A 115343-nucleotide genomic window follows, 5' to 3' on the forward strand; every position below is an offset into this window, starting at 1 on the left:
CCGATCCTCTCCATCCGCGAGCGTCGCCGACGATCACGCCGGCGTTCCTCTGCACGCAGGACGCCATTTGCGCTTGTCACGCCGCCGGCATCCCGTCACAACTATGGCACGATGCATGGGAGCGACAGGATCTTCGGCCACGGCGATCGGCTGGACGGCGGCCCTCCTGACGGGCGCCCTGGCGGTACGCCTGCACCGGCGTCGGGCGCTCTTCGGTCCCTTCGCGAGTCCGCCGCCTGGGTGTTCGATCTCGACAACACCCTCTACTCGGCCAGATTCGATCTGTTCGACCAGATCGACGTGCGCATGCGCACCTACATCGCGGCCTTCCTCGGCGTCCCCGTGGATGATGCGCACCGGCTGCAGAAGCAGTATTTCACCGAGTTCGGGATGTCGCTCAGCGGCCTGATGCGTCTTCACCGCATGGATCCCAAACCGTTCCTGGAGCGCGTCCATGACATCGACTTGTCCGTTCTCCCGCCCTGTCCCGAATTGGATGCGGCATTGGCCGATTTGCCGGGACGCAAAATCATATACACCAATGCGTCAACGCGTCACGCCGAAAGAGTCATCGAGCGGCTCGGCGTCGCCCACCACATCGATGCCGTGTTCGACATCGTCGAGGCCAACTACCAGCCGAAGCCGGAGCCTGCGGCCTACGACATGATGGTCAAGCGCCACGGCCTCGATCCACGGACGACGGTCATGGTTGAGGACATGGCCCGCAACCTGATGCCGGCGGCGCTGCTCGGCATGACCACGGTGTGGGTGCGCACCGAATCGGCCTTCGGGTGCGCCGGTCGCGACGCCGTGCGCATAGACTATGAGGTGGAGGACTTGGTGGCCTGGCTCCGTCAGGTCGCCGGCGGCGGACCCAAGCCGACGGCTGACCTATAGGGCGTCCCGCCAGCGGTAGAGCAGGTCGAGGGCGGCGCGCGGGGTGAGGGCGTCGATGTCGATGGCGCGGAGTTCCGCCTCCAGTGGCGACGGTTGTAGTTGGGGCGGGGCGGCGGCAGATGGTCCGGCGGGAGACGAGCGGGCGGCGGCGGCCGCAGCGAACAGCGGCAAATCATCGGCGAGGCGGGTAATCGCGGACGACTGCTCCCCGGTTTCCAATGTTGCCAGCACCTGTTCCGCCCGCGCGACGACGGCCTCGGGCAAACCTGCAAGCCGGCCGACATGAATGCCGTACGACCGGTCCGCGGTTCCCGGCACCACTTCGTGCAGGAACACGACGTCGTCCTGCCATTCCTTGACCCGCATCGTATGGCATGCGACGTGCTCGAGCTTGGCGGCGAGCGCCGTTAGTTCGTGGTAATGGGTGGCGAACAGGGCGCGGCAGCGGTTGACCGCGTGCAGGTGTTCGACCACCGCCCAGGCGATGGAGAGGCCGTCAAAGGTGGCGGTGCCGCGGCCGATCTCGTCGAAGATGACAAAAGACCGCGGCCCGGCTTTGTGCAGGATCGCGGCGGTCTCCACCATTTCCACCATGAACGTCGAGCGCCCGCGCGCGAGCTCGTCGGCGGCGCCGATGCGCGAGAACAGGCGGTCGACGATGCCGATCCGCGCCGCTTCAGCCGGAACGTATGAGCCCATTTGCGCCATCACGGCGACGATCGCGTTCTGGCGGAGGAAGGTGCTCTTGCCGGCCATGTTGGGCCCGGTGATCAGCCACAAGCGCCGGCCGTCGGCGAGTGCGCAGTCATTGGCGATGAACGCCGGGTCGTCGCCTTGCGCCAGCGCGGCCTCGACCAGCGGATGACGGCCGCCGGTGACGCAGAAATCTTCCGTGTCGTCGACCACTGGGCGGCAGTAGCGGGCGTCGACGGCGAGGTGGGCAAGCGCCGCGGCGACATCGAGCGCGGCGATGGATGCTGCGGCGAGCGCGATCTGTTCGGCGCGTCCCGAAGCTTCGGAGACCAGGTCGTCGAACAGCTCCATCTCCATGGCCAGCGCCGTGTCGCCGGCGCGGGCGATGCGCGTCTCCAACTCGCTCAACTCGACCGTGGAGTAGCGGCTGGCGTTGGCCATGGTCTGACGGTGGCGGAACGGCCCGTCCGGTCCCGACGGCATCCGCGGCGCCTGTTTGGCCGGAACCTCGACAAAATATCCAAGCACGTTGTTGTGGCGGATTTTCAGGACCTGCAGCCCGGTCTCGGCGGCGTAGCGCGCCTGCAGCGCGGCGATCAGCTTGCGCGCGTCATCGCGCAGCCGGCGTTGCTCATCAAGCTCGGGAAGATAGCCGGCGGCGATGAACTGACCGTCGCGGGCGAAGTGCGGCAGGTCGGGAGCCAGCGCCCTGCCGAGGCGCTCGACCAGCGTCGTGTGGGCGCCGAGGTCGGCGACCAGGGCTTCGATCCCGGGCGGCCGGCCGCTGAGGCCTACCGCAGCCAGCGCAGAGCGAAGCTCCGCGGTAAGAGCCAGACCATCGCGCACCGCCGCCAGGTCACGCGGGCCGCCGCGGCCGAGAGTCAGGCGGGAGAGCGCCCGTTCCATGTCCGGGCAGCGCCTGAGCAGGCCGCGGACCGCGTCGCGGGTCCGGGCCGCTTCAACGAAGAACCGCACCATGTCGAGGCGCCGGTCGATGGCGTCGACGTCTGTGAGCGGCGCCGTCAGGCGGGCGGCGAGCAGGCGCGCTCCGGCGCCGGTGACGGTGCGGTCGATGACGCCGACCAGGCTGCCGCGGCGTTCCCCGGCGAGGGTGCAGGTCAGTTCCAGGTTGCGCCGGGTTGCGGCGTCGATCTCCATGACGGCGCCCCGGGCGAGCCGCCTCGGTCGCATGATGCGCGGCAGTTTTCCTTTCTGCGTGGACGCCACGTAGTCGACGAGAGCGCCGGCTGCGGCGATCTCGGCACGGTCGAACGCGCCGAACGCATCCATGGTTTCGACGCCGAACACCGCATGCAGCCGACGGCGGGCATTGGCGCTGTCGAAGCGGGCGGCCGGCAACGGCGTCAGGCGCTCGCGCCAGCGCGCCAGGGTCTCGAACAGGTGCGGGCGCTGCAGCACGGGCTCCGGCACCAGAAACTCGCCCGGCTCCAGGCGCGCCAGGATCGCCTCCAGATCCGCAAGCGCCGCCGGCTGGGTGTGAAACGCCCCGGTCGACACATCGAGCCACGCTACCCCGAAAGCCGCGCCCGCCTCGGCGCAGGCGGCGAGGTAGTTGTTGCGGCGGGATTCCAGCAGCGTCTCTTCGGTCAGTGTGCCGGCAGTGATGACCCGCACCACTTCCCGCTCGACGACGCTCTTGCCGCCGCGCTTGCGGGCTGCCGCCGGATCCTCGGTCTGCTCGCAGATCGCCACCTTGAAGCCCGCACCGGATCAGCCGCGCCAGGTAGGTTTCGTGGCTCACCACCGGCACGCCGCACATCGGGATGTCGTCGCCGAGGTGCTTGCCGCGCTTGGTCAGCGCGATGTCGAGCGCCGCCGCGGCGTGGACCGCGTCCTCGAAGAACAGTTCGTAAAGTCGCCCATGCGATAGAACAGGAGACAGTCCGGATGCTGGCGCTTGATGCCAAGATATTGCGCCATCATCGGCGTGAGGGCCGGGTCCGCCAAGACGGCCTTCGCTTGGGCGGGCTCTGCGGCAGCCGTCGCCGGGGCGTTGTTTTCCGTCAGCGGATGGCCTTTCTCTGAAGATTGCACGGATTGCGCGTCCCATGTCTGCGGCCAGAGACTATCATGCCGCCGAACCTCGGGGCTATGCATCGGGAGATCGCCGCGGCATAGTGGCGGCGACCGCCGGAGTGGAGGACACGTGAGCACAGAACGGAATGACGATGATGGGCCGACCGAAGTTGTCGGCCTGTTCGGCAGCCGCGAGGGCGTGGAGCGGGCGATCGCCGGCCTCAAGGCCGCAGGCTTCGCGGACGCCGATTTGAGCCTGCTCGCCTCTCACGAGTCCATCGAGGCGGCCGATAAATCCGGGCGGACGTGGAAGCAGCGGCTGGTGGCGCTCGTCGACGAACTGCGCTACGAACAGCCGCTGGTTGCCTCCGGCGCGATCTTCCTTGCCGGAGGGCCAGTGGCGGCGACCATCGCCGCAGTAATCGGTGCGGCCGTCGGAGGCATCGCCGTGAAGGAGGTGCTCGAAGAAGTCACGGCGACGCCGCACACCGACCAGTTCGCCCGTTCCATTGAAGCGGGCGGCGTCATCTTGTGGGTGCGTGCCGAGGCAGCAGAGCGCGAAGAGGTGGCGGCGCGGGTTCTGTCCGAAAACGGCGGTACCAACGTCCACAGCCACCGTCCGCAGGCTGCGGTTTAGGTGCATTGAGGGCAGAGGAAAGTCAGGGCAATAGCGGCTTTCCTCATTTCCATCGCGCCGTGACGACATCAGCGAGCAACAACAGGAATGAACCCTTTCCGAGGGCGACGGACATGACCGGGATTCTTGACGGGCTGCGGGTGGTCGAGGGGTCGGCGTTCGTGGCCATGCCGCTTGGCGGCATGACCCTGGCGCAACTCGGCGCCGACGTGATCCGCTTCGATCCCATCGGCGGCGGCCTCGACTATACGCGATGGCCGGTGACGCTGGACGGCCAGCACAGCCTGTTCTGGGCCGGCCTCAACAAGGGCAAGCGCTCCGTCGCCATCGACTTCCGCAAGCCGCAGGGACAGGAAATCCTGAGCCGGCTCATCACTGCACCCGGCGACGACGCCGGTCTTTTCCTCACCAACTTCCCGAGCCGCGGCTGGCTCGATTATGGCACGCTCAAGGCCGGGCGCGACGATCTGATCATGGTCAACCTGACCGGTCGCTGGGATGGCACGTCCGAAGTGGACTACACCGTCAACCCGCAGGTCGGCTTCCCGCTGGTCACCGGCCCGACCGTCTTTCCCCGCCCGGTCAACCACTTGCTGCCGGCCTGGGACTGCATAGCCGGGCAGATGGCGGCGGTCGGCTTGCTGGCCGCGGAGCGGCACCGGCGGCGGACCGGCGCGGGACAACTCGTCAAGATCGCGCTCAAGGACGTGGCGCTCGCCATGCTTTCGCACCTCGGCAAGATCGCCGAGGTGATGGTCAACGACGCCGACCGGCCGAAGGACGGCAACTACCTCTACGGCGCCTTTGGCCGCGACTTCGGCACGCTGGATGGAAAGCGGCTGATGGTGGTCGGCCTCACCCGCAACCAGTGGGCGAGCCTGGTCAAGGCGACCGAGCTCGGCGACGAGCTCGATGCGCTCGGCAAGCGCCTTCGCCTCGATTTCGCGACCGAGGGCAACCGGTTTCGAGCCCGCCGCGAGATCGCCCGCATCTTCGAGCCATGGTTCGCGACCCGGCTGCTGGGCGAGGTGCGGCGCATCTTCGATGCCCACGGCGTCACCTGGGCGCCCTACCACAGCGTCCGCGAGACGGTGGAACACGATCCGGACTGCTCGACCCAGAACCCGATGTTCGGGATGATCGAGCAGCCCGGCATCGGCACCTATCTGATGCCGGGCTCGCCGCTCGCGTTTGGCGCGGCCGACCGGGTGCCGCCGCGGCGGGCGCCGATGCTGGGCGAGCACACCGACGAGGTGTTGCTGGAGGTCCTGGGACTGAGCGAAGGCGAGGTCGGGCGCCTGCACGACGACCGCATCGTCGCCGGGCCGGAGAAAAGCGCCTTCGCCCGGCCCGTGGATTGACGAATGGGACCGCGGGCGGGGGTGAGTGGCCGAGAGAGAGGCAGGCGGGAGAGCAGCTTCATGGGGTTCCGGGTGATCATCATGCGGGCGGCAGTGGTGCTCGCACTCTTGGCGTTCCCGGCCTGGGCGGCGGCGCCCGCATACGGCACCGCTTTCGAGCCTCCAGAACTCGGGCCACCCTACCGGAAGCCGCCCGATGCGCCGCAGCAGACGCAGACGCGGGCGAACCCGTGCTGGCGATTCGACAGCGCCGAACTCGCGCCCGGGGTGGTTGCGAACTGGAACGACATCGCCGCGGAGAAGTATCGGAAGAAGGGCGGCGACCAGTTCGACCTGTTCCAGGTGAGCGCGAGCCCGCGGTCGTTCATGCGCGGCAACGCACGCAACAGCGCCTGCTACCTCGCGGACAACGGCAAGGTGCGGTGCGAGCGCGGTCCCGACGACTACGTCTACAACCAGCACAAGGTTGCCCGCGCGCATGCCATGGTCATTCCGATCGTCGCCCCCGAAGCCGGGGAAGCGAACGCCGGGTGCAACTTCGGCCGGGGGATCTACTGGCCCCTGGAGCAACGGTTCCGTTTCGGATACGAGATGTGCGTGCCGAGCGACGCCCGTTCCTGGTTGGCGCGGACGAATTGGGTTTTGATTTCGCAGGTTCAAAGCAGAGGCAACCCCAACGCCGCGCTGCACATTGCCGGCGATCCGCGCGGGTCGTACTTCTACGCATGCGTTCGCGGCGATCGCGACGACGTCGACCGGCGCGGGCGCGACTTCGAGTACTGCGTCAAGCCGATCGGGCCGCCGGTCGAGCCGGGTCGGTGCTACACCATCGAGCAGGAGTATCTCGGCAGCCAGCGCGGCGGTTACAGGGTTTGGATCAACGGCGCGATGGCGTTCGACACATGGGAGAGGTTCCGCGGTCCGGTTCAGTCAGTTTACGGTCAGCGCCGGCCGCACCTGTCGATCGGCATGTACACGTACGACGAGGTGTTCGAACGAATGAAGGGGACGCTCTACTTCGACAAAATGTGGATCGAACCGGCCGGTTCCGAAGGATCGTGACATCCTGTATATCTCCTGAAGAGCAAGGTCATGCGATCCACGGAATCCGGTTGGCTACATTGCTCCACGCCGCACTAGCTCAACTGGTAGAGCAACCGCCTTGTAAGCGGTAGGTTGGGGGTTCAAGTCCCTCGTGCGGCACCATCCTCGTCGCGGAGATCATATCCTGGCTCGCAGTGAACTCGCGAAGATGCTCGCCGGCGGCCTTTACAGGCCCGCCGATCCAGAGATTCAGCGCAAGCAGGCCGAGACCAAAGCCTGGTTGGCGCGGTTCAACGCGGCATCGGCCTCTCCGCCGGAAGAGCGCCGCGCCATTCTTGCCGAACGCCTGGGCCAGATCGAGGCACGCGCCGTGATCCGCGCCCCGTTCCATTGCGACTTCGGGTTCAACATCCGCCTTGCGGCGGACGCGTTCATGAACTTCGGTTGCGTTGTCCTGGACGTGGTCGAAGTCACGATTGGCGCCCGGACCCAGATCGGGCCGGGCGTGCACATCTATTCCGCCGACCATCCGCGCGGCGCTGAGGAACGGCGCAGCGGCCTGGAGTTCGGCCGTCCGGTGCACATCGGCAGCGACGTGTGGATCGGCGGCGGCGCGATCATCCTTCCCGGACTCACCGTCGGCGACGATTCGGTGATTGGCGCCGGCAGCGTGGTCACCCGCGACGTGCCGGCCGGCGCTACGGTGGTCGGCAACCCAGCCCGGATCCTGCCGCATCGCCTGCCCAGCGCCTGAAGGTGCGACTGCCGTCAGTCCCGCTGTGCCCCCTGCGGGGGCGCGCCGCAAAGGGCGTCGACGAAGGCCGGCAGCCCGGTGCGGCGGGAGCGGCGCAGGCGTTCTGCGGTGACGACGGCGGTGACCTCGGCGATGGCGCGGCCGGCGTCCTGGTTGATGACGACGTAGTCGTACTCGTGCCAGTGGCGCATTTCCGCTGCCGCCTTGGCCATCCGCGCCGTAACCACGGCCGCCGTGTCCTGGCCGCGGGCGCTCAACCGCCGCCTCAGTTCTTCATACGACGGGGGCAGGATGAAGACGCTGACCAGGTCGGCGCCGGCGCTGGCGCGGAGTTGCTGGGCGCCCTGCCAGTCCACGTCGAACAGCATGTCCCGGCCGGCGGCCAGCGCCGTCTCCACCGGCGTCCGCGGCGTGCCGTAGCGGTTGCCGAACACCACCGCGTGCTCGAGCAACTCGCCCTCGGCGAGCAGGCGGTCGAACGCGCCGTCATCGACGAAATGGTAATCGACGCCGTCCTGTTCACCCTGCCGGGGCTGCCGGGTCGTCGCGGAGATCGAAACGGCGAAGCCGGAGGTTCCGGCAAGCACGCCCCGCGCGATGGTGGTCTTGCCGGCCCCGGACGGCGATGACAGGACCAACAGCAACCCGCGGCGGGCGCTGGCCGCACTGTCGGCGGCAGTGACGCTGCTGTGGCCGTCCGGCTCACTCAATATTCTGGACCTGCTCACGCAACTGCTCGATGCCGGCCTTGAGCTGAAGGCCGATGCGCGTCAGTTCCACGTCGGACGCTTTCGAGCAGAGGGTGTTGGCTTCGCGATTGAACTCCTGACAGAGGAAATCGAGCCGCCGTCCGACGGGCGCAGGGTCCTCCAGCAACTGCCGCGCGGCCGCGCAATGGGCTTTGAGGCGGTCCAGTTCCTCGCGTGCATCTGCCTTGGTGGCGAGCAGCGCGGCCTCTTGCATCAGCCGGTCCTCCGGCAGCGTGTCCGCCAGCACCGCCACCTGCTCCTTGAGGCGCGCGTAGATGGCGGCCGGTTGCGCCGCGGCAACCCGCGCGGCCTGATCGCAGCCCGAGATGATGCCATCGAGATGGGCGGCCAGGACCGGCGCCAGCCGGGCGCCTTCTTCGCTGCGGGTGCGCGCCAAGCCGTCGAGCGCTTCGTCGAGGGTGGCGAGAACCGCCGTTTCCGTGGCGCTGCGCGCCTCGTCGGTCAGCTCTTCCTCGGACAACTCGATGACCCCGCGCAGCGCGAGCAGCCCGTCGGCGCTGGATGGACGGAAATCGACCAAGCGGCGGTGGATCTCCGGCACCAGCCCCAGGATCTGATCGAGGGCGTCGTGGTTGATGCGGACGCCGGTCTGGCCGGCCGTGAGGACCGTCGTCAGGTTGAGCCCGATGCTGCCGCGCTTGAAGCGCTTGGCGACGCGCTCGCGCGCCGGGATCTCGATGGACTCCATGCCGGCGGGATAGCGGCAGCGCACATCGAGCCCGCGGCTGTTGACGCTGCGCACTTCCCAGGTCCATGTGCGATCATCGGACCGCCCCCTGCGCTCGCGCGAACCCAGTCATGGAAACGATGGTCACTCGGGCGCTCCTCGGCGGTGATCGGTCGCACCGGTTATAGGGGGCCTGCCACGGTACAACAAGCAGCAGGCTGCGGGTTCGTGACGCGAAGCTGGCTACCGCTGGTTCTGGAGCTTCCGCCAGCGTGCGACGTTGCGGTTGTGCTCCTGGAGGGTGCGGGCGAAGGCGTGCCCACCGCTGCCGTCGGCGACGAAGTAGAGGTCATCGGTGTCGGCCGGGTTGATGACAGCCTCGAGGGAGTCGCGGCCGGGATTGGCGATCGGCCCCGGCGGCAGGCCGTCGATCATATAGGTGTTGTAAGGGGTCGGCTGCTCCAGATCGGCCCGTGTCAGAGGACGCGGCAGCGCACCCTCGCTACCGGCCAATCCGTAGGCGACCGTCGGGTCGGACTGCAGGCGCATGCCTTTCTTGAGGCGATTGTGGAACACCGCCGCCACTCTCGGCCGTTCCGCGGGCACTGCCGTTTCCTTTTCGATGATGGAGGCGAGAATGACAAGGTCGTCGGGGGAGGCGAGCGGAAGGTCCGGCGGGCGCGCCGCCCATAACTCCGCCACGGCGGTCCCCATGGCGGTCTGCATGCGCTGAAGCAGTTCGGCGCGGCTGTCGCCATAACTGTAATGGTAGGTTTCCGGCAGCAGCGTCCCTTCCGGCACGCGCTGATCGACATGACCCTCCAGCGCCGGCGAGGCGTTGAGGAGGTTGATCACCTCGGTGCTCGTCAAACCCTCCGGCACCGTCAGTCGCCGCACGACGGTGTCGCCAGCGCGCAGGAGGGTGATCGCCTCCTCGATGCTGACGGCCGGCGGAAACGCGTATTCCCCGGCGCGAAGCGGATCGGCCGGCTTCTGCAAACGCACCGCCAATTGGAACACGAGCGGATTGTCGATGACCCCGGCATCGCCGAGCATTCGGGCGATGCCGGCGACGCTCGCGCCCTTGGGAATTACCACCGCCCTGGCGTCAGGGAGCGGGCCGGGCTTGGTGTAGTCGTTCCAGCCCCACAGAAACACGGCCCCAGCCCCGAGAGCCAAGATGACCGATGCCGTGAGCAGCCACCGGAAGAGCCGCCACATGGCGCAGCAGGGACGCGCGCAGACCGCGCTCTAGTTGGCGGCCTTGAAGGCGAGCGATGCGTTGGTGCCGCCGAAGCCGAACGAATTGGACAACGCGACGCCGATCGGACGTTCCTTGGCGACGTGCGGGATCAAGTCCAGATCGCACCCCTCGTCAGGTTCATCCAGATTGAGGGTCGGCGGCAGGATGCCGGTCTGCAGCGCCTTGATGGTGAAGATCGCCTCCGCCGCGCCGGCGGCGCCGAGCAGGTGTCCGACCGCGGATTTGGTCGAGGACATCGACAGCTTGTAGGCGGCTTCTCCGAACAGTCGCTTGACCGCGCCGAGTTCGATCTCGTCGCCGAGCGGCGTCGAGGTTCCGTGGGCGTTGATGTAGCCGACATCTTCCGGCGCCAGTTGCGCGTGCCGCATCGCCATGCGCATGCAGTTGTAGGCGCCGCGTCCATCCTCGGACGGCGCGGTGATGTGGTAGGCATCCCCGGACAGGCCATAGCCGATGACCTCCGCGTAGATGGTCGCGCCGCGCTTCTTTGCGTGCTCCCATTCCTCGAGTATGACGATGCCGGCGCCTTCGCTCATCACGAAACCGTCGCGGCCCACGTCCCACGGTCGCGACGCCTTTTCCGGCGTGTCGTTGTATCTCGTGGAGAGCGCCTTGGCCGCGGCGAACCCGGCGATGCCCAGCCGGCAGATGGCCGCCTCGGTGCCGCCGGCGATCATCACGTCTGCATCGTCCAGCATGATAAGGCGTGATGCGTCGCCGATGGCGTGGGCGCCGGTGGCGCATGCCGTGACGACGGAGTGGTTCGGGCCGGTGAACCCATACTTGATGGACACATGGCCGCTGGCAAGGTTGATGAGCGTCGCCGGAATGAAGAAGGGGCTGATACGCCGAGGGCCGGACTTCTCGAGGAGCACCGCCCCGCGGGCGATTTCCGGCAAACCGCCGATGCCGGAGCCGATCATGATCCCGGTGCGGGACCGGCTTTCGTCGTCCTGGGGTCGCCAGCCCGCATCTTCGATGGCTTGCTCCACGGCCGCCAAGGCAAACACGATGAAGGTGTCCATCCGCCGCTGCTCTTTCGGCGGCACCCAGTCATCGGCGTTGAACCCGCCGTCGGCCGTTTCCCCGCGAGGAACATTCCCGGCGATCTTTGCCGGCAAATCGGACACATCGAAAGCCTGGATGGCCCGAATGCCCGATTCGCCGTTGATCAGCCGTTCCCAGTTGACGTCCACCCCGCACCCGAGCGGAGACACCAAACCAAGCCCAGTAACCGCTACACGTCTCATGATCGTCCGTCACATATCGAGAACATGAAGGCTTGCCGGCGTTGCAGCCGGCGTCTCAAGAAAACGAGCGCCAGCCTAGCTCGCGTTCTTAATGTAATCCACGGCGTCCTTGACGGTGGTGATCTTTTCCGCCGCTTCGTCCGGGATTTCGATCCCGAATTCTTCTTCGAACGCCATGACCAGCTCGACGGTGTCGAGACTGTCGGCGCCCAGGTCGTCGATGAAGCTGGCATTCTCCACGACTTTCGATTCTTCGACGCCCAAATGTTCAACAATGATTTTTTTCACTCGATCTGCAACGTCACTCATCGTTCTGGCCCTCGATAGTCCTGATTGAAGTTGAATTTTGATGTTATTGAAACCGATAAGACACAGTTCTTGGGTCCCGGTTCGGCTGCCCCTGTCTGCCTCGTCCGACCGCCGGCCTGACTAGCACAACGAAACCGCGTTGACCAGTCGGACAGCGTGCTTCGCGCGCACGATGTATCCCCGACCTGCCGACATCTCAAAGCATCGCCATCCCACCGTTCACATGCAGCGTCTGGCCGGTCACGTACCCGGCTTCCTCGCTTGCCAGGAACACCACGCACGCGGCGACGTCCGCCGGTGTCCCGGCCCGTGCCTGAGGCACGGCGGCGACGATCGCCCTCTTCTGCTCGTCCGACAACACGTCGGTCATCGCGGTCTCGATGTAACCTGGCGCTATACAATTGGCGGTGATGCCGCGTTTTGCCACTTCGTGAGCGACGCTCTTGAACAGCCCCGCCATCCCGGCCTTTGATGCGGCGTAGTTCGCCTGGCCGGCATTGCCGGTCACGCCGACGATAGAGGTGATCCCGATCAGGCGGCCCCAGCGGCGCTTCATCATGCGCCGCAGTGCGGCGCGAGCCAGATAGAACGCCGCTGAAAGATTGACGTCCAGCACCGTCCGCCACTCATCGTCCGACAGTCGCAACAGCAAATTGTCGCGGGTGACGCCGGCGTTGTGGACGAGGACGTCAATCCGACCCAGCCGTTCCTCCGCTGCGCCAGCCAGGGCTGCGCAGCCCTCGGCGCTCTGCAGGTCGCCCGGCACGGCGCACGCCGCAGAACCCAACTCAGCCGCCAGCGCTTCAAGCGCCTGCGTGCGCGTGCCGGAGAGGGCGACGGATGCACCTTGTCTGACGCAGGCCCTGGCGATGGCGCCGCCGATGCCGCCGGACGCCCCGGTCAGGAGGACGCACTTGCCGGAAAGGTCGAACATGCGCCGCTTGCCGATGGTTTTCGGCGTCGCTGTTCAGGTGGTGGCCAGATAGGCGTCGATCTCCGCGGGAGTTCCCAACGAAACGGCGGAGAGGCTCTTGTCGACGCGGCGGACCAGCCCCGACAGAACCTTGCCGGCGCCGACCTCGACGAAGGTATGCACTCCGTCCTCGATCATCCGGATGACGCTTTCCCGCCAACGCACCATCGACGTGATCTGATCCACAAGGAGCCTGCGAATTTCCTCCGCCGTTTCGGCGGTGGACGCAGTGACGTTAGAGATCAGCGGCACGCACGGGTCTTTCAGATGCACCGCGCGCAGGGCCTCTTCCAGCCGCGCCGCGGCCGGCGCCATCAGTTCGCAATGGAACGGGGCGCTGACCGGCAACAGGATGCTGCGGCGCGCTCCGCGGGCCTCTGCGATGCCGAGCGCCCGGCGCAACGCCCGGATCGCCCCGCTCAAGACCACCTGTTTCGGCGCATTGTCGTTGGCGGCGGAGCAGACTTCGCCCTGCGCGGCCTCCTCGGCGACCATGCACGCTTCGGCCAGACCCAACGGAACGGCGGCCATGCCGCCGATGCCGACCGGAACCGCCTCCTGCATCGCTTGACCTCGCACCCGCAGCAATCGGGCGGCGTCACCGACTGACAAGCTGCCGACGGCGGCGAGGGCCGAATACTCGCCCAGCGAGTGGCCGGCGACGTAGCGAACGTCGCTGGCCAGATCAAACGCCCGCTCCGCCTGCAGCACGCGGAATGCGGCGAGGCTGACGGCCATCAGCGCCGGCTGGGCATTGGCCGTCAGCGTCAACTCATTTTCCGGCCCCTCGAACATCAGTTTCGTCAAATCTTCGTTGAGGGCATCATTGACCTCTTCGAACACTTCGCGCGCGGCGGGAAAATTCTCCGCCAGCTCGCGGCCCATGCCGACGGCCTGTGAGCCTTGACCCGGAAAAACGTATACGTGATTCATTCTGAATCCCCCCGGTTGATGGAGAGCTGTCAGGCGTTGAAATACCGTAGCAGAAGGGTGTGTCAAGGCGGCGCCCCGAACGACGCCGGGGCCGCGAGCGGGGTCTTCGGCCTCGCGGGATTTATGCTACTGTTATATTAAGCTTTTTATGACAACCCTGGGTACGAACACGTTTTGTTACAGATTGTAAACGGGCGCTTGCAACGCCAAGCGCGCGCCGTGCCGTCCCGAGAGAATCGTTGTTGGCCGTCTCCCCGACGGGCGACGATGCGCTTGCAAGCCCGCTCATACCGCAAGGTCGGGATCCGCAGCTTGCAAACTCCACGCAACATCCCTTATAAGCCACGGCTTCCGGTGGACAACACGCATGTGGTGGCGGCAGGGGCATGCCGCGCCGCTGTCATCGCCTACCGATCACGTCTAGGCGGGGCGATACGTAAGAGTCGAAGAAGAGGACCCCGAAATGCCCAAGTTGAAGACCAAGTCAGCATTCAAGAAGCGCTTTCGGTTGACGGCCAGCGGCAAGGTGCGCGCCAACGTCGGCTGCAAACAGCACAACCTGCGCAAGCGTTCGCAGAAGATGAAGCGCCAGGCGCGCGGCACGTTCATATTGTGCAAAGCCGATGCCGCGACCGCCAAGTCCGGCATGCCCTATCGTTAGGAGGATCGACCATGGCTCGTGTCAAAAGGGGCGTAACGGCGAGAGCGCGCCACAAGAAGGTCATCGATCGCGCCGCCGGGTATCGCGGCCGCAACAACAACGTCTATCGCGTCGCGGTCGAGAAGGTCGAGAAGGCCCTGCAGTACGCCTACCGCGACCGCCGCAACCGCAAGCGCACGTTCCGGCGTTTGTGGATCACGAGGATCAACGCCGGCGCCCGCGAGCACGGCTTGACGTATTCGCAGTTCATGCACGGCCTGATCCAGGCCGGTATCGAGATCGACCGCAAGATGCTGTCGGATCTGGCGGTGCGCGAACCGGAGGCGTTCAAGGCGCTGGTCGACACGGCGCGGGACGCCGCCGCAACTGCCTGATCAACCGCCGCTTCGCCAGCCGTTCCTGGGGCCGATGATCCGCGAGTAGACCCTTCGCGGTTCTGGCCGCCAGCGGGAGCGGACAATCCGGGAGCGGACAATCTACGACCGGAACATCGATGGACAACCCGGAGACACTGCGGGCGGAGGCATTGGCCGCCATCGACGCCGCCGCCGACATGGAGAGCGTGGAAAAGATCCGCGTCGCCGCTCTCGGCAAGAAGGGTCGGATCACGGCGCTGATGAAAGGGCTGGGCGGACTGGATCCGGAAGCCCGCCGCGCCGCCGGCGCCGCCCTCAACGTCGTCAAGGCGGATATCGCCGCCGCCATCGACGCCCGCAAGGCGGCGCTCGCCGATGCGGAGTTGGAGTCGCGAATCCTGCAGGAGGCGGTGGATGTCACGCTCCCGTCCCGTCCGGAGGCGAGCGGCCGCATCCATCCGATCAGCCAGACGATCGACGAGGTGATCGCCATCTTCGGCGAAATGGGGTTCTCGGTCGCCGAAGGTCCCGACATCGAGGATGACTGGCACAACTTCACCGCCCTCAATATCCCGCCCGAGCATCCGGCGCGCCAGGAGATGGACACGTTCTATCTGCCTGGCTCGACGGGACGCGACGCCGACGGCGACCGGCTGGTGCTGCGCACCCACACTTCGCCGGTGCAGATACGCACCATGCTGCGCGAGGCGCCGCCGCTTCGCATCATCGCCCCCGGCCGCACCTACCGCTGCGACTACGACGCGACCCACTCGCCGATGTTCCATCAGGTCGAAGGGCTGGTGGTGGACACGACGACGCACATGGGTCACCTCAAGGGCTGCCTGATCGAGTTCTGCCGGGCATTTTTCGGGGTCGACGATCTGCCGGTGCGCTTCCGCGCCAGCTACTTCCCGTTCACGGAACCCTCCGCGGAAGTGGACATCGGCTGCACCCGCGAGGGCGGGTCTTTGCGGATCGGCCACGGCGACGACTGGCTCGAAATCCTCGGCAGCGGCATGGTCAACCCGCGTGTCCTGGAGAACTGCGGGATCGATTCGCGCCGCTACCAGGGCTTCGCGTTCGGCATGGGGATCGAGCGTATCGCCATGCTGAAGTACGGCATCCCGGATCTGCGCACGTTCTTCGAGTCCGACCTGCGCTGGTTGCGGCACTACGGCTTCTCCGCCCTTACGGTTCCGAACCTGGTGGGGGGGCTGGAGGCGTGAAAGTCCCGCTGTCGTGGCTGAAGCGGCACCTTGAAACCGCGGCCTCGGTCGACACGATCGTCGAGCGATTGACGATGATTGGCCTCGAGGTCGATGGCGTGGCCGACCGCGGCCGCGGCCTCGAAGATTTTGTCGTCGCCCGCGTCGTCGAGGCGCACCGCCATCCGGACGCCGACAAGCTCAGCGTCTGCGTCGTCGACGCCGGTCCCGGCACCGGCATCGCGCAGGTGGTCTGCGGCGCGCCCAATGCCCGCGCCGGCTTGATGGGGGTGTTCGCGCCGGTCGGCACCCACGTTCCCGGCACCGGCGTGTTTCTCAAGCGCGCCACCATCCGCGGCGTCGAAAGCAACGGCATGTTGCTGTCGGAGCGGGAGTTGGGGCTCTCCGACGAGCACACCGGGATCATAGAGCTTCCGGCGGAGGCGCCGCTCGGCGCCCGCGTCGTCGATGTGCTGGGCTTGGCCGATCCGGTCATCGACGTGGCGGTGACGCCCAACCGCGGCGATTGTCTCGGCGTCCGCGGCATCGCCCGCGATCTGGCGGCGGCCGGGGCGGGAACGCTCAAGTCGCTCCCCATCGAGGCGGTGCCCGGCCAGTTTTCGAGCCCGATCCGCGTGTTTCGGGAGTTCTCCGACGGCGACGGCGATGCCTGCCCGTACTTCGTCGGCCGGTATATCCGTGGGGTCACCAACAGAGAAAGTCCCGAGTGGTTGAAGCGCCTCTTACTGGCGGCGGGCCTCCGTCCGATTTCGGCATTGGTCGACATTACCAACCTGATGACCCTCAATGTCTGCCGGCCGCTGCACGCGTTTGACGCCGACCGGGTGCGTGGCGATCTGCACGTCCGTCTGGCGCGTCCGGGCGAGCGGCTGGCGGCTCTCAATGGCCGCGAGTACGGGCTCGGCGGCTCCATGACCGTCATCGCCGACGACGAGGAGCCCCAAGCCCTCGGCGGCGTCATGGGCGGAGAGCGCACTGCCTGCACCGGGGTCACCCGCAACGTGTTTCTTGAGGCGGCGCTGTTCGATCCCGTCCGCACCGCCACCACTGGCCGCGAGCTCAGCCTGCCGTCCGACGCCCGCTACAGGTTCGAGCGCGGCGTCGACCCGTCGTTCGTGATCGACGGCATGGAGATGGCGACGCGACTGGTGCTCGATCTGTGCGGCGGCGAGGCCTCCGATTTGGTGATCGCCGGGGCCGAACCGGAGTGGCGGCGCACCGTTGCGTTTCGGCCGGAGCGCGTGCGCACCCTCGCCGGCGTCGACGTCCCGGAGAGCGAGGCGCAGCGTATCCTCGAGGCGCTCGGATTCTCGGTCTCGGGAACGGGGGGCGAGGCACTCGATGTCGCAGTCCCGCCGTGGCGGACCGATGTGGTCGGCGAAGCTTGCCTGGTCGAGGAGGTGGTGCGCATCGCCGGCTACGACCGTGTGCCGGCGACCCCGCTGCCGCGGCTCGCGACGCTGCCGGAACCCGCCCTGACGCCGTCGCAGCGGCGACGCGCCCTCGCCCGCAGAACCCTGGCGACGCGCGGCCTCGTCGAAGCCGTCACTTATTCGTTCATGTCGTCCGCGAGCCTGCAGTCGTTCGCGCCGGTTCCGAACGCGCTCCGTCTTGTCAATCCGATCAGCGCCGATCTGGACACGATGCGGCCGACCATCCTTCCCAATCTGATCGCCGCGGCCGGGCGCAACGCCGACCGCGGCGTGGCCGATGCGCACTTGTTCGAGGTCGGGCCGCAGTACGCCGGCGTGGCGCCGGAAGACCAACGCATGGTCGCCGCAGGCATCCGCTGCAGGCGCACCGGGCCGAAACACTGGGACGAGACGCCGCGGGCATGGGATGTCTTCGACGCCAAGGCCGACGCCATGGCAGTTCTGACCGCGCTCGGGGCGCCGGCGGACAAGTTGATAGCGCTGGACGGAGCGCCCGACTGGTACCACCCCGGCCGCTCCGGCACCGTGCGTCTCGGGCCAACCGCGGTGCTGGCCGTGTTCGGCGAAATCCACCCCCGAGTGCTGCGGCAGATGGACGTTTCCGGCCCGGTGGCAGCGTTCGAGGTGTTCATCGACACCCTGCCGTCCGCGAAGCGGCGGGCGGGGAGTCTCAGGCCGCCGCTGGCACTGTCACCTTTCCAGCCGGTCGAGCGGGACTTTGCCTTCATCGTCGATCGGAGTGTCGCGGCGCAGGACCTGGTGCGTGCGGCGCGCGGCGCCGACAAGGCGCTGATCAGCGAGGTCCGCGTGTTCGACCTGTTCGTCGGCGAAAGCCTCGGCGTGGACAAAAAGTCCCTCGGCATCACCGTCGTCCTGCAGCCGACGGAGCGCACCCTGACCGACGCGGACCTGGAGTCCGTCGCCGAGAAGGTTCGAAGCCGCGTCGAAAAAGCGACCGGCGGCGCGCTGCGCACCTAGGTTGTGGCCATGCCAGAACTACCCGAGGTGGAAACGGTGCGGCGGGGCCTGGCGCCGGTTTTGGAAGGGCGGCGGCTGGCCGCGGTGGTGTGCCGGCGCCTGGACCTGCGGTTTCCGCTGCCTCGGGATTTCGCGCGGCGCCTCGCCGGCGTGCGGGTAGACGCCATCGACCGACGCGGCAAGTTCCTGCTGTTCCGTCTCGACGACGGCAACGTGCTGATCGCCCATCTCGGCATGTCGGGGCGGTTTCAGGTGGCCGCAGGCGACGCACCAGAGCCCGGTCGCCACGATCACGTGGTGCTCACGACCGAGGCCGGCGTCACGGTGCGCTTCCGCGACCCGCGGCGGTTCGGCTTCATGGACCTGGTACCGGCGGCTGAACTCGATGCCTATTCGATGCTGGCGCGCCTCGGCATCGAGCCGTTGAGCGCCGGGTTCTCCGGCGCGTGGCTGCAGCGACGCCTGGCCGGCCGCACGATGCCGATAAAGTCGGCGGTGCTCGACCAGAGCATCATTGCCGGCATCGGCAACATCTATGCGTGTGAGAGCCTGTACCGCGCCGGCCTCTCCCCCACCCGGCTGGCGGGGACGATCGTCGGACGCCGTGCCGGGCGCCTGGTCAAGGCGATCAAGACGGTGCTCAACGATGCCATCGCGGCCGGCGGATCGTCGCTCCGCGATCACAGGGCGCCGGCCGGCGAGCTCGGGACCTTCCAGCACGGCTTCGCGGTCTACGGGCGCGAAGGCCGAGAGTGCCCGACCTGTACCTGCGGTGGAGCGGACCCTGGCGCGGCGGGGGTCACCGGTGGCGTGCGACGCATTGTTCAGGCGGGGCGGTCGACGTTTTATTGTGCAAAGCAGCAACGCTGATGGTATGAAATCCCACAGAAAAAGGGGAGAACGAGACATGGCATACCAACACATCATTGCCGAGACACGGGGCGCCGTCGGGTTCATCCGGCTCAACCGGCCGGACGCGTTGAACGCCCTCAACGCCCGCCTGATGACGGAGATGGGCGAAGCTTTGGCAGGCTTCGAGGCCGACGACGCGGTCGGCGCCATCCTCATCACCGGCAGCGACAAGGCTTTCGCCGCCGGCGCCGACATCAAGGAGATGAAGGACAAGACGGCGGTCGACTGTTTCAAGGAGAACTTCATCACCAGCAACTGGGAGGCGATCCCGAAATGCCGGAAACCGGTGATCGCGGCGGTTGCCGGCTTTGCTCTCGGCGGCGGCTGCGAAGTGGCGATGATGTGCGACACGATCATCGCCGCGGACACCGCCAAGTTCGGCCAGCCGGAGATCACCATCGGCACCATCCCGGGCGCCGGCGGCACCCAGCGTCTGACCCGCGCCATCGGCAAAGCCAAGGCCATGGACATGTGCCTCACGGGGCGGATGATGGACGCGGCGGAAGCGGAGCGTTCCGGCCTCGTCAGCCGCGTGGTGCCGGCCGCCGAGCTGGAGGCCGAGGCCATGAAGATGGCCGAGAAGATCGCCAAGATGTCGCGCATCGCCGCTGTGACGGCCAAGGAAGCCGTGAACCGCGCCTTCGAGACGACCCTTGCCGAGGGTATCTATTTCGAGCGGCGCATGTTCTGGGCGAGCTTCGGCACCGAGGACCAGAAGGAGGGGATGTCCGCTTTCGCTGAGAAGCGGAAACCTGAATTCAAGAACCGTTAGCGCGGACGCGCTGCGGATCGGACCACGGGTCGTAGCGCGGGGCGCTCACCGTCGCGATTGACGGCAACGCCGGCTATTGGATATAAGCCGGCGTTCCCCTCGTTGTGGCTCACTCGATCTAGAGCGGCTCGGCGCGACCCAACTGCAGGAAGAAACATGGCACATCACCAATCGGCGAAGAAGCGCATCCGGCAGACCGTGAAGCGAGCGGCGATCAACAGGGCGCGCGTGAGCCGCATTCGGACGTTCGTGAAGAAGGTCGAGCTGGCGATCTCCAGCGGCGACAAGCAACAGGCGCTGTCGGCGTTTCGGGAGGCGCAACCCGAGCTGATGCGGGGCGTCAACAAGGGCGTGGTGCACGGCAACACGGTATCTCGAAAGCTGTCACGGTTGTCGGCCCGCATTAACGCCATGTCGACCTGAGAAGTTGCCCGTCCTTTCTTCCCCTTGTAAACATCATAACGCACACGTCGTCCCCCGGGCCTGCGGTCAAGGCCCGGCCAGTGGCTTTGCGGTTGTAGCAGCTCACGCCGAAGGCGCGGAGCGGTAGCACCGCAGTAGAACCCGCCGTGACGAGTCAAGTCAATTTTTATCAGGGTTCTCATTCTGGCCACGTTGAATGACAATGGCTGGAACGGTACCTTCTGCCGCTGAGGCTTGGAGGAAAGCGGGCGGCTGAGCAACAATAAGAAAGTTATACGCGGCAATCTCCGTCAATCCGGCACTTACATCTGGCTTCACCGTAAACAAGCGAAGAAGACGTCGCAAGTATATGAGCGTCATTGCTTTAAGCTTGACATGGTGTTGACAGATTAAGGAACAATTGCGTTGTATCCTTAGACCCTATGGGTAAAATGACATCTGTGACGGGATGCGCTTTCTTGGGGGACCGAGACATGCCCGGACACTCCGACAGGTCCTCGTTTGGGAGAGCGGCGACCGATGGGATGTGTGTCGATTGGCGGTGCCTGGAAATTCTGTCCTCTCTTGTGACGAAGGCTGTATGGCTCGGTATTAGAAATCTGAGCAAATGCGGTGCAGGTGAGCATGTGCGGTGCAGGCGCTGGAGTTCGATCAGAGAACGTTGATCATGCTTCGTCGCCTCGTTCGTCGTGACCAAGCGCGCCCGTAGAGCGGGCCGAACAAGGCCCGAAAACGAGCCGAACAAGGGATGGCGGGATGAAGATGAGCACCGAAGAGATGGCTCCGATTCAGCAGGAATGGGTGCGGATCAGCGGGCAGTTGCGAAGCGAAATAGGGGAAGCCGCTTATCAAAGCTGGCTCAAGCCCATGGCGGTGCGGGGAGTTGGGGACGGTCGAGTCACCATGTCCGTTCCGACGCGCTTCATGCGCGACTGGGTGCTTGCCCATTATCTGGAACGGTTGTGTTCGCTGTGGGAAGGGGCAAATCCGAACGTTCAGCGCATCGACGTCATCGTTCAGTCGGAACGCTCGAACGGCTTCAAAGACCTGTCGCCTCTGGCGCCCCAACCGAAATGCGGCGTGGCCGCCGCGCCCCGGCGCGGCGCCGCCGACCCGGTTGCCGCCACTCACTCTGCGCGGGGTGCAATCGTTGGGAACGGCGCCTCCTCGCCGCCCGCCGGTTTCTTCAGTGAGCTGAACGACGATATCAGCGCTCCACTCGACACGCGCCTCACATTCGACAATTTCGTGGTCGGCAAGCCCAACGAGTTTGCTTATGCAGCGGCCCGCCGCATCGCCTCCGGCGAGCGTGCAGCGTTCAACCCGCTGTTCCTTTATGGCGGCGTCGGTCTCGGCAAGACCCACTTGATGCACGCCATTTGCTGGGAAGTCCGCCGGCAAACGCCCCGACGCTCGATCATCTACCTGACAGCGGAAAAATTCATGTACCGGTTCATCCGGGCGCTCCGCGAACAGGCCACCGTCGATTTCAAGGATCAGTTCCGCTCGGTCGACATGTTGATGATCGACGACGTCCAGTTCATCAGCGGCAAGGAGTCGACCCAGGAGGAATTTTTCCACACCTTCAATGCCCTGGTCGACCAGGGGCGGCAGATCGTGCTGTCCGCCGACAAATCGCCGAGCGACCTTGAGGGGATCCAGGAGCGGCTTAAATCCCGCCTCAATTGCGGTTTGGTGGCCGACATCCACGCCACCACGTTCGAGCTGCGCCTCGGCATTCTGCACTCCAAGGCTGAGCAGCTAAAGGTGGAGATCCCGCGCAAGGTGATGGAGTTCCTGGCCCACCGCATCACCAGCAACGTGCGCGAACTCGAGGGGGCGCTGAACCGGGTCGTGGCCCACGCGCAACTGGTCGGCCGCGACATCACGCTGGAGACCAGCCAGGAAGTCCTGCAGGATCTGCTGCGCGCCGCCGATCGGAGGGTCACCATCGAGGACATCCAGAAGCAGGTGGCGACGCACTTCAACATTCGCGTCTCCGATATGCATTCGGCGCGAAGAGCCCGCGCCGTGGCGCGCCCTCGTCAGGTCGCCATGTTCCTCGCCAAGCAGTTGACCACCCGGTCGCTCCCCGAAATCGGCCGCAAGTTCGGCAACCGTGACCACACCACGGTGATGCACGCGGTTCGCAAGATTGAGGAGCTGACTGCAAGCGACGGCAGCTTCGCCGAAGACGTCGAGCTGCTGCGCCGCATGCTGGAAAGCTGATGGCTCAACCCCTGCTGCGTCCACCCGGCTCTGCGCCATGGGAAGCCGACGCGGCAAATTAACGTAACGGACGCGCCACGGTCATAAGCGGCCGGGCGCCGACTTGCCCGGACGAATTCGCTTCGTCGGCTAAGGGCTTCTGGTATACTGGTTTCGCGGCGCGGTCCCGGTCTGCGAGCATGAAAGTGTGCTCGCGGCTGGGCTCATGGTCAGGCGAATTGTTATAAATCAGAACACCATGAAACTCAGCATCGAACGGACGGCGCTGCTCAAGACCCTCGGTCACGTTCAGAGCGTGGTCGAGCGGCGGAACACCATCCCCATCCTTTCCAACATCAAGCTCGAAGCGGCGGACGGGCAGCTCAAGTTGAGCGCCACCGATATGGATCTGGAGGTGGTCGAGTCGGTCACTGCCAACATCACCAACGCCGGCGTGACCACGGTGCCGGCCCATACCCTGTTTGAAATCGTCCGGCGGCTTCCGGATGGCGCCGAAGTGCAACTGGACAGCGGCGGCGATACGGAGCGGATCCAGATGCGCAGCGGCCGCTCGCGCTTTACGCTGCCGTGCCGACCCGTCGCCGACTTCCCGCTGATGGCCGGGGGCGAGTTGCCCCACATGTTCCGGATCGCAGCCGGCGAGATGAAGGGCCTCATTGACCGGACGCGCTTTGCGATCTCCACCGAGGAAACCCGTTATTACCTCAATGGCATCTATCTGCACGCCGCCGAGCGCAATGGCGTCGCCGTGCTGCGCGCGGTGGCGACCGATGGTCACCGGCTGGCCAGCGTCGAGGTGCCGCTCCCGGATGGAGCGGCCGGCATGCCGGGCGTCATCGTACCACGCAAGACCGTGACCGAAGTCCGCAAGCTCATCGACGAAAGCGCCGCGGACGTGGAGGTGGCCCTTTCTGAATCCATGATCCGTTTCGCGTGCGGCGCGGCGGTGCTGACCTCAAAGCTGATCGACGGCACCTTCCCGGATTATCAGCGCGTCATCCCGGTCGGCAACGACAAGCGGCTCGACGTCAATCGCCATTCCTTCACCGATGCCGTCGACCGGGTATCCGCCATCTCCAGCGAGAAGTCGCGCGCGGTGAAACTGGCGGTCGCCGACGGTATGCTGGTGCTGTCGGCGAGCAGCGCCGAATTCGGCAGCGCCACCGAGGAGATCGAAGTGCACTACGAAGGGACCCCCCTGGAGATCGGCTTCAATTCCCGCTACCTCCTGGACATCGCGCAGCAGATCGAGGGGGAAAGCGCCCGCTTCGTGATGGCGGATGCGTCTTCGCCAACGATCCTGCAGGAGGTGGGAGATGCCAGCGCCATCTACGTGCTGATGCCGATGCGGGTCTGAATACCCATGAATTCTAACGATTAGAAAGATTGACCATCCTCGACAACCGAGCGGCGACGTGGGCACGGCGGGATGAGGCGGCCGGCAGGGTTTACGTCAACCGTCTGACCTTGACGAACTTCCGCTGTTTCGCCCACCTGCGGGTAGATGTCGGGCCGCAACCCGTGGTTCTGACCGGCGCCAACGGCAGCGGCAAGACGTCGGTGCTTGAGGCCGTTTCCTTCCTCGCCCCGGGCCGGGGCTTGCGCCGGGTGCGGCTCGACGAGCCGGACCGGTGGCAAAGCGGCACAGAGACCGGATCAAGTGGGGAGACCGGCGGAACCGGACTCGGGCAAAGCGCCTGGGCGGTGGCTGCACAACTGACGACGTCGGCCGGCATCGTGGAGATCGGCACCGGCCGCGAAGGCGAGCCAACCGCCGGCCACGACCGCCGTGCGGTGCGCATCGACGGCGCCAACCAGCGCAGTCAAACCGCCCTCGCGGAGGTAGTGGCGGTCACTTGGCTGACGCCGGACATGGACCGCCTGTTCATCGAAGGCGCCTCCGGTCGCCGCCGGCTGCTGGATCGCATCGTCTTCGGCATCGACCCGGGGCATGCAGATCGTGCAGGTGCCTATCAGCGTGCGCTGCGCGAACGGGGGCGCCTGTTGCGGGACGGAGGCGGCGACGCGGCATGGCTGGGCGCCTTGGAAGAGCTGATGGCGACCAATGGAGTTGCGGTCGCGGCCGCGCGGCGTGACGCGGTGCTGCGGCTTGGCGAGATGTGCGGGGAGCCCGCTGGGCCGTTTCCGGGACTCGATGTGGAGGTCGACGGGCTGGTCGAGGGCTGGCTTGCCGAGACGCCGGCGCTCGCGTGTGAAGACCGCTTTCGCACGCTTCTGGCCGCCGGACGGGGCGCCGACGCCGAGTCGGGCGCCACCCGCTCCGGGCCGCACCGCTCGGACTTGGTCGTGCGGCACCGCGGGACGCGACGGTTGGCGCAAGCCTGCTCGACGGGCGAGCAGAAGGCGCTGCTGATCGCCCTGATGCTCGGCGGCGCTCGCCTGCAGGCGGTCGAACGGGGTGCGCTGCCGTTGATCCTGTTGGACGAGGTCACGGCCCACCTCGACAGCCGCCACCGCGGCGCCCTTCTCGATATGGTGGCGGAGATGGACGCGCAAAGCTGGCTGACCGGCAGTGACCCGGCCATTTTTCGTCCGCTGCGGGACCGGGCGCAGTTTCTCGCCCTCGACAGCGGCGACCTCACCGCGGACGACCGCACTTACGTGCAGTCGCGGACCCGACTCTGCGGAGAAGTCTCCTCAGAGACGTGATCATGGAAGGCGAAGAAGGATGAGCGATCCGATGGCCGCCGGCAGCGCCGCCAGCGAGACGTACGACGAGGATTCCATCAAAGTGTTGCGCGGGCTGGAAGCGGTGCGCAAGCGCCCCGGCATGTACATAGGCGACACCGACGACGGCTCCGGGCTGCACCACATGGTCTACGAGGCGGTCGACAACGCCATCGACGAGGCCCTCGGCGGTTATTGCGACACCATAGAGGTCCGGCTCAACGCCGATGGCTCGGTGACCGTGCGTGACAACGGTCGCGGCATTCCGGTCGGCATTCATACCGAGGAGGGCGTCTCGGCGGCGGAAGTCATCATGACTCAGCTTCACGCCGGCGGCAAATTCGACCAGAGCAACTACAAGGTCTCCGGCGGACTGCACGGCGTCGGCATTTCTGTGGTCAATGCCTTGTCGGAGCGGACGGAACTGCGGATCTGGCGGGATGGCAAGACCTACGCCATGCGCTTCCGCGACGGGGAGCCGGAGGCGCCGCTGGCGGTGGTCGGCGATGCTCCGATGACCGACGCCGGCCGTCCCCGCACCGGCACCGAAATCACCTTCCTGCCGTCTCCAGGCACGTTCACGATGACCGAGTTCGATTTCGCCACCCTCGAACATCGGCTGCGGGAGCTAGCGTTCCTCAACTCAGGTGTCCGCCTCCGCCTCACCGATGACCGCCCCGTCGAACCGCGCACCGTCGAACTGCACTATGACGGCGGCGTCGCCGCCTTTGTCGCCTGGCTCGACCGGTCGAAGACAGCGCTGCACAGCGAGATCGTCTTGGTCAAAGGGGAGCGCGGGCCGATCCTCGTGGAGTTGGCGATGCAGTGGAACGACAGCTACCACGAGACCATGCTGTGCTTCACCAACAACATCCCGCAGAAGGACGGCGGCACCCATTTGGCCGGCTTCCGCGCCGCTCTGACGCGGACCATCCAGGCCTATGCGCAAAGGACGGGCGTGACCAAGCGCGAGAAGATCGCGGTGTCCGGTGACGATGCCCGCGAAGGCTTGACCTGCGTGTTGTCGTGCAAGGTGCCGGACCCCAAGTTCTCGGCCCAGACCAAGGACAAGCTGGTGTCGTCGGAGGTGCGCCCGGTGGTCGAGGGCGTGGTGGGGGAACAGCTGGACCGCTGGTTCGAGGAGCACCCGGCCGAGGCGCGCAAGGTCGTCGCCAAGATCATCGACGCCGCCGCCGCCCGCGAAGCCGCCCGCAAGGCGCGCGAACTGACCCGGCGCAAGGGCGCCTTGGACATCGCCTCGCTGCCGGGAAAGCTTGCCGACTGTCAGGAGCGCGATCCGGCCAAGAGCGAACTGTTCATCGTGGAGGGAGACTCGGCCGGCGGCTCGGCCAAGCAGGCCCGCAACCGCGCCAACCAGGCGATCCTGCCGTTGCGCGGCAAGATCCTCAACGTGGAGCGGGCCCGCTTCGACAAGATGCTGGGCTCGGCGGAAATCGGCACCCTCATTGCGGCGCTCGGCACCGGCATTGGCCGCGAGGACTTCGACGTAAACAAATGCCGGTATCACCGGATCATCATCATGACGGACGCGGACGTGGACGGCAGCCACATCCGCACCCTGCTGCTGACGTTCTTTTTCCGGCAGATGCCGGAGCTCATCGACCGCGGCTACCTGTACATCGCGCAGCCGCCGCTCTACCGCGCCAAGCGGGGGTCGAGCGAGGTCTACCTCAAGGACGATGCGGCGCTGGAGAACTACATTTCCGGCAGCGTCATTGACGACAGCGCCGTGTTCACCACCTATGCCGGCGGCCAGGTGGGGGGCCCTGACCTGCGGCGGTTGATCCTCGATGCCCGCGGTGTCAAGAGCCGCCTGGAGCGTCTTGCCGCGCATTTGCCGCTCCGCCTGATCGAACAGGTGGCGATCGCCGGGGCGCTCGATCTTGGCGTATTGTCAAACCGGGAGCAGGCGGCCGCGGCGGCGGCATACGTGGCCCGGCGTCTCGACGCGCTTGAGGAGGAGGTCGATCGCGGCTGGCAGGGGGCGCCGCTAGATGATGGCGGCCTGCTGCTCTCGCGCTCACTCCGCGGCGTCAGCGAGCGTCACGCCATCGACTCCGCCGTCATCGACTCCATCGAGGCGAGGCGCCTCAACACCATGGCCGGCGATTTCCAGGAACTCTACGCTAAGCACGGCACGCTGGTGGTCAAGGATAAGGAGCACCGCGTCACCGGGCCGATGTCCCTGTTCGACGCAGTCATGGATATCGGCCGCAGGGGCATCGCCATCCAGCGCTACAAAGGGCTCGGCGAGATGAACCCGGGGCAACTGTGGGAGACGACGCTCGACCCGGAGGTGCGGTCGCTGCTCCAGGTGCGGGTCGACCACGCGGACGACGCCGAGGAGGTGTTCTCGACCCTGATGGGCGACGTCGTCGAGACGCGCCGCGCCTTCATCGAAGAAAACGCCCTCAAGGTCGCCAATCTGGACGTTTGAACACGAACTCAAGAGTTACGTGCAGCAATGGTGCATGCTTTGAATGCACCATTGCACTAGCCCCGCACGGGTGAGCCGACAAGGACAGGCATCAGAAGACCGCCGTCGATTTGAGCTCGTCATGGATTTTGGCGGCCTCGGCGGCGAGGGCCGGGTCGATGTCGAGGCCTGCAGGATCATGGATGCGGGGCGCACGATACCGGGACGCCTGCTCCAGCAGCAGTCCCGGGTCGTCGATGTCGAGTGCCGCGGCTAAAGCGTGCATGGCCGCGCCGGGCTCGGTGCAGCAGCGGTCGTAGTCGATCAGCTTCACCGCGTCACTGCGCCGCGCGACGACCTGCTTGAAGCAATTCACCCAGTAGGCGACCCAGAACCCGATCTGCTCCGCCGTGTCGCGGCAGTCACGATCGAGCCAGCCGTCAAAGTCGAACGGCCGCAACAAGTCTCCGAATTCCAGATGGCCGATCTGTTCCATGTACTGCCTTATGAACGGATCTTCCGCATGCTTCTGCAGAAAGTTCTTGTGCTGGCGGTGTAGAGACATGGCATGCTGTAGGGGCGAGCGGAACATGAGCACGATGACACAGTCCGGAAACAGCCGCGTCAACGTCTTGATGCGGGCGACGTTGGCATTGTTCTTGGACACGTAGCGCACCGAGGTGCGCGGTTCGTCGGCGCGGAGCAGAACGATTTTCTTGATGTGGTTGACGAAGAATTCGTCGAACTCGTCGTTGATGTCTTCACCGGTCCATGGCTCGATGCGGTCGGCGTGGTATTTCTCCGGCCAGAATGCCTTCCACAGCACCTCCTCGAACGCTTCGGCGCTGTCGAAGCCGATCGTCATGCCGTCGCCGTGAGCTCGCTCCTGAACGTCGCCACTGCGGTGGAACCGCTGCGACAGGGTGTTCCACAACAGAGGGCAGAGGACGAACGGCATCTGGCGGTAGGTGTGGGCGGCGAACTGCGGCAGCGCCGACAGGGTCTCCAACATCAGCGTCGTTCCGGCGCGCGGCAGCGACGTGATGAACACCGGCGCGACCACAGGCGTCGCGGATACCCGTTTCCGGTAAACCTGATCTTCCATATCGGCCAGCATCTTCTGCAGGCCGATGTTGCGAAAGGCAAGGGTGTGAAGGAACTGATCGACCTTGGAGTAGCGATGCTGGAACGTCATGTACGCATCCGTTCGAAAACGATCATCGCAACTGCGGCAATGACGATGACATACCATCTGAGCGTGAACGCGACCACCTCCTCGACCGCCACCAGGTCGAGCGCCTGCAGTGCGAACAGGGCGGCTGTCGGGACAAGGACCGCGACAGCTGATCGCACCGTGACCTGAACAAACAACCCCAATAGGCGCACTGTCGCTTCGCGGACGATGGCCTCCTTGGCGTCGTCGTCCATCTCCTTGTTCGTCATTGCCGCGGTCGAGCGGCGGACGACGACCAGTACCTCCGAACCGTAAGCCACGACCCGCAGAAGCCGAAAGACGACGATGAAGAGCGCAATAGCCAGCACTGCCGCAAAAACGACCAAGGTCGATCAGCTCCTCACTTCAGGCCCGGCGACCGCGGAGCCTCCGCCGGCGCGCAGGCCGGCAGCGCCCCTCTCCCCCGCGCGGTCTACGCAATCATTGCTCCCGCGCGGCGTACGCGATCATTGCCTCCGCGCGGTCTACGCGATCATCGCCTTCGCGCGGTCTACGCGCGAGGCGGCTGCACGCGGCCGCGTCCCAGGTTGTCCGCGGCGCACAGGGGCGTGGCTATTGCTGCTGCGTCTTTGCAGTACGTGCGCGGCGATTGCGTCGCAATCTCTTGACCGGGTACCAGACGAAGCCAACCACCCCGAGCACCAGCGCGGCGGCCACCGCGAGCACCGAGCCGATCGCCGAAAGGCCCGCACCCGGACCTACGTAAGCCAGGGTGTCAGTGGGAAACGAAAGTAACGCAATGAGGATCGCCATAATCGAGAGGACATTCGTCATGAGGCGCTGGATGAGACTTTGAGTTGGCATTACATACCTCACCAATGATGGAACGGTTGACGCTGTCGCTCCCTGAGCCGTCGAAAGTACATGTGGGGAAGAGCACACCAATGCTGGGAAATGTCCGCGAGTCCCACCAAGGCTCCACTTTTTTTGTTTTTTATTCATACTGATCCAAGCTTGCGAGCTACTTTGTACTAGTCCGGAAAGCGATTACTCCTCTGTATCCGCCGCATCTGCCCTCTACGCAACTCAAACGGGAGGCGCTACGGCCAGCACACGGTCTCCGCACCTTACCGACATTGAAGCAGCAGTTGAAGCTCAAATTGCACACGCCCGGCGGGAGCCGGCGTGCGAGGGCTGCAAACCTGGCCGGATAGTATGAAATGAGCCGGCCAGGTTTCAGGTTGCGGTGATGTACTGACGCAGCGCCTCGACCTCGCTTTCCGCTTCCGCAATGCGGCTCTTGACCACGTCGCCGATGCTGATCACCCCGACCAGCTTACCGTGGTCGATTACGGGCACGTGGCGGAACCGATGCGCCGTCATCATGCCCATGATGCCGGTCACCGGATCCCGCGGCGAACAGGTGACCACCTCCGTCGTCATCAGGTCGCTGACGCGCTTTTCGATGAACTTTTCTTGAAAGCGATGCAATGCGTGAACCAGATCGCGCTCCGACAGAATGCCGGCAATCGACCCGTCCTCGTTGAGGACCAGCGCCGCGCCGATCTTCTTCTCGCAGAGCAGCGCCAGCGCCGCCGTCACCGACGCATCGGGCGCGATCGACACCACGTCGTTGCCTTTGCTCTTGAGGATATCGGATACATACATCGTCATTTCTCCATCCGCAGACGTTCGGGCGTTACTACCTCTTGCCGGTTTTCCCCTGCCTTAAAGACCTTCCAGCGTTTCTTCGATCAACATGTCGACCACCTCGCACAACGCCTGGTGGCTGTCGCAGCCGCGCTCCTTCGCATCCTGGAAGGTGCGCAGTTGCCGGTGTGCGCTTGTACCGCGGCGAAGGATCTCTCTGCAATGCAGCACTTGCTCGGTGCAACCGAGCACCGCTGCGTCGGGCGCCGTGAGCTCGATCAGTTCCTGGATCAGGTCCGGGAACGGGATCAACTCGCCCTTGCCGAAATCGATCAAGCCTTCGTCGATGCCATAGCGCTTGGCGCGCCAGCGGTTTTCGTTGATCAGCAGTCGGTCGTAGGTGCGCCAGCGCTGGTTGTTGCGCCGGAGGCGGTAGAGCATGCGCACGATGCAGCGGAACAGGGCAGCGATGCAGATCGCGTCGTCGAGCAGCGGGCACACGTCGGTGATCCGCATCTCGATGGTGGGGAAGCGGACGCTGGGGCGCACGTCCCACCAGATCATGCTGGCGTCCTCGAACAGCCCGACGTCGACCAGCACCTGGACGTGACGGAGGTACTCTCCATAGGAATCGAACCGCGACGGCAGCCCCGTCCGCGGCAATTCGTCGAAAATGCTGAGCCGGTACGACTTGAGGCCGCTGTCCTCGCCGCGCCAGAATGGCGACGACGTCGACAGTGCGAGCAGATGCGGCAGGAAGTAGCCGATCTGGTTGGTCAGGTCGATGCGCAGTTCATCGTCGTCGATGCCGACATGGACGTGCATGCCGCAGATCAGCAGCCGCCGCGCCACCGCCTGCATGTCGCGGGCGAGGATGTGGTAGCGTTGCTTGTCCGTGTGCTTCTGAAGCTGCCACTCGGAAAACGGATGGGTGGAGGCGGCGATCGGCGCGATGCCATACCTACCGACGATGTCGGCCACCGTCCGCCGCAGCCACGCCAGCTCGTCGCGCGCCTCCTGCAGGCTCGCGCAGACGCGGGTGGCGATTTCGAGCTGCGAGGTCAGGAATTCCGGCTTGACCAGGTCCTTGATGCGCGCTTCGCACTCGGCGATCATTGCCGCCGGCGGATCGGTGATCAGTTCCCGGGTGTCGATGTCGACGAGCAGGTATTCCTCCTCGACGCCGATGGTCAGCGGCGGATCCCCGGTTCCACTTCCGTCGATGATCGCCATCAGAATTCACCCAGAGCATGAAGATGGTCCATCGCCAGGATCTGCTCCATCGCATCCCCGAGGATCTTGGCCCAGCGTTCGCAGGCATCCGGCGTTTCGCAATGGTCCTGACGCACCTCCACCGCGGCATTGGGCAATCCCACCGCGCCGGCGTGAAGGTTGACCGTATAGGCGATGTCCTTGCCTGAATACGGCTCGTTGTCACCGACCTTCAGGTCGCCGTGTTGGCGCAACAGATCGACCAGCGGCACCGCAATGCGCGGGTCGCGGTTCCACAGCACGCCGATATCCCAGAACCGGTCGCGGCCGCCGAGGCTGGGCGTGAAGGTGTGGACAGAGAAGAACACCGGCTCCGGGCCGCGCCGCCGCAGATGGGCGAGCACCGTCTCGATGCCGTGGTGGTACGGCCAGTGGAAGGTTTCGGTGCGGGCCACCCGCTCCGCCTCGTCGAGGCCGACGTTGCCGGGGATGAGCGTTCCGTCGCTGACATCGAGGATCGACTGCGGGTCGCCGGGCTGGCGGTTGCAGTCGATCAGCAGACGCGAGTACCCGGCCAGGACCGCCGGCGCATCCAGGCGCCGCGCCAGCTTCTCCGTCAGGTCGGCGGCGCCGATGTCGTATCCGATGTGGCGGCGGAGATCGTGGTCGCTGACGCCGAGGCCGTTGAGCACCGGCGGGATCAGGTTGCTGGCGTGGTCGCAGACGATGAGCAGCGGCGCACTGCCCCCCGGATTAACCACCCGAAACGGCGGCGGATCCGCGGGGCCGATCAACGTCGTGATGGATGCGACGGATTCGGCCACGCCCGGAACTTCCTCCAAGCGGCTGGTCAGGGCGTCGTCACGATCGTTCGGCATGGATCCGCGCACTGCTCCTCGAAATCGATGCGGCTTCATCTCCGGCATGAAACCGTATATTAGCCGCACATGCCGCCATTGCGAAGTGTCACCGCCCCCACGAGCGTCACATCCGCCGGCAGGCACTCCCGCGTCAGCCGCTTCGCCCTGCCGGTGCTGCTCGCCGGAGCGACTGCCATCGCCTTCGCTCCGATCTTCGTGCGCCTGAGCGAACTCGGGCCGACGGCGACGGCGTTCCACCGGCTGTTGCTGGCGCTCCCGGTGCTGTGGTTGTGGAACGCTCTGCAGGCGCACGCGACCAAGCCTGTTCGTCCGGCGACCCGGCGCGACTATCTCGGACTGATGGCAATCGGCCTGTTCTTCACCGGCGACCTGGCGCTGTGGCACTGGTCGATCGAATATACCAGCGTCGCCAACGCCACCCTGCTCGCCAACTTCGCACCGGTGTTCGTGGCTCTCGGCGGTTACGCCCTGTTCGGCGAACGGTTCTCGCGCACCTTCCTGATCGGCATGGCGACCGCGCTCGCCGGCGCCTGCGTGCTCATGGGCCGAAGCTTCACCCTCAGCGGCACCCACCTGATCGGCGACGCCCTCGGCCTCGGCACCGCGGTGTTCTATGCCGCTTACATCGTCGCCGTCGGGCAACTCAGGGCGCGCTTCTCCACGCCGACCATCATGGCATGGTCCGGGCTATTCAACTGCGCGTTCCTGTTGCCGATCGCGCTCGCTTCCGGCGAAAGCCTGGTGGCGGTGACGATCGAGGGCTGGCTGGTGCTGGCCGGACTGGCGCTCATCTCCCACGTCTGCGGGCAGAGCATGATCGCCTATGCCCTTGCCCATCTGCCGGCCGCGTTCTCTCGGTGAGCCTCCTGCTGCAGCCGGCGATCGCCGCAGTGCTGGCGTGGATCCTGCTCGGCGAGGCACTGGGTCCGATCCAGGCCATCGGGGCCGCGCTGATCCTGGCCGGCATCTATCTCGCCCGCCGTGGGACGCGAAGCAGCGCCAGACCCACCGCCCCGGCGGGCCCTTGACACGGCTGGACGCCGATGCGAGAGGAGGCGCCGAGCGCGGACATTGGCGGAAGAAGGTCAGGGGGAGCCAAGGTAATGGGTCACGATCGTAGAATCGCGATTATCGGCCTCGGGTACGTGGGGCTGCCGGTCGCCGTTGCGCTCGGACGTCGGGGGGCTCATCCGGTCATCGCGTTCGACGTGGACGAGGTGCGCATCCGAGAGCTTCGGGAGGGCGTCGACGGCACCCACGAAGTCGCGTCGGCCGATCTGAAGGCGGCGCGGCTCCGCTTTACGAGCAATCCGGCCGATCTGCGCACCGCGGACTTCTTCATCGTTGCCGTGCCGACGCCGATCACCCAGACCGCCCGCCCGGACCTCCGACCCTTGCTGTCGGCCACCCATACCGTCGCCAAGGCGCTGAAGCCGGGGGACATCGTCGTCTATGAATCGACGGTCTATCCGGGAGCCACCGAAGAAGATTGCGTTCCGATCCTGGAGGCGGAATCCGGCCTGACCAGCGGCGCCAACTTCGCCGTTGCGTACTCGCCGGAGCGCATCAATCCCGGCGACAAGGAGCACCGCTTCGAGACCATCGTCAAGGTGGTTTCCGCCCAGACGCCGGAGGCGCTCGACGTGGTCGCCGCGGTGTATGAGAGCGTGGTGACGGCCGGAGTGCATCGGGCCCCCAGCATTCGCGCCGCCGAGGCCGCCAAGGTGATCGAAAACACGCAGCGCGATCTCAACATCGCCTTGATGAACGAGCTGGCCCTGATCTTCGACCGGCTCGGTCTCGACACGCGCGACGTGCTCGCCGCCGCCGGCAGCAAGTGGAACTTCCTGCAGTTCACGCCGGGTCTGGTCGGCGGCCATTGCATCGGCGTCGATCCCTATTACCTGACCCATCGCGCCCAGCGCGCCGGTTATCATCCCGAAGTCATTCTCGCCGGACGGCGCATCAACGACGGCATGGGCCGGTGGGTGGCGCGGGAAACCCTGAAGCGTTTGCTGAAAAACGGCAACCGCAGCGGCCCCCTCCGGGCCACGGTGCTGGGCATCACCTTCAAGGAAAACGTCCCCGACTTCCGCAACACCAAGGTCACCGACATCGTGCAAGAGTTGGAGTCGTTCGGGGTAACGGTTCAGGTGCACGACCCGCTGGCCAACGCAGCCAAGGTCGAAGCAGAATATGGCATCGGGCTCGTCCCGATGGAGGCGCTGGAGCCGGCCGACGCAGTCGTCCTCGCGGTCGCCCACGATCTGTACCGGGACGGCGGCTGGCCCCTGGTGACCGGGCTTTTGAAGCACGGCCGCGGCGTCGTCGCCGACGTCCGAACTTGCCTCGACCGCGATCACCTGCCGGAAGGCGTCACCCTCTGGCGCTTGTAGCACCGCCGGATCGGCCCAGGGCCGGCTACCGCATGCCGTGGTCGCGGAGGAGCTGGTAGAGGGTGGGGCGGCTGATGTCGAGCAGGCGGGCGGCCTTGGAGACGTTGTTGTCCGCGGCGAGCATGGCTCGGGACACCGCCATGCGCTCTGCCTTCTCGCGCGCCTCCCTGAGGCTGATGGTGGTCTGGCAGAACCGGTCGGCGGCCAGGTCCATGTCCGCGGCAGTGACCAGGGGGCCGGTGGCGCCGACCACCGCGCGGCGGATGCGGTTCTCCAGTTCGCGCACGTTACCCGGCCAGCCGTAGCGGATGATCGCCGCGACTGCATCGGCGGCGAAGTTGCGCACCGGCCGGCCTTCGTCGCGGGCCATGGTCTTCAGGAAGTGCCGGCCGATAGCGAGGGCGTCTTCCGGCCGCTCGCGGAGCGCCGGCATTTGCAGGACGACCCCGCTCAGTCGGTAGTAGAGCTCCTCGCGAAAGGTTCCGTGAGCGATCTCCGGCAGAACATGCTTGTTGGTGGCGGACACCACCCGGAGGTCGACGCGGATGGGCGTGCGGCCGCCGACCCGTTCGATCACCCGCTCCTGCAGGAAGCGGAACAGCTTAGCTTGCAGCGGCAACGGCAGGTCGCCGATCTCGTCCAGAAACAGGGTGCCGCCGTCGGCCAGTTCGACCTTGCCGGGCGTCGTGCGCGTCGCGCCGGTGAAAGCCCCTTTCTCATGGCCGAACAACTCGCTTTCCAGGAGGTGCTCGGGAATTGCGGCGCAGTTTATGGCGATGAACGGTCCGCCGGCGCGATGACTCAAGGCGTGCACCGCCTGCGCAACCACTTCCTTGCCGGTGCCGCTCTCGCCCAGCAACAGGATCGACACATCCGACGGCGCGAAGCGGCGCACCTCGGCGCAAACTTTTAGCATGGCGTCGCTGACGGTGATCAGGCCGGGCAGCGCCGGCGGCGGATCGGCGGCCGTCAGACGCAGATGTTCGCTCTCCAGGGCATGAAGGTGGCAGGCCCGTCGCAGGATCAGATCCAGGGCGTGCAGTTCGATGGGCTTTTCGTAAAAGTCGTAGGCCCCCTGCGCCACGGCGCGCACTGCATGATCGCGCTGCGCCTGACCGCTGAGCACAATGACCTTCGTTGAGGGCGCCGCGGCGAGGATCTCGTCGAGGGCGGCAAGACCTTCCGACGCACCGTCGGGATCCGGCGGCAAACCCAGATCGAGCAGGGCCACGGGCGGATGCTGGTGCCGCACCGCAGCCACGGCGGAGGGTCGATCACCGGCGAGCAGCACCTCATATCCGTCCAGCGCCCAGCGGAGCTGCCGGCGGAGCGCTTCGTCGTCATCGACGATCAGCAGCTTCTGCGCTCCGCCGGAGCTCACAGAGGCCTGCCTCCTGTTGGTGCGCCAGCATGTGCAGCCGTCGGCGCAAATGCGTCGGCGTCGCCGTCCTGCACAAAAAAGCTGAGACCTGGAAACATCGCGCCACTATAGCGGGTTTTCGTTTTGGTTGCACGCGTTCCGTTCTTGGCAATCTTCCGTTGCGTGGCATCAACGTCGGGCTCTGAAAAAGCTTTGCAGCATCGCGCCGCAGGCGGCTTCATCGACGCCGCCGATGACCTCGGGGCGGTGGTGGCAGGTGGGTTGGTCGAACACACGAGCACCGTGGTCGACGCCGCCTCCCTTTGGGTCGTAGGCGCCGAACACCAGCCGGCGGACACGGGCATGGGCCATCGCCTGGGCGCACATGGCGCACGGTTCCAGCGTGACGTACACGTCGCAGTGGACGAGGCGCGGGGTCTTCAACACCCGCGCGGCGGCCCGGATCACCAGCATCTCGGCGTGCGCGGTCGGATCGCGCCAAGCCTCCACGCAATTGTGTCCAGCGGCGACCGCGGCGCCGGCCGCGGCGTCGACGACCACCGCGCCGACCGGCACCTCGCCGATTTGCGCCGCCCGGCGGGCCTCGGCCAAAGCCAGCCGCATCATCGAGAGCCGTCGCGTCATTTCGCCCTCAAGCCGGCTCGATCCTGGTCCGCATTGCCCTGAGGGGCGCACCGTCCTAGAGTTCGGCCATGTCACGCACCCGCCAGCCGGTCATCGGTATCACCATGGACGCCAACGCGCCCGGAGGCTACTCCGCGTTTCCGTGGCTGGCGCTTCGTGAGAATTACGGCGCGGCGGTGACGCGCGCCGGCGGACTCGCGCTGTTGTTGCCCCATGAGGTCGAACACGCCGAGGCCTACGCGGACCTGGTCGACGGCCTGATCGTCTCCGGCGGCGACTTCGACGTCGACCCGGCGCTGTTCGGCGCCGCCACGCGGCATCCGACGGTGCGCACCAAGGACCGGCGGACGGCTTTCGAGGTAGCTGTCACTCGAGCCATGCTCGCCGCGGACAAGCCGGTGCTGGGCATCTGTGGCGGTCAGCAGCTTCTGCATGTGGTCCTCGGTGGCACCCTCATTCAGCACATCCCCGACATGATCCCGGGCGCCCTCGCCCACGAGCAGGAGAACCCACGCGACGAGCCGGGGCACACGGTGCGCATCGTCGACTCAACGCGGCTTCGGGCCATCGTCGGCGCCGGGGAGCTTGCCGTCAACAGCGCCCATCATCAAGCGGCGGCCGACGTTCCGGACGGCGTGGTGGTCAACGCCATCGCGCCCGACGGGGTCATCGAGGGCATCGAGGTGCCGGGCTATCGCTTCTGCATCGGCGTTCAATGGCACCCAGAATACCATGTCAACGACGGCGACGGGCGCCTGTTCGCCGCCTTCGTCGAAGCCGCCGCGAAAGCGCGGTGACGGGATGAACGACGCCAGCGGCGGCGAGCGGATCGCCAAGGTGATCGCCCATGCCGGCCTCTGTTCGCGCCGCGACGCCGAGCGCTGGATCGAGGCGGGGCGGGTGGCGGTCAACGGCCGGGTGCTGACCTCGCCGGCAGTGACGGTGAGCCGTGCGGACGCCATCACCGTTGATGACAAACCGCTGCCGACCGCGCCAGAGGTGCGCATGTGGCGTTACCATAAACCTGCCGGGCTGGTGACCACCCACCGCGACCCCGAGCAGCGTCCGACGGTGTTCCAGCGCTTGCCGGCGGAGCTTGGCCGGGTGGTGTCGGTCGGTCGCCTCGATCTGACCTCCGAGGGACTTTTGCTGCTGACCAATTCGGGCGCGCTTGCGCGCCGCCTGGAGTTGCCGGCGACCGGCTGGACGCGGCGCTATCGGGTGCGGGCCTACGGGATGGTCGACGCCAAGGCGCTGGCGGCGCTGGAGCGGGGCGTCACCGTGGACGGCGTGCGCTACGGCCCGATCCTTGCGCAGGCGGAGCCGCAGGGAGAACGGACCTCCGGCTTGAACACCTGGCTTGCCGTCGCAATCAAGGAGGGCAAGAACCGGGAGCTGCGGCGGGTGTTCGAGCACATTGGCCTCACCGTCAATCGCCTGATCCGCATCGGCTATGGCCCGTTCCAGCTCGGCAATCTAGGCCCCGGCCAGGTGGACGAAATCAAGGGCAAGGTGCTGCGGGAACAACTCGGCGCGGCCGGGCGCGACATGGTGCCGCGCGCCCGCGCGGCCGGCGCGGCTCGCACCGTCAAGGGCCGAGGGTGAGGATCATCGGCGGTCGCCACCGCGGGCGGGCCATCCGGGCCGCCGGCAGCGGAGGCGTACGGCCAACCGCCGACCGGGTCCGCCAGGCGCTGTTCAACATCCTCGAACACGGACCCGAGTGGCCGGCGCTGGACGGCGCGGCGGTGGTCGACGTGTTCGCCGGCACCGGCGCCTTCGGGCTGGAGGCGCTGTCGCGAGGGGCTGCGCACGCGACCTTCATCGATAGCAATGCGGATGCTCTCCTCGCCATCCGCCGCAACGCCGCGTCGATGGGCGAGGCGCGGGCCATCACCGATCTTAGACTCGATGCGACCCGGCTGCCGCCGCCGCGGAGCGCGGTTGCGCCTTCCGTCGTCGCCTTCCTTGATCCGCCGTACGAGTCCGGGCTGGCGCTGCCGGCGCTACAGGGCTTGTCGACCCGCGGTTGGCTCGCGGACGATGCCGTGGCGATCGTCGAGGTCGGCGCCCGCGAGCCGTTCCAGCCACCGCTGCACCATATTGTGGTCGACGAGCGCGTCTACGGCGCGGCGCGCCTGATCTTCGTCAGGCACGCGTGACGGCCGGCCGCGCGCAAACGCCGACGATCCGCTACCAGCGCAGAAGAAGGCGGTCGCCGCGCACCTCGTAGCCTTCAAGACGGCGCAGCGCCGACATGCCGAGCAGCGTGATGCCGTTCATCGGCGCATCGACCACATGCGCATCGACGTTATGGAGCGTGATCGCGCCTACGGTCAACCGGCGCAGGGTCACCGGCGCGGTGCGGGCGATGCCGTTGGCGGTCTGGCTGCGGGCGGTGAAGTCGCTGGCGACGAGGCGGAGCCCGGCGCGGCGCGCCGTCTCGCGGTCGAGCGCCACGCTTGAAGCGCCGGTGTCGACCATGAAGCGGACGGGGGCGCCGTCGACGCGGCCGTCCAGCCAGAATTGCCCGTGACCGTCAGCCCTCACCGTCAGGCTGCGATGACCTCGCGCGCCGGAGCCGGCGTCCGCCCCGGCGCGCTGGACGGTGATGTCGCGCGCTTCGCTATCGTGGGAGGACGTTCCGGCCAGCGGACCCAGGGCCACCGCCGCCAGCAGCCCGACGATCGCCACGGCGATCAACCGGTTGAGCGCCCATCGCAATATCCCACCGCTGCGTTCCGTATCCTGTCGAACTTCGCCGATGACCATCCTGCAGCCCGCGCCTGTTCATCAACCAATACGAGTGTGCACCCTACCATAAAAAACCCCAGGGTGCATAGCGCTGGTGTACTATTTTATTGAGGTGTTTTTGCGTCAACGACGGCCGAACAGCCGTTCGATGTCCGCCAGCCTGAGCTCCACATACGTCGGCCGGCCGTGGCTGCACTGGCCGGCGAGCGGCGTCGCTTCCATGTCGCGGAGCAGGGCGTTCATTTCCGCAATGTTCAGCCGGCGGCCGGCTCGGACACTGGAGTGGCAGGCCATTCGCGCCGAGACGTCGCCGAGCCGGTCCTTCAGGGACAGGGCCTCGCCGACTTCAACCATATCGTCGGCGAGGTCGCGGACCAGGCCGGCGGCGTCGACCTCCACGAGCAGCGCCGGCACTTCCCGCACCAGCACCGCTCCCGGCCCGAAGCGCTCGATCAGGAGACCGAGCTCGGCAAGCTCGTCGGCGCGTCCGGCGATGCGGTCGGCCGCGGCGTCTTCCAGTTCCACCACCTCCGGGATCAGGAGTCCCTGGCGCGGAACCCCGCCCGCCGCCAGCGCCGCCTTGATGCGTTCCTGCACCAGACGCTCGTGCGCCGCATGCTGGTCGACAATAACGATGCCGTCGGCTGTCTGGGCAATGACGTAGGTGCCGTGCACCTGCGCCCGGGCGGCGCCCAGGGGATAGGCGGCCGCAGGGTCGTGGCCGTCGGGCGACGCCGGTTCCGGCGACGCGGGCGGCGTCGCGCTGCCGCCGAACAGAGGCGCGTGGAACGGCGCCGCCTGCTCGGCCAGACCGCGGGACAGCCTCGGCCGCGGAGCCGGGAACCGATATGTCATCGTTCTCCCCGACGCCACGCCGTCCGTCCGCACCGCCGCAATGGCCGCGTCGGCGACCGAGGTGGCGGCGCGATGGCCGGCGCCGGCGAGGGCATGGCGGAGCGCCGCGACGATAAGGCCGCGGACCAGGCCGGCGTCTCGGAATCGCACCTCGGCCTTGGTCGGGTGGACGTTGACGTCGACCAACTCCGGCGCGATGTCGAGGAAAAGGGCCACCAGCGGATGACGGCCGCCGGCGAGAACATCTTGATAGGCGCCGCGGACGGCCCCGTACAACAGCCGGTCGCGCACCGCCCGGCCGTTGACGAACAGGAACTGCTGCGCGGTTGTGGTGCGGTTGAGGGTCGGCAGCCCGGCAAAGCCGGTGACGCTGATGCCCTCCCGCTCGGCGTCGATGGGCAGCGCGTTGTCGGAGAATGCGCGCCCCATCACTGCCGCCAGCCGCTCCAGCCGCGCCTGCGCCCCATCGCCGGCGACCGCCGGCAGCTTGACCGGCGTGCGCGCTCCGTCGGAGACTTGGAACGCAACGGTCGGATGAGCCATGGCGAGGCGGTGCACAGCGTCGGTGATGTGCCCGAGTTCGGTGGCGGTCGCTTTCAGGAACCTGAGCCGCGCCGGCGTCGCGTAGAACAGGTCGCGCACCTCGACCCGGGTTCCCGGCGGATGGGCGGCCGGCTCCACCGCGCCGACGCGGCCGGCATCGATGGTGAGGGACCAAGCATGCGCGTCGTCCCCGGTGCGGCTGGTTAGGGCAAGGCGGGAGACGGCGCCGATCGACGGCAGCGCCTCGCCGCGGAAGCCGAGGGTGGCGATGTGCCAGAGGTCGTCGTCCGGGAGCTTGGAGGTGGCGTGGCGTTCGACCGCCATCGCCAACTCGTCGCGGCCCATGCCGCAGCCGTCGTCGGTGACCGCGATCAGCGACCGGCCGCCGTCGCGCACCACCACCTCGATACGACTCGCGCCGGCGTCGATGCTGTTCTCGACCAGCTCCTTGACCGCCGCCGCCGGCCGCTCGACCACCTCGCCAGCGGCGATGCGGTTGACGATGGTCTCGGGCAGCCGGCGGATGGCGGTCATGATGGACCCCGCCCGCCCTCCAAGCGTCAGCCGCGCATGGCCTTGTAGGCGTTGATCAGGCCATTTGTGGAGGAGTCGTGGCTGGTGACCGTGTCGCCGCCGCGGAGTTCAGGAAGGATCGCCTTGGCGAGCTGCTTGCCGAGTTCGACCCCCCACTGGTCGAACGAGTCGATGCCCCAGATCACCCCCTGGGTGAAGATCTTGTGTTCGTACAGGGCGATCAGCATGCCGAGGGTGCGGGGATCGAAGCGGCGGACGAGGATGGAGTTGGTCGGCCGGTTGCCGTCGAACACCTTGTGCGGAACCAAGGCTTCCAGCGCCGCGCCGGACGCGCCGTCGGCCTCGATATCGGCCCGCGCCTCCGCCTCGGTCTTGCCCCTCATCAGCGCTTCGGTCTGGGCGAAGAAGTTCGAGAGCAGGATCGGGTGGTGATCGTCGATTGGGTTGTGGCTCTCCGCCGAGGCGATGAAGTCGCACGGAACCAGGCGGGTCGACTGGTGGATCAACTGATAGAACGAGTGCTGGCCGTTGGTGCCCGGCTCGCCGAACAGGATCGGGCCGGTGCGGTAGTCGACGCGATGGCCGTCGCGGGTCAAGTACTTGCCGTTGGACTCCATGTCCAGCTGCTGCAGGTAAGCCGGGAAGCGGTGCATGTACTGGTCATAGGGGAGCACCGCGTAGGTCTCGGCGCCGAGGAAATCGGTGTTCCAGATGCCGAGGAGGGCCATCACCACCGGCATGTTGGCCTCCAGCGGCGCGGTGCGGAAGTGGGCGTCCATGGCGCGGCCGCCTTCGTGGATTTCGAGGAAGCGGTCCATGCCGATGGCGATGGCGACCGGCAATCCGATCGCCGACCAGAACGAATAGCGGCCGCCGACCCAGTCCCAGAACTCAAACATGTTGGCGACGTCGATGCCGAAGGCGCTCACTTTCTCGGCGTTGGTGCTGAGCGCGACGAAGTGCTTCGCCACAGCCGCCTCGCCGAGGGCCTCCACCAGCCAGGCGCGGGCGCTGCCGGCGTTGGTCAGGGTCTCCTGGGTGGTGAAGGTCTTCGACGCCACGATGAACAGCGCCGTCTCGGGGTCGAGCGTCTTCAAGGTTTCGGCGATGTGGGTGCCGTCGACGTTGGAAACAAAGTGGCAGGCGAGGCCCGGCTGCTGGTAGGGCTTGAGGGCCTCGGAAACCATGACCGGTCCCAGGTCGGAGCCGCCGATGCCGATGTTGACAACGTCGGTGATGCGCTTGCCGGTGTGCCCGACCCACGCTCCGGACCGCACTGCATCGGAAAAGGCGCGCATCTGATCGAGGACTCGCGTGACCTCCGGCATCACGTTGGCGCCGTCGACGCGGATGTCGGCGTCCGAGCCGGCGCGGAGAGCCACGTGGAGGACGGCGCGGCCCTCCGTGTTGTTGATCTTCTCGCCGGCAAACATGCGCTCGCGCCAGCCCTCGACGTCGGCTTCGCGGGCCAAATCAACAAGGAGGCGCATCGTCTCCTCGGTGACGCGGTTCTTGGAGTAGTCCAAGAGCATGTCGCCGACGCGAATCGTCATTGCATCGAACCTGTTGCCTTGGGCGGCGAACAGGTCCCGCATGTGCTCGGCGTGGATGGCTTGGCGTTGCTCGGCCAAGGCTTTCCAGGCGGTCGACTGCGCGATCGACGGCATTTCAACTCCTCCGCGTCCCTCGGTTCAAGATTTGCGGCGAAGATTAGCAGACGGGTTGCGCGGCCACCACCCGCGGGTGGAGAGGTGCCGCTGTGGCGACGGCGGCCCTCAGGCCGAGCGGTTCGAGTGGCGATTCAGTGCGACCTCCCGGTCGTCGTCGGGGATGATGGTGTCGTTGCTGTTGGCCGCTTCGGCCGGAGGCGAACCGGCAACCACCGCCAGCTTGTCGGCGGATTTGCCGCGTCGCCCGATGGGGTTGCCGCCGCTCGGGCCGCTCGGGGCAATGCCGGCCAGTTTCGCCTGCATCTCGACGATGCGGACCGCGGCGCTGAAGTGGTGATACTCGACCGCCAGTCTGAAAACTGACTCCAGCTTGCCGACCAGCGTTTCCGACTGATCGCCGACCTGGCGGGCGTCCTCGGCCTGCAACTCCGCGATCCGCGCCTGCACGGCGGGCTCCCGCAACAGCCGGTAGGCGCTGGTGCGGCACGACTGCGGCGCGTAGCCAGCGTGGCGGGCAGCGGCGGCGGCATTGAGGGAGCCGACATACCGCCGGCAAAACTTTTCCTTACGTTGCGAGATCAGATCGGGCATGGAGGATGTCATCCGAATATGAAAGGGAGAATGCAAGGAATATAAGCCTTATTTAGGCTAGTTGTCAAGCCGCGCCCGCACCCATGCCTTTCCGCGCCGTGTTGACGAAATACCGTGTGACGTCCGCCTTCCGCGTCCTCGTGGTGCGGCGGCGCATCAGGACATGGACGGCAGACGGAGGGTGCCGCCGGTCAGCGGTCGGGGGACGCCGGTGGTGGTGGGGAGACTAAGCGGCCGGCTCTGCAAGGACCGCACTGCGAGAAACGCAAAGGCCTGTGCTTCTAGCGCGTCACCGTTCCAGCCGACCGCCTCCACCGGATCGACCGGAGCGGCGACAGCGTCGGCAAGCATGGCCATCAGCACACCGTTGTGGCGACCGCCGCCACAGACCAGCCACCGCCGCGGCGGTTCCGGCATGTGGGCCAGCGCCGCCTGAACGGCGCGGACGGTGAACGCGGCGAGGGTGGCGGCGCCGTCGGCCGCGTCCATGCCGTGCAATGTCGCAAGAACGCCTGCGAAATGGTCGCGGTCGAGAGACTTTGGCGGCGCTGCCCGGAAGTAGGGGTCGTCCAGCCATGGGCGCAGCCTGTGGTCGTCGATCCGCCCGACGGCGGCGATGCGGCCGCCTTCGTCCCAGGCGCGCCCGGTGGTTTGGCGCACCCAGTCATCGATCAGCGCGTTGCCGGTGCCGGTGTCGAACGCCAGTACCGGTGGGGCGCCGGACCCTTCGTCTGCGCCCATCCAGGTGACGTTGGCGACACCGCCGATGTTCAGGACTGCAAGCGGCCTCTCCAGTCTCTCCGCAAGAGCGAGATGGTAGAGGGGCGCCAGGGGCGCCCCATGACCCCCGGTAGCGACGTCGGCGGAACGGAAGTCCTCGACGACGGGAACACCGGTTTCCACGGCGAGTCGCCGGCCGTCGCCGATCTGACGGGTCAGCCTGATCTCCGGGCGGTGCATAACAGTCTGGCCGTGAAAGCCGATCACATCGACGTCGGAGGCTGCCAAGCCGGCCTGGTCCAGCAACCGCGCGACGGCCTCGGCGTGAAGGAGCGTCAAGTCGCGAACCACCGCCTCGTCCCCCGGGCGCTGCTCGCGGCCCAGCAACCCACGGAGGCGCTCGCGGAATGCCACCGCATAGGGAAAACTCGCCCATGCACCGCGCTCCAGGATATGCTCGCCATCGGTCACAAGAAGCGCGGCATCGACCCCGTCCAACGACGTGCCGCTCATCAAGCCGAGTGCGGTAAGCGCGCGGACTTCGTGAAGGGCGGCGATTCCGCGGTCTTGCAGGGGAGCCCCGCTCATCGTTCCCATCCGGTGGCGTTGTCTATACGTGGCATGTGTGCTAGCCCCATGCGATGAGCACCTGTCAATCCGAATTTCTCAACATCGTCCGTGAGCGCGGCTACCTGCACCAGTGCACCGACCTTGACGGGCTGGACGCCCTTGCCACCACGGGCCCGGTGACCGCCTACATCGGCTTCGATTGCACGGCGCCGAGCCTGCATGCCGGCAGTCTGGTCTCCATCATGCTGTTGCGGCGGCTGCAGAAGGCGGGGCACCGGCCAATCGTGCTGATGGGCGGCGGGACCACGAAGATCGGCGATCCGTCCGGCAAGGACACGGCGCGCATGTTGCTGAGCGACGCGGACATCGCCGCCAACATGGCCGGCATCCGCCGCATCTTCTCGCGGTTTCTCGCGTTCGGCGACGGTCCGACCGACGCGGTGATGGTCAACAACGCCGACTGGCTCGACAACCTTGCGTACATTCCCTTTCTGCGCCACGTCGGCCGTCATTTTTCCATCAACCGCATGCTGACGTTCGATTCCGTGCGTCTGCGCCTGGAGCGCGAACAGCCGCTGACCTTCCTCGAATTCAACTACATGGTGCTCCAGTCCTACGATTTCGTCGAGCTCGCGCGCCGCTACGACTGCCGGCTGCAGATGGGCGGCTCGGATCAATGGGGCAACATCGTCTCCGGCGTCGAGCTCGGTCGAAGGATTGGCGATCATGGGCTGTTCGGCCTCACAACCCCTCTGCTCACCACCGCCTCGGGCGCCAAGATGGGCAAGACCGCGGATGGTGCCGTGTGGCTGTCGGACGACATGTTGTCTCCGTACCAGTACTGGCAGTTCTGGCGCAACGCCGACGACGCCGATGTCGGGCGCTTCCTCCGGCTGTTCACTGAACTGCCGATGGACGAGATCCGGCGGCTGGAAGCCCTGAATGGGTCTGAAATCAACAGCGCCAAGGCACTGTTGGCGACCGAAGCAACGGCCCTCTGTCATGGACGGGAGGCGGCGGAGGACGCTGCTGAAACCGCGCAGCGGACATTCGGCGAGGGCGCCGCAGGCGCGGCGTTGCCCAGCATCGCGGTCGCGGCGACGGAGCTGGAGGCCGGCGTTGCGGCATTCGAGCTGTTCCGGCGCGCCGGTCTGGCAGCCTCCAACGCCGCCGCGCGCAAGTTGATCCGTGGCGGTGGCGCCCGCCTCAACAACGCCCCGCTTGAAGATGAAACGCGACTCGTGACCCTCCGAGACAGGGACACGTTGGGGCAATTGAAACTCTCCGCCGGAAAGAAGCGGCACGCCATGGTCGTGGTGACATAAATGAGTGTGCTGAACCGAGCTGGTGCTGTGCGCCGGCGAATCCGCAGCACCACGAAGCCGAATCATCGCCGGCGGGCGCTTGCCGAATGGTCGCATGCGCCGTGCCGGGCCCGCGCATTGGCAGTCAGAACTCGGGTAGTCGCCACGTAAGCGGGTCTCGTCGGCCGATCCGGGCAGAACGATACCCAGAAGAATCGCTGCGTAATTGCGATGCAAGCGGAAGCAGCTACAGTTGTAGCCAGCCGCCTTTTTTATTGCCGATGTTTGATCCTCCTTCGGCCTGTATTTGAGCACGATTACTCGCCTGAAGGAGGTGTCCGTGCCGCAAATGCTCCAAGGGCGTCGCGCCGTCGTCCAGTGGAAGGTGCCCGGTCCGCATCATACGGCGCATGAGATTTCGCAAGCAAAGATCGATTGACAAAGGGATTCCGATGGCAAGAGGATGCAGCCTCGGGACATCGAAGCGCGACGCGATCACGTTCGCAAAACAGGTCGGGATGCTGTTGACGCCATGACGGTTGATGCTGAGTGCGGAGAGGCGGAAGTGTCGAGAAGCAGTATCGGCGAGGCGCCGTTCCACGTCCCCGAAGGCTCCGACCACCTTTACCTGGACCCCGTGCGCCGCGGTGCACTGTCCATCCTGATCACCAGCGTCGGCGACGGCGTGCCGTCGGTTCTGGTGTCGGGCGGGCCGGAAATCGGCAAGACATCGCTGATGGTCGCTCTTGCGGAGGCGCTGGCGGAGCGGCGCGGCGTTCGCCTGTTGCGCTTCGAACAGGTGTTCCAATGCAGCGAAGAGACGTCGCTGCATGACATCGTCTCGTCGTGCCAGCGTCCCGAGCAGACCGTCAACGTGCTGCTGTTGGACGACGCCGACCGGCTGACCGAAGACGTGCGCGACAACCTGTGGTCGTGGGCGGAACAGTTCCGCGCATCGGTGGCTCCCTTGACGATCGTGCTTTCCGCGACGCCGAAGCCCGTCCTTCATGACAGCGCCTCTAAGCTGACGGAGCTATCGCAGGTGGCGGATCGCGTCATCGCGCTGGAGCCCTTGTCGACGAAACATCTCGAGGCGATGATCCGCCATCGCCTCGATGCGGCCGGCTACGGCGGGCCCGACCCGTTCACGGCCGCCGCGATCGAGCGCATCGCGTTCTACTCCCGCGGCTATCCCGGCCGCATCACCCGCCTGTGTCGGCATATCCTGAGCAAGCCCCTTGCAGCGGGCTCCCTGCCGCTGCCGGCCTCGGGGGTGAAAGACGCGGCGTGGGACCTGTTCCTGCCGTTGAGCGTCAAAGATCGGCTCAAGGAATTGCAATTCGGTCCCTACAAGACGGTGGCGTCGAGCAGGAGCGCCGAATCGATCCACACCGCAGCATCGTCACCGCCGCGGCAGATGCGCAAGCCGCCATCGATGACCGTCGGAACACGCAACCGCTCGCCTGTCGCGGCGGCCGCGACATCCATGCGCCGACGGAGTGAAACCCTGTCCGGGCCACCGCCGACCATGCTGCGGGCCGAGCCGCCGGTCCGTGTTCGAATGGAACGGCGGCCAGAAGAGCGGTTTCTGGAAGTCGGCGCTCGTCTGCGGCGCTGGATGGAAAGGGAGTGGAGGAGGGCGGCGCGCGAGGCGACGCGGCCGACCTTCTGGTTGGCCGATAAATGGAGGGCGTTTACCCGCTGGCGCGCAAAACCGCTGTCCTTCTCTTGGGCGGCGGAGGCGACGGAGCCGGTTCGGGTGCGCTATCGGGCGGTGAGGGCGCAGATGCCGGCAGCCGGCAATGCGCGCCGGCTGGCCGCCGGGCTGTCGCTGCCGACCGTCCGGATGCCGACCATATCGTTCAAGGCGCTGGAGGAGCGTTTGCAGGCACTGCTCGCTACGAGCCAAACAAGCTTGGCGCGGCGGGCAGCGGTCGGGGGGCTCGTGCTGCTCGTCGGCGGTATCACGCTTACCTACCTGACGCACGGCGGCAGCGGCCAGGACGAGCGCGAGGTTGCGGCTGTCGCCGGTCCGCCTGCGGCAGCGATCACCACGGCCGCGGAGGCGAGACTCGATCCTGCCGCCGAAAATGCCGGCCCGACACCCATTGTCTTGCCCGGCGAACGCGCCGAAGTCATGGGGCCCATGCCGATGCCAGTGGATGACCCGAGAGCGGCGGGGCCGGTGGGAGCGGAGCAGGCCGACGCGGATCAGGGACGGCAGGCGGCGGCGCAGCCGGCAGAGGTGGCGTCGCGCACGTCCGCTGTGACCGACAGTGCGCCGCCGGCTCCAGCCCGGGCTCAGGTCGAGGCGGCCCAACGGATGCTGGCGGGCCTCGGATTCGACCCGGGTCCGATCGACGGGCTCATGGGGCCGCGGACACGGGGCGCCATCCGCGCTTTCCGGCAAAGCTACGGCGGCGCCGTCGACGGGGAGGTCAACGCCGACCTGATCAGCGATCTCGAAGGCCGCACCAAGCGCGCCAACTAGTGCTTCATGGCCATCGAGCTCGCATTCAAGGACTACGGCGCCGGCCCGCCGCTAGTGATCCTCCACGGACTTTTCGGCTCGGGCCGCAACTGGCACAGCGTCGCGGGCCGGCTGGAGGACCGCTTCCACGTCTATGCCGTCGATCTCCGCAATCACGGCGACTCGCCGTGGGCGGAGCCGATGACCTACTCGGAGATGGTCGACGATCTGCGCACCTTCCTCGAAACTCGCGGCATCGAGCGGACGAGCATCCTCGGTCATAGCCTCGGCGGCAAGACCGCCATGTTGTTCGCGCTGCTTTATGGGCACATGTTGGACGCCGTGGTGGTCGTCGATATCGCGCCGACCCGCTACTCACACACGCACCTGCCGATCGTGCAGGCGATGCAGCGGGTCGATTTCCGACAATGCGAAAGCCGCGCCGACGTCGAGGGGCAACTCGCTCGCGGCGTCGCGGATCCGGCGCTCCGCACCTTCCTGATGCAGAACGTGATCTCCGACGACGGCGGCTACGCTTGGCGCATCAATCTGAACGCGCTGGCCGCGTCCATGGACGACCTGCTCGCCTTCCCCGTCGCCATGCCTGACCTGGCCTTCACCGGTCCTTCATTGTTCGTTAGCGGCGATGCCTCCGACTACGTTAGCGCCGAGCGCCACAGGGAGCCGATCCGGACGTTCTTCCCGGCGGCCGAGTTCGCCGTCATCCCCGAGGCCGGCCACCGCGTCCATGTCGATCAGCCGGAGCGATTCCTGGAGGCGGTTGTCACGTTTCTGGACGCGGAACTGCTGTAGCGGCGGCTGGACACGGCACCGCTCTACCACTAGAACCAGCTTGGTAAACTGGTGGGCACCGTTCGGATGATCACCATCGGAGCGTTCGAAGCCAAGACCCACTTCTCCCGCCTCCTGGAGCGCTCCCAGCAGCGAGGAGATCACCATCACCCGTCGCGGCCGGCCGTCGCCCGCCCCGCGCCAGCAATGCCGGATAAGCAAGGGCATCGGTTCATCGTTACACTGGAACGACCGGGTCATGAACATCGACGAGGAGTTGCGAGCCGTCGGGCTTGATCCGGTCGCCTTGAGCGAGGGCGACTTGCCGGTGCACACGCCCATCGACGGCTCCGAGATCGCCCGCGTCATCCACACCGGCCAAGACGCGGCGCGGGCCGCCATCGACGACGCCGAGGCGGCGTTTCTGGCGTGGCGCTCGGTCCCCGCCCCCCGTCGCGGAGAGTTGGTCCGTTCGTTCGCAGATGAACTCCGCGCCCACAAGTCGGCGCTCGGCCGCCTCGTCACCATCGAAACCGGCAAGATCCTCGCCGAGGGAGAGGGCGAGGTGCAGGAGATGATCGACATCTGCGATTTCGGCGTCGGCCTGTCGCGCCAGCTCTACGGACTCACCATCGCCTCGGAGCGGCCCGGTCATCGCATGATGGAGCAGTGGCATCCGCTGGGGCCAATCGGCGTCATCACCGCCTTCAATTTCCCGGTCGCGGTATGGTCCTGGAATTTCGCCCTGGCCACGGTCTGCGGCGACCCCGTGGTCTGGAAGCCGTCGGAGAAGACGCCATTGACGGCGCTGGCCTGCCAGGCGCTGTTCGAACGAGTGCGCCGCCGCTTCGGTGCGGACGCGCCGGGTGGCTTGTTGCGCATTCTGATTGGCGGCCGCGAGACGGGAGAGCGGCTGGCGCGGGCGCAGCGCCTCCGGCTGATCAGCGCCACTGGCAGCACCCGCATGGGCCAAGAGCTGGCGCCGGTGGTGGCGGCACGCTTCGGCCGCACCTTGCTGGAACTTGGCGGCAACAACGGGATGATCGTCACGCCTTCGGCCGATCTGGACTTGGCCGAACGCGCCATCGTGTTCTCCGCCGTCGGCACCGCCGGCCAACGCTGCACCAGCCTGCGCCGCCTCATCGTCCACGACGACATCCACGACACGCTGGTGGCGAGGTTACGGGCCGCGTACGCGTCGCTCCCCATCGGAAACCCGCTCGACGCCGAAACGCTCGTCGGCCCAATGATCGACGGCGCGGCCCACGAGCACATGCAGGCGGCGATGGTCGAGGCGACGGCGGACGGCGGCTCGGTATTCGGCGGCGAAGGCGTCCTAGAGCAGCGGTTCCCCGATGCGCACTATGTCCGCCCGGCAATCATCACCATGCCGGCACAGACGGACGTGGTGCGGCGGGAGACGTTCGCGCCGATCCTCTACGTGTTGCGCTACCGCGAGTTGGACCAAGCGATCGCCCTGCACAACGGCGTATCGCAAGGCCTCGCCTCCAGCATCTTTACCAACGACATGCGCGAGGCCGAACGGTTCCTCTCCGTCGAGGGCAGCGACTGCGGCATCGTCAACGTCAACATCGGCCCCTCCGGCGCCGAGATCGGCGGCGCCTTCGGCGGCGAAAAAGACACCGGCGGCGGCCGTGAATCCGGTTCGGACGCGTGGAAGGCCTACATGCGTCGCGCCACCAACACCATCAACTACTCCACCGACCTCCCCCTCGCCCAGGGCCTCCGCTTCGGCGGATCCGCATAGGGTGGGGGCAGGTCAGGGGAAACTGCTTGAGACCTGGATACTGCGCAAGCGACAGAGCGGCATCCCCCGTCTGTCGCTCCCGTACGACGGCGGATGACGCGATAGTGCGTCATCCGCTCAGGCAGATATTCTTAGCTATTGGCCCTGCTTCGGGCCAGCGCCCTGGCCGCCCATCCCGGGACCCTGTCCTCCCATCGCGGGGCCCTGGCCGCCGCCGGGCCCCATGCCGCCGCCGGGACCCATCTTCCCCCGGCCCATCTCGTCGGCGGTGATGACGCCGTCGCCGTTGGCGTCCATCTGCTCAAAGCGCTGCGCGTGGCGGGCGTCCGCTTCTTCGGTGGTCACCACCCCGTCCCCGTCGGCGTCGAGCGATTTGTACATTTGCTGCATCCGCTGGGCGCGCCGAGCCGCAGCGGCGGTCTCGAACTCCTCGAAGGTGATCTTGCCGTCGCCGTTGGCATCGGCGCCTGCGAAACGCTCGTTGTGCATGGCGTCGAATTCCTCGCGGCTGATCGCGCCGTCGCCATTCTCGTCGAACTGCTGCATCATGTAACCCATGCCCTTCTGCCCGCCCGGGCCGCGCGCGGCGGCGTCGGAGACGCTGAAGGCGCCGGCTGCCAGGGCCGCGGCGGCGGCGATGGCGGTGGCTGTCAGGAACGATGTGCGCGTCATGTGTCTCTCCTTCGTTCAGGACACCGAACCGGTGTCCGTTCATCTGCAATGCTTCCTATATGGACCCGGCGTGTTGCAGGTCGATGTCCGGGCACCCGCCTTTTTGTAACCGTTTGTTGCAGTGCCCGTGGGCGTTACGAAGCGTTACCGAATTCCGGGACCGGCCGACATCAGGCGCAGGTATACTCGCACGCCATGGACGCGAGCCCGCACATCCTTGTGGTCGACGACGACCGGGAGATCCGCACGCTCCTGGCGCGCTACCTGGTGAAGGAGGGATACCGTGTCAGCGCCGCCGCCGACGGCCGCGAGATGCGGCAGGCGATCGAGGACGGCGCTATCGATCTGGTGGTGCTCGATGTCATGCTGCCGGGGGAAGACGGCCTCAGCCTGTGCCGGTCGTTGCGAGCCCGATCCGATCTTCCGGTGATCATGCTCACCGCGCGCGGCGACGAGATCGACCGCATCGTCGGTTTGGAAATGGGCGCCGACGACTATCTGGCCAAGCCGTTCAACCCGCGGGAACTGCACGCCCGCATCCGGGCGGTGCTGCGCCGGGTGCCGCCGTCCGACCGGCGCGGACGCGGTTACGGCGCTGAAGATCCCGAGGCTGTGGCGTTTGCGGGTTGGCGCCTGGACGTTGGGGCGCGTGAGCTGACGGCGCCGGATGGCCTCATCGTTCCGCTCAGCGGCGGCGAATATGATCTCCTGGCGGCATTCGTCCGGCATCCGGGGCGGGTGCTGAGCCGCGAACAACTCCTGGACCTGGCGCGCGGCCGCGACGCCCAGCCGTTCGATCGCAGCATCGACGTCCAGGTCAGTCGGCTCCGCCGCAAGATCGAAAGCGATCCACGCGACCCCCGCCTCATCAAGACGGTGCGCGGCGGCGGCTACATGTTCACCCCCGTGGTCGCGCCCGGCTGATGCGGGGATCGGCCCGGTGGTGGGAGCGGATGTGGCCCGACACCCTGGTCGGGCGCACGATCGTCGTGGTGGCGATCGCGGTCGTCGCCTCCAACCTGGCGGCGCTGGTCCTGTTTTCCAGCGAACGGCTGGGGCTGGTCACCGGCGATCGCATCCGGCTTGTCGCCGAGAGGGTGTCGACGGCGTTGGAGATTGTCGAGGAGGCGGCGCCCGACGACCGTCGCGCCCTCGTCCGCACGCTGCGCAGCCCCGGCCTTCGCATGTCGTGGGCGCCGCAGCCGTGGGTCGACACCGGAGCGACGGACGTGACAGCCCGCGGCCTCCGCCGCACGCTGATGAGCCAGTTCACTGCGGATGGCGAGCGTGCGGTTAAGCTTCGGGTCCTCCAGTTCGGAGAGGCCCGACGCTGGCTGCAGGAACGCCGCAGCGACGCGGCGCCGTGGCGCGGACCGCACGCCAGAGGGGACGGGTTGCCGCCGCCGGACCTGGCGATCGAGGTTCTGGCCGGCTCCGTCGCTTTGACCGACGGCTCGTGGCTCAACTTCGCTGCGGTGCTGCCGCGTCTCGAACCGCTGTGGACGAGCACGTTCGCCCTGATCGCGCTGCTGACGACGGCGGCGGCGGTGGCGGCTTCGGTGTGGGCGGTGCGACGCGCCAGCGAGCCGCTGTCGACGTTCGCCGCAGCCGCGGAGCGCCTGGGCGTCGATGTGGATGCACCGCCGATGATCGTCGCAACTGGCCCGCGGGAGGTGCGGACGGCGGCGCTGGCGTTCAACGAGATGCAGGCGCGATTGCAGCGCTTCGTGCGCGACCGCACCCACATGCTGGCGGCCATCTCCCACGATCTGCGCACCCCCCTCACCCGCATGCGGCTCCGCGCCGAACTCATCGACGCACCCGAGGATCGCGACAAGATGATCGCCGACATCGGAGAGATGGAGGCGATGATCACCGCCGCCTTGTCGTTCATTCGCGACGAGGTCACGCAGGAGCCGCAAAAGCCCTTCGACCTTGCAGCCTTGCTGGAGAGCGTGTGCACCGATGCGCGGGACGGAGGCGCCGATGTGCAGTATGACGGTCCGCAGCGTATGCCTTTTGTCGGGCGGGTCCTGGCGCTGAAGCGCGCCATCACCAACCTGGTTGAAAATGCCGTAAACTACGGCCGGTCGGCGCGGGTGACGGCGTCAGAGCGCGGCGGGATGATCATCATCACGGTCGACGACGAAGGGCCGGGGGTGCCCGAGGCGGAACTGGGACGGATTTTCGAGCCGTTCATCCGCCTGGAGGGGTCGCGGAGCCGGGAAACCGGCGGCGTCGGGCTCGGGCTGACGGTGGTGCGCTCGGTGATCGGCGCCCACGGCGGCGACGTGACGCTCGTCAACCGCCCGGCGGACAACTGCGGCCCGGGCGGTCTGCGAGCGATCGTGTCGCTGCCGCACCCGCGCCCGCACACGGCGGTCGCCAGTGCAGGTTGATAGCTGACGGAGAAACACGTGTGGCCCGGAAGGACACGGAACCCATGAATTTGCGATTTTTCATGCTTGCCGCGGCGGCTCTGGCCCTGCTCGGCGGGTGCGCCGGCGGCCCAGGCAGCGCCGAGCCGAACCTTGGCGCCGCCTGTCAATTGAAGCCTTGCGCCTGCGAAAAGATCGACACGCCCTTCTGGAAAAGGGCGGAGACGGTTCCCCTGGAGTGGCAGGCGGACGGTTCCGCAACCTGCCCCGCCGGCTACGTGCTGCGGCGCACTGACGCCGAGAAGTAGCCGCCAGCGTTCAGCCCTGGTCTTGTTTCTCTCCGGTTGCGTGCTGGGGCCACTCGCGGGCGACGATGGGGCCGTCGCTCGCGAAGGCGTGGCAGCTATCGATGAGGGCGGGCCTGCGGTTCTGGGCGCTGGACTGGCTCCGGGCGGCGCGGGCAGCGGCGATGGTTTGCATGGCGGTGGCGGTCATGGGGCCGATGAGCAGGTCAGTGAGGTGGGTGCAGCCGTTCACGCCGCCCATCACGTCGAGAACGGCGCGGCGCCAGCCGGGGCCGATGCGCAGCCCCGCGAGCTTCGCGAACTTGGGAGTGATGTCGCCGCAGATGTGGAACGGGCCGGCGGCCGTCTCCGCTTCGGCCGCCCGCACCGTCAGCGCGTCATCGACCGTGAGGCGGATACGCATTCCGTGGATCGGCTCGCCGCTGGCGATGCCGCCGCGGTCGTGGTTGTCGAACGAGTAGGTCTTCGTGTCCTCCAGGCTGCCCTCGATATCCCACAGGCCGTCACGGCGGCGAAAGCCACGGCAACGGATCTCGCGCGTGTGGATGTGATCGCGGGGCTCGGGCTTACTGAGAGGCATGGCAGCGAGTGTAGTGCCGATTTGCTGGCAGCGATAGGAGCAGCGCGGGCGGCTTACGCGGCGGGCGGGTCTTCCGCACTGGCGTCGGCCGGCGGGATGATGCGGATGGAGGTGATCTGGTGGCGATGGCGCCGCAGGATGACGAACCGCATGCCATGGAACATGAACGCCTGACCCACGTCCGGGATGCGCCGCGCCTCGTGCAGAATGAGGCCGGCGATGGTGGACGCGTCCTCGTCCGGAAGCCCCCATTCGAAGCTGCGGTTGAGGTCGCGGATGGTGACGCTGCCCTGCACGATGTAGCTGCCGTCGGACTGGCGCAACACCCCGGCGGCGGGAATGTCGTGTTCGTCGACGATGTCGCCGACGATCTCCTCGAGGATGTCTTCGAGCGTGACGATCCCCATGAACGAGCCGTATTCGTCGACCACCAGCGCGAAATGCTCCCTCCGGCGCCGGAACGCCTGCAACTGATCGAGGAGCGACGTGGAGTTGGGCACGAACCACGGCGGCGCCGCCAGAGAGGCGACATCCACGCCGGTGATATGGCCGCCGGCCGACTGAACGGCGCGCAACAGTGCCTTGGCGTGAATGATGCCGACGATGTTCTCGGGCTCGTCCTTCCACAGGGGAATGCGGGTGAACGGGCTCGCCAGCACCTGGCTGACGATGGTCTCAGGAGGTTCGCCGGCATCGATCATAACCACGTTCTTGCGGTGGATCATGATTTCCGCAACCTCGACCTCCGCAAGGTCGAGGATGCTGCGCAACATGGCGCGCTCGTCACGCACGCCGCCGTGGCCTTCGCCGGTGTGCAGTTCGATGGCGCCGCGCAGCTCTTCGGCGCTGGGGCCGATCGGCTCCTGCATGCGGGCCTCCGCGCCGAACAGGCGGAGAATGCCGCTGACCAGGAGCTGGATGGTGCGGGTCACCGGCGACAACACGATGACCAGGCCGTTGACGCCGGGCGCGATCAGCGGCGCCACCCGGTTGGCGTTGCGAAACGCGTAGGTCTTCGGGAGGATTTCCGCGAACACCAGCACCAGCAAGGTCATGCCAATGGTCGCGTAGAAGACGCCGGCGTCGCCGAACACGGTGATCAAGAGGCTGGTCGCAAGTGCAGAGGCCAGGATGTTGACCAGATTGTTGCCGAGCAGAACGGTGCCGATCAGCCGATCCGACTCGTCCCGCAAGCGGTTGACGATGCCGGCTTTGCGGTCCCCGTTCTGCTCCATCTGATGCATCAGCGGGCGGGATGCGGCCGTCAGCGCCGTCTCCGACCCGGAGAAGAACGCGGACAGCACCAGGAGCACGAATATGGCGGCTAGCGTGGCAATCATTGTCTCGGTCCAGGAATCACGTGGGGCGCAGGGGAGGCGTCGGGGCGTCGCACCGTGCTTTCTTCGATCACGGCGCGCAGATGATCCGCGTCAACCCCATCGGCGACGAAGGCATCGCCGATGTCGCGGGCCAGCACGAACCTGATGCGTCCGTCGGTGACCTTCTTGTCGTGCGCCATGTGGCCGAGCAGCGCCTCCATCGGCCAGCTTTGCCCGGCCACGTCAGTCGGCCGGGTCGGCAATCCGATGCCGGCCAGGTGGCGGCGCACCCTTTCCGCGGCTTGCGGCGAACAGAGCCCGAGCCGCGCCGACAACGCGAAAGCCATGACCACGCCGATGGCGACGGCTTCGCCATGGAGCAGCGCGTCTCCGAAGCCGGTCTCCGCTTCCAGGGCATGGCCGAAGGTGTGCCCCAGGTTGAGAAGGGCGCGGCGTCCGGCTTCGCGTTCGTCCGCGGCGACGATGGCGGCTTTGGCGGCGCAACTGGTGAGGATCGCTCGGGCGCGGGCGGCGCGGTTGCCGGCGACGACGCTGGCGCCGTCGGCCTCCAGCCACGCGAAAAAGTCCCGGTCGCTGATCAGTCCGTACTTCACCACTTCGGCGTAGCCGGCCCGGAGTTGGCGCGCATCGAGGGTGTCGAGCGTCGCGATATCGGCCACCACTAGTCGCGGCTGGTGGAACAGGCCGACGAGGTTCTTGCCGAACGGGGAGTTGATCCCGGTCTTGCCGCCGACGGCGCTGTCGACCTGGGCGAGCAGGGTTGTTGGAACCTGAACGTAGCTCAGGCCGCGCAGCAGGATGCCGGCTGCGAACCCGGCGATGTCGCCGATCACCCCGCCGCCGAGCGCCACAATCGATGTGGCGCGGTCGATGCCGCACGCCAGGACCTTCTCGGTCAGGTGCTCCAGGTGGCGGAAATCCTTGGTTGCTTCGCCCGCCGGCAAAACGACGGCTGACGTTGCGAGACCTGCCCTGCGCAGCGAACGGTCGACGATGTCCAGGTAGTGCGGGGCGACGTTGGCATCGGTGATGGTCACCGCCTTGGCGCCGGCCGCCACGGCGGCCACCCGTTCACCGATCCCATGCAGCAGCCCGTCGCCGACGACGATGTCGTAGGAGCGCTCTTTGAGCGCAACGCGAAGTGTCGCGGGCGCCGCGTCGCGATCCGTACAGGCGACATTCATAATGCGCTGTCCTCCGGCCCGGCGCGTGCATCGAGAAACGACGTGAGAGCGGACAGGACGTGTTGCACGGTCCTTTCCGGCGGATCGCTGCTGGTGTCGACGACGACGTCAGCCTCGCCGTAGATCGGATACCGGGCGGCCATCAGGTCGGCGAGTGTGGCGCGGATGTCCCTTCCTTTCAACAGCGGACGGCCGCCCCGTCGGCTGGTCCGCTCCACCAGGATGTCGAGGTCGGCACGCAGCCAGACGGACAGAGCCTGGCTCTGGAGACGCTCCCGCGTCGCCGGGTTCATGACGGCTCCGCCTCCGGTGGCTATGACCCGGCGGCCCGCACCGAGCAGGCGCGCGATGACCTTTTGCTCGCACTCGCGAAATGCCGTTTCGCCGTAGGTGGTGAAGATGTCCTCCACTGACATGCCGGCAGCCTTGGCAATCTCTTCATCCGCATCGCTGAATGGCAAGGCCAAGTGCCCGGCCAGCAGCCGGCCGATGCGCGTCTTGCCTGCGCCCATCAGCCCGATCAGGACGATCGGCTTCGAAGAGGACGCCAGCAGTTGATTTTTCATCCTGGACAGGCTCGAGAACGCCGGAGCCGGGGAGGCGACGTTGCATGCCGTTTTTCGCCCCGGTACACTGTTCGATACTTGCCATAGCCTGGGCCGAACGTAAACCCGCGTGTTCAGCCTCTTGTTGGCGTGCTTGCGAGACAGAGCTTCGCCCCTGACCGAAGCTTTCGTGGTTCCGTTGTCGAAGCGGACATCAAACTCCCGAGGATGTCTATGAAAACACTGTTGTGGCTTCTCGTCATCATCATCGTCGTAGCCGTGGTTGGAGGTGTCGTCTACCTGGAGGTGTGGAGCGATCCGCCGCAGCGGACGCCGGTCGAGCAGGTCATCCCCAATGAGCGATTCGCCCGCTAGCGCTTCAGAGGCGCAGGTGCGGGCGGGCGCGGCGCCCTGTCGCCATCTCGAAGTTTTCCTGGAAATGCTGACAGCGGAGCGCGGCGCCGCATGGAACACCGTTGAGTCATACCGGCGCGACCTGGTTGATTTCGCCGCTCACTGCCGTGAGCAGGGCCGCACACCCGAGGACGCCGATGCGGAAGCGCTGCGCTCCTACCTGGCGGCCCTGACTGCGGTCGGCATGTCGACGCGAACGCTGGCGCGGCGTCTATCGGCGCTCCGCCAGTTCTTTCATTTCCTCGCCGACGAGGGCATCAGAGGCGATGATCCATCGGCGCTGATCGACAGCCCCCGGCAAGGCTCGTCCCTGCCCAAGTACCTGAGCGAAGAGGAGGTGACGCGGCTCTTGGCGACGGCAGCGATGGCGACGGAACCGGAGGCACTCCGTCTCTCCGCGCTAATGGAGGTTCTGTATGCGACCGGCCTTCGGGTCTCCGAGCTGGTGGGCCTGCCGGTCGCCGCCGTCGCCCGCGACGGTTCCGCGGTGATCGTCCGTGGCAAGGGCGGCAAGGAGCGCATGGTTCCGCTCACCGACCCCGCGGTGCGCGCCCTCGCCGCCTACCATACGGTCCGCCACGTGTTCCTGGCCCGGAGCCGGACCGGCGCCGATCGGTGGCTGTTCCCGTCCCGCGCCCGCCAGGGGCACATCACCCGCGCCCGCTTCGCCCAGTTGCTGAAAGAGCTGGCGGCGGCGGCCGGCATCGCGCCGGAGCGGGTGTCGCCCCATGTTCTCCGCCACTCTTTCGCCAGTCACCTGCTCGCCCACGGCGCCGACCTCCGCAGTCTGCAACAGATGCTGGGCCATGCCGATATCGGCACCACGCAGATCTACACTCACGTGCTTGACGAGAACCTCCGAACCCTGGTCAACCACGCACACCCGCTCAGCCGAACGCGGGCGGTAGACCGGCAATAGCCAGTCTGGTACGTGGCGCGATGGAACCCGAGCCCGGCGGGCCGGCTTGCACGGCGAGACACTGGAAAGGCAGAACACCATGTGGAAAGTGATGAGAGCGGGGCTCAGCGGCATCGCGCCGATCCTGGCCGCGCTCGCGCTATCAATGTCGCCTTCACCTGCAGCCGCAGCGGACCCGGCGTCGGGCGCCTTGACTGCGGAACAGAAGGCGGCGGTCGAGGAAACGATCCGCGCGTACATCCTGAGCCACCCCGAAGTCGTGATCGACTCCCTGACTGCTTACCAAGCCAAGCAGAACCAGGCGCAGCGCGAGGCAGCGGAAGCCGCCGTGGCGACGGCCGGGGAGGAGCTGGAGCGCGATCCGAACTCGCCGGTTGTGGGCAATCTGGACGGCGACGTTACGGTGGTGGAGTTCTTTGACTACCGCTGCGGCTACTGTAAGCGGGTGTTGCCGTCGGTTCAGAAGCTGATCAAAAGCGACGGCAACATCCGCCTGGTTCTGAAGGAGTACCCGATCCTCGGTCCGGACTCCCTCACCGCGGCGAAAGCATCGCTGGCGGTGTGGCAAACGGATCCGGACAGATACATGGATGTGCACGCAGCGCTGCTGAACGCGAAAGGCACACTCGACGAGCAGCGTGTCCTCGACCTGATCGCAGCAGAGGGGGTCGATCGCGAAACCATCCGAAAGGCAATGACCGACCCCGGCATCGAGGATGTGCTGCGCGCCAATTTCGAGCTGGGGCAACGCCTCGGGGTCAACGGCACGCCGGCCTTTATCATCGGCGACCAGCTTGTTCCCGGCGCCATCGACTTCGAGCAGATGGAGAAACTCGTTGCCGACGCCCGCGACGGCTGAATGTGCGCTTGTTGCTTCCAACTCGCGAAGAACTGCGGCGGCGCTTTGAGAGCGCCGCCGCAGCCGGATGCGAATCCAGGAGGCGTACCTTGCCAGGGACGGAGGGAGCCGTCGTGGCCGAGGCCATCGGAGACGGCAGAGCACGAAGTGAGCCCGCCGAACTCCCACGTACTTTCGCACATGTCGTGCGGTTAGAAGTGTGGCAGTGATCACAGTGGGAGTCCAGCGCAATCAGTTACCGCCCATGGCCGCAAGATCTACGTCTTTAGGTATGTATGGGGGACCAGCACCATGAACGTCGCCAACTTGCTGGCCCGTGCGGGGCGGTCGTCAGCGGATCGTTCGGCGTTGGCGGTCGGATCGCAACATTACGCGACCTACGGCGAACTGGCAGGGCGGGTCGCCGCCCTGGCAGGTGCGTTCGGCCGGCGTTTCGGGCTGTCGCCTGGCGACCGGGTGGCGCTGTTGATGAGAAACTGCCCGGCGTACGTCGAGGTGCTGTTCGCGTGCTGGCACGGCGGCTTCGTGGCGGTGCCGATCAACGCCAAGCTGGCGCCGCCGGAGATCGCCTACATCCTGGCCCATTCCGGCGCCCGCCTCTGTTTCGCGACGCCGGAGCTGGCGCAAACGGCGGCGTCGCTGCAGGCCGAACTGGACGACTTGGCGGCGGTGTTCTCGGTAGACGACGCCGACTATTTCAGCCTCGCGGCCGGCGACACCATCGCTGTGGTTCCGCGGATGCCGGACGACACGGCCTGGCTGTTCTACACCAGCGGCACCACCGGCCGGCCCAAGGGCGTGATGCTCAGCCACCGCAGTCTGCTTGCCATGACGCTAAGCTACTTCGCTGATGTGGACTCCATTGCCGCCGACGACTGCATCCTCCATCCGGCCCCGATGTCCCACGGCTCCGGCCTCTACATCCTGCCACACGTGGCGGCGGCTGCTCTACAGGTGATCCCGCCGAGCGGCGGCTTCGAGCCGGGGGAGATCTTCGATCTCATCGCCGCGCATCGTGGCGTCAGCATGTTCGCGGCCCCGACCATGGTGCACCGGCTGGTGTCGTTCGCCGAAGCTCGTCACGTCTCTCGCCGCGGCGCAACCGACAACCTCAAGACCATCGTCTATGGCGGCGGCCCGATGTATGTGGAGGACTGCAAGCAGGCTTTGGCGGTGTTCGGCAACAGGCTGGTGCAAATCTACGGCCAGGGTGAGAGCCCGATGACCATCACCGCGCTGTCAAAGGCGCGGCATGCAGAAACCGATCATCCGCGCTACGACGCCCGGCTGGCGTCGGTGGGCGTCGCCCATTCGGTTGTCGAGGTGGCGGTCGCCGATGCCGACGACAGGATGCTTCCGCCGGGAGAAACAGGAGAGGTCCTGGTGCGAGGCGACCCCGTGATGACCGGCTACTGGCGCGATCCGGAGGCAAGCGCCGAGACGCTGCGCGGTGGCTGGCTGCACACCGGGGACGTGGGCGTGTTCGACGAAGACGGGTTTCTCACCCTCAAGGACCGTTCCAAGGATCTGATCATCTCCGGCGGCGCCAACATCTATCCGCGCGAGGTGGAGGAGGTGCTGCTGCGCCATCCTGCCGTCGCCGAAGTGTCCGTGGTCGGACAGCCGGACCGGGAGTGGGGCGAGAGCATCGTCGCTTTCATCGTGACCAAGTCCGGCGCGGCCATTGAAAGCGCGGCGCTCGACGCCGTGTGCAATCGCGATCTGGCGCGCTTCAAGCGGCCTCGGCGCTACGTGTTCACCGACGCCTTGCCCAAGAACAACTACGGCAAGATCCTGAAGACCGAACTGCGTCGGCGCCTCGTTGAGCAACAGCAGCGGGCCACGGAGGACACCTCATCATGACTGGCCGGTTGCAGGACAAGGTGGCTATCGTCACCGGCTGTGGCTCGGTGGGTCCGGGCTGGGGCAACGGCAAGGCGATCTCCGGGTTGTTCGCCCGGAAGGGCGCCGCCGTGTTCGGCGTCGATATCAACGGCGATGCGGCGGCGGAGATGAGAGGAATCGTCGCAGGGGAGGGGGGCCGCTGCGAGATCGCCGTCGCCGACGTGTCGCGGGCGGGCGACGTCGAAGCCATGGTCGGCGCCTGCCTGTCCGCATTTGGGCGCATCGACGTGCTGGTCAACAACGTCGGCATCGCGGTCGTCGGCGGTCCTGCCGAACTGGATGAGGCGACGTGGGACCGGGTGATGGCGATCAACCTCAAGAGCGTCTACCTGACCTGCCGTCACGTCATCCCGGTGATGGATCGCCAGGGCAAGGGCGCCATCGTCAACAACGCCTCGATCGCCGCCCTCGGCTGGGCGGGCGTGCACTACGGCTTCTACGGCGCCTCCAAAGGCGCCATCGTGTCGATGACCCGGGCGATGGCGATCGCTCACGCGAAAAGCGGCATCCGCGCCAACACTATCCTGCCGGGGCTGATGAACACGCCGCTGGTGCATGCGGCGCTGACCCGGGTCTATGGCGATGAGGGAGATATCGCCAACCTGATCCGCACCCGCGACGCCCAGTGCCCGATGGGGCACATGGGAGATGCCTGGGACACGGCCTACGCAGCCCTGTACCTGGCTTCCGATGAGGCCAAGTATGTGACCGGAACGGAGTTGGTCGTGGACGGCGGGCTATCTGTGCGGTTCGCATGATACGAAACCCCGTGGTACAAGGCGGCGCAACGAAGCGTGGAGCAAACAGGATGGAGCAGCGCGGCGGCCGGCTGTCGTGGCGCAACGCAGGCGCTGGAGCCGCGGGCATGGCAGTGGCCGCGCTGCTGACGACCGCCGCGGCGTCCGCCGCCGATACGGCGGTGCGTTTGTTCAATCCGTCGAACGAGGACGCGCTCGTGCGGCTGGTAGGCCGCACCAACAAGACGGTGTGGGTGCGCGGCGGCGAGGCGCGGGAGGTCCCGGCGGAGGCCGGCAGCTACTCTCTGCTGGTCCGTTACGGGATTGACCCCCAGCGGTTCTCCTATTCCCGCAGCGAGCCGTTCGAGATCGGGTTCAACGCACCGGCGCCGCAGGCGACGGTCGCCCTGCCGCCGGTGCGCCCTCTCTATCAGACCGCTGCCCGGGATGCGGTTGCGCCTGCACCGCCCCCGTCCGCCGCGGAGCCTCCATCCGAGGATCGAGAAGCGTCCGTTGCCCCGCCGCCCGATGCGCCGCTGCGCCAGCCGCCTCCTCCCGACGATCCGCCGCTCGCCGCCGGCGCCCTCAGCGGTCGCATCGCCAATCTGCAGGCGGCGGCTCCGTTTCTCGACGCAAATTCACATCTGCAACTGGTGAAGTTGCCGGAAAACAACCAACTTACCTACTTCTTCGACGCCAATGGTCGCATCAAGTATGCCTCGGATCTGCCGGCCATCGACGTTCCGGCTGATGGCGCGTTTCGGATGACGTTGCCGCCGTTGTTGCCGGGGCGCTACGTCGTCGTCGGCCAGTCCATGGATCCGGCCAGTGCCGATGGCGGCAACGTGCCGGTGCTGGCCGACGTCCGCACCGGCCGCGCCCGCATCGTCGAAGTGGCGCCAGGTGCTTCGGCGCCCGCGGTTCAGGATCTGGGCGAGGTCGTCCTCGTCCTGCCTGCGGAGTAACGTCAGTTGGGACCGAACGACATGGCGGGAGTGGCGGATTTCAGGATGCAGAAGGGGGAGGAGGCCGCGTCCGGTGGCGAAGCGGAGGGCGGTGTCCCGTGGTCGGTGCTGTCGCCTTCGACGCAGACGGTGCCGCTGGTGTTCGCATCGCCCCATTCCGGGCGAACCTATCCGCCGGCGTTCATTGCGCAGTCGCGGTTGGATCCGCTGGCGTTGCGGCGATCGGAAGACGCGTTCATCGACGAGATCTTCGCGGCTGCCGTCGCCTGCGGAGCGCCCCTGCTGCGCGCCCACTTCCCGAGAGTGTATGTCGACCCGAACCGCGAAGCGTTCGAGCTCGACGCGACCATGTTCGATGGGCCGCTGCCGGACTACGTGAACACGGCGTCGCCGCGGGTTGCCGCCGGTCTCGGCACCGTCGCCCGGGTGGTGACCAACGGCGAGGAGGTTTATCGCGAGCGGCTGGCGTTCCACCATGTGCGTCAGCGCATCCAGGACCTGTACTTCCCTTACCACGCGGCGCTGCGATCGTTGCTGACCGAGACGCAAGCCAAGTTCGGCGTCTGCCTCCTGATCGATTGCCATTCGATGCCGTCGGTGGGCGGCCCCATGGACAGCGACCGGGGGCGGCGGCGGGTCGATTTCGTGCTCGGGGACCGCTTCGGGACTTCGTGCGCGCCCGAAATCATCGTTGCCGCGGAGGCGGAAGTGAAGCGGCTGGGCTACTCCGTGCAGCGCAACCTCCCCTACGCCGGCGGTTACACGACAGCGCACTACGGTGAGCCGCGACAGGGCGTGCATGCGCTGCAAATCGAGGTCAATCGGGCTTTGTACATGGATGAGGACACGGTGACCCGGACGCCGGGATTCGAGCGTACGGGAAGGGACGTGGGGCGTTTGATCGGCCGCCTGGCCCGTCTTGATTTCGATGCGTTGAGGGCGGCATGAGCGCCCTTGCGGGAGCGACGACCGTCCGGGGTCAGGCTTCGGCAGTCGTCCGTCCGGCCGACGCCGCGGACCTCGCGGCAATTCAGGCCATCTACGCCCATCACGTCGGCACCGGCACCGGCACCTTCGAGGAAGCGGCGCCGGACGAAGTGGACATGGCAGCGCGGCGCGACGCCATCCTAGCCCGGGGCCTGCCATACCTGGTCGCGGACAGCGGCGGCGCCATCGCCGGATTCGCCTACGCTGCGCAGTTTCGACCCCGGTCTGCGTACCGGTTCACGGTGGAGGATTCCATCTACGTGCACCCGGACGCGGTCGGCAGCGGCGTCGGGCGGGCGCTTCTCGGCCAACTCATCGCGCGCTGCGAAGCGATGGGCTATCGGCAGATGGTTGCGGTGATCGGCGATTCTGCGAACCATCGCTCGATCCGTCTGCACAAGCGCCTGGGATTTGTCGAGGCCGGCCGCTTGCTGGCGGCGGGCTTCAAATTCGGCCGCTGGCTGGACGTCGTGTTCATGCAACGCGCCCTCGATGGCGGCAATCCCGAGCATCGCCGCTGAGTTGGCAAAAAAAAGGGCCGCGCAGTGCACGGCCCGAGTTTTGGGAGGAAACGTCCAAGAAGTGCAGACAGCGGTGGTCGGCGAAGCCGGCCGGTGCTGCACTGCACACAAGGAAAATAAGATCCCGCCGCTGAGAACGCAAATCAAATAATCAAAAAATGTGCGCTCAGGGCCCGCAGCGGTCCAGAAAAGCCAGTTTCGGCGATAAAGTGCTAAAAAATCGAGCACATTTTTGCAACGCTTCCGGGCTGAAAATTTCTGCGGGCCGCGGCCGCGGGACGATCAGCCGCTGGCGCCGCGCGATTATGCTGCATTGCAACATAATCGCCACAATCCCTCTTGCCTGCGACGGTGCATGATCCGGCGCCGGTGCTGCCCAGCGCCGGCGGTTCAGATTACCCCCGCGCTGCGCAACGTGGTCATCTCGTCGCCCGAGAGTCCGAGGCGGCGGCCATAGATCTCGTCGTTGGCGCTGCCGAGCCGCGGGCCGAGGGAGCGGATCTGGCCGGGCGTCTCCGACAGCTTGGGAAGCACCGCCGGCACCACCACCGGGCCAAGCTCAGGATCGACCAGCGTTTCGAGATCGTTACGCGCCTGAAAATGCGGATCTGCGAAGATGTCGGCGATGGTGTTGAGCGGACCGGCCGGAACCTCCTCCGCAAGGCAGCGCTCCATCACTACCTGCCGGTCGAGCCCGCCGGTCCACGCGCTGACCAGGCGAATGACGTCGTCCCGCGCCGCCAGCCGCTTTTCCTGCAGGCCGTAGATCTTTTCAGACGCCAAGTCTTCCTGCCCCATGGCGCGAGCGAGGCGCTGAAACATCTTGTCGGTGGTGCAGGCGATGGCCACCCACTTGCCGTCGCGGGTCGGAAAATGCCCGTGCGGGCAAGCATTGACGGTCCCCGATCCCTCCCGTTCCCGCACCTTCCCGGTTCGGGCGTAAGCGGGAGCAATTTCGTCCAGCACCCTGAACACCGCTTCGTAGAGGCCGATATCGATGACTTGACCGCGTCCGGACTCCTTCCGGTGCAGCAGCGCCACCAGTGCTCCGACCCCGGCGTAGAGCCCGGCGAGATAGTCGCCGAGGGAAGTGGAGCCGGGCGTGACCGGCACCTCCCCCGGCATCCCGGCGAGGTGAGCGAGACCGCCGACCGCATGGGCGATGCGTGCAAATCCCGGACGGTCCTTGTAGGGACCGGTCTGTCCATAGCCGGTGACGCGCACCAGGATCAAGCCGGGGTTGACCGCCCGCAGATCGTCCCAGCCGAGCCCCCACGACTCCAGCGTTCCGGGGCGAAAATTCTCGCAGACCACGTCCGATTGAGCAACCAGGCGCTTGAACAGCGCCGCTCCCTCCGGGACGCGCAGATTGAGGGTGATGGACTTGCGGTTGCGCCCTTCGCTGAGCCACGCCAGCGACGAGTCGTCGCGTTCGGTCGATGTCCCGAAGCGGCGGAACGGATCGCCGACCCCCGGCTGCTCGACCTTGATGACCTCCGCCCCGAATTCGCCGAGAATGCTGGCGCAGAACGGCGCTGCGATGAACGAGGCGGCATCGAGCACGCGGAGTCCGGCGAGGGGCAACGCGTGCGCCGCGGCAATCGGCTCAGGCATCCGGCGCCCTCGTGTTCCACACCGCAGCAACTATCGGCCGATGGCGGTTGAGGCGGAACAGCCACGCGCTGTACAGCCACTGCGCCAGTTCGCGCCCATGCGCACCGTACCACGCGCGGGCCGACATGCCCGGCGGCCGCGGCACCGGCGCGCCCTCGACCGCCAAGCCGAGGCGGCGGAACACATAGAGCGCCCGGCGCATGTGAAAGGCGTCGGTGACGATCATCAACCGCCGCCAGCCCCGATCCCTCATGATGCGCCCCGTGTAGACAGCGTTCTCGAACGTGTTGCGCGACCGATCCTCTATGACGATGGCCGTGGCCGCGACGCCCCGGCCGAGCGCCAGATCGCGCATCAGGTGCGCCTCCGCCGGCGGCGCCGCAACAATGCCGCCGGAAACGACCAAGTGCGCCGCGCCGCACTCTCGCATGACCCCGACGGCGTGCGCAACCCGGCGCCGCATCGCCGAACCCGGCTCCCCCGGCGCCACCACCGCGGCGCCGAGCACGACGACGGCGTCGGGCCGCTGGTGCTGCACAGTTCACTCCACGCCTGTTGCGGCCGTTTCGCCGGCCGAGCGAGACATGGCACACTAGCGCCGCGATGATCATCTCGGCCAGCTACAAAACCGACATTCCGGCGTTCTACGCCGACTGGTTCCTGGAGCGCCTTCGCGCCGGATGCGTGCGCGTCGTCAACCCTTATGGAGGCCCGGTGCAGACGGTGTCGCTGGCACGGGATGCTGTGTCCGGCTTCGTGTTCTGGACCCGCAATGCGCGCCCGTTCCGAACCGCCCTGGCCGCCGTCGCGGGACGCGGCGATGCGTTCGTGGTGCAGTACACGATCACCGGCTATCCCCGGACGCTGGACGCCGGCACCATTGCCACCGGGCGCGCCATCGACGACCTCCGCCATCTGGCCGCGACGTACGGATCGAAAACGGTCGTCTGGCGCTATGATCCGATCGTCGCCACCTCCCTCACCCCGTTTCCCTGGCACGAGGCCACCTTCGACGGTCTCTGCCGGGAACTGGAAGGCGCGGTGGACGAAGTCGTCGTATCGTTCGCCCACATCTACCGCAAGACCGCCCGCAACATGGCCGCTGCCGCCCGCGTGCACGGCTTCGATTGGTGGGACCCGCCTGTCGAAGAGAAACAGGACCTGCTCGTGCGCCTGAAGAGCATCGCGCACCGCCACGGCATCGCCCTCACCCTCTGCGGCCAGCCGGAATGCGCCGTTGCCGGCGTCGCCGAGGCGCGATGCATCGATGCGGAGCGCCTCGCCGCGGTCGCCGGCCATCCACTTGAAGCCGTGCGCAAACCCCACCGCCCCCGCTGCGGCTGCTGGGCGTCCAAAGACATCGGAGCCTACGACACCTGTCCCCACGGCTGCGTCTACTGTTACGCCGTCAGCAACCGCACCCGCGCCAAGGAGCGCCACCGGCGGCACGACCCGACGGCGCCCGGTTGTGGATCGCCCCGTCGCTGATGCTCCTCGGGCGTCCTCCGTGCGATGCCTATGGGACGTTCGGGTCGCAGCCGGTGCCGGGGGATAGCAGAGCCGCCTCATGGGCCTCCGCAGAGGCGGCGCTGAAGCAACAGAAGGTGACGGTCGCGGGCAGGGCGTTGTTCGCGAGGAAGTCCCGGACCGTCTGGACGGCGATGCGGGCGGCGCGGTCCGCAGGGAAGCGGTAGACGCCGGTGGAGATGGCCGGGAACGCGACTGACGCTACGTCATGGTCGCGGGCGATCTCCAGGGAGCGGCGGTAGCAGGAGGCGAGCAGCGCGTCCTCGCCGCGTCCGCCGCCGTGCCAGATCGGCCCCACGGTGTGGATCACGTGCCTGGCGGGCAGCCGGTAACCCTTGGTGATCTTGGCGTCGCCGGTTCGGCAGCCGCCGAGGCTGCGGCATTCGGCGAGCAATTGCGGTCCGGCGGCGCGGTGGATCGCGCCGTCGACGCCACCGCCGCCGAGCAGCGACTCGTTGGCGGCGTTGACGACGGCGTCAACTTCTAGTCCGGTGATGTCTCCTTCGATGATGCGGATGCGGTCGTCGGTCATTACCGTCCTACTGGGCCGCCCACGCGTTGAAGCGCTTGTTGAGTTCGTCGATGTTGTCGGTCCAGAACCCAGTGTCGATGGCAATGGCGTTCTGCAGGTTGTTGGGGTCGCTGGGCAGATTGGCGAGCACGTCCGGCGCGATCCCCTTCACCGCGTCCTTGTGGCTGACGCCGTAGGAAATGTACTTCGGCAGTTCCTTCTGGTTCTCAGGCTGGCTCATGAAGGCGATGAGCTGCGTCGCCTGCTCCTGCTTCGGGCTGCCCTTGAGGATCACCCACGAGTCGATGGCATAGATGCTGCCCGGCCACACAATGCGGAAGTCCTTGCCTTCCTTGCGGGGGGTGTCGAGGCGGCCGTTGTAGACCGAGGTCATCGCCACTTCGCCGGAAGCGAGAAGCTGCGGCGGCTGGGCGCCCGCCTCCCACCAGATGAGGTGTGGCTTGATCTCGTCCAGCTTGGCAAAGGCGCGATCGACGCCGTCCTCGGTCGCCAGGGTGTCGTAAACGTCCTCCGGCGCCACACTGTCGGCCATCAGCGCGAATTCGAGGTTGTACTTGGGGCCCTTGCGCAAGGCGCGCTTGCCGGGGAACTGCGTCACATTCCAGAAGTCCGCCCACGACGCCGGTCCGTTGTCGGGGAACTTGTCGCCGTCGTATGCCAGCACCGTCGACCACAGGATGGCGCCGACGCCGCAATCGTGGACGGCCGCCGGCAGGAACGCATCCTTGCCGCCGAGTTCATCCCAGTCCAGCTGGACGAGCAGGCCCTCGTCGCAGCCGAGTTGCAGTTCCTCCGCCTCGACCTGGACCACGTCCCAGACCACGTCGCCGCCCTGCACCTTGGCGCGCAAGGTGCCGATGCCGCCGTCCCATGAATCCTCGATCAGCGGAATCCCGGTCTGCTTGGTGAACGGCTCGAAGTAGGCCTTGCGCTGCGCGTCCTGATAGGCCCCGCCCCAGGAGACCACCGTCAGGTCTCGGGCAACGCTCTCCGATGCCGCGCCCAGAAAAACGCTCGCGGCGACTGCGGCACAAGCAGTGGCTCTGGAATACATGACGACCTCCCCGAAGTTCGTTTGTTGTGTCCGACGATTATAGAAGTGCTGCCGCCGTGAACAAGGTCGGATCCCCGATCGCCGGTGCGCTGGCAGCCGTTGATTGAGGATCGGCGCATTACGGGATATACCTCGACGGGCGGGTATTCGCCGGTGCTCCGCCGGCTCGCCGGACGAAGGAACCATGGCCATGGCTCTCAAGGATTTGCTGGTTCAGGTGGACAGCAGCCGCCGCGCGGCGGCTCGGCTCGAAGCGGCCATTGGTTTGGCGGTGCGACACAACGCTAACCTTGTCGGCGTCTACGTATTGACCTATCCGAGCATCCCCGGCTTCATCCAGGCGGAGTTCGGAGAGGACGTGCTGCGCCGTCTGGCCGAAGACGCCCGTTCGGCGGCGGCGGCGGCCGAGGCCGATTTCAACGATCGCGTGGCGCGCGCCGGCGTCAGCGGCGAATGGCGTCTGGTGGAAGGCCCGGTTCCCGAAACGCTGGCGCTGCACGCCCGGTACTGCGACCTTGCCGTGGTCGGGCAACGGGATCCGGAAGGGGACGAAACGGCCGCTGCGTCGCAAATGCCGGACCGCGTGATCCTCTCCCTCGGGCGGCCGGTTCTGGTCATTCCCAACGTCGGCGACTATCCGGTTGTCGGCGAACGGGTGATGGTAGCCTGGGACGCCTCGCGGCTGGCGACGCGCGCGGTGCACGATGCACTGCCGCTACTGGAACTCTCCAGGCATGTCAGCGTCATCGCCATCAATCCGCACGGCGGCACGGAGGGCCACGGCATGATCCCGAGTGCCGACATCTGCCTGCATTTGGCGCGCCACGGCATCAACGTCGAAGCCCAGCACCTCTATGCCGACGATGTGGATGTGGGCGACATGCTGCTGTCGCGCGCCGCCGATCAGGCCATCGACCTGCTCGTCATGGGCGCCTATGGGCACGCCCGCTGGCGGGAACTGGTGCTCGGCGGCGCCACCCGCCACATCCTGAACCACATGACCATGCCGGTGCTGATGAGCCACTGACGCGGAGCGGTCGGGCAGGGCGGCAGCGCAAGCCCGGCACCCGGTCCTGCGTCATCGTCGTTCGCGTCTCAGCCGCTCATCAGCGCCAACTCTTTCGGGCGGGCAGCGGACACCCTGGCGGCAAAGCCGTTGCGGAGGAGATCCACGAACTTGTCGGCCGGCACCGCCTGGCTGAAAAGGAAGCCCTGAATTAAATCGCAGCCGCTCTCGCGCAGCAGGCGAAGCTGATCCTCCTGCTCGACCCCCTCGGCGACCACCGTCAGATCCATCCGTTTCGCCATGGCGATGATGGCGTCGACGATGGCGGAGTCGGCCGCATTGTCGGAAAGCTCGCGGATGAACGACCGGTCGATCTTGATGATGTCCACCGGCAGCTTCTGCAGGTAGGTGAGCGAGGCGTAGCCGGTGCCGAAGTCGTCCACCGCGATCTCGACGCCGAGGCCGTGCAGCTTTTCGAGAATGGCGATGGATTCGCCGGCGTCTTCGAGCACGGCGCTTTCGGTGATCTCCACGCACAGGCTGGAGGCCGGGACAGCTCCGCGGGACAGCGCCGCGAGGACGGACGCGAGCATCTGGCCGCGCTGCAGTTGACGACTGGAGACGTTGACGGAGATCCGGACATCGCCGAAGCCGAGCTTGCGCCACTCGCCGGCCTGCCGGCAGGCTTCCTGCAGAACCCAATTGCCGATCGACTCGATCAGCCCGCCTTCCTCCGCAAGCCCGATGAACTCCCCCGGCGGCACCAGCCCGAACTCCGGATGGCGCCAACGCAACAGCGCCTCGGCAGCAACGATGCATCCCGATTGCGCCGCAACCAGCGGCTGATAGAACAGCTCCAATTGCTGTTTCTCCAGCGCATGGTGAAGGTGCTGGGAGAGTATCACCGCACGTGTGGGCTGTGCGTTCATGTCGCAGCGAAAGAACTGCCAGGCGTTGCCGCCGATCCGCTTGACACGGCGACGGGCGGTGTCCGCACACTGCAGCAGCCCGATGCCGTCCGCCGCGTCATCGGGGAACACGGCGATGCCGATACTGGCGTGGACGTAGACGTCCTGGTCGCCCACGCGATAGGGCGCGGCGAGCGATGCGTGGATTTTGGGCGCCAAGTCGGCAATGCCGGGCCGATCCCGCCGACCCGTCAACAGCAGCGAGAATTCGTCGCCGGCAATTCTGGCGGCGGTGTCGGTCGATCCCAGGAACTCGAACAACCGGCGACCGACCTGGCGCAGGATTTCGTCGCCCGCCTCCGGACCCAGGCCGTCGTTGCAGCGCTGGAAGTGATCCAGGTCGATGGACAGCAGCGAGAGCGAGGCGCCGGTCAACTGCGCCTTCGCCATCGCCTGATCAAGCGTCTCGAAAAACCGGAAGCGGTTGGGCAGATCGGTCAGCTGGTCGTGATGGGCCTGGTGCTGCAGCCGAGCCTCGTGCCGGCGCAGTTCCTGTTCGCACTGGCGTCGGTGGATGGCGGCGCCGACAATTCCTGCTGCCGTCTTCAAGGCCTCGACCTCCGGATCGGCCCACTGGGTGTGAGTCTGCCGTCGCTCGAAACGGAAATAGCCCCACCAGTGGTTTCCGGCGTGAATCGGGATCAGCAGCGGGCCCCGCGCTTCCTCCCCCACAAACGCGCGCGCCGGCTGTGACAGGCTCGGGGCGGTCGCGACATTGACCGCATGACCCGCGCGCAGGCGCGCCTCCCAAGTGGCGAGCGCGGTGGTGCTAAAGGGGATGGCGCCACGCCGGTCATGCCCGTCGACCGCAATGCCGACGTCTTGTGTCCACTGCACCCAACGCTCTGTCACAGCGTTGCCGTCCGTATCGATGAATACGCGAAACACGTCGAGAGCGTCCGCCGCCGCCGCATGGGCGAGCGTCCGCACGATCGCCGGCAGCTTATCATGCCAGTCGCATGCGGATAGAAGTTGCGCCGCTACGTCCCCAACGGCGGTCATGACGGCATCCCGCCGCTCGAGCGCCAGTTGCGCTAGGCGGTCGCGGGTCAGATCGCTGGCGGTGCCGCGGTAGCCGAGATAGCGCCCCGAGTCCGGATCGAACACGGGAATGCCGCTGACGCTGAGGAACCGCTGCTCCCCCGACCGCGTGGTCACAACGCACGGCGCCGAGCGGAAGGGCGTCAGATGCGCGAGGCTCACGTTGGCGGCGTGCTCATCCGCAAATCGGAACACCGTGGTCAGGTGTCGGCCTTGAAGCTCGCGCGGGGTCATGTCGAGGGATTCGAACGCCCGATCCGACACGCTGGTCAGGCGCAGCTTGGCGTCGGTCTCCCAGACCCAGTCCGACACCAGCCTCGTCAGATCATCGAGCCGCTGGCGCAGGGCTACGGCCTCGGCGCGCAGCGGGTCGACGCAGTCATCGAGCCGGTTGAGGCGGATCGTTCCGGGATCGCGGGAAGGAAATTTCATGGGGCTATCCACGAACCCGCCTTTCCGGCTCCAGGGCGCGCAGAGCGGCCGCGAAATCGGGATTGAGGCGCCACGCGTGCAGGACCCCGCGGGCGGTGTCCAACGACAACCGATCGAAGCACGCGAGGGCGCCGACGATCTCCTTTTTTAACGTCTTTCGGGTTGCCGGACGAGCCGAGCGACTGAACTCGAACAACCGGGAGAACGTGTTGCGATCGATCCCCATGCCCTTGCATGCGACGGCAAACGCCTGCAGGCCGGGATCGAAGAAAATGCGTTCCACCAGTCGCGTGCTGAGGTGCGAGGCTCGAGCGAACAGGCTGACGAATAGTTTGACCTCGCCCTGCGCCAGCGCCTGGACCATGAGCGAGGCGTCGAGCAAGCCATCCTCGGCAACCTCGCCGGCGAGGCCGCTCCCTGGTGCAGGTGCAGGTCTTGCGCCGAAGCAGGCATCGTCGGCGTCGATCGACTCCAGGGCGGCCTGCTGTAGCAGCAGGTCGACGGTCTCGCTGTCGAGCGCGAACCGGTCGACGATGCGATGACGAAGTGCAGCCGAAACCCAGAGGAACAGCCTTCTTGCCAGATCGGCACCCAGTTCGCGCCGTGATAACAGGGGCTCCTGAAAGGCGTCCATTCGTCGCGCCTGATCCACCAGATAGCGCAACGTCTGCTGCGAGAGATTGGCGTTGTCGTTCTGCAGCAGCCTCTCGATCACGCTGATCTCGCCGCTCTGGACCAGCGCGGCGCTCACCGCTTCGCTGACGGAATAGCGCATCGCGATCGCAAGCTGATGCTCGAGGGTGCGGTTGCGGATGACCTCGATCAGGTCTTCGTCGAACAGGACGCGGCTCCGCGTGAGGACCGGAAAAGCGACGTCGGCTTCGTCCGCGGCAAGGTAGCGGATCAAATCCGGGGGCGCGTCTGGCATGTCGGCGAGCTTGCGGCTCAACGTCCGGCGCACCGCGCGTTCCGCATCGCCGATGACCTGCTCGAGAATGTTCAGCATCAACGAGCGTTCGCGGTCGGAGAGGGTCCCTCCTTCGCCCACGAACAGATCCGCCATCACCGCCGCCAGCGCCTTGCGGCTCTCCGGCGACCGGCTGTGGGCCAGATGCGTAAGGGAACTGAGGTCGATGCTGGTGGTCATCGGCTTTCTGCCTGAAATCCGAGGTTGGCGGCCGCAGGTCCGCGATACCGTCCTGGTGCTACAATCATAAGAGGCATAAACTTACTAATTCGCTACGTCGAGGTTGTGGCAGAAGCGTGCGGGAGGAGGGTCGGCGGGCGCGCGGCAGCGGTGGCGTGGTTCTCGTCATGCGAGCAATTCGGAAATGATTCTATTTTAGGTAAGCCATTTCTCATGACATTTTGCGGGCGTTTCGCTAAAATGCGGTTAAGGTGCCAATGGTGGCGCGGTGATAGAGGGGTATGCCAAGGGGTATGTGTGCGATGCCGACAACCGCTTCAGGCGCAGCCGCCGCTACAACCGAGACGGAAGCCATCGGGCAGGTGGCGGCGCTGCGCGGCTCCGCCACCGTGGTTCTCGCCGATGGGTCCACCGCCGACCTCGGCGCAGGCGCTTCCATTGCGACCGGCGCACGGTTGGTGACCGGCGCCGACAGCGCCATGAGCGTGGTGCTGGCGGATGGCACAGCGGTCGCGTTGGGCGCCGCCAGTTCCATCGTCGTCGTCGGCCCGTCCGCAGCCGTTGAGGATGGCGCCGGACGGATCCGCCTCGCCGAGGCGGAGGGCGTCATTGTCGTCTATGGCCAGGAGTCGTCCCAGGCGCCCGATGTGCTCACATTGGAAACGTCGATGCTGGCCATCGCGGACGGCGGCGCGCGCATCGGCGTCCGCGTCGATCCGGCGACCGGGCTTCACGAAGTAGCGCTGCTGGAGACCGCTGACGGCGAAGCGCGCGGGGTTGCGATCGCAGCGCTCGGTGGCGGCTTCGAGCCGCTGTTGCTCGACGTCGTCAACCAGTCCGTGACGCTGTTGCCCGGCGCGGAGCCGGTCGTAAAGGTCGCAACAGCGGACAGCATCCTTGCCACCTATGGCGACGCTCTGCAGATCATGCCGGCCGGCGTCGCTTCCATAAACGGGGAGATGGACCTGGATGCGATCGCCGCAGCGCTCGACGCTTTCGACACCGCTGCGGGCGGCAGTGACGGTGCAGCCACCGCGCCGGAGACGGGCCCCATTGATGTGTCCAATGCCGAGAAGGTGTTTACTCCTGCGGGCCCGATCACCCTTCCTCCATTGGCGACGCCGGCCGCGCTTGACGCCGCCGCTAGCGCACCGGTCGCCGCGGTCGAACACGCCGTCGCGCCGCTCCTCCAAGCCGTGGTTGCAGCAGCACCCGTCAGCAACCTGCAAGGGCGCCTCGCCAATGTCAGCACCAGCGAAGACGCACCGACGGATCCAATTCCGGTGGACCTGTCCGTCACCGGCGCGAACGGCGCCCTCACCGTCATCACCCTCAACGGCGCACCGTTTCGAGCGGGTCAAACGGCGACCCTGTTCTCCGGCGCCGAAGTGACGCTGCAGCCGGACAACACTTTTCTTTACGATCCCGATGGCCAGTACGAGGCCCTGCCCGACGCCGCCATCACCTTCGACCAGTTCTCATTCGAGGTCAGGGACGGCACGGGCAGGACGGCGCCCGCCACCGTGGAAGTCGCGATCCAGGGGGTCAATGATCCGCCGGTCGCCAACCCCGACGCCATCACCGTACACGAGGACGGGGCTTCGCCGCCGTTCAATCCGCTGGCCAACGATACGGATGTCGATGACTTCGCTGAACTGACGTTGACCCAGATCGGCGGCGTCGACATCAACGGTCAAGGCGCCGTAGTGCTGCCGTCGGGGGCGTTGGTGACGGTGCTGCCAGACCGGTCCTTGATCTATGAAGCGCGGGACGCCTTCGAGCCGCTCGGCCTCGGGGAGACGGCGACCGATGCCTTCACCTATACCGTGTCAGACGGCCAGGGCGGCGTCGCGACCGGAGACGTAGTTGTCACCATTCTGGGCGAGAACGAGCAGCAGGTCGGCGGCGTCGGCGAACGGGCGATCACCAGCTTCGAATTCTCGTTGGGCGGTTTCGCCAGCATGGGGCAGGTTGACCGCGTCGGCCGCTATCAGGAGACGGACGGCGAGCGAAAGACGTTCGACCCCGTGGACGGCGATGGCTTCGCGCTGCTGACGGCGGAAGGTCGGTCGTTTGGCCGGCCATCAACCGGTTTGACATCGTTTCTCGATGTCGACATGAAAGACGGGGTCAATTTCCAGGTTTTCACCGACTTGGACGGCTCGCAACCGGTCAACGGCGCTGCCATGAAAACCACCATCCCGGACCTGATCGTCGGCGACACCGTCTCGTTCTGGGCGGCTTTCGACAACCGGGATTTCGCACAGGCCGGCAAGAACGATCTGGCGGTGGTGACCGTCGACGGCGCCGCGTTCAAGCTGTTCGACGGGCGCGGGGTTGACCGCCCGCCCGCGTTGAACCAGGGCGCCGCCGACTGGACCTTTTTCAGCTACGAGGTCCAGTCGGACGGCCCGCTCGACCTCGGCTTCGCGGTTCTCGACGACAATCCGGATTTCTCGGGGGACGCGTTCGATTCCCGCCTGCTCGTCGATGACGTTCGCGTCAACGCCGACACTTCCGGCTACACAATCGTCGCGACCGACCCCACCGGCGCCCTCGCCACCCTCGCCCCGAACCCGACCACCGGCTGAGAGCGTTCCACATGTGCCGCCGCGGCGGCCGGCGGGCAAACCCATGGATCACTCCTGAGACTTCAGGTAGGCGATAATGTCCGCCCGATCGTCCGGGTCTTCGATCGCCAGGGTCATTTTGGTGCGCTCCCGCCCGAACGTCCTCGGGTTGGCAAGCCACCGGTCGAGCGTCGCTTCGTCCCACACGAAATCGGCGCCCTTCAGCGCCCCGTACCCGCCGTAGAACTGGGCGCTCCCGGCTCGCGAGCCAAAAATCCCATAAAGAGACGGGCCTTCCTTATGATGCTCGGGAATGAGCGAGTGGCAGACCTTGCAATGCTTCTCGTACAAGGCCTCCCCACGCTCCGCGTCGGCGGCGTCCGCAGGCACGGCGACCAGCATCCACAGCAACATTGCGGCCAGCGCCAGCGGGTCCGTGCCGCCGCTGGACCGCATCAGGAGAGCGCAAACTCTATCGCGACGTCGTCTTCAGGTACTCGATGACATTGGCGCGCTCTTCTTCGTCCTTGAGCTTGAAGGTCATCGCGGTCCGCTTGTTTTCGGTGTGGGTCTCGACGAAGGTCTTGGGGTCCTCGATGTATTCATCGAGCAACTCCGGCGTCCATTCGAAGTCGACATTCTCGAGGCCGACGTAGCGCTTGAAATCCGCCGTTCCAGCCTTGCTGCCGACGACGCCGCCCAGCGGCGGACCGACCTTGGCCTTATCGAGAGCATGGCAAGTCTTGCACTTCTTGTTAAACACGTCTTCCCCGGCGGCGGCATCAGCCGCGAAGGACGGAGCGCTGGCCATAGAAACGCCAACGGCCACAGCGAAACCGACAGCAGTGAGAGTCTTTTGCATTTGATCCCTCCAATCACGCATTCTCGCTTACCAAAAAACCACGGTGCCCATTATCGGGAACCTGTGCCGGCGCCGCAACCAACACCGTGCAGAGTGTGGCGCGATCACCCCACATTGTCCTTCAGGAAATTAGAGAGAAGCCCGGGCAGTTCCGTCATGCTTGAAAAAGTGCGTGTCGCGCCGGCGTCTCGCAAGGCGTCGGCACTGCCAGAGCGACCGTGGCCGCCGCCGGTGAATCCGAGCGTCCGCATGCCTGCAGCCACCGCTGCTTCGACGCCGGGCCGGCTGTCTTCCACGACGACGCAACGTTGCGGCGGAAAGCCCATGGTGTCGGCGGCGAACAGGAACAGATCCGGCGCCGGCTTGCCGTTCTCAACCATGTGGGCGCTGAACAGGTGCGGCTCGAACAGCTCGATGAGGCCGGTCAGCGTAAGTGTCAGCTGCATTTTCTCCGGCGCTCCTGAAGAGGCGACGCATTTGGCATAGGGCAGCGCCTCCACTGCTTCGCGGACGTCGGGTATCGGCATCAGTTCCCGCCGAAACGCCGCGAAATCCCGCTCATGGATGAGCGCCGCGAAGTCGGGAGGCAGCGCGCGTCCCCAACTCTCCTCCACCATCTTGAGGATGTCCGGCATCGGCATCCCCTTGAACCGCTCGTTGCAAGCATCCACGGTTATGGCGTAGCCGACTTCGCTCAGGCTCTCGGCCATGACCCGGCTTGCGATCGGCTCGCTGTCGACGAGGACGCCGTCGCAGTCGAAAATGACAAGCAGGTTGGCGGACATCTACGACGCCCGTCCTGCCAACGGAAGCTCGCGGCGCAATTCGGCGACCAGGCCTCGCGCACCGAGGGTCACCAGATCGAGCATGTCCTCGAAGCCGTCATCCCCGCCGTAGTAAGGGTCGGGGACGTCGCGACGCCCGGCGCTCGGCGCGTGGTCGAGGAACAGGCCCAGGCGGTGGCGCTGCGACAGCGGACACATCGCCTCGAGGTCGCGGAGGTTGTTGCGGTCCATGGCGAGGATCAGATCGGACGTAAGAAAATCGCCGCTGTCGACCTGCCGCGCCCGCAGAGCCGACAGGTCGATGCCGCGCCGGCGCGCCGCCGTCTGTGCCCGGCGATCGGGAGGGCGGCCGACCTGATAGTCGTGCGTGCCGGCACTGTCGGCGGAGATTCTGTCCGTCAGACCGGCCTCGGCGACCATGGCTCGAAAGATCCCTTCCGCCGCCGGCGAGCGGCAGATGTTACCGAGACAAACGAACAGGACGTTGACCACCGCGGGAGACTCCCTACCATTCGGGCGGGAAGTAGCAGATAACGAGGGAGCCGGGCAATGTCACACGCGAGCTGGAGTGCGCGGAGCCGGCAAGACCGGGCCGAACACAGCATCGTCATCCTGACCGGCGCCGGCATTTCGAAGGAGTCCGGCCTCGATACCTTCCGCGATCCGGACGGGATCTGGACGCGGGTGCGCCTCGAGGACGTGGCGACGCCGGAGGGCTTCGCGCGCAACCCGGATCTGGTGCACGACTTCTACAACGCGCGGCGACGCCAACTCGTCAGCCCCGATCTTGCCCCGAACCTCGCGCATCAGGCGCTGGCGCGCCTGGAGGATGCGTGGCCGGGGCCGGTGCTGATCGTCACGCAGAACATCGACAACCTGCATGAGCGCGCCGGCAGCCGCCGGCTCCTGCACATGCACGGCGAACTGTACAAGGCGCGGTGCGGCGCCTGCGACGACCTTCGCCACTGGGACGACGACTTGACCGTCACGACGGTCTGCGCCCGCTGCAACGCCGCCGGGGCGATGCGCCCCCACGTTGTGTGGTTCGGCGAGATGCCGCTGGAGATGGAGCGCATCTACGCCGAACTCGAAGCATGTTCGCTGTTCCTCTCCATCGGCACCTCCGGCAACGTCTACCCGGCGGCGGGGTTCGTCCAGCACGTGCGCTTCGCGGGCAACGCCAGAACCGTGGAGCTGAACATGGAGCCATCGACCGGCGCCACACTGTTCCATGAAACCATCTACGGCCCCGCGACCCAGGTCGTCCCGGACTTCGTGGAGAGGCTTCTGGAAGAAGAGCGGTGACCCGCCCGCCGGCTCATTCGGGCTCGCGCGTGCCCATGGCCAGGAGCCGCTCATGCCGCTGAGCCAGACGCCGCGGACCCGGCACGTCCATCAGGGTGCGAAGCTCTTTGCCGATGGCGTCGCCAATCGCGCCAATGGTGGCATCCGGATGGCGGTGGGCTCCGCCCGGCGGTTCGAGGATCACTTCGTCGACCACACCTAACGCAGCCATGTCCGGTGCGGTAAGCTTCAGGGCCTCCGCAGCGGCGCGCGTCTGTCCCTCATCCTCCCACAGCGCCGCAGCCGCGGCTTCCGGCGCCAGCGGTGTAATCACCGCGTGCTCGAGCATCAGCACCCGGTCGCCGGCGAGAAGGCCGCCGGCGCCCGCGCCGGTCATCGCGCCGGTCACCACCGCGATCATCGGCGCGGTCAATCGAAAGCTGACCTCCATGACCGCCGCGGCAGCCACGGTGTGATCGAACCGCGCCGATGTCCCCGTGCGGGCGCCGTTTGCGTGATCCTCCCCGGTCATGGCGACGAACACCAGGAGCGGCAGGTCGAACGACCCTGCCAACGCCAGAAGACGCCGCATCCGCCGCTCCCTGCCGCTCGCATCGTCCGGCGGCACCGTGCGGTCGTCATCTGGTTTCGAACCCGCCATTTCAACGCCAAGAGCAACGACGGTGTAGCCGCGATATCGGCCGACGCCGCCGAGCACGACGACGCCGTCTATGGTCGAAGGTTCCGTCAACAACGGCCGATAGCCCTCGACCAACGCCGTAATGCAGGTGCCGGCGCCTGGACGATCGGGGTGGCGCGCGACCTGAAGCCTCTGCAACGGACCCAGTCGGCGATACACCTGTTGCAGCAGCCGTTGCAGGCGGCCTTCGAGACGCGCGATTTCCGACTCCGCGTCCTTGTCCCCGGTCGTTCGGCGCCGGCGGAGTTCGGCGAGTCGCGCCTCCAGTTCGCCAACACCCTTCTCGAACTCCAGCGGAGCGATCATCGGCGCAGCGCGGTCAACGCCCGGCTGCCGCAGCGGCGACCGCATCGGCCTTGCGGACCACGACCTCCGCCTGCCTGATCGAGGCCACGTCGATCATCCGCCCGTCCAAGGCCACCGCTCCGCTGCCTTCGGCCGCAGCCTGGCGCATCGCCTCCAGAATACGTCGCGCGCGGGCGACTTCGTCTGCGGAGGGGCTGAAAATGTCGTTGATCGCGTCGATCTGGCTCGGGTGGATCGCCCACTTGCCGTCGCAACCCAGTACGGCGGCGCGACGGGCTGCGGCATGGAAGCCGTCGGCGTCGCGGATGTCGCTGTAGGGCCCATCGATCGGGCGCAGACCGGCGGCGCGCGCCGCCACCACCAGCCGACTGAGCGCCGCGTGCCACATGTCGTTCCAGTGCCGCTCCCGCCGGCCGCCCTGATCCGCGTCCGCATCTGTCAGCACGTGGTATTCGGGATGGGTGCCGCCGATCGTCGTCGTCCGCGCCCCGATCGACGCGGCGAAGTCGCCCGACCCGAAATGCAGCGACTCGGCGCGGCGGCTGGCCCGCGCGATGGCGTCGATGTTGCTCATGCCCAGCGCCGATTCGATCAGGATCTCGATGCCGAGCCTTCGCTTGCGTCCTTTGGCGGCCTCGATCTGGGAGAGCAGCACGTCGACGGCATAAACATCCGCGGCCGTACCCGCCTTGGGAACCATGACAAGATCGAGCCGATCCCCCGCCCGCTCCACCACCTCGATCACGTCCCGGTACATGTAGGGCGTGTCGAGGCCGTTGATGCGCACGGACAAGGTCCGCTCACCCCAGTCCAGGTCGTTGATGGCGGCGATCACCGCCTCCCGGGCGCGCTCCTTCTCCTCCGGGGCGACCGAATCCTCCAGGTCGAACACGATGATGTCGGCAGCAGTCTCTCCGGCCTTCTCCAGGAAACGCGGCTTGGAGCCCGGAACCGTAAGCTGCGAGCGGTTCAGCCGCGGCCGGCACATCTCGACGGTCGTGAAGCTCACCGGGTGTTCCTCTCAGCCTATACCGTTGCCAATGCTTCGACACGCTCATGCTTCGAACGGCTCAGCATGAGGTTGCGGGGATGTCCTGTGGCGTCAGGTTCCGGGATGTCCTGTTCGTGCGTGAAACCTACCCGCCGTCCCGGCGTTGCTGGTCGCGGCGGCGTTCGGCCTGTTGCGCGATGTCGGCGGCCTGGAGCCAGCCCGGCGAGCCGTTCGGCAGCGCCTGTTGAGCGCGGTTGGCGTGGTAGATGGCTTCATCGAACCGGCCCTCGAGCAGCGTCGCTTCGGCGCGGGCCAACAGGCTCTCGGTCTCCTCGCCGCGGCGATGATAAGCTTCGCCGAGGGTGTTCCACATCAAAATATTGCGGGGTTCTACGATGCGGGCCGCTTGCAGGTTGCGAAGCGCATCATCGACCAGCGCCGGGTCGTTCAGCGCCAGCTGCACGCGGGCGAGTTCGATGCGGATCGACGCTGCCCCCGAACTCAGTTCGGCCGCCGTTCGATATGGAGCCAGGGCCTCGGCCGGCCGGCCGTTCTCGAACAACATCTGACCCTTCAGCTCATAAAGGTACGGATCGGACGGCGCTTCGCGGATCAAGTCGTTCACGGCGGCGAGCGCCGCCGTCAGATCCGGTTTGCGGTACAGCGCGACGGCGCGTGCATAGCGGGCGGCGAAACTGGTGTCTTCCGGCGGGTAGCGGCGCATCACCACCGGGAACGGCTCGAGGAAGCCGACCAGCTTGGCCACCATGCGGCGGTGCAACCGGGCCGCTTCCTCGTCGTCCGACGATGCGGAGCGGCGCGGCTGGCCCGCAACGAACGTCTGCAGCGCCGAAATGCGGTCCCGCGCCAGCGGATGCGACAGCAGGTACGGATCGCGCCGGCCGGCGACCAGAAGTTCCTGATCCTCCAGCTTTGTCAGAAACTCGAGCAGACCCTCCGCAGACTGATCCGTGGCGTCGAGGAGGCGCATCGCGGCCGCGTCCGCCGCGCTTTCCTGCGTCCGGCTGTAGCGCAGGAACCCCCTCAGGCCGGCCTCCTGACCGGTCGCCATGGCGGCGCCGATGGCTTCCGGCTTGCCGGCAGCGACCGACGCCGCCACGCCCACCACCATGGCGAGGATGGACTCGACGGTGGCGTTGCGCATCGCATCGTGGGTGCGCGCCAGGTGAGCGCCCTGGATGTGGCCCGCTTCATGGGCGATGACGCCGATCACCTGATTGGCGCTGTCGCTCTGCATCAACAATCCTGTATTGATGAACAGCTTCTGGCCGCCGGCGACGAAGGCGTTGATGCTCTTGTCGTTTACCAGGTAAATCTCGACGGTCGAGGGGCGCAGGCCGGCCGCCTGGAAGATCGGCGTCGCGAAGAGGCGAATGATGCTTTCGATTTCGGGGTCGCGAATGGTCGAAATTCCCCCCCTGGCCTCGGCGCCGAGGGGCTGAAGCACGACGAGACCAGCCACAAGAACGGCGGTCAGAAGGATACGCAAGCGCATGCACATGGCAGTTCGCTGGTTGAGGCCATTCAAACGTAGTGTTGACGGCTTGCGGCGTCAAATCACCGTCGCGCTGCTTGCCCTCGTCGTGGCCGGCTGCGGCTCCGATGACGTGGAGCTCGGCACCCTCGGCGCCGTCGAAGGTTTCCTCGGCGGGGTCGCTGCGGACGAGCCGCGCGCCGCCGCCGTCGGCCGCGACGTGCTCTCCGCGGGAGGCACGGCGGCCGACGCCGTGGTGGCCATGTATTTCGCGTCCGCCGTGACCCTGCCGTCCGCGGCGAGCCTCGGCGGCGGCGGCGTCTGCGTGGCGTTCGACAGCGACAAGATCGACGCCAAGGCGATCGTGTTTCTGCCGAGAGGGTCGAACGCCGTGACTGCGGCGAGCGATCGCCCGTCGGCGGTGCCAGCCAGCGTCCGCGGCTTCGTGGTGCTGCACGCCCGCTTCGGCCGGCTCCGCTGGGAGCAATTGCTGGCGCCGGCGGAAAGCCTGGCGCGCTTCGGTTTCCCGGCATCGCGGGCGTTGGCGAGCGACCTGACGCCGCTGCGGCGGGCGTTGCAGAGCGATCCGGCGTTCGTGCGGATCTTCTCTTCGCCCGGCGGCGAAGGCCTGGTCGCGGAGGGCGATCCGCTGATCCAGGTGGAGCTGGCCGCGGTGATCTCCCACATCCGCACACAGGGCGCCGGCGCCTTTTATACAGGGCCGCTGGCACAGCGTCTGGTGGACGCGGTAAAGGCGGCAGGCGGCAGTTTGACGGTTGAGGAGTTGCGGGATTACGCTCCTTCCGTGCTTGAGACCATCCAGGTGCCTTGGGGCAACGAAGTGGCGCACTTTGCGCCGCCGCCGGCGGCCGGAGGCGCGGTCGCCGCACAGATGTGGGCGCTCCTCGAAGACCGGGGCTTCGGACGCGCCTCGCCCGAACGCCGTCAGGCGATGCTGGTGGACATCGGCTCCCGCGTCATGGCCGATCGCGAGACGTGGATGCGCGCCGACGGCAGCGCCACGGTCGATCCACAGTCGCTGGTGGCCCCCTCGCGGCTGAAGGACATCATGGCCGGCCCGGCAGCGGGCAGCCAGGTTCGGCCGGAAAACGCCTCCGCGGCATCTTTCGTCGCGTTCGACCGCGAAGGCTCGGCCGCCGCTTGCGCAGTCACCCTCAACAGCCCATTCGGCACCGGCCGCGTCGCCCCGGGCACCGGCATCGTCCTCGCGGCGGCGCCGGGTCCGGGCGGCCGCGGCGCAGAGGGATTGGGGCCGATGCTTATCGTCAACGAGAACATCGGCGCCTTCCACTTTGCCGGCGCCGCTTCAGGGGGGATCGCTGCGCCGAGCGCTCTCGTCGGCGTCGCGGCGCGCGCGATGCTGGGCGACGTCCCACTGGCCGATGCAGTGGCGGCGAACCGGGCGTTGGGTACGGCCGATCCGTCGCTGGTGTACCATGAAGCGGGCGCCGATCCGGCGCTGCGCGAGCGTGGCGGCCGCGCCGTCGCGGCGCCGGAATTGGGGCGCGTCAACGCCGCGGCCTGTCTCCGGGGATTTCCGCCCTATGAGGACCGCTGCGCGGCGGTCGCCGACCGACGCGGGCACGGGCTCGCCACCGGGTCGTTTTGAAGGCGCCGGAGTATCGAGCCGGCACCATGACCCTGAAGACCGCCAAGCGCGGCGCCGTCCCGCCGTTCATCGTCATGGACGTGCTGCGCGCCGCCAACGAGCGCGCAGCACAAGGCGATGACGTCCTTCATCTGGAGGTGGGGCAACCCGGAACCGGAGCCCCCGCAGGTGTCGTCGCCGCCGCGAAAGCAGCGCTCGACAACGACCGCCTGGCCTATACCGACGCCCTCGGCGTCGAGCCTTTGCGCCGGCGCATCGCCCGCCATTACCAAGACAAGTACGGGGCGGGTGTGGACTGGCGCCAAGTCGCGGTAACGCCGGGCTCCTCCGGAGCGTTCATCCTGGCATTTCTCGCGGCGTTCGAGGCCGGCGACAGGGTGGCGCTGGCGAGCCCTGGCTATCCGGCCTATCGCAACATCCTCGCTGCGCTGGGGGTGGAAGTCGTGGAGGTGGCGGTAGGGCCGGAAACCAACTTTCAGCCGACCCCGGCGGTGTTGGAGCGCGTCGAGGGCGAACTCGACGGGCTGATCGTCGCCAGCCCCGCCAACCCTACCGGCACCATGCTGCACGCCGTGGAACTGGCGGCTCTGGCGGACTGCTGCCGGGAGCGCCGGATCCGTTTCGTCTCCGACGAAATCTATCACGGCATCACCTACGAGCGGCCGGCGGCGACGGCGCTGGCGTTCGAAGACGACGCGATCGTCGTCAACAGCTTCTCCAAGTACTACGCGATGACCGGCTGGCGGCTGGGATGGATGGTGGTCCCGAAGCCGCTGCTGCGCTCCGTCGAGTGTCTCGCCCAGAACCTCTTCATCTCGCCCCCCACTTTGTCGCAACTGGCGGCGGTGGCGGCGTTTGATTGTGAAGTCGAACTCGATGCCAACGTCGCCCGCTACGCGCGCAACCGCGACATCCTGCTGAGCGAGTTGCCGAAGGCCGGGTTTGCCGAACTGGCGGCAGCCGAGGGCGCCTTCTACATCTACGCCAACGTCGCGCACCGCACCAACGACAGCGAAGCGTTCTGTCGCAGAATGTTGGCGGAGACCGGCGTCGCCGTGACGCCGGGCGTCGACTTCGATCCCGAGCGAGGCAACCGGTTCATCCGCTTCTCGTTCGCGGGCACCGCCGAGGACATGGCGGAAGCGGCGCGGCGGCTGATCGCCTGGCGCCAATAAGCCCGCCGACCGGCGGCGTTCGCTGTCCTCTCCGGTCCGTGGAGCGTCAGCTCATGAAGCGCTGCCACCAGCCGGTGCGCCGGCTCTCGTGACCGTGCGCGCCTTCGTTCCCGACATTGATGACGACGGTTCGCCGCATCTCGAGCTTTTCGCGCTCAGACTCCGAGTCCGGATCGCCGTTGTCGCCGGCATCGGCGCCGCTGGTCTCGCGCGCATCGTTGGCGTCTGGCTCGGCGCCTTCTGGCTCGGCGCCTTCTGGCTCGTTGGCGTCGCCGACGTTCTCGCCGGAGTCGTCGACCGGGTGCGGGGGCTCCGACGGCCAGTCGGCGCCCGCGTCGGGGTCATCCGGCTGTTCAGCGGCCGACGCAGGATCGGCCGGAACATCCTCCGACGCCGGTGCTTCGTCGTCCTGCACGGCATCCGGATCCCCGGCCGTGGCGGCTTCGTCCGGGCGTGTCACATCTTCAGGTGAAGTTTCCGTCGCATCGAGAGGCGCTGTCTCCAAATCATCATGGCCCCCGATCCGCTCGTCCGTCTCGTTGCCGACGGACGCATCGGACTCTGCATCCAAGGCCGCAACGTTGCCGGCATCGTCGGCACCGTATGCAATCGCCGCAGCAGCCTCATGCTTCGGCTCACCCTCATGCTCCGGCTCACCCTCTTGTTGAGCTTCCGCTCCAGGCGCAGCCTCAACGGTGAGTTCCGATGGATCGGGCAGTTCCGGCCCTTCTAAGCCGGAGTCCGCCTCGTCCCCTTCGCCGCCGGCTTCGTCCGCGGTAGCTTTGCGGGCTCGCCGCCGGCCGCCGCGCTTGCCGCGCCGGCGTCGTTTGCGGGCTGCTTTCTCTGCATCATCCTCGTCGGCCCCATCGTCCCGCTCCGACGCGTCCTCGGCTTCCGGTTCCTGTTCACCACCATCGCTCGCCGCCGCGGCCTGCTCTTCATCGTCGGACCGGTCTTCTCCGGTGCGCGCCTCCGCCGCGATCGCCTCTGCCTCGCCGTCGGTCCGCTTGCGGCGGCGCGGCCGCCGGCGCCGTCCGCGCTTGCCATCGTCGCCGCGCTCGTCCGGCTGCTGATCGGCGGCGGTGCCAGTCTCGGCTTCGGTCTCGGCCTCGGCCTCGTCAGCAGTCTCGATCTCGTCTTCAGCGTCGATCAAGCGTCGGGCCTCCGCCTCACCGCGAGCCTCGGCAGCAACTATCGGCACGGCGCCCGGAGACGGCGGCGGGCCGCTGCAATCGATGGCGTAGTCGGACGCCATCAGGGTGTCGTCACCGGTGACGGTGACGGTGACCCCGAACCGGGCCTCGAGATCGCTCAGCATCCGTCGCTTCTGATTGAGAAGGTAGCTCGCGACCGCAAGCGACACGCGCGCGCAGATCGTCGTCGAAACTCCGGCCAGTGCGTGCTGCTCGATGTGGCGCAGCACGGCCAGCGCCAGCGACTCCGTGGTTCGCCGGATGCCGGCCCCGGCGCAATGGGGGCATATCTGGAAGCTTGTCTCGAACAAGCTCGGCCGCAGCCTCTGGCGCGACAGCTCCAGAAGGCCGAAGGCGCTGATGCGGCCCAGCTGGATGCGGGCGCGGTCGTTCTTCATCGCCTCCTTGAAACGCCGCTCGACCTGCCCCTGGTTGCGGGTGTTCTCCATGTCGATGAAGTCGACGACGATCAGTCCCGCCAGGTCCCGCAGCCGAAGCTGGCGAGCGACCTCGTCGCAGGCCTCCAGGTTGGTTCTGAGCGCGGTTTCCTCGATGTGGCGCTCTCGCGTGGCGCGGCCGGAGTTGACGTCGATGGCGACAAGCGCTTCCGTCGGGTTGAGGACGATCGAGCCGCCCGACTTGAGTTGAACGACCGGCTGGTGCATTTCCTCCAGCTCGTCCTCGACCTTGAACGACTGGAACAACGGCCGCTTGCGGTCCTCGTACAGCTTCACCCGCCGGGCGTGGCTGGGAATGAACAGCTTCATGAAATCCTTGGCGGTGCGATACGCCGGCTCGCCCTCGATCAGGATCTCGTCGGTCAGGCGATCGTAGAGATCGCGGATCGAACGCTTTATGAGGCTGCCCTCTTCGTACACCAGCGCCGGCGCCATCGAGGTCAAGGTCAGCTCGCGGATGTTGCTCCACAGTCGCAACAGGTAGTCGTAGTCGCGGCGGACCTCCGCCTTGCTGCGCTCCGAGCCGGCGGTGCGCAGGATGACCGCCATGCCCTCCGGCAGCCCCAGTTCCGCCACGATCTTTTTCAGTCGCTTGCGGTCCACCAGGTTGGTGATCTTGCGGGAGATGCCGCCGCCGCGCGTGGTGTTCGGCATCAGCACGCAGTAGCGGCCGGCCAGCGACAGGTAGGTGGTCAGCGCCGCGCCCTTGTTGCCGCGCTCCTCCTTGGTCACCTGCACCAGCATGATCTGCCGGCGCTTGATGACCTCCTGGATCTTGTAATGCCGGGTTGACGTGCGCGGCTTGCGGACCCCGATTTCGTCCTCGTCGTCGGCGGCCTCGACGGTTTCGACTTCGGGAGCCTCCGACGCCTCCGATGCTTCGGGCGCAGTTTCGTGCGCCGCCTCCGTGGCCGCGTCTTCGGCCCGGTCGGCAGCGGCCTGCTCCGCCAGCAGCGCCTCGCGGTCGGCGACCGGAATCTGGTAATAGTCAGGGTGGATTTCGTTGAACGCCAAGAATCCGTGGCGATTGCCGCCGTACTCGACGAACGCGGCCTGGAGGGACGGCTCGACCCGCGTCACCTTGGCGAGATAGATATTGCCCTTGAGTTGTCGCCGCGACGCGACTTCAACATCATAGTCTACAAGGCGATCCCAATCGATAACAGCCACCCGCGTCTCTTCCGGGTGGGCCGCATCGATCAACATGCGTTTTGTCGTCATGAAACGTAGAACTCCTGCCCGCAGCGCTTCGCGGCGGCGTCAGCCGCCACGACACCCGGGCTCGATTTGATGATTGCGAGGAGGCGCCAGCGATCCCTTGCAGTCCGGCGTCAACGTCGGTGCCGGAATGACGGGTCGATCGGGCTGCACTCAGTGCCATAGGAACCTATTGCAACGGGTTGTGCGCGGTGGTTGGAATCGTGTGGGATTCAACAAACGTGCCGGCGTCGGCCAGCCAAACCTGCCGGCGTCGACCAGCAATAGGAAGTCGAAACCGCCATCGGACAACGACGAGGCGCCCGGAACGCGGCCAAACAACGCGGCCAAACCCCATGCGACATAAGCCACCGCTGTCAAGATACAGCCAGGATGACCGCTTCACAACGCCCGAGTTTGAGAAAGATTGCAACGCGCCTGCGTTAGGCGTTGAAAAAAATCGAAAAATGGTTGTAAATCATCGCGGTTGTGGATGGATCTTAGCGACAGGCATGAAGCAGGCACTTGGCTCTATCGTTCGTGGCCGTGCACGGACCGCCGTGGTTCTGCTGCTGGCGGCGCTGGTTTTGCCCACGTCGGCGCTGGTCCCGCGTGCGCTGGGCGGGTTGGCCGCCCATGCCTTCGCAAAGGCGTCGGCAATCACCGGCGCCCGCGTCAGTCAAGACGTTGATCGCACGCGGGTGGTTCTGGAACTGAGCGAACCCGTTGCTTTCCGCCATTTCACGCTCAAGAACCCGTGCCGTGTCGTGTTCGATCTGGCCGAGGTGGAATGGCAGTTGCCCGTGGAGCAGTTCGCGATTGAGTCACCGTCCCTGAAAGCCTTGCGCTATGGGCTGTTCCGGCCGGGAACGTCGCGGGTCGTGCTCGACTGCAAAGTCCCGGTGGCCGTCGACCGCGCACAATTGATCGCCGGGCGCAGCGGCCAGGGCCAGCGCCTCGTCATCGACCTGATTCGCGTCCCGGCGGAGAACCCGGCGGCGCCGACCGGCGCTCCGGCTGAACCTCAGGTGGCTGGGGCGCCCGTGTCATCCGCTTCGGTTGCGCCGCAACCACCGCAATCGCGGGCGCTGCGGCCGCCGACGGCTGATCCGGCCGGCGCGCCAAAGACCGAGTCGCCCGCCACAGGCATCGCCGCCACCGCCGCCGAACCCGGGCAACAACCCGCGCCGCGCCCCGCCCCACAGTCAGCGCAGCAGCCCGCAATTGCCGATGCCGCCGAGCCCGCCGCTGCAGCGACGGCTGCGGTGACCGGCGCCCATGCCGGCCGCGCCGTCAGACCGCTGGCGCCGACCATAGAGCCGACGCCGGTCGTGTTTCGTCTGCCGCCGCAGAAGCCGCAACCGTGGACGCGCCAGAAGGTGGTGGTGCTCGACCCCGGGCACGGCGGTCACGACCCGGGCGCCATCAGCGTCAGCGGCGTGTACGAATCAGCGGTCACTTTGAAAGCCGCCCGCATCCTCCGTCGGGAACTGCAGCGGAAGGGTGGCTACCGCGTCGTGATGACCCGCGACAGCGACAAAGCGGTTCGGCTCCGCGAGCGCATCAGGATCGCGCGGCAAGCCCGCGCCGACCTGTTCGTCTCCATCCATGCCGACGCCAACCCGGTAAGCTGGGTGCGCGGCGCATCCGTCTATACGTTGTCCGAACAGGCATCCGACGCGGAGGCGGCGGCCTTGGCCGAGCGCGAGAACAAGGCGGACCTGATCACCGGCGTTGATCTCTCCGGAGAAGAGCCGGAAGTCGCCACCATCCTGATCGACCTGGCGCGGCGCGAAACCATGAACGAATCGGCGCGCCTCGCGTCAGGCGTCATCTACGAACTCGGCCGCAGCACGTCGCTTCTCCGCAACACCCACCGTTTCGCAGGCTTCGCGGTGCTGAAGGCGCCCGACATCCCGTCGATCCTCGTCGAGATCGGGGTTCTGTCGAACCGCGAGGACGAGCGGCTCCTCCAACGGAGCGACTATCTCACCAGGCTCGCACGCGCCATCGTCAATGCGACCGATGCCTATTTCGAAGGCACCAAGGAAGCCAGGCTTCAGTAGGGCCCCAGACTTCAATAGGGGCTAGGGCGTCTTCGCGTCCGAGCGCGAGAGCCGATTGTCGACTGACGGCGCGCGCGTCCGTGTTATGATCGGCCTTTCCGATCGTGGCGGGCCTGCCGGTCCCGCGCTGCGTGATGCGGCAAGATCTCGACTGGATCAGGAACGGACTGGTAGTCTTCGCTGATGATCAGACTCATCGCCGCCGTGTTCGGCTCCCTGTTCGCGCTCCTCCTGATTGGTGCTGCCGGCGTGGCGGTGGCGTTCTACGCCATCGGCCAGGACCTCCCCGATTATCGCCAATTGGCCGATTACGATCCGCCGGTGACGACGCGGTTCTACACGGCCGACGGCCGGCTGCTCAACGAATACGCGGTCCAGAATCGGGTGTTCGTGCCGATCGACGCCACCCCGCGGCGGGTGATCCACGCGTTCCTGTCCGCGGAGGACAAGAATTTCTACCAGCACCCGGGCGTCGACATCTTCGGCATCGCCCGCGCTGCGGTCACGAACGTCAAGAACCTCGGCACCGGGCGGCGGCTGCAAGGGGCATCGACGATCACGCAGCAGGTTGCCAAGAACTTTCTGGTCGGCAGCGAAGTTTCCATGAACCGCAAGCTGAAGGAGGCGGTGCTCGCCTTCCGCATGGAGCAGGCCTTCAGCAAGGACAGGATCCTCGAGCTTTATCTGAACGAAATCTACCTCGGGCGCGGCTCGTACGGCGTGACGGCCGCGGCGCTCAACTACTTCAACAGATCCCTCGACGAACTGTCGATCGCGGAAACGGCGTTCCTTGCGGGCCTGCCCAAGGCGCCGAGCAATTACGATCCGATCCGCAATCCGGAAGAGGCGTTGGAGCGCCGCAACTGGGTGATCGGCCGCATGCTGGAGGATGGTGTCATCACCGCCGCCGAGGCGGAGGAAGCGCGCAACGCGCCGATCCAGATGCGCTGGCGGGATGAAACCGAGGCCTTCGCCGCCGATTATTTCGCCGAAGAGGTGCGGCGGGAAATCGGCAGCCGCTATGGCGAAACCGCCCTTTACGAGGGCGGCTTGGTAGTGCGCACGACCCTCGACCCGGCCTTGCAGGATATCGCCGATCGGGTCCTGCGCGAAGGCCTGACCTCGTACGACCGTCGCCACGGCTGGCGCGGACCGATCGCCCGCATCGACATCCCGCCGTCTCCAAAGTCGCCGCAAGCGAGCGATGAGGTGACGGCGCGCCTCGACGCCGTGCCGAAGCCGGCGGGGCTCGGCGACTGGAAAATGGCGGTCGTGGTGGCGCTCGATGCCGCCGGCGCTGACATCGTCCTCGGCGGGCGGGCAGGGCGCATCCCCCTGGAGGCGCTGACGTGGGCGCGGCCGTGGCGGGAGGGCCAGCATCTCGGTCCGGCGGTCGAGCGGCCGGCGGACGTGCTGGCGGTCGGGGACGTGGTCGCCGTCGAAGTGAAAGCCGAGGACGGCGCTGCCGCGGCAGAGGAAACGACGCGGTATGCGCTCCGACAGATCCCTGACGTGGAGGGCGCCCTCGTCGCCCTCGATCCCCACACCGGCCGTGTCCTCGCCATGTCCGGCGGCTACAGCTATGAGCGCAGCGAATTCAACCGCGCCACCCAGGCCTACCGGCAGCCGGGGTCGGCCTTCAAGCCGTTCGTCTACCTGGCGGCGCTGGAGGACGGCTTCACGCCGACCACCATCATCCTCGACGCGCCGTTCATCATCGATCAGGGGCCGGGCCTGCCCAAATGGCGGCCGGCGAACTACACGAACCGGTTCTACGGCCCGACGACGATGCGCATCGGCCTGGAGAAGTCGCGCAACCTGATGACCGTGCGTCTCGCCCAGACGATCGGCATGGAGCGCGTGGCGGAGACCGCCGAACGCTTCGACATCGTCGACGACATGCCTCCGCACCTGTCCTTCGCCTTGGGCGCCGCCGAGACCACCCTGCTGCGGCTCTCGAGCGCTTACGGCATGCTGGTCAACGGCGGCAAGCGGATCACCCCCAGCCTCATCGACCGCGTCCAGGACCGCCATGGGCGCACCATCTATCGCCACGACGGGCGCGACTGCTCCGGATGCCGGTCGGCCGAATGGCGTGGACAGCCCGCCCCGGCGTTGCCGGATCCGCGGGAGGCGGTCACCGATCCGGCAAGCGCATATCAAGTGGTGTCGATGCTGCAGGGTGTCGTGCAGCGCGGCACCGGAACCGTCGTCGCCGACGTCGGCAAGCCGCTCGCCGGGAAGACCGGCACCACCAATGACAGCAAGGACACGTGGTTCGTCGGGTTTTCGCCCGACCTCGTCGTCGGCGTGTTCGTCGGCTTCGATGATCCGAAACCGCTCGGCAGCAAGGAAACGGGCTCGTCTGCGGCGGCGCCGATCTTCCGCGACTTCATGGCCGCGGCCCTCGCGGAGGAACCCGCCATACCGTTCCGGGTTCCGCCCGGCATCCGCCTGGTGCGCATCGACCGCGACAGCGGCCGTCTTGCGGCGTCCGGCGACCGGCACGTGATTCTCGAAGCCTTCAAGCCGGGCAACGAACCCGACCAGCAGCGGGAAATTCTCAGCGGCGCCGGCGTCGCCGTCGAAGGCCCCGCCATGGGCACCGGCGGCCTCTACTGAGACCCGCGCAGGCAATCACCTTGATCCCGCGCGAAGGGGCTCGATCGGTCGCACGATTGTGGCGATCCTGAACGGCTGCGGCAGGCTTAAGCCATTGATATTCCCCGCTTTGTGTCCGTTTGCGGGCAGATTGTGTATGCAGATGTACTCGGATGTATGCGCGGCCGACCGCTAAGTGACTGAAAACGCAGAGCACCTTCTTGTGGCACATCGCTCGCGGAGGACGTCGAGCACGCCTGGGCTGTGCGCATAAGATGAGAACATTAATCGGATATGCGCACTGTCGGGGCCACCGTCAAGAACGGCAGCCGATGCCTCGCCGGCGTAAGCTCCTACCGAAGGAGGTCCTCGATACCCAGCTTCTTTGCGTAGGCGTTTATGTCCTCATGTTTGTCAAGCAACTCCTGTTTCGACGTATTTTCCCTCAGTCCCTTGCCCCAGGAGTGGGCATGACCGGTTCTTGTATCGACGCTTGGTAATTTGTGCTTGTCACGATGTTTTCTTGCCCAGAGCGATATGCCGACGCTGTGTTCCCAATGCGGGTAATCATCAGGAAGGGTCGTGTTGTTCGGATGTTTCTCGGGATGCCGCCAAAAACCCAGGCCCTCTTGATACTGCTCGAGGCTCGCCTGCCGCGTATTGCATCCGATGATTTCGAATAACCTATTCGTATTGCTGACGGGCCGGGCTTGAGCAAGCAACCGCATAAGGAGCCTGGTCGACCCCCAGGGCATCGCGAGTTCACCTTGCTTGAGATCCTCGAAACATTTTGCCGCCTTTTCCATGTCGCGCTTGGAAACCACGAAGTCCGAATGCCAAAAGGCGAGGCGATCGGCAAACAGATGTATCCACTCCATCGCGAAATGGGGATAAAGGCGAGGAAGCTTCAACTGGCTATTGAAGTCGATATAAATGCTTCCAGGAACAACAGTCGGGTTTTCAACATTGGTATCGTGGCCTACCACAGGCGTCCAGCCCACGTACTGGACGAGCTTTTGCTGTAACACGCACCATCTGTCGCTTACGCACCAACAGAGCCAAGCCTTTTCAATGCCGCGCAGTGCCGCGGCCCACCCTTCAGCGGCTTCACGCACTTCCGGTATTCTACTCGCAGGGAAGGCTTCCCAATTGCCGGTCGCCACTCTGCCCACGGTCCTTGCGGCCGCGTGACCAGCAAATTTATCTGCATTCCCCTCTGACATCTTCGACTCCCTATACAAGCGCGCACGGTTTTCTACCGTAAGTCGATCATATAGTCAAGGTAACACTTTAGGTTGAGTTTGGTGCTTTCCGTAACTGGTCCAACGCCCGCCGCTCCGCTTTGGTCGGCCGACCGGCTCCCGATTCACGTTTGCCCGTCGGCAGCGGCTCTATGGGCGCCGGCGGCGACTCCATCGGCGCCGGCGGCGGCCCCGGCGTCTGGGGCGGCGGCTGCAGATCATCGTATAGGCCGCGCGCTTCCGTGGCCGGTCCGCGCCGGCTGCCGAGCGCGACGACGCGCACGACGCGGATGTCCGCGCCCTTCGGAAAGGTCAGGACGTCCCCTGGTCGCAGCACCTGATGGGACTTGCGCACCACGGCGCCGTTCACTCTCAGCCGCCCGCTCTCGCACAGGCGGCTGGCCAAGGTGCGGCTCTTGAAAAAGCGGGCGTGCCAAAGCCATTTGTCGACCCGCAGCACACTCTCGCTCATGAGGCCGAGCGCATTTCCGATCGCACGCCGATAGCGCCCATGCTGCCGGCAGCGTCCATGCTCATGTCGGCGACACCAGTCTGCGCAGCTTGGCGAACGGCGAATGTGCCTCCGGCCTCGCCGACCGGCGTTCACGCTTCGCATTCCCTTGCTTCGCCGTTGCCTGCGGCTGCCGGCGCGGGGCGCGGCGGAAGACGGTGCTGTCGCTGCCCTCCCGTGGCTCGTATCCGAGCGCCGCGAGGATGCCGATCAGGTCTTCCGCGCCGCACCCGAGCAGGCCGCACAACTCCTGCGTCGCCTCGAAGTCGCCGCCGCGCGCGAGCGCGTTGGCGCGGGCCGCCGCGCGCTCCGCCATGTCGACGCGCACCGCCGCTCGCCCCAGGGGCAGGTAGCCGATGGCGCCGTAGAATGCGGGCGGCGTCCCGTCCTGCATCGCAACGGTGACGCGCCCCGGCGGCGGCAAAGCCGGAAGGTCGACGCCGTGATGCGTCGCCCACAACAGTCCGCGGAGCGCGATCGCCTGCGGCTTCAGCAGCCGCGGAACGTGCACGCTCTCGCGGCCGATCTTGATGCCGATGCGGGCCAGCGCCTTGCGGTCGTCGCGGCTGAGCGCCGCGATCTGCGTCGCCACCTGTCGGCGCGCCAGTGACCCCAGCGCTTCCGTAACCTGAAACGCAATGCCGCCCGCCGCCCCCGCCAGGCCGGCGCGCCGAACCTTGAACAGCAGCGCCAGATGGGCCTCCAGATAGCGCTCCAGCCAGTCGGCCAGACGCCGTCGCAGGCGCTCGCGCTGGGCCGGCTCCAGCATGTCGCCGGTCTCCGGCTCGACCTTCGGCTGCAGCACATCGGCGCCGGCCGCCAGTCGCGCCACCGGCGCGTCATGCCAAAGTATCGCCCCTTCCGGCGTAACCGCGAACGCATCATCGGGGTCCGCCTCCATCCGGCGCAGGCGATACGGGATCTCGGTGCGCAGCGCCCTGAGGGCGGCCGCATTGAGCAGCCGCATGACCGGTCCGCTGTCGATCCGGCTGTCCGCGGTCACGCCGGGGTCGGGGGTGAAGCGGAAGCCTTCCAGGGTTCCGACGAATTCGTCCTCGACCATCACGTCGCCGGCGGCGCTGACCGCGCTCGCCAAGTCGTCGGCGCTCCGCATCCGCCCGAGCAGGATCGAGCTCCGCCGGTCGACGAACCGCTGCATCAGGCGGCGGTGCAGGGCGTCGGACAGCTTGTCCTCGATGCTGCGGGTCCGCTGCTGCCAGCCGGCGGCATCGTCGACCCAGTCGGCTCGGTAGGACACGTAGGTCCAGGTGCGGATGTTGGCGATGCGCTGCATCAACGCCTCGATGTCGCCGTCGACGCGATCGATGCGATCCACCTGGCGCGCGACCCAGGACGCGGGCAGGCGGCAGTCGCCCCGCCCGTCCGGCCCCATCAGGTGACGATAGATCCGGCCCAGCAGTTGGGCGTGGGCGTCGCTCATCACCTTGCGGAAGTCCGGGATCTGGCACACGTCCCACAACAGACGGACCGCCGCCGGGTGCCGCGCCAGCGCCACGATTTCCGCATCGCGGGCCAGCGCCGCCAGAGCGTCTTCGTCGTCGGCGCGGCGGATGCGCGTCAGGCCGGGCGTCGTCGGCGTCCTCGCCAGGCTGGTAAGCAGCGCGTCGAGCGAGGCGAACATCAACGCGTCATTGCGCCAGTAGAGCCGCCGCAGAGGGTCGAAGCGGTGGTTTTCGACGCGGCTGACCATGTCCGGGTCGAGAGCGCCGGCGTCGGCGGTGGTGCCGAACGTGCCGTCGTTCATGTGGCGACCGGCGCGGCCGGCGATCTGCGCCAGTTCGGCCGCGGTCAGCGGCCGCGGGTAGTGGCCGTCGAACTTGCGGGTCTCTGCGAACGCCACATGGTTCAGGTCCATGTTGAGGCCCATGCCGATGGCGTCGGTCGCCACCAGATAATCGACCTCCCCCGCCTGATACATGGCGACCTGGGCGTTGCGCGTGTGGGGGCTGAGCGCCCCCAGCACCACCGCGGTTCCGCCCCGCTGGCGGCGGATCAGCTCGGCGATGGCATAGACGTCGGCAACCGAAAAGGCGACGATGGCGGTCCGCGGCGGCAGCCGCTGGAGCTTGCGCGACCCGCTGTAGCTCAAGGTCGAGAACCGCGGGCGGGTGATGATCTCGGCTTCCGGAACCAGCCGGCGGATCAGAGGGCGGATGGTTTCAGCGCCCATGAACAGGGTTTCGAGGCCGCCTCGCGCGTGCAACAGGCGGTCGGTGAACACATGGCCACGGTCCGGGTCGGCGCACATCTGGATTTCGTCCACGCCGACGAACGCAACCCGTCGATCCACCGGCATCGATTCTACGGTGCACAGAAGGTAGCGGGCCTCCGCCGGCACGATCTTCTCTTCGCCGGTGATCAGCGCGACGCTCCGCGCCCCCTTGGCCCGGACGGCGCGGTCGTAGTTCTCGCGTGCGAGCAGACGCAGCGGGAACCCGATCATCCCGGACGCATGACCCAGCATCCGCTCCATCGCGAAGTGGGTCTTGCCCGTGTTCGTCGGGCCGAGCACGGCGGCAACGCGGGGTCGGCTGGCGGCGGTCACCATGACCCCATGACAATCTGCATCCTGGGCTCCCCGCGCAAGCCCCAAGAGCGCCCGAAGCAGCGGCGGGTGCGGAAGCTCCGCTAGCCCGAGGCGCTGCCCGGGACCATGGGGACGAAAGCGACCGGAAGCTTCTGCTCCTTGGTCAGCGAACCGTCGACTTCGCGCACGCACCGGTACAGCATCTGCGTGTCTCCGGCGGCGCCCACCGGAATCACCAGCCGGCCGCCCGGCGCCAGTTGTTGCGCCAGAGCATCGGGGACTTCCCGTGGCGCGGCGGTCACGATGATGGCGTCGAACGGCGCTTGCTCGAGCCAACCGGCATAGCCGTCCCCGACGCGGACATGAATGTTGCCGTAGCCAAGCCGTTCGAGCCGCCGGCGCGCGGCTTCGGCCAATGCCGGAACGACTTCCAGCGAGTAGACTTGCCCGGCAACGGCGGCCAGCACGGCCGCCTGATAGCCGCAGCCGGTGCCGACCTCAAGAACCCGATCGTCCGGGACGAGATCGAGCAGGTCCGTCATCACCGCGACGATGTACGGCTGGGAGATGGTCTGCCCATGGCCGATGGCGAGCGGCCGGTTGTCATAGGCGGAAGCCTGTTCCCGGTCCGGGACGAATTCGTGCCGCGGGACCGCCGCCAGCGCAGCCATTACCCGCTCGGAAAACCGCGGCCGGCCGGTCCACGATGCGGTCTGGCGCGCCTCCGCTTCGATGATCTCGACCAGGCGCCGACGGGCTTCTGCAAATTGCGCTTTGCTCATGCGTGCCTTGCTCGAACGACCGCGCGCCGCACCGGCATTCGCCCGCAGGCTGGCGCGCTGTTCACGGTGGTCCCGTGGTTTTATCATGCCGATGCCAAACCGTCGCGGAACTCTTCGCGCGTCAGCCGCACCGGCTGCGGCGGGTTGGCCGAACGGAGCGCGGTGGATCGACCATGAACCAGTTCATCCAACTCCTCGACCTGTTCGGCGTTGCCGTCTTCGCCGCCAGCGGGGCGCTGAAGGCATCGAGCAAGCGCATGGACGTGTTCGGCTTCGTCCTGATCGCGACGGTGACCGGAATCGGCGGCGGCACGCTCCGCGACCTGTTGCTGGGGGTGCGGCCGGTGTTCTGGATCGGCAAGCCGGAATACCTGGCGGTCTGCGCCGCGACCGCGATCCTCGGATTTTTTATCGCCCATCGGCTCCAGCATCGCCAGAACTGGCTCTTGTGGGCCGATGCCGTCGGCCTCGCCATCTTCTGCGTCCTCGGCGCCGAAGTCGCGCTCGCCGTCGGCGCGCCGGCGTCGGTCGCGGTGCTCATGGGGCTGATGACCGCCACCTTCGGCGGCATCATCCGCGACGTCCTGTGCGCCGAGAGCCCGCTGATCCTGCACCGGGAAATCTACGCGACCGCGGCCGCCGCCGGATCCCTCGTCTACGTCCTCGCCGACTGGGCGTCCGTTCCGCCCGCCGCCGCCATGCTGACCGCGTTCGCCGTGGCGTTCGGCGCCAGGGCCGCCGGCATCCTGTTCGGCCTGTCGCTACCGACGTATGGGGGCAGCCGGTGACGGTGCGGCGCCGGATCCTCGGGCTTGCGGCGATAGAAGCGCCCGCACATATTTCGTCGAAGTTCGACGCCGGCCACACGGGGGAAGTCTGCACGCATGACCGAGGAAACCTTCACCTTTCAGACGGAAGTCAACCGGCTTCTCGATATCGTCGCCCATTCGCTCTACACCCATAAGGAGATCTTCCTTCGCGAATTGATCTCCAACGCCTCCGACGCCTGCGACCGGTTGCGCTACGCCGCGATCACCGAGCCGGAACTCGCCGCCGGCGACGCCGAGTTCAAGATCCGCCTCATCGCGGAGAAGGACGCGCGCACCCTTACCGTCGCCGACAACGGCATCGGCATGAACCGCCAGGAACTGCTCGACAACCTCGGCACCATCGCTCGCTCGGGGACCCAGGCGTTCGCATCGGGACTGACGGGGGACGCGAGGAAGGATGTGGCGCTGATCGGGCAGTTCGGCGTCGGCTTCTATTCGGCGTTCATGGTCGCCGACAGGATCGAGGTGATCACGCGGCGCGCCGGCGAGGACAAGGCGTGGCGTTGGGCGTCCGACGGCAAGGGATCGTTCACCATCGACGAGGCGGAGCGCGACGGCCGCGGCACCAACGTGATCCTGCATCTCAAGCCTGACGAGTCCGAGTTCCTGGAGGAGTTCCGCCTTCGCCACGTCGTCAAGACGTACTCGGACCACATCGGCTTCCCGATCCTCCTTGGTCCCGGAACGCCCGGCGAGGCGGCCGAGCCCATAAACGCTGCGTCGTCTCTCTGGACACGCCCGAAACAGGACATCACGCCGGAGCAGTACAAGGAATTCTACCACCACGTCGGCCACACCTTCGACGAGCCGTGGCTGACCTTGCATAACAAGGTCGAAGGCGCCGTCATCAGCTACACGAGCCTGCTGTTCGTGCCGTCGGCGGCGCCATTCGATCTGTTCAACCCGGAGCGCAAGGGTCACGTCAAGCTCTACGTCAAGCGGGTGTTCATAACCGACGACTGCGAAGGATTGCTGCCGCCGTACCTGCGGTTCCTGCGGGGAGTGGTCGATTCCGAGGACCTGCCCCTCAACATCAGCCGCGAGACCTTCCAGCACGACCCGCGCCTCGCCAAGATGCGCTCCGGCCTCGTTAAGCGGGTGCTCGACGAACTGGGCAAGAAGGCCGAGGCGGAGCCGGAGTCTTACGAGACCTTCTGGAACGCGTTCGGCGCGGTGCTGAAGGAAGGCATCTACGAGGACTTCGAGAACCGCGATCGCATCCTGCCGCTCACCCGCTTCCGGTCCACTGCCGGGGACGGTCTCGTGTCCCTCGATACCTACGTCGGCCGCATGAAGGATGGGCAGGACGTCATCTATTACATGACCGGCGACGAGGTCGAGACGGTGCGGCGCAGCCCGCAGCTCGAAGGCTTCAAGGCGAGAGGCGTCGAGGTTCTGTTGTTGACCGACCCGATCGACGAGTTCTGGATCCCCGGCATCGGCAAGTACAAGGACAAGCCCTTCAAGTCCGCCGCCAGCGCCGGTGCGGAGCTTGGCAAGATCGCTGCGGCCGAGAGCGAAGCCGCGCCAGGTGATGGGCCTGAGGGTGTAGCGGAGGGGATGGATGGCCTCGTCGCCGCGCTCAAGTCCGCGCTGGACGGGCGAGTCAAGGACGTGCGCGTTTCGGAGCGACTCACCGAGAGCGCCGTTTGTCTGGTCGCTGCCGAGGGCGACATGGATATGCACCTGGAAAAGCTGTTGCGCCAGCACCGGCACTTGGACGCCGGGCTGGTCTCGGGGCGCATCCTGGAAATCAACCCACGCCATTCCCTCATCAGGCACTTATCGGCGTTGGCCGGAAAGGGCGACGGCGCGCAGTCGGATCTTGCCGACGCCGCGCACCTGCTCTTGGATCAGGCGCGCATCGTCGAGGGCGAACCGGTCGGCGACGTGGTCCAGTTCTCCCGCCGTCTGGCGTCGGTGATGGAGAAGGGGCTGATGGCCGGCGCGTGAACTTCCGCTCCTCGGGATCACTGCCGGCGCGACGTTTCCGCGTCCAAAGCACGTCGGTCGAGCACGCCGCTCGCCTAACCGGCGCTCCCGGTCAAGCGGGTGGTGCGCTAATGCTCAGTGCGTGTTTTGAGGACCGCGCGCGCTTCGCGCACCAGTAGCTGCAAGGCGCCGGCGCTCACGTTGTCACAGCGCATGATCGCCTGTGTAACGGGATCGGAAAGGAGATCCTCGAGCCGAGGCTCGCCGCCGTTCGCGAACGGCTCACTCGTACGAAGCTGACGCGCGGAGGTTCCTCCACGTGCGGAATATGGCGTTCGACCTACGCCAGAACCTGTGACCATCCCAAGCATGATTTCCTCCCTGGCCCGGACTGTCTCGACCGTGGCCATGTGCTTCGGAAAGGTGCTTTCTTAAGTCGTTCGGCATGTTCCCATGCCCTTCTGCACGCCTTATATTTGATCCACCGCCAGTCCATACTTCAAACGACACCCGCTTGGCAGCGCTGCTTCTGGCGATCATTGCGGCATTTCGGCGGGTTCGACTGAACACCTCTCAAGTTGGACGCCCCATTCAGGTACGATACATTATCCGACGATGAAATTCAAGCTCTGGACGCTGTCGCCAACACGTAATCTGAGCTGCGCGGGAAACACGTTATCTATCCGGTTCAAGTCCGCATGGAACTTGCGGTTGAGGCAGATCAAGGGGTGTGATACGAGGATCCATGCTTGAACGTCTGAAGGCTCTGTTCGCCGATCCCGGCACTGCCGAAGTCCGGCCGCAAGACATCTCGTGGGACGAGTTGCACTGCGCCGCAGCCGCCTTGATGGTAGAGGCGGCCGGTCTTGACGGCGATTTTCAGGAAAGCGAGCGCGAAGCCATCCTTTCGGCGTTGCAGGATCATTTTGGCCTCGATGCGGCTGACGCAGACGAGTTGATCCGAATGGCGCAAGCTTCGGCGGGCGACTCGGTGCAGCTTTACGGCTTCAGCAGAATTATCAAGGACAGGCTGGAACGCGACGAACGTGTCAAGATCATAGAGATGTTGTGGGAGGTTGCTTACGCCGACGGCGACCTTCATGACTTCGAGGCGAATTTGGTGCGCCGCGTCGCGGGCCTGATCTACGTGTCGGATCAGGAAAGCGGGGCGGCACGCAAGCGGGTTCTCAGACGGAGCGGCATCGACGCAGGGCCTCCAGCCTGATGCCGGGTGCGCTCATGGCGGTCAACAGCGGAGAAGACCATGACTTACGTCGTTCTTGAAAACTGCATTCGCTGCAAGTTCATGGATTGCGTCGAGGTCTGCCCGGTGGATTGCTTTTACGAGGGCGAGAACATGCTCGTCATCCATCCCGACGAATGCATCGATTGCGGCGTGTGCGAACCGGAGTGTCCGGCCGAAGCGATCGTTCCGGATACGGAACCGGGAGTCGAGCACTGGCTCGAGATCAACGCGAAGTTCTCGCTGGCGTGGCCCAACATCACCCGCAAAGGGGATGCGCCAGCCGATGCGGATGAGTGGAACGGCAAGGAAGGCAAGGAAGCCATGTTGAGCCCGAGTCCGGGCGCCGGCACCTGAGCTTCGCAACCTCCGGGCCGCGCATGTGGTCCGCGGAGAGTGCATGTGCAAAGGGGTGTCCTTTGCGCTGCAAACATGTTACATTTTATCTCGAAAAACAAACGTACTTGCCTTGGTAGCTATTGCCTTGGTCGTTCGGGCCAGTCGTCGCAGGTCGTTGCCGGCAGGGGTGACAGCCGCAAAACTAGCGCGTGTCAATGTCGAAAAGCTCTCCGTGAATGATGCGGAGAGAACAAAATGATTGTGCAAAACGGCGCTGCATTTTGAATGTGGTGGTGGAGAGAGAGAAGGAAACGATGCTCAACGAGTTGGTGTTTAGTCCTGGGGACTTCGTGGTTTACCCGACGCATGGGGTGGGGCAAGTCATGTGTACGGAGATGCGAGAGATTGCGGGCATCAGCCTAGAATTGTTCGTTATTTCGTTCGAACGCGATCGCATGACGTTGCGGGTTCCCGTCGACAAGGCGGAGAGTGCCGGCCTTAGAAAGCTGAGCACGCGGAAGGTTATGGACAACGCCCTCAGCACCCTGAAGGGGCGGGCGCGAGTCAAGCGGACCATGTGGAGTAGGCGCGCCCAGGAATACGAAGCCAAGATCAACTCTGGCAATCCGGTGTCGATCGCCGAGGTCGTGCGCGACCTTCATCCCAATGTCGGTCAGCCGGATCAATCGTTCAGCGAACGCCAAATCTACGAGGCGGCGTTCGACCGCCTCGTCTCCGAATTGGCGGCCCTGGAGAGCATCGACAAGGAGCAGGCAACCGAAAAGCTTTCCGAACTTCTGACCGCGGCCTAGTCCCGCGGCTGCGAAGATTGGGAGGTCATCGCGTCCACAGCGGGAAATGCGACTGGAGTATCCGGCGTGAGCGGGCAGACAATCTTCGAGATTCTGCCCGCCGGCCGTCGCAACTGGGCGGTGGGCTCGATCCACGGCGAAGTCGAGCGTCTTCGGACGTTGCACCAGGCCGTGGCCGAACGCATCAAGCCGGAAGACAACCTCCTCTACCTCGGCAATTTCCTCGGATGCGGTGGCGCGGTGGCGGCGACGGTGCAGGAATTGCTGCTGCTGCGACGCGCTTTGCTGGCCAAGCAGACGTTCGACGGCGCGGGGTCCATCGTATACTTGCGCGGCCGCCAGGAGGAAATGTGGCACAAGCTGCTGCAGGTGCAGTTCGCCCCCAATCCTCGAGAAGTGCTGGAATGGATGCTGGGGCACGGGGTCGGCCCGACCCTCGAAGCCTACGGCGGCAACATCGAGGAAGGCCGCCGCGCCGCGGCGATGGGCGCCGTGGCTTTGTCGTCCTGGACCAACCGGCTGCGCGCCACCATGCGGCAATGGGACGGCCATGACCGGCTGATAAACGCGCTGCGGCGGGCGGCGTTCACCGCGGATCAGGCGCTGTTGTTCGTCAGCGCCGGGGTCGATGCGTCCCGGCCGCTGTCGGAACAGACGGACACCTTCTGGTGGGGCGGGCGCGACTTCGACGACATCGACCAGCCGTACAGCGATTTTCAGATGGTGGTGCGCGGCTTCGACTATCGCCACAAGGGAGCGTGGTTCAAGAGCCACGTGTCTTCCATCGACGGGGGCTGCGGCTTCGGCGGCCGCCTCCATGCCGTGTGCTTCGACGCTGAAGGGCGGGCACTCGAGTCGCTCGAAGCGTGAGCGCGACATGCCGGTCATCAAGATTGTTTCAGGCGGGCAAACCGGCGTCGACCGCGCCGCGCTGGACGTAGCACTCCAGCTAGGCATCCCGTGCGGCGGCTGGGTTCCGCGGGGACGGCGCGCCGAGGACGGACGCATCCCGTCGACCTACCCGCTGCAGGAGGCTGCGAGCTGGAAGTACGACGTGCGCACCCGGCTCAACATCCGCGACGCCGACGCCACCCTGATCCTCACGCGGGGTACGCCCACCGGCGGCGGCACCGCTCTCACCATCGCCATCGCCCAGAAGCTCCTGCGCCCCTGCCGGGTGGTCGACCTCGACGTCGAACCCCACCCCGAGGCTGTTGGGCGCTGGCTTGACGACACCGGCGTCAAAGTCCTCAACGTCGCCGGCCCCCGCGAGAGCGGCTGCCCCGGCATCTACGCAGCGGCGACGGCGTTCCTGCGCGGTCTGCTCGACGAGGCCGCGAGGTAGCGCCCGACCCGAGACATCCTCACGAACCGGCCCCCCACCTTTCGGGTCGGATCTTGATGCTGAGCGTTCGCCCGGTGCGGCGGAGCAGGGGCTGACGTCGGCTTCGTCAACGCCGACCGTGCTCGTCCGCCAGCTTGCGTCTGCGGATGATCGGACCCACTGGACCTACACCGACTTGACAGCGTTTTCACGCTGCCAGAAGCGCAGCTTGCGGCAGGCGGTGACGAATACGCCGGCGTCGTCCGCGGTGCCTAGATCAACGAAACCGCCGTCTTTCGCGTCGAGGACCCCGGCTTTCTTCAACAGCGGATCGGCGTGGGCGCCGCACCCGATGAACTTGCGGTGCGCGAAGGCATCGGCGACGAAATCGCGGACCGGCGGCATGTCAGCCAGCACCGCTGCCTGTGCCGCAGAGGGCAGCAGGACAACGGCGTCGAACAGCACCGACGGGCCGCCGTCGACCTTTTCGTCGCCCTCGATCCAGGTGCCGTCGCTGGCTTCGACGCCGCCGACGGTCGGCGCCACGATCTTGAGCATCGCCCCTTCGCTCTTCAGCGCCTTCCGCAGCGCCTTCAGGATCGAGGCGTCGACGCCATCGGACACCAAGGCCCCGACCTTCCGCCCGGTGAACGACTTGGGGCCGTTCAGGATGATGCTGAGCGCCGGGGACGCCGGCAGATCGGTGCGGGTGGCGACGGCCGCCGGCGCCGGCTCCGGCACATCCTTCAGGCCGAGCCCCTTGGTGACCTTGCCGGCCAAGCCTTCATCGATGTTGCGAAGGTGGGCTACCATGCGCTTGCGGATCGGCAAGGCCTCGCACTTGGACAGCTCGAAGGTCAGCGCTTCGGCGATATGCCCCTGCTCCACCTCGGTCTGGCTGATGTAGAACTGACGCGCCTGGCTGTAGTGGTCGGCAAAGCTCTCCGCGCGAATGCGGAGCTTGGGGCCGCTTTCCTGAGCCGGATAACTGCGGAAGCCCTTGGTCTGCGACTGCCTCGGCCCCTCCTCCCATGAGTTGGGTTGGTAGTTGGCGCGGCCCTTGGGCACGTCCATCTGCATGTGGCCGTCACGCTGGAAGTTGTGGTAGGGGCAGCCGCGCGGCTGGTTGACCGGGATCTGGTGGAAGTTCGGGCTGCCGAGGCGCTTCAACTGGGTGTCGAGGTAGGAGAAGTTGCGCCCCTGCAGCAGCGGGTCGTTGCTGAAGTCGATGCCTGGCACGATGTTCTGCGTGCAGAACGCCACTTGCTCGGTCTCGGCGAAGAAGTTGTCGACGGGACGGTCGAGGACCATGCGGCCGACGATGCGCACCGGAACCATCTCTTCTGGGATGATCTTGGTGGCGTCGAGTACGTCGAAGGCAAAACGGTTTGCGAACTCCTCATTGAACAACTGAACGCCCAGTTCCCACTCCGGGTAGTCGCCGGCATTGATTGCGTCCCAGAGATCGCGGCGGTGGAAATCGGGGTCGGCGCCGTTGATCTTCACCGCCTCGTTCCACACCACCGACTGAAGACCCTGCTTCGGTTTCCAGTGGAACTTGACGAAAGTCGACTCGCCGGCGTCGTTGACGAAGCGGAAGGTGTGAACTCCGAAGCCCTCCATGAACCGGAACGAGCGCGGAATCGCGCGGTCGGACATGATCCACATGACCATGTGCAGGCTTTCCGGCGTCAGCGAGATGAAGTCCCAGAAGTTGTCGTGGGCTGTCTGCGCCTGCGGGAAGGCGCGATCGGGCGCCTCCTTGGCGGCGTGGATCAGGTCCGGGAACTTGATGGCGTCTTGAATGAAGAACACCGGGATATTGTTGCCGACAAGATCCCAGTTGCCTTCTTTCGTGTAGAACTTGACCGCGAAACCGCGTACGTCCCGAGCCAGATCGAACGAGCCCTTGTTGCCGGCGACTGTCGAGAAGCGGACGAAGACCTCGGTCTTCTCGCCCTTCTGGAAGACCTTGGCCTTGGTCAACGCGGACAGATCTTCCGTAGCCTCGAAGGTGCCGTGGGCTCCGTAGCCGCGTGCATGCACCACCCGCTCGGGAATGCGTTCGTGATCGAAGTGGAACACCTTCTCGCGAAAATGAAAGTCTTCAAGAAGCGTCGGCCCTAGCTCGCCAACCTTCAAGGAGTTCTGGTCGTCGGAGACCGGAATGCCCTGATTAGTCGTCAACACCTCGCCGCTCGCTGAAGCGTCCTGATGAAGTTCTCCGCCATGACCGCGTTGAACCTCCTGATCGACCATCTTTACGGTCGCCCGACCTTCGCCGGCCGTCGCCTGTGCGTTCCTATCCCGGGATCCCATTTTGGTGCTCGCTCCTGTGTTGAAGTCGTCAGGATATCCTGAAGCAGGTGTAATGCTAGAATCGTTCAAAAGTTCCTGTCTCAGGCCAACGAAATCTCGCCGGCGGTCCGCGCCGGCGCAGAGGAGCGCATCGGATGCGGTTTCGCGAGCAGCGGCACCTTCAGATGCTGCGCCGATCCGCCGCCGGCAGCCTATCCTTGCCAAGCATGTACAGGCCGCATCGAGCCTCTTGCGCAAAAACGCCAATTTGTCTATCTGAGCAGCGAGGGTGGCGGATCTTGGCGGCGCGCTAGCGAGCCGTTCTCTCGGTCATCCTGGTTGCTCGCGCAAATCGCGTGGCCTCGGTGAGCGGTGCTGCGTTTTTCATTCAGCACCTGTTTCAAGTTTCGGCGTTACAAGGAGTTGTTATGGCTACGGGAACAGTGAAGTGGTTCAATGCCACGAAGGGCTATGGGTTCATCGCACCCGACAACGGGACGAAGGACGCATTCGTACACATCTCCGCGGTGGAGCGCGCGGGTCTGACGACCTTGAACGAAGGTCAAAAGGTGGAATACGAGCTGGTGCCGGGGCGCAACGGTAAGTCGGCTGCTGAAAATCTCGTCGTCATTGATTGACGATCGGGCGCCGGGATCCATCCCCGGCGCCCTCATTTCCCGGACGTTGCCGCCAGTCCTGGTGGTGGAGCGGTGTCCGGATCTCCCCTAGAAGCCTGTTGCTGCAGGTCGCGGTTGCCTGCGCTCTTGCGTCGACGGTGTGGTGTCGGAACCGGACGGCGCCGGCGGCGTTGTCGAGACGGCGCCGCGCGCGCCTGCGCAACAGGGCACGAAGGGGATGTGGGTGCGTCGTATTCTGCTTTGGATTGCGGGCATTCTGGTCCTCCTGGTGGCGGGGGTGGTGGTCGCCGTCCTAACCATCGATTGGACGGATAAGGCCGAATCCGCCGCCAGCGCCGCAATAGGCCGGGAGGTGCGGATCGGGTCTCTCGATATCGATCCGGGATGGACGACAACCGCGCACCTCGCCGACGTCGAGGTGGCCAACACCGACTGGGGCAGCAGCGACGCTCTGTTTGCCCTGGAGGAAGGCAGCGTTTCGATCCGCGTCTGGCCGTTGATCAAGGGGCAGATGGAGATTCCGGAAATCGTGCTGACCCGGCCGGTGATCGCCTTGGAGACGAACGCCGAAGGGCAGACCAACTGGAATGTCGGCGACGGGGCGGAGACGGCCGGCGAGGCGGTGGAGCCCGACGAACGCAGCGAAGTGCCACTGATCGGGCGGCTGATCATCGAGGATGGCAAGCTCAGCTACCGCGACCCGACCCGTGACCTCGACCTGCAAGGCAAGATCGAGACGGCCAAGGCCGACGCCGCCGGTGAAGACGCTCTCAACCTCAGCCTCGACGGCACCCTCGAGAACCGCCCGCTGGAGCTGACATTCGTCGGCGGATCTGTTCTGCAACTGCGAGAAACGGAAAAGCCGTACCCGGTCGACGTCGATCTCCGCTTCGGGCAAACCCGTGTCCGGGCCGACGGGACCATTACTGATCCCGTTCAACTCGCCGGTCTCGACATCAGCTTCGCGGTGGAAGGCCCGACCCTTGCGGACGTCTTCCCAATCTTTCAGATTCCGCTTCCGGATACGCCGCCCTACAGCCTCGCGGGCGACCTGGCGCGGGAAGGCGAGACTTGGCGCTTCCAGAGCTTCGAAGGCAAGGTCGGCGACAGTGATCTGGCCGGCTCGCTGTCGCTCGACCAGGGGCAGACGCCACCGCTCCTGAACGGTGACCTCGTCTCGAAGAAGCTCGATTTCGCGGATCTTGCCGGGCTGGTCGGCGCAGACCCGAGCGATGCGCCGAAGCCGGAGGAGGAGCAGTTTCCGAACGCGCCCATCGCCGCGGACCGCCTCGACGCCATGAACATGGACGTCAGCTTCAAGGGCACCGAGGTCATCGCGCCGAACCTGCCGCTCGACCGGGTGGAGTTCCGTGTCCAGGTCGACAACGGCCGAGCGGAGGCGCGGCCGCTGAGCTTCGCGTTGGCGGACGGCACGGTTTCCGGCGAGATCGCCCTCAATGCGCGGCAGGAGGTGCCCTCGGCGGATGCCGCGCTGCGGTTCGAGAACCTCGACATCAAGCCGTTCTTCAAGGACACCCGGTTCGTGCAGGAGATGGGCGGTCGGTTCTCGGGATCGATCTATGTCCTCGGCGTCGGCCAGACGCCGAAGGAAATGATGGAGACGGCCCGCGGCGAGGGCGCCGTCGCCATGCGCGACGGGTCGATCAGCGGCTTGATCATCGAAGCCGCCGGCCTCGACGTGGCGGAGGCCTTGGCCCTGGTGGTCGGCGAGGATGCACGCGTCCCGATCCGCTGCGGGCGCATCAAGCTCGACGTGCAGGAGGGCACCGTCAACATCAACGAAGCGGTGGTCGACACCACCGATTCGCTGCTCGTCGCGCAAGGCAATATCCGGCCGGCCGCCCAAACCTTCAACATGCAGATCGAGGCCCGCGCCAAGGACTTCAGCCTGATCGACGTCGCCGCCCCGGTGAGCCTGTCGGGATCGTTCTCGGATCCCTCCATCGCCATCGGCGGCATCGACCCGTTGCCGTTCTTCGAGACGGGTGATCAACAGGATATCGACTGCGACAAGCTGGTCAGCGGCGCGCTGGAGGGGCAGTTCAAGACGGGCCAGGAAAATTGACGTCGGCCGGCGACGTTCTGAAGCTGGTGGTCGTGCTAGGGGCGGCCGCACTTGTCGCGATCACTGCCGCCGTCTTCTCGGCGCGCCTGTGGTGGGCGTTCGATCTCTTCACGCATTTCCGCTTGCAGTATGTCGTGGCTGCGGTGGCGTTCGGCGTTGCAGCCGTGGCGCTCGGAGCCTACCGGTCCGCGGCGCTGTTGGCGATCGTGGCCCTGGTTCACGGTTGGGCGATCAAGGACCTGTGGATCGGCGGGCCGGAAGAGACCGTCGTCGCGGGCGAGCCGCTCAGGATCATCAGCGCCAACGTATTGGGCTCCAATCCGACGCCGGACCAGGTGCTGGCCTTCGTGCGTGGAGCGGACGCCGATGTGGTCGTGCTGGTGGAGGTCGGGTCCGAGCGCTGGGACGGCGTCCTTGCAGACCTCGCCGTCCTCTATCCCTACGGCGCGCCGGGCCAAGGGCGGGAGCGGGATCCGGTGCGCATGTTCAGCCGCTACCCGGTGACGAACCATCGACTGGTCAAACCGGAAGGCGGGCGGAGGCCGTACCTGGAAGCGGAGATCGACGTGGGATCCACGCCGGTGGTGGTGAGCGGGGTGCATCCGCCGTCGCCGTCACCGTCCGACGCCACCGACAGCCGACGCCGCAACCGCCAGCTTGATCACATTGCTGACGTCGTCGAAGACCGCGATCGACCGCTGATCGTCGCGGGCGATTTCAACACGTCGCCATGGTCCCCCCATTTCCGCGACTTCATCGCTGCCGCCGGCTTGCGCAATGCCGCCGAAGGTCACGGCTGGATCGCGACCTGGCCTGCGGGCTTCTGGCCCGCCCGGGTGCCGATCGACCACGTCCTCGTCCGCGGCCCGCTGGTGTCGCACGACTTCCGCCGCGGCCCCTTCATCGGCTCCGACCACTACCCCATCATCGCCGACCTGCGGCTTGTCTCGCGACGGCAACCTTGAACGGCGACCAGAGCGTGCCGGCTAGCCTCAGCCGTGCGGCGTCTCGACGATGGCAGTTTCCACGACGTTGGCGGGTTCGTGGAGCCAACGGCCGACAAGGCCGCCTATCGCGCCGCCGATCAGCGGCGCCGCCCAGAACAGCCAGAGCTGGGCGATGTACTCGCCGCCCGCGAATAGGGCCGGCCCGGTGCTGCGCGCCGGATTCACCGAGGTGTTGGTGACCGGGATCGAGATCAGGTGGATGAGCACCAGGGCGAAGCCGATCGGGATGCCGGCAAAGCCCACCGCGGCGCCCTTCGACGTGGTGCCGACGATAATGAACACGAAGAAAAAGGTGAGCAGGAGTTCGGTGATCAAGGCCGCGCCGAGTCCGTACTTGCCGGGGCTGAGATCGCCGTAGCCGTTCGCAGCAAAGCCGCCCGGCACCCAGTCCGCCTTGCCGGAGGCGATCAGCCACAACACCGCCGCCGCGGCGATTGCGCCAATCACCTGGGCTGCGATGTAGGGCAGGACGTGCCGGTTGGCGCAGCTTCCCGCCGACCACAGGCCGACCGTCACCGCAGGATTGAAGTGCCCACCCGAGACGTGGCCAACCGCGTAGGCCATGGTCAACACCGTCAGCCCGAACGCGAGAGACACGCCGACGAAGCCGATGCCGAGTTCGGGGTACGCTGCCGCCAGCACGGCGGATCCGCAACCCCCGAACGTGAGCCAGAATGTGCCGAAAAACTCGGCGGAGACCCGCCGCAACAAATCGTCGCTCATGTCCCGTTCCCCTGATGATGGACGGCTTGCCGCCGTCCGTTCAGAACAAACTGATGCCAAGGCTCGGCGATAGTTGCCGTAAAGCCTATCTCCCGGAGTATTAACCGACCTCGTTATTGTTGAAAAGCTCGTTTGCAAAAATTGGTCTAAGCACGGATAGTTGACTGGCTGGGGTGCCTGGATTCGAACCAGGAATACTTGATCCAGAGTCAAGCGTGATACCGTTTCACCACACCCCAATGCCGCCCGCCAGCGCCGTTTTGGCGACCTGATCGCGGCCTGCGGAAAAAGCGATGCGTTCTAGCACAAGGCTCGTGCCTTTGCACCTGCGTTGAGGCGCGTAGCGCTTTTGCTGGGCGGCGAGACCGGGTATGAATAGATGTGGCTGCGAAAGACACGCTTTCGCAGCCCGGACGCAGGTGGTGGCGCGGCAACGGCCGCCCTCGCGCTTGGGAGGCGCAGGCCCGTGCAGAGAAACGCCGAGCATGGCGCGCTACGCACCACTGGCGGAGCGAGCGCGCCCCGGAGTCGGCATGGCCGGAGTTGGAACGGCGCACCCGTCTACGCGGCCGTCGACCTCGGCACCCACAACTGCCGGATGTTGATGGCGTGTCCTGATCGACGCCTCGGCTTTCGCGTCATCAATTCGTTCTCGAAGCCCGTGCGGCTCGGCGAGGGTCTGGAGGCGCGGGGATCGCTTGGCGATGCGGCGGTTGAGCGAACAATCGACGCTCTCCGGGCCTGTGCCCAGCGAATGCGCCGCGCGCAGATCGTTCGTGCGCGCTGTATCGCAACCGCGCCTTGCCGACGCGCCGACAACGCTTCCGCCTTCGTCGCCCGCGTCAAGCGGGAGACCAACCTCGACCTGGAGCCACTCGCCGCCGCCGAAGAAGCGCGCCTGACCTTGAGCGGCTGCGCGCCGCTTCTGGATCGCGCCTACCCCCGGGTCCTGCTGCTCGACATCGGCGGCGGCAGCACCGAAGTGAGTTGGATCGCTCGCGAGGGCAGGGGCGCACTGCGCTTTCTGGGCGTGGTGTCCCTGCCCGTGGGGGTGGTTTCGTTCGCAGAGCGCTATGGCGGCGACAGAGTGCCGGCGGAAACCTATCAGCGGATGGTGTCTACGATCGCCGAGATGCTGGCGCCTTTCGAAGCCGAACACGCCATCGAAGATGCGGTATCCAGCGGGCGCGTTCAGATGGTAGGCACGTCCGGAACAGTCACAACCATCGCCGCAGCTTATTTGGGGCTCACGCGCTACGAGCGAGCGCGCGTAGACGGCCTCAGCCTCAGCTTTGACGCCATCGCCGAGGTGACGAGGCGGTTCGCCGCAAGCACCTGGCAGGAACGGGCCGCCAACACGTGCATCGGGCCCCACCGCGCCGACCTCGTCATCGCCGGTTGCGCGATACTGGAAGCGGTGTGTAAGCGCTGGCGCGTGGGCCGTTTGCATGTGGCGGACCGCGGCATTCGCGAAGGTTTGCTGATGACGATGATGGCGGCCGATGGCGCCGCCCCCGTCAACCTGCCGGCGGTCTCGCCGTGAGCCGCGCCTCGTGAGCCACCTCCAGGGAAGCCAATGACGAAGAAGACGTCCACGCGGGTCGCTGGTCGCGGCGGCGACAAGCCGCACGCCAAGAAGCGCAAGCCGTCCTCGAAGCGGTGGCTGGAGCGGCACCTTTCCGATCCCTATGTGGTCGAGGCGCGGCGCGCCGGTTACCGGTCGCGCGCCGCCTTCAAGTTGATGGAATTGGACGATCGATTCCGGTTGCTGCGGCCGGGGCTCCGCGTCGTCGACCTGGGGGCTGCTCCGGGCGGATGGACGCAGGTGGCGGTCGCCCGGACCGGCGCGGGGAAGGCGCGCGGCGGCCGGGTGGTGGCCATCGATCGGGCCGTCATGGACCCGGTCGCCGGCGCCCTGTCTCTGACGGCCGATGTGGGCGAAGACGATAAGGGCATGGTCGGCGCCGTGACGGGGGCGCTCGGCGGGCCTGCCGATGTGGTGCTGAGCGACATGGCGCCGGCGACCATCGGCCACGCCGGCGCCGACCACCTGCGCATCGTGGCGCTCGCCGAGAACGCGTTCGGGTGCGCGACGCGGATGCTGGCGCCAGGCGGCGCCTTTGTCTGCAAGATGTTTCAGGGCGGCACGGAAGCGGCTCTGCTCGCCGACATCAAGCGCGCGTTCACCAGTGTCCGCCACGTCAAGCCTAAGTCGTCGCGAACGGAATCGGCTGAAATCTACCTGGTCGCCACCGGCTTCCGCCGAACCCCGTCTTCAACGGATCTGTCGCCGGATCCGCCGCCGGAATGACAACGAGCGAACATCGGGCGCGCCCGGTCGCGACGCGCGGCCCGGGATCGCACCCGGCGCTGCCTGGCTTGTGCTCTCGACAGCCCAGGCGCATCTCGCCTTTGGGTCCGGCATGAACTATTCTCCGCCCGCAGGGCTCGCAGCATTGCGAGAACACGAAACGGGACACCAGGCATGACT

Annotated in this window: 102 protein-coding genes, 2 tRNA genes and 3 pseudogenes (2 of these 107 running past the window's edge); 58 read left to right on the forward strand and 49 right to left on the reverse strand. The window is 66.5% G+C overall.

All coding sequences use genetic code 11. The features are described from left to right. Positions 1-37, reverse strand: partial view of an EAL domain-containing protein gene (locus tag IPM60_08220; protein ID MBK8907880.1) — the 5' end (the start) only. The gene continues 1823 nt to the left of window position 1, outside the view; 37 of the gene's 1860 nt are visible here — the first part of the coding sequence; the start codon lies at positions 35-37; its stop codon lies beyond the left edge, outside the window. Between the two features lie 74 nt (positions 38-111). Between IPM60_08220 and IPM60_08225 the strand changes: the two genes are divergently transcribed. Next, positions 112-897 carry a pyrimidine 5'-nucleotidase gene (locus tag IPM60_08225; GenBank protein ID MBK8907881.1) on the forward strand — a complete coding sequence of 262 codons (786 nt, stop codon included), beginning with the start codon at positions 112-114 and terminating at the stop codon, positions 895-897. Here IPM60_08225 and mutS read toward each other — a convergent pair. Beyond that, positions 892-3534, reverse strand: a pseudogene (mutS, locus tag IPM60_08230) (DNA mismatch repair protein MutS). The gene IPM60_08225 and the pseudogene mutS overlap by 6 nt on opposite strands. Positions 3535-3757: 223 nt before the next feature. Between mutS and IPM60_08235 the strand changes: the two are divergent. The 5 genes from IPM60_08235 to IPM60_08255 all read left to right on the forward strand — a co-directional run bounded on the left by IPM60_08235 (position 3758) and on the right by IPM60_08255 (position 7423). Further along, positions 3758-4264 (forward strand): hypothetical protein, encoded by a 507-nt coding sequence (locus IPM60_08235; protein ID MBK8907882.1) that lies wholly within the window; start codon positions 3758-3760, stop codon positions 4262-4264. A 113-nt stretch (positions 4265-4377) separates the two neighbouring features. After that, on the forward strand, positions 4378-5625 hold the full coding sequence (locus IPM60_08240; protein MBK8907883.1) for a 2-methylfumaryl-CoA isomerase: 1248 nt from the start codon (positions 4378-4380) through the stop codon (positions 5623-5625). A gap of 60 nt (positions 5626-5685) precedes the next feature. Continuing rightward, positions 5686-6687 carry a hypothetical protein gene (locus IPM60_08245; protein ID MBK8907884.1) on the forward strand — a complete coding sequence of 334 codons (1002 nt, stop codon included), beginning with the start codon at positions 5686-5688 and terminating at the stop codon, positions 6685-6687. 68 nt (positions 6688-6755) lie between these two features. Then, a tRNA-Thr gene (locus IPM60_08250) sits at positions 6756-6831 on the forward strand. A gap of 22 nt (positions 6832-6853) precedes the next feature. Continuing rightward, positions 6854-7423 carry a sugar O-acetyltransferase gene (locus IPM60_08255; GenBank protein MBK8907885.1) on the forward strand — a complete coding sequence of 190 codons (570 nt, stop codon included), beginning with the start codon at positions 6854-6856 and terminating at the stop codon, positions 7421-7423. Positions 7424-7437: 14 nt separating this feature from the next. On the opposite strand, the gene gmk is transcribed toward IPM60_08255, so the two are convergent. From gmk to fabD, 7 genes and pseudogenes are all read right to left on the reverse strand, one after another. After that, positions 7438-8133: a guanylate kinase gene (gene gmk, locus IPM60_08260; GenBank protein ID MBK8907886.1), complete on the reverse strand. Its 696-nt coding sequence runs from the start codon at positions 8131-8133 to the stop codon at positions 7438-7440. Continuing rightward, a pseudogene (locus tag IPM60_08265) lies at positions 8126-8993 on the reverse strand (YicC family protein). Before IPM60_08265 ends, gmk begins: the two are co-directional and overlap by 8 nt. Before the next feature lie 110 nt (positions 8994-9103). After that, positions 9104-10081, reverse strand: a complete 978-nt coding sequence (gene mltG / locus IPM60_08270; protein MBK8907887.1) for an endolytic transglycosylase MltG — start codon at positions 10079-10081, stop codon at positions 9104-9106. Between the two features lie 30 nt (positions 10082-10111). Beyond that, the gene (fabF, locus tag IPM60_08275) at positions 10112-11374 is read right to left on the reverse strand and encodes a beta-ketoacyl-ACP synthase II (protein ID MBK8907888.1); all 1263 of its coding nucleotides are present in this window, start codon (positions 11372-11374) and stop codon (positions 10112-10114) included. A 75-nt stretch (positions 11375-11449) separates the two neighbouring features. Beyond that, on the reverse strand, positions 11450-11683 hold the full coding sequence (locus tag IPM60_08280) for an acyl carrier protein (GenBank protein MBK8907889.1): 234 nt from the start codon (positions 11681-11683) through the stop codon (positions 11450-11452). A 196-nt stretch (positions 11684-11879) separates the two neighbouring features. Next, positions 11880-12617: a 3-oxoacyl-[acyl-carrier-protein] reductase gene (gene fabG, locus IPM60_08285; protein ID MBK8907890.1), complete on the reverse strand. Its 738-nt coding sequence runs from the start codon at positions 12615-12617 to the stop codon at positions 11880-11882. 33 nt (positions 12618-12650) lie between these two features. Further along, positions 12651-13589, reverse strand: coding sequence for an ACP S-malonyltransferase (gene fabD / locus IPM60_08290; GenBank protein ID MBK8907891.1), 939 nt, complete (start codon positions 13587-13589; stop codon positions 12651-12653). Positions 13590-14052: 463 nt separating this feature from the next. On the opposite strand from fabD, the gene rpmI reads away from it, so the two are divergent. The 11 genes from rpmI (at position 14053) to gyrB (ending at position 27725) form a co-directional block, all read left to right on the forward strand. Further along, the gene (rpmI, locus tag IPM60_08295; protein MBK8907892.1) at positions 14053-14250 is read left to right on the forward strand and encodes a 50S ribosomal protein L35; all 198 of its coding nucleotides are present in this window, start codon (positions 14053-14055) and stop codon (positions 14248-14250) included. Positions 14251-14261: 11 nt separating this feature from the next. Beyond that, positions 14262-14624, forward strand: a complete 363-nt coding sequence (gene rplT / locus IPM60_08300; protein ID MBK8907893.1) for a 50S ribosomal protein L20 — start codon at positions 14262-14264, stop codon at positions 14622-14624. 119 nt (positions 14625-14743) lie between these two features. Then, positions 14744-15832, forward strand: coding sequence for a phenylalanine--tRNA ligase subunit alpha (gene pheS / locus IPM60_08305; GenBank protein ID MBK8907894.1), 1089 nt, complete (start codon positions 14744-14746; stop codon positions 15830-15832). Continuing rightward, complete coding sequence (locus tag IPM60_08310) at positions 15829-18243, forward strand: phenylalanine--tRNA ligase subunit beta (protein ID MBK8907895.1); 2415 nt, start codon at positions 15829-15831, stop codon at positions 18241-18243. The genes pheS and IPM60_08310 overlap by 4 nt, the downstream gene beginning before the upstream one ends. Before the next feature lie 9 nt (positions 18244-18252). After that, a complete protein-coding gene (mutM, locus tag IPM60_08315; GenBank protein ID MBK8907896.1) occupies positions 18253-19113 on the forward strand; it encodes a bifunctional DNA-formamidopyrimidine glycosylase/DNA-(apurinic or apyrimidinic site) lyase in 861 nt (286 codons plus the stop codon). A gap of 37 nt (positions 19114-19150) precedes the next feature. Beyond that, entirely contained in the window at positions 19151-19927 is a 777-nt protein-coding gene (locus IPM60_08320) for an enoyl-CoA hydratase (protein MBK8907897.1), read from the forward strand. 156 nt (positions 19928-20083) lie between these two features. Next, a complete protein-coding gene (gene rpsT, locus IPM60_08325) occupies positions 20084-20350 on the forward strand; it encodes a 30S ribosomal protein S20 (GenBank protein ID MBK8907898.1) in 267 nt (88 codons plus the stop codon). Positions 20351-21112: 762 nt separating this feature from the next. Then, the gene (gene dnaA / locus IPM60_08330; GenBank protein ID MBK8907899.1) at positions 21113-22579 is read left to right on the forward strand and encodes a chromosomal replication initiator protein DnaA; all 1467 of its coding nucleotides are present in this window, start codon (positions 21113-21115) and stop codon (positions 22577-22579) included. Between the two features lie 238 nt (positions 22580-22817). Beyond that, entirely contained in the window at positions 22818-23936 is a 1119-nt protein-coding gene (locus IPM60_08335; GenBank protein MBK8907900.1) for a DNA polymerase III subunit beta, read from the forward strand. Positions 23937-23971: 35 nt separating this feature from the next. After that, a complete protein-coding gene (gene recF / locus IPM60_08340; GenBank protein MBK8907901.1) occupies positions 23972-25249 on the forward strand; it encodes a DNA replication/repair protein RecF in 1278 nt (425 codons plus the stop codon). 19 nt (positions 25250-25268) lie between these two features. Continuing rightward, on the forward strand, positions 25269-27725 hold the full coding sequence (gene gyrB / locus IPM60_08345) for a DNA topoisomerase (ATP-hydrolyzing) subunit B (protein ID MBK8907902.1): 2457 nt from the start codon (positions 25269-25271) through the stop codon (positions 27723-27725). 91 nt (positions 27726-27816) lie between these two features. Here the strand turns inward: gyrB and IPM60_08350 are convergent, their stop codons facing one another. The 6 genes from IPM60_08350 to IPM60_08375 all read right to left on the reverse strand — a co-directional run bounded on the left by IPM60_08350 (position 27817) and on the right by IPM60_08375 (position 32618). After that, complete coding sequence (locus IPM60_08350) at positions 27817-28899, reverse strand: sulfotransferase (GenBank protein MBK8907903.1); 1083 nt, start codon at positions 28897-28899, stop codon at positions 27817-27819. After that, positions 28896-29264 carry a hypothetical protein gene (locus IPM60_08355; protein ID MBK8907904.1) on the reverse strand — a complete coding sequence of 123 codons (369 nt, stop codon included), beginning with the start codon at positions 29262-29264 and terminating at the stop codon, positions 28896-28898. Before IPM60_08355 ends, IPM60_08350 begins: the two co-directional genes overlap by 4 nt. Positions 29265-29490: 226 nt before the next feature. Further along, the gene (locus tag IPM60_08360; protein MBK8907905.1) at positions 29491-29691 is read right to left on the reverse strand and encodes a hypothetical protein; all 201 of its coding nucleotides are present in this window, start codon (positions 29689-29691) and stop codon (positions 29491-29493) included. Between the two features lie 423 nt (positions 29692-30114). Further along, a complete protein-coding gene (locus IPM60_08365) occupies positions 30115-30546 on the reverse strand; it encodes a CBS domain-containing protein (protein ID MBK8907906.1) in 432 nt (143 codons plus the stop codon). A 60-nt stretch (positions 30547-30606) separates the two neighbouring features. After that, positions 30607-31761 carry a carboxylate-amine ligase gene (locus IPM60_08370; GenBank protein ID MBK8907907.1) on the reverse strand — a complete coding sequence of 385 codons (1155 nt, stop codon included), beginning with the start codon at positions 31759-31761 and terminating at the stop codon, positions 30607-30609. Beyond that, the gene (locus IPM60_08375; protein ID MBK8907908.1) at positions 31761-32618 is read right to left on the reverse strand and encodes an N-formylglutamate amidohydrolase; all 858 of its coding nucleotides are present in this window, start codon (positions 32616-32618) and stop codon (positions 31761-31763) included. Before IPM60_08375 ends, IPM60_08370 begins: the two co-directional genes overlap by 1 nt. A 69-nt stretch (positions 32619-32687) precedes the next feature. Between IPM60_08375 and IPM60_08380 the strand changes: the two are divergent. Together IPM60_08380 and IPM60_08385 are read left to right on the forward strand one after the other, a co-directional pair. After that, positions 32688-33649, forward strand: a pseudogene (locus IPM60_08380) (DMT family transporter). A 75-nt stretch (positions 33650-33724) separates the two neighbouring features. After that, positions 33725-35017, forward strand: coding sequence for a nucleotide sugar dehydrogenase (locus tag IPM60_08385; GenBank protein ID MBK8907909.1), 1293 nt, complete (start codon positions 33725-33727; stop codon positions 35015-35017). Positions 35018-35042: 25 nt separating this feature from the next. Here the strand turns inward: IPM60_08385 and prsR are convergent, their stop codons facing one another. Together prsR and IPM60_08395 are read right to left on the reverse strand one after the other, a co-directional pair. Next, complete coding sequence (gene prsR / locus IPM60_08390) at positions 35043-36398, reverse strand: PEP-CTERM-box response regulator transcription factor (protein MBK8907910.1); 1356 nt, start codon at positions 36396-36398, stop codon at positions 35043-35045. Between the two features lie 168 nt (positions 36399-36566). Beyond that, entirely contained in the window at positions 36567-37001 is a 435-nt protein-coding gene (locus tag IPM60_08395; GenBank protein MBK8907911.1) for a nucleoside deaminase, read from the reverse strand. An 89-nt stretch (positions 37002-37090) separates the two neighbouring features. On the opposite strand from IPM60_08395, the gene IPM60_08400 reads away from it, so the two are divergent. From IPM60_08400 to rsmD, 3 genes are read left to right on the forward strand one after another with little or no spacing between them, the layout of a single operon-like run. After that, complete coding sequence (locus tag IPM60_08400) at positions 37091-37819, forward strand: gamma-glutamyl-gamma-aminobutyrate hydrolase family protein (protein ID MBK8907912.1); 729 nt, start codon at positions 37091-37093, stop codon at positions 37817-37819. Next, positions 37755-38627, forward strand: a complete 873-nt coding sequence (locus IPM60_08405; GenBank protein MBK8907913.1) for an rRNA pseudouridine synthase — start codon at positions 37755-37757, stop codon at positions 38625-38627. Before IPM60_08400 ends, IPM60_08405 begins: the two co-directional genes overlap by 65 nt. Beyond that, positions 38624-39184, forward strand: a complete 561-nt coding sequence (gene rsmD, locus IPM60_08410; protein ID MBK8907914.1) for a 16S rRNA (guanine(966)-N(2))-methyltransferase RsmD — start codon at positions 38624-38626, stop codon at positions 39182-39184. Before IPM60_08405 ends, rsmD begins: the two co-directional genes overlap by 4 nt. 31 nt (positions 39185-39215) lie before the next feature. Here rsmD and IPM60_08415 read toward each other — a convergent pair whose 3' ends face one another. The 5 genes from IPM60_08415 to IPM60_08435 form a co-directional block, all read right to left on the reverse strand. Then, positions 39216-39794, reverse strand: coding sequence for a TIGR02281 family clan AA aspartic protease (locus IPM60_08415; GenBank protein MBK8907915.1), 579 nt, complete (start codon positions 39792-39794; stop codon positions 39216-39218). Positions 39795-39899: 105 nt separating this feature from the next. Beyond that, positions 39900-41708 (reverse strand): DNA mismatch repair endonuclease MutL, encoded by a 1809-nt coding sequence (mutL, locus tag IPM60_08420; protein ID MBK8907916.1) that lies wholly within the window; start codon positions 41706-41708, stop codon positions 39900-39902. Between the two features lie 26 nt (positions 41709-41734). After that, on the reverse strand, positions 41735-43375 hold the full coding sequence (gene pgi / locus IPM60_08425; GenBank protein ID MBK8907917.1) for a glucose-6-phosphate isomerase: 1641 nt from the start codon (positions 43373-43375) through the stop codon (positions 41735-41737). A 108-nt stretch (positions 43376-43483) separates the two neighbouring features. Next, positions 43484-43969: a terminase small subunit gene (locus IPM60_08430; GenBank protein ID MBK8907918.1), complete on the reverse strand. Its 486-nt coding sequence runs from the start codon at positions 43967-43969 to the stop codon at positions 43484-43486. Positions 43970-44125: 156 nt separating this feature from the next. Then, entirely contained in the window at positions 44126-45277 is a 1152-nt protein-coding gene (locus tag IPM60_08435) for an anhydro-N-acetylmuramic acid kinase (protein ID MBK8907919.1), read from the reverse strand. A gap of 53 nt (positions 45278-45330) precedes the next feature. Here IPM60_08435 and IPM60_08440 point away from each other — a divergent pair, with 53 nt between their 5' ends. Further along, entirely contained in the window at positions 45331-46584 is a 1254-nt protein-coding gene (locus IPM60_08440) for a tyrosine--tRNA ligase (GenBank protein ID MBK8907920.1), read from the forward strand. A 226-nt stretch (positions 46585-46810) separates the two neighbouring features. On the opposite strand, the gene IPM60_08445 is transcribed toward IPM60_08440, so the two are convergent. Beyond that, complete coding sequence (locus IPM60_08445) at positions 46811-47164, reverse strand: hypothetical protein (protein ID MBK8907921.1); 354 nt, start codon at positions 47162-47164, stop codon at positions 46811-46813. Here IPM60_08445 and IPM60_08450 point away from each other — a divergent pair. The 3 genes from IPM60_08450 to IPM60_08460 all read left to right on the forward strand — a co-directional run bounded on the left by IPM60_08450 (position 47129) and on the right by IPM60_08460 (position 51593). Continuing rightward, positions 47129-49054, forward strand: coding sequence for a peptidoglycan-binding protein (locus tag IPM60_08450; protein MBK8907922.1), 1926 nt, complete (start codon positions 47129-47131; stop codon positions 49052-49054). The genes IPM60_08445 and IPM60_08450 overlap by 36 nt on opposite strands. A 6-nt stretch (positions 49055-49060) precedes the next feature. Then, on the forward strand, positions 49061-49846 hold the full coding sequence (locus IPM60_08455; protein MBK8907923.1) for an alpha/beta fold hydrolase: 786 nt from the start codon (positions 49061-49063) through the stop codon (positions 49844-49846). Between the two features lie 238 nt (positions 49847-50084). Next, a complete protein-coding gene (locus tag IPM60_08460) occupies positions 50085-51593 on the forward strand; it encodes an aldehyde dehydrogenase family protein (protein MBK8907924.1) in 1509 nt (502 codons plus the stop codon). Positions 51594-51728: 135 nt separating this feature from the next. Here the strand turns inward: IPM60_08460 and IPM60_08465 are convergent, their stop codons facing one another. Continuing rightward, complete coding sequence (locus tag IPM60_08465) at positions 51729-52265, reverse strand: EF-hand domain-containing protein (GenBank protein MBK8907925.1); 537 nt, start codon at positions 52263-52265, stop codon at positions 51729-51731. A 195-nt stretch (positions 52266-52460) separates the two neighbouring features. On the opposite strand from IPM60_08465, the gene IPM60_08470 reads away from it, so the two are divergent. From IPM60_08470 to IPM60_08480, 3 genes are read left to right on the forward strand one after another with little or no spacing between them, the layout of a single operon-like run. Next, a complete protein-coding gene (locus IPM60_08470; protein MBK8907926.1) occupies positions 52461-53189 on the forward strand; it encodes a response regulator in 729 nt (242 codons plus the stop codon). A 29-nt stretch (positions 53190-53218) separates the two neighbouring features. Continuing rightward, complete coding sequence (locus IPM60_08475) at positions 53219-54664, forward strand: two-component sensor histidine kinase (protein MBK8907927.1); 1446 nt, start codon at positions 53219-53221, stop codon at positions 54662-54664. 44 nt (positions 54665-54708) lie between these two features. Further along, on the forward strand, positions 54709-54951 hold the full coding sequence (locus tag IPM60_08480; GenBank protein MBK8907928.1) for a hypothetical protein: 243 nt from the start codon (positions 54709-54711) through the stop codon (positions 54949-54951). 10 nt (positions 54952-54961) lie between these two features. Here the strand turns inward: IPM60_08480 and IPM60_08485 are convergent, their stop codons facing one another. Genes IPM60_08485 through IPM60_08500 form a run of 4 tightly spaced genes read right to left on the reverse strand, consistent with a single transcriptional unit; the run spans position 54962 to position 58618 of the window. Next, complete coding sequence (locus tag IPM60_08485; GenBank protein ID MBK8907929.1) at positions 54962-55528, reverse strand: DUF2889 domain-containing protein; 567 nt, start codon at positions 55526-55528, stop codon at positions 54962-54964. Positions 55529-55581: 53 nt separating this feature from the next. After that, on the reverse strand, positions 55582-56868 hold the full coding sequence (locus IPM60_08490; protein ID MBK8907930.1) for an HlyC/CorC family transporter: 1287 nt from the start codon (positions 56866-56868) through the stop codon (positions 55582-55584). Beyond that, complete coding sequence (locus tag IPM60_08495) at positions 56865-58052, reverse strand: 3-dehydroquinate synthase (protein MBK8907931.1); 1188 nt, start codon at positions 58050-58052, stop codon at positions 56865-56867. The genes IPM60_08490 and IPM60_08495 overlap by 4 nt, the downstream gene beginning before the upstream one ends. After that, positions 58049-58618, reverse strand: a complete 570-nt coding sequence (locus tag IPM60_08500; protein MBK8907932.1) for a shikimate kinase — start codon at positions 58616-58618, stop codon at positions 58049-58051. The genes IPM60_08495 and IPM60_08500 overlap by 4 nt, the downstream gene beginning before the upstream one ends. A 213-nt stretch (positions 58619-58831) precedes the next feature. Here IPM60_08500 and IPM60_08505 point away from each other — a divergent pair, with 213 nt between their 5' ends. From IPM60_08505 to IPM60_08540, 8 genes are all read left to right on the forward strand, one after another. Further along, positions 58832-58972 carry a hypothetical protein gene (locus tag IPM60_08505; protein ID MBK8907933.1) on the forward strand — a complete coding sequence of 47 codons (141 nt, stop codon included), beginning with the start codon at positions 58832-58834 and terminating at the stop codon, positions 58970-58972. Next, entirely contained in the window at positions 58953-59930 is a 978-nt protein-coding gene (gene xerD / locus IPM60_08510) for a site-specific tyrosine recombinase XerD (protein ID MBK8907934.1), read from the forward strand. The genes IPM60_08505 and xerD overlap by 20 nt, the downstream gene beginning before the upstream one ends. 79 nt (positions 59931-60009) lie before the next feature. Then, entirely contained in the window at positions 60010-60789 is a 780-nt protein-coding gene (locus IPM60_08515; protein MBK8907935.1) for a thioredoxin domain-containing protein, read from the forward strand. Between the two features lie 291 nt (positions 60790-61080). Then, the gene (locus tag IPM60_08520; GenBank protein MBK8907936.1) at positions 61081-62652 is read left to right on the forward strand and encodes an AMP-binding protein; all 1572 of its coding nucleotides are present in this window, start codon (positions 61081-61083) and stop codon (positions 62650-62652) included. Continuing rightward, positions 62649-63452, forward strand: a complete 804-nt coding sequence (locus tag IPM60_08525) for an SDR family oxidoreductase (protein ID MBK8907937.1) — start codon at positions 62649-62651, stop codon at positions 63450-63452. The genes IPM60_08520 and IPM60_08525 overlap by 4 nt, the downstream gene beginning before the upstream one ends. A 107-nt stretch (positions 63453-63559) precedes the next feature. After that, complete coding sequence (locus IPM60_08530) at positions 63560-64396, forward strand: hypothetical protein (protein MBK8907938.1); 837 nt, start codon at positions 63560-63562, stop codon at positions 64394-64396. A gap of 45 nt (positions 64397-64441) precedes the next feature. Then, positions 64442-65344 (forward strand): N-formylglutamate amidohydrolase, encoded by a 903-nt coding sequence (locus IPM60_08535; protein MBK8907939.1) that lies wholly within the window; start codon positions 64442-64444, stop codon positions 65342-65344. Beyond that, complete coding sequence (locus IPM60_08540) at positions 65341-65904, forward strand: N-acetyltransferase (GenBank protein MBK8907940.1); 564 nt, start codon at positions 65341-65343, stop codon at positions 65902-65904. The genes IPM60_08535 and IPM60_08540 overlap by 4 nt, the downstream gene beginning before the upstream one ends. Positions 65905-66294: 390 nt before the next feature. On the opposite strand, the gene IPM60_08545 is transcribed toward IPM60_08540, so the two are convergent. Both IPM60_08545 and IPM60_08550 read right to left on the reverse strand, forming a co-directional pair. After that, positions 66295-67518, reverse strand: a complete 1224-nt coding sequence (locus IPM60_08545) for a CoA transferase (GenBank protein ID MBK8907941.1) — start codon at positions 67516-67518, stop codon at positions 66295-66297. Further along, positions 67511-68056 (reverse strand): YdcF family protein, encoded by a 546-nt coding sequence (locus IPM60_08550; protein MBK8907942.1) that lies wholly within the window; start codon positions 68054-68056, stop codon positions 67511-67513. Before IPM60_08550 ends, IPM60_08545 begins: the two co-directional genes overlap by 8 nt. Before the next feature lie 65 nt (positions 68057-68121). Here IPM60_08550 and IPM60_08555 point away from each other — a divergent pair, with 65 nt between their 5' ends. Beyond that, the gene (locus IPM60_08555; GenBank protein MBK8907943.1) at positions 68122-69006 is read left to right on the forward strand and encodes a DUF1848 domain-containing protein; all 885 of its coding nucleotides are present in this window, start codon (positions 68122-68124) and stop codon (positions 69004-69006) included. A 28-nt stretch (positions 69007-69034) separates the two neighbouring features. Here the strand turns inward: IPM60_08555 and IPM60_08560 are convergent, their stop codons facing one another. Then, complete coding sequence (locus IPM60_08560; GenBank protein ID MBK8907944.1) at positions 69035-69577, reverse strand: O-acetyl-ADP-ribose deacetylase; 543 nt, start codon at positions 69575-69577, stop codon at positions 69035-69037. Between the two features lie 7 nt (positions 69578-69584). Next, positions 69585-70631 carry an ABC transporter substrate-binding protein gene (locus IPM60_08565; GenBank protein ID MBK8907945.1) on the reverse strand — a complete coding sequence of 349 codons (1047 nt, stop codon included), beginning with the start codon at positions 70629-70631 and terminating at the stop codon, positions 69585-69587. A gap of 190 nt (positions 70632-70821) precedes the next feature. Here IPM60_08565 and IPM60_08570 point away from each other — a divergent pair, with 190 nt between their 5' ends. Beyond that, the gene (locus IPM60_08570; GenBank protein ID MBK8907946.1) at positions 70822-71658 is read left to right on the forward strand and encodes a universal stress protein; all 837 of its coding nucleotides are present in this window, start codon (positions 70822-70824) and stop codon (positions 71656-71658) included. Positions 71659-71726: 68 nt separating this feature from the next. Here IPM60_08570 and IPM60_08575 read toward each other — a convergent pair whose 3' ends face one another. Both IPM60_08575 and IPM60_08580 read right to left on the reverse strand, forming a co-directional pair. Further along, the gene (locus IPM60_08575) at positions 71727-74078 is read right to left on the reverse strand and encodes an EAL domain-containing protein (protein MBK8907947.1); all 2352 of its coding nucleotides are present in this window, start codon (positions 74076-74078) and stop codon (positions 71727-71729) included. A 4-nt stretch (positions 74079-74082) separates the two neighbouring features. Next, positions 74083-75225 carry a DUF2336 domain-containing protein gene (locus IPM60_08580; GenBank protein MBK8907948.1) on the reverse strand — a complete coding sequence of 381 codons (1143 nt, stop codon included), beginning with the start codon at positions 75223-75225 and terminating at the stop codon, positions 74083-74085. Positions 75226-75527: 302 nt separating this feature from the next. Between IPM60_08580 and IPM60_08585 the strand changes: the two genes are divergently transcribed. After that, complete coding sequence (locus tag IPM60_08585) at positions 75528-77816, forward strand: FecR domain-containing protein (protein ID MBK8907949.1); 2289 nt, start codon at positions 75528-75530, stop codon at positions 77814-77816. Positions 77817-77864: 48 nt separating this feature from the next. Here the strand turns inward: IPM60_08585 and IPM60_08590 are convergent, their stop codons facing one another. The 4 genes from IPM60_08590 to IPM60_08605 all read right to left on the reverse strand — a co-directional run bounded on the left by IPM60_08590 (position 77865) and on the right by IPM60_08605 (position 79934). After that, entirely contained in the window at positions 77865-78251 is a 387-nt protein-coding gene (locus tag IPM60_08590; GenBank protein MBK8907950.1) for a c-type cytochrome, read from the reverse strand. Positions 78252-78267: 16 nt separating this feature from the next. Next, positions 78268-78606 (reverse strand): c-type cytochrome, encoded by a 339-nt coding sequence (locus tag IPM60_08595; protein ID MBK8907951.1) that lies wholly within the window; start codon positions 78604-78606, stop codon positions 78268-78270. Positions 78607-78761: 155 nt separating this feature from the next. Beyond that, positions 78762-79442, reverse strand: a complete 681-nt coding sequence (locus IPM60_08600; protein MBK8907952.1) for an HAD family hydrolase — start codon at positions 79440-79442, stop codon at positions 78762-78764. Continuing rightward, the gene (locus IPM60_08605) at positions 79443-79934 is read right to left on the reverse strand and encodes a low molecular weight phosphotyrosine protein phosphatase (GenBank protein MBK8907953.1); all 492 of its coding nucleotides are present in this window, start codon (positions 79932-79934) and stop codon (positions 79443-79445) included. A gap of 57 nt (positions 79935-79991) precedes the next feature. Between IPM60_08605 and cobB the strand changes: the two genes are divergently transcribed. Next, on the forward strand, positions 79992-80747 hold the full coding sequence (gene cobB, locus IPM60_08610; GenBank protein ID MBK8907954.1) for an NAD-dependent protein deacylase: 756 nt from the start codon (positions 79992-79994) through the stop codon (positions 80745-80747). A gap of 13 nt (positions 80748-80760) precedes the next feature. On the opposite strand, the gene IPM60_08615 is transcribed toward cobB, so the two are convergent. The 3 genes from IPM60_08615 to IPM60_08625 form a co-directional block, all read right to left on the reverse strand. After that, positions 80761-81732, reverse strand: coding sequence for an acetyl-CoA carboxylase carboxyl transferase subunit alpha (locus IPM60_08615; GenBank protein MBK8907955.1), 972 nt, complete (start codon positions 81730-81732; stop codon positions 80761-80763). A 13-nt stretch (positions 81733-81745) separates the two neighbouring features. Next, the gene (locus tag IPM60_08620; protein ID MBK8907956.1) at positions 81746-82720 is read right to left on the reverse strand and encodes a CoA ester lyase; all 975 of its coding nucleotides are present in this window, start codon (positions 82718-82720) and stop codon (positions 81746-81748) included. A gap of 148 nt (positions 82721-82868) precedes the next feature. Then, a complete protein-coding gene (locus IPM60_08625; protein MBK8907957.1) occupies positions 82869-84239 on the reverse strand; it encodes a M48 family metalloprotease in 1371 nt (456 codons plus the stop codon). Between IPM60_08625 and IPM60_08630 the strand changes: the two genes are divergently transcribed. After that, a complete protein-coding gene (locus IPM60_08630; GenBank protein MBK8907958.1) occupies positions 84238-85848 on the forward strand; it encodes a gamma-glutamyltransferase in 1611 nt (536 codons plus the stop codon). The two genes, IPM60_08625 and IPM60_08630, sit on opposite strands and share 2 nt — an antisense overlap. 26 nt (positions 85849-85874) lie before the next feature. Continuing rightward, complete coding sequence (locus IPM60_08635; protein MBK8907959.1) at positions 85875-87023, forward strand: aminotransferase class I/II-fold pyridoxal phosphate-dependent enzyme; 1149 nt, start codon at positions 85875-85877, stop codon at positions 87021-87023. 46 nt (positions 87024-87069) lie between these two features. Here IPM60_08635 and IPM60_08640 read toward each other — a convergent pair whose 3' ends face one another. After that, the gene (locus IPM60_08640) at positions 87070-89895 is read right to left on the reverse strand and encodes an Rne/Rng family ribonuclease (GenBank protein ID MBK8907960.1); all 2826 of its coding nucleotides are present in this window, start codon (positions 89893-89895) and stop codon (positions 87070-87072) included. Positions 89896-90725: 830 nt separating this feature from the next. Between IPM60_08640 and IPM60_08645 the strand changes: the two genes are divergently transcribed. Together IPM60_08645 and IPM60_08650 are read left to right on the forward strand one after the other, a co-directional pair. Next, positions 90726-91937, forward strand: a complete 1212-nt coding sequence (locus IPM60_08645; protein ID MBK8907961.1) for an N-acetylmuramoyl-L-alanine amidase — start codon at positions 90726-90728, stop codon at positions 91935-91937. A 183-nt stretch (positions 91938-92120) separates the two neighbouring features. Next, positions 92121-94559, forward strand: coding sequence for a penicillin-binding protein 1A (locus IPM60_08650; protein ID MBK8907962.1), 2439 nt, complete (start codon positions 92121-92123; stop codon positions 94557-94559). Between the two features lie 332 nt (positions 94560-94891). Here IPM60_08650 and IPM60_08655 read toward each other — a convergent pair whose 3' ends face one another. The 4 genes from IPM60_08655 to IPM60_08670 all read right to left on the reverse strand — a co-directional run bounded on the left by IPM60_08655 (position 94892) and on the right by IPM60_08670 (position 99620). Further along, positions 94892-95701: a hypothetical protein gene (locus IPM60_08655; GenBank protein MBK8907963.1), complete on the reverse strand. Its 810-nt coding sequence runs from the start codon at positions 95699-95701 to the stop codon at positions 94892-94894. A 127-nt stretch (positions 95702-95828) separates the two neighbouring features. After that, positions 95829-96251 carry an RNA-binding S4 domain-containing protein gene (locus IPM60_08660; GenBank protein ID MBK8907964.1) on the reverse strand — a complete coding sequence of 141 codons (423 nt, stop codon included), beginning with the start codon at positions 96249-96251 and terminating at the stop codon, positions 95829-95831. A 61-nt stretch (positions 96252-96312) separates the two neighbouring features. Next, positions 96313-98859: a disulfide oxidoreductase gene (locus IPM60_08665; GenBank protein ID MBK8907965.1), complete on the reverse strand. Its 2547-nt coding sequence runs from the start codon at positions 98857-98859 to the stop codon at positions 96313-96315. Positions 98860-98939: 80 nt separating this feature from the next. Next, a complete protein-coding gene (locus tag IPM60_08670) occupies positions 98940-99620 on the reverse strand; it encodes a protein-L-isoaspartate(D-aspartate) O-methyltransferase (GenBank protein MBK8907966.1) in 681 nt (226 codons plus the stop codon). 173 nt (positions 99621-99793) lie between these two features. Between IPM60_08670 and IPM60_08675 the strand changes: the two genes are divergently transcribed. The 7 genes from IPM60_08675 to IPM60_08705 all read left to right on the forward strand — a co-directional run bounded on the left by IPM60_08675 (position 99794) and on the right by IPM60_08705 (position 106121). Further along, a complete protein-coding gene (locus tag IPM60_08675) occupies positions 99794-100408 on the forward strand; it encodes a trimeric intracellular cation channel family protein (GenBank protein ID MBK8907967.1) in 615 nt (204 codons plus the stop codon). A 96-nt stretch (positions 100409-100504) separates the two neighbouring features. Then, positions 100505-102403 (forward strand): molecular chaperone HtpG, encoded by a 1899-nt coding sequence (htpG, locus tag IPM60_08680; protein ID MBK8907968.1) that lies wholly within the window; start codon positions 100505-100507, stop codon positions 102401-102403. Positions 102404-103127: 724 nt separating this feature from the next. Then, positions 103128-103607 (forward strand): TerB family tellurite resistance protein, encoded by a 480-nt coding sequence (locus tag IPM60_08685; protein ID MBK8907969.1) that lies wholly within the window; start codon positions 103128-103130, stop codon positions 103605-103607. Positions 103608-103646: 39 nt separating this feature from the next. Then, positions 103647-103982, forward strand: a complete 336-nt coding sequence (locus IPM60_08690; GenBank protein ID MBK8907970.1) for a ferredoxin family protein — start codon at positions 103647-103649, stop codon at positions 103980-103982. 296 nt (positions 103983-104278) lie between these two features. Continuing rightward, positions 104279-104776: a CarD family transcriptional regulator gene (locus IPM60_08695; protein MBK8907971.1), complete on the forward strand. Its 498-nt coding sequence runs from the start codon at positions 104279-104281 to the stop codon at positions 104774-104776. A gap of 66 nt (positions 104777-104842) precedes the next feature. Then, positions 104843-105646: a hypothetical protein gene (locus IPM60_08700; GenBank protein ID MBK8907972.1), complete on the forward strand. Its 804-nt coding sequence runs from the start codon at positions 104843-104845 to the stop codon at positions 105644-105646. A 7-nt stretch (positions 105647-105653) separates the two neighbouring features. Continuing rightward, positions 105654-106121: a putative molybdenum carrier protein gene (locus tag IPM60_08705; protein ID MBK8907973.1), complete on the forward strand. Its 468-nt coding sequence runs from the start codon at positions 105654-105656 to the stop codon at positions 106119-106121. A 165-nt stretch (positions 106122-106286) separates the two neighbouring features. On the opposite strand, the gene IPM60_08710 is transcribed toward IPM60_08705, so the two are convergent. Further along, entirely contained in the window at positions 106287-108359 is a 2073-nt protein-coding gene (locus IPM60_08710) for a catalase (GenBank protein ID MBK8907974.1), read from the reverse strand. 467 nt (positions 108360-108826) lie between these two features. Here IPM60_08710 and IPM60_08715 point away from each other — a divergent pair, with 467 nt between their 5' ends. The 3 genes from IPM60_08715 to IPM60_08725 all read left to right on the forward strand — a co-directional run bounded on the left by IPM60_08715 (position 108827) and on the right by IPM60_08725 (position 112087). Next, positions 108827-109036, forward strand: a complete 210-nt coding sequence (locus IPM60_08715; GenBank protein ID MBK8907975.1) for a cold-shock protein — start codon at positions 108827-108829, stop codon at positions 109034-109036. A gap of 142 nt (positions 109037-109178) precedes the next feature. Further along, complete coding sequence (locus tag IPM60_08720) at positions 109179-111122, forward strand: AsmA family protein (protein MBK8907976.1); 1944 nt, start codon at positions 109179-109181, stop codon at positions 111120-111122. Next, positions 111119-112087 carry an endonuclease/exonuclease/phosphatase family protein gene (locus IPM60_08725; GenBank protein MBK8907977.1) on the forward strand — a complete coding sequence of 323 codons (969 nt, stop codon included), beginning with the start codon at positions 111119-111121 and terminating at the stop codon, positions 112085-112087. Before IPM60_08720 ends, IPM60_08725 begins: the two co-directional genes overlap by 4 nt. A gap of 27 nt (positions 112088-112114) precedes the next feature. On the opposite strand, the gene aqpZ is transcribed toward IPM60_08725, so the two are convergent. After that, on the reverse strand, positions 112115-112852 hold the full coding sequence (gene aqpZ, locus IPM60_08730; GenBank protein MBK8907978.1) for an aquaporin Z: 738 nt from the start codon (positions 112850-112852) through the stop codon (positions 112115-112117). 165 nt (positions 112853-113017) lie between these two features. After that, a tRNA-Gln gene (locus IPM60_08735) sits at positions 113018-113091 on the reverse strand. A 359-nt stretch (positions 113092-113450) separates the two neighbouring features. Between IPM60_08735 and IPM60_08740 the strand changes: the two genes are divergently transcribed. From IPM60_08740 to IPM60_08750, 3 genes are all read left to right on the forward strand, one after another. Beyond that, positions 113451-114395 carry a Ppx/GppA family phosphatase gene (locus IPM60_08740; GenBank protein ID MBK8907979.1) on the forward strand — a complete coding sequence of 315 codons (945 nt, stop codon included), beginning with the start codon at positions 113451-113453 and terminating at the stop codon, positions 114393-114395. Between the two features lie 33 nt (positions 114396-114428). Then, entirely contained in the window at positions 114429-115163 is a 735-nt protein-coding gene (locus IPM60_08745) for an RlmE family RNA methyltransferase (protein MBK8907980.1), read from the forward strand. A gap of 174 nt (positions 115164-115337) precedes the next feature. Continuing rightward, positions 115338-115343, forward strand: the 5' portion of a protein-coding gene (locus IPM60_08750) for a dihydrolipoyl dehydrogenase (GenBank protein ID MBK8907981.1). Its footprint extends 1407 nt past the window's final position; only the first 6 of its 1413 coding nucleotides appear in the window; the start codon lies at positions 115338-115340; the stop codon falls past the right edge of the window.

It is taken from the genome of Rhodospirillales bacterium, assembly GCA_016710335.1.
GTDB lineage: Bacteria > Pseudomonadota > Alphaproteobacteria > Rhodospirillales > Defluviicoccaceae > JADJXQ01.

Bases quoted from the DNA above. Each gene is read 5' to 3' on its own strand.
- IPM60_08225 (MBK8907881.1), top strand. From the start codon at position 112: ATGCATGGGAGCGACAGGATCTTCGGCCACGGCGATCGGCTGGACGGC.
- IPM60_08240 (MBK8907883.1), top strand. From the start codon at position 4,378: ATGACCGGGATTCTTGACGGGCTGCGGGTGGTCGAGGGGTCGGCGTTC.
- IPM60_08245 (MBK8907884.1), top strand. From the start codon at position 5,686: ATGGGGTTCCGGGTGATCATCATGCGGGCGGCAGTGGTGCTCGCACTC.
- mltG (MBK8907887.1), bottom strand. From the start codon at position 10,081: ATGTGGCGGCTCTTCCGGTGGCTGCTCACGGCATCGGTCATCTTGGCT.
- fabF (MBK8907888.1), bottom strand. From the start codon at position 11,374: ATGAGACGTGTAGCGGTTACTGGGCTTGGTTTGGTGTCTCCGCTCGGG.
- IPM60_08280 (MBK8907889.1), bottom strand. From the start codon at position 11,683: ATGAGTGACGTTGCAGATCGAGTGAAAAAAATCATTGTTGAACATTTG.
- fabG (MBK8907890.1), bottom strand. From the start codon at position 12,617: ATGTTCGACCTTTCCGGCAAGTGCGTCCTCCTGACCGGGGCGTCCGGC.
- fabD (MBK8907891.1), bottom strand. From the start codon at position 13,589: ATGAATCACGTATACGTTTTTCCGGGTCAAGGCTCACAGGCCGTCGGC.
- rpmI (MBK8907892.1), top strand. From the start codon at position 14,053: ATGCCCAAGTTGAAGACCAAGTCAGCATTCAAGAAGCGCTTTCGGTTG.
- rplT (MBK8907893.1), top strand. From the start codon at position 14,262: ATGGCTCGTGTCAAAAGGGGCGTAACGGCGAGAGCGCGCCACAAGAAG.
- pheS (MBK8907894.1), top strand. From the start codon at position 14,744: ATGGACAACCCGGAGACACTGCGGGCGGAGGCATTGGCCGCCATCGAC.
- mutM (MBK8907896.1), top strand. From the start codon at position 18,253: ATGCCAGAACTACCCGAGGTGGAAACGGTGCGGCGGGGCCTGGCGCCG.
- IPM60_08320 (MBK8907897.1), top strand. From the start codon at position 19,151: ATGGCATACCAACACATCATTGCCGAGACACGGGGCGCCGTCGGGTTC.
- rpsT (MBK8907898.1), top strand. From the start codon at position 20,084: ATGGCACATCACCAATCGGCGAAGAAGCGCATCCGGCAGACCGTGAAG.
- dnaA (MBK8907899.1), top strand. From the start codon at position 21,113: ATGAGCACCGAAGAGATGGCTCCGATTCAGCAGGAATGGGTGCGGATC.
- IPM60_08335 (MBK8907900.1), top strand. From the start codon at position 22,818: ATGAAACTCAGCATCGAACGGACGGCGCTGCTCAAGACCCTCGGTCAC.
- gyrB (MBK8907902.1), top strand. From the start codon at position 25,269: ATGAGCGATCCGATGGCCGCCGGCAGCGCCGCCAGCGAGACGTACGAC.
- IPM60_08350 (MBK8907903.1), bottom strand. From the start codon at position 28,899: ATGACGTTCCAGCATCGCTACTCCAAGGTCGATCAGTTCCTTCACACC.
- IPM60_08360 (MBK8907905.1), bottom strand. From the start codon at position 29,691: ATGGCGATCCTCATTGCGTTACTTTCGTTTCCCACTGACACCCTGGCT.
- IPM60_08365 (MBK8907906.1), bottom strand. From the start codon at position 30,546: ATGTATGTATCCGATATCCTCAAGAGCAAAGGCAACGACGTGGTGTCG.
- IPM60_08370 (MBK8907907.1), bottom strand. From the start codon at position 31,761: ATGGCGATCATCGACGGAAGTGGAACCGGGGATCCGCCGCTGACCATC.
- IPM60_08375 (MBK8907908.1), bottom strand. From the start codon at position 32,618: ATGCCGAACGATCGTGACGACGCCCTGACCAGCCGCTTGGAGGAAGTT.
- IPM60_08385 (MBK8907909.1), top strand. From the start codon at position 33,725: ATGGGTCACGATCGTAGAATCGCGATTATCGGCCTCGGGTACGTGGGG.
- IPM60_08395 (MBK8907911.1), bottom strand. From the start codon at position 37,001: ATGCGGCTGGCTTTGGCCGAGGCCCGCCGGGCGGCGCAAATCGGCGAG.
- IPM60_08400 (MBK8907912.1), top strand. From the start codon at position 37,091: ATGTCACGCACCCGCCAGCCGGTCATCGGTATCACCATGGACGCCAAC.
- IPM60_08405 (MBK8907913.1), top strand. From the start codon at position 37,755: ATGTCAACGACGGCGACGGGCGCCTGTTCGCCGCCTTCGTCGAAGCCG.
- IPM60_08415 (MBK8907915.1), bottom strand. From the start codon at position 39,794: ATGGTCATCGGCGAAGTTCGACAGGATACGGAACGCAGCGGTGGGATA.
- mutL (MBK8907916.1), bottom strand. From the start codon at position 41,708: ATGACCGCCATCCGCCGGCTGCCCGAGACCATCGTCAACCGCATCGCC.
- pgi (MBK8907917.1), bottom strand. From the start codon at position 43,375: ATGCCGTCGATCGCGCAGTCGACCGCCTGGAAAGCCTTGGCCGAGCAA.
- IPM60_08430 (MBK8907918.1), bottom strand. From the start codon at position 43,969: ATGCCCGATCTGATCTCGCAACGTAAGGAAAAGTTTTGCCGGCGGTAT.
- IPM60_08435 (MBK8907919.1), bottom strand. From the start codon at position 45,277: ATGAGCGGGGCTCCCCTGCAAGACCGCGGAATCGCCGCCCTTCACGAA.
- IPM60_08440 (MBK8907920.1), top strand. From the start codon at position 45,331: ATGAGCACCTGTCAATCCGAATTTCTCAACATCGTCCGTGAGCGCGGC.
- IPM60_08455 (MBK8907923.1), top strand. From the start codon at position 49,061: ATGGCCATCGAGCTCGCATTCAAGGACTACGGCGCCGGCCCGCCGCTA.
- IPM60_08460 (MBK8907924.1), top strand. From the start codon at position 50,085: ATGAACATCGACGAGGAGTTGCGAGCCGTCGGGCTTGATCCGGTCGCC.
- IPM60_08465 (MBK8907925.1), bottom strand. From the start codon at position 52,265: ATGACGCGCACATCGTTCCTGACAGCCACCGCCATCGCCGCCGCCGCG.
- IPM60_08470 (MBK8907926.1), top strand. From the start codon at position 52,461: ATGGACGCGAGCCCGCACATCCTTGTGGTCGACGACGACCGGGAGATC.
- IPM60_08475 (MBK8907927.1), top strand. From the start codon at position 53,219: ATGTGGCCCGACACCCTGGTCGGGCGCACGATCGTCGTGGTGGCGATC.
- IPM60_08480 (MBK8907928.1), top strand. From the start codon at position 54,709: ATGAATTTGCGATTTTTCATGCTTGCCGCGGCGGCTCTGGCCCTGCTC.
- IPM60_08485 (MBK8907929.1), bottom strand. From the start codon at position 55,528: ATGCCTCTCAGTAAGCCCGAGCCCCGCGATCACATCCACACGCGCGAG.
- IPM60_08490 (MBK8907930.1), bottom strand. From the start codon at position 56,868: ATGATTGCCACGCTAGCCGCCATATTCGTGCTCCTGGTGCTGTCCGCG.
- IPM60_08495 (MBK8907931.1), bottom strand. From the start codon at position 58,052: ATGAATGTCGCCTGTACGGATCGCGACGCGGCGCCCGCGACACTTCGC.
- IPM60_08500 (MBK8907932.1), bottom strand. From the start codon at position 58,618: ATGAAAAATCAACTGCTGGCGTCCTCTTCGAAGCCGATCGTCCTGATC.
- IPM60_08505 (MBK8907933.1), top strand. From the start codon at position 58,832: ATGAAAACACTGTTGTGGCTTCTCGTCATCATCATCGTCGTAGCCGTG.
- xerD (MBK8907934.1), top strand. From the start codon at position 58,953: ATGAGCGATTCGCCCGCTAGCGCTTCAGAGGCGCAGGTGCGGGCGGGC.
- IPM60_08515 (MBK8907935.1), top strand. From the start codon at position 60,010: ATGTGGAAAGTGATGAGAGCGGGGCTCAGCGGCATCGCGCCGATCCTG.
- IPM60_08520 (MBK8907936.1), top strand. From the start codon at position 61,081: ATGAACGTCGCCAACTTGCTGGCCCGTGCGGGGCGGTCGTCAGCGGAT.
- IPM60_08525 (MBK8907937.1), top strand. From the start codon at position 62,649: ATGACTGGCCGGTTGCAGGACAAGGTGGCTATCGTCACCGGCTGTGGC.
- IPM60_08530 (MBK8907938.1), top strand. From the start codon at position 63,560: ATGGCAGTGGCCGCGCTGCTGACGACCGCCGCGGCGTCCGCCGCCGAT.
- IPM60_08535 (MBK8907939.1), top strand. From the start codon at position 64,442: ATGCAGAAGGGGGAGGAGGCCGCGTCCGGTGGCGAAGCGGAGGGCGGT.
- IPM60_08540 (MBK8907940.1), top strand. From the start codon at position 65,341: ATGAGCGCCCTTGCGGGAGCGACGACCGTCCGGGGTCAGGCTTCGGCA.
- IPM60_08545 (MBK8907941.1), bottom strand. From the start codon at position 67,518: ATGCCTGAGCCGATTGCCGCGGCGCACGCGTTGCCCCTCGCCGGACTC.
- IPM60_08555 (MBK8907943.1), top strand. From the start codon at position 68,122: ATGATCATCTCGGCCAGCTACAAAACCGACATTCCGGCGTTCTACGCC.
- IPM60_08560 (MBK8907944.1), bottom strand. From the start codon at position 69,577: ATGACCGACGACCGCATCCGCATCATCGAAGGAGACATCACCGGACTA.
- IPM60_08565 (MBK8907945.1), bottom strand. From the start codon at position 70,631: ATGTATTCCAGAGCCACTGCTTGTGCCGCAGTCGCCGCGAGCGTTTTT.
- IPM60_08570 (MBK8907946.1), top strand. From the start codon at position 70,822: ATGGCTCTCAAGGATTTGCTGGTTCAGGTGGACAGCAGCCGCCGCGCG.
- IPM60_08575 (MBK8907947.1), bottom strand. From the start codon at position 74,078: ATGAAATTTCCTTCCCGCGATCCCGGAACGATCCGCCTCAACCGGCTC.
- IPM60_08580 (MBK8907948.1), bottom strand. From the start codon at position 75,225: ATGACCACCAGCATCGACCTCAGTTCCCTTACGCATCTGGCCCACAGC.
- IPM60_08585 (MBK8907949.1), top strand. From the start codon at position 75,528: ATGCCGACAACCGCTTCAGGCGCAGCCGCCGCTACAACCGAGACGGAA.
- IPM60_08590 (MBK8907950.1), bottom strand. From the start codon at position 78,251: ATGCGGTCCAGCGGCGGCACGGACCCGCTGGCGCTGGCCGCAATGTTG.
- IPM60_08595 (MBK8907951.1), bottom strand. From the start codon at position 78,606: ATGGCCAGCGCTCCGTCCTTCGCGGCTGATGCCGCCGCCGGGGAAGAC.
- IPM60_08600 (MBK8907952.1), bottom strand. From the start codon at position 79,442: ATGTCCGCCAACCTGCTTGTCATTTTCGACTGCGACGGCGTCCTCGTC.
- cobB (MBK8907954.1), top strand. From the start codon at position 79,992: ATGTCACACGCGAGCTGGAGTGCGCGGAGCCGGCAAGACCGGGCCGAA.
- IPM60_08615 (MBK8907955.1), bottom strand. From the start codon at position 81,732: ATGATCGCTCCGCTGGAGTTCGAGAAGGGTGTTGGCGAACTGGAGGCG.
- IPM60_08620 (MBK8907956.1), bottom strand. From the start codon at position 82,720: ATGTGCCGGCCGCGGCTGAACCGCTCGCAGCTTACGGTTCCGGGCTCC.
- IPM60_08630 (MBK8907958.1), top strand. From the start codon at position 84,238: ATGCACATGGCAGTTCGCTGGTTGAGGCCATTCAAACGTAGTGTTGAC.
- IPM60_08625 (MBK8907957.1), bottom strand. From the start codon at position 84,239: ATGCGCTTGCGTATCCTTCTGACCGCCGTTCTTGTGGCTGGTCTCGTC.
- IPM60_08635 (MBK8907959.1), top strand. From the start codon at position 85,875: ATGACCCTGAAGACCGCCAAGCGCGGCGCCGTCCCGCCGTTCATCGTC.
- IPM60_08640 (MBK8907960.1), bottom strand. From the start codon at position 89,895: ATGACGACAAAACGCATGTTGATCGATGCGGCCCACCCGGAAGAGACG.
- IPM60_08650 (MBK8907962.1), top strand. From the start codon at position 92,121: ATGATCAGACTCATCGCCGCCGTGTTCGGCTCCCTGTTCGCGCTCCTC.
- IPM60_08660 (MBK8907964.1), bottom strand. From the start codon at position 96,251: ATGAGCGAGAGTGTGCTGCGGGTCGACAAATGGCTTTGGCACGCCCGC.
- IPM60_08665 (MBK8907965.1), bottom strand. From the start codon at position 98,859: ATGGTGACCGCCGCCAGCCGACCCCGCGTTGCCGCCGTGCTCGGCCCG.
- IPM60_08670 (MBK8907966.1), bottom strand. From the start codon at position 99,620: ATGAGCAAAGCGCAATTTGCAGAAGCCCGTCGGCGCCTGGTCGAGATC.
- IPM60_08675 (MBK8907967.1), top strand. From the start codon at position 99,794: ATGAACCAGTTCATCCAACTCCTCGACCTGTTCGGCGTTGCCGTCTTC.
- htpG (MBK8907968.1), top strand. From the start codon at position 100,505: ATGACCGAGGAAACCTTCACCTTTCAGACGGAAGTCAACCGGCTTCTC.
- IPM60_08685 (MBK8907969.1), top strand. From the start codon at position 103,128: ATGCTTGAACGTCTGAAGGCTCTGTTCGCCGATCCCGGCACTGCCGAA.
- IPM60_08690 (MBK8907970.1), top strand. From the start codon at position 103,647: ATGACTTACGTCGTTCTTGAAAACTGCATTCGCTGCAAGTTCATGGAT.
- IPM60_08695 (MBK8907971.1), top strand. From the start codon at position 104,279: ATGCTCAACGAGTTGGTGTTTAGTCCTGGGGACTTCGTGGTTTACCCG.
- IPM60_08705 (MBK8907973.1), top strand. From the start codon at position 105,654: ATGCCGGTCATCAAGATTGTTTCAGGCGGGCAAACCGGCGTCGACCGC.
- IPM60_08710 (MBK8907974.1), bottom strand. From the start codon at position 108,359: ATGGTCGATCAGGAGGTTCAACGCGGTCATGGCGGAGAACTTCATCAG.
- IPM60_08715 (MBK8907975.1), top strand. From the start codon at position 108,827: ATGGCTACGGGAACAGTGAAGTGGTTCAATGCCACGAAGGGCTATGGG.
- aqpZ (MBK8907978.1), bottom strand. From the start codon at position 112,852: ATGAGCGACGATTTGTTGCGGCGGGTCTCCGCCGAGTTTTTCGGCACA.
- IPM60_08740 (MBK8907979.1), top strand. From the start codon at position 113,451: ATGTTGATGGCGTGTCCTGATCGACGCCTCGGCTTTCGCGTCATCAAT.
- IPM60_08745 (MBK8907980.1), top strand. From the start codon at position 114,429: ATGACGAAGAAGACGTCCACGCGGGTCGCTGGTCGCGGCGGCGACAAG.